Source organism: Psychrobacter sp. Choline-02u-9 (genome assembly GCF_002836505.1).
In the GTDB taxonomy this organism is placed as follows: Bacteria; Pseudomonadota; Gammaproteobacteria; order Pseudomonadales; family Moraxellaceae; genus Psychrobacter.
This window is the reverse complement of sequence record NZ_PJBF01000040.1, coordinates 57672-173014: the sequence shown is the minus strand read 5'-3', so window position 1 is coordinate 173014 and position 115343 is coordinate 57672. Positions and strand designations below refer to the sequence as shown.

The following is a 115343-nucleotide window of genomic DNA, read 5'->3' as shown; positions in this document are numbered from 1 at the left end:
AGGGTGTCGAAGCACAGCAAGCTGCTCGTTATCCAACCATTTATGCCCAATATGAGCATGCTTACTATCATGAGGATAACGAAAACGATGGTAAGTTTTCAGTGGGATTGAGCTATGCACCAGGTGCTGGATTTTCCAATTTTGCGCTAGCACGAGCCTCACAGGCAGAGGTCAACAGCCTAGTACAAAACCAAGAAGCTGCACGCCGTAATGTCATCGAGAACATTCAAGTACAGTATCAGCAGTTTGTCAGTGCCAAAGACCGGGAAACCTCGTTGGTTGCGGCTGTAGCGGGGGCACAGATTGTAGTCAGTTCTTATCGCCGGCAGTTCATCGCAGGACGCAAGTCATGGCTAGAAGTCCTAAATGCTGTCCGTGAGCATAACGATTATCAAGTCCAGCTGGTACAAACTCGCGCAGAAATGTTGGGTGCATTTTATAGACTACAAGTAGATTTTGGCATCATGCAGTGGCAGCAGTTTTCTCATAATCGCGACCCAGTGACTTTGTTTAGCCCAGCCAACTCTGTCAAGCAAGGGCTCAATAAGCAAGACAAAAACAACGCTAGTAGTCATTTCGGTTATGGAAACAATTCAGCAGAAGAATATATCGATATTAAGCTGCCCGCGACGGCAGAGCAAAGCTTGAACAATGGTGAGTATCTCATGTTAAATGATGATTACAGTATTACGCCGATAACTGATCAAGAGAATATGACAAATAAGTAAATCAAAAAGTCATATAAATAGGCGTAAATTATCCTACATACGCAACCATCTAAAATATTAAATAAGCGATTAATATGAGTGCACAATTACAAAAGACACCGTCTCAGTCTGTTGACCACCATGAGCTGCAACACTCAGAGCAGGTTGATCTGACCGAAACGTTGACTGATGCGATTAAGCATTTACTCGGACAGCAAGGCTATCCAGTAGATAACATACGGCTCCATGATATTGTCAAACGTCATAGTGAGCAATCGGATATACAAGGTCAAAGCATTCATGAGTTAGGCGGTGTCATTGCAGTATTACAAGGCATTGGTATAACAGATACACCAGAAATATTAGAGCAGCCTGATGCCGCTTTTTTGCCCTTACTAGCGTATCGAACAGATTTAGGTTGGGGCGTGATTGATAGCCAAACGCCGCAAAAAAGTTGGAACTTTAGACAAGCGAACCAGCAGGTACATACGCGTGCCGAAGAATTGACTTTGGTCATGCGTATTCGTCTAAAAGAAGATCATATTAAGCAGCGAAAGGCCACATTTTCTGATCTATTAAAGTCTGATTTGGGTAATTATAAAGGTATTTTAGCTGAAGCCGTTATTGCAACCTTTTTGATTAATATGTTGGCACTAGCCGTCTCTTTATTTTCGATGCAGGTGTATGACCGGGTCATACCGACTCGTAGCGAATACACGCTGATCATTTTAGCCAGTGGCGTCTTCTTAGTCATCATGTTTGAAGCGTTTATGAAGTTTTCTCGCTCAAAAATCATGGATAAGGTCGTCGTCGGTCTAGACCAGTACCTATCTCGAGAAGTGTTCCAACGTCTACTCAAAGTACGTATCGACCAAATGCCGGGGTCAGTTGGCTCTATGGCAGCACAGCTACGTGGTTATGAGCAAGTACGTAGCTTTTTTACGGCGAGCACGCTTTTTGGCTTAGTCGATTTGCCCATGACCATTATTTTTATCAGCTTAATAGCTTTTATTGGCTCGCCATTAGTCGCTGTTGTACCAGTGATAGCGGCGGTCATCGCAATTACGATGGGACTGATTGCACGCAAACGCATCGATGCCATCGCATCAGAGGGCGCGACTGCCTCTTATTATAAGACGGGTCTGTTGGTAGAAGCTGTGGAAGGCGTCGAGACAATAAAAGCAGGAGCAGGCAGTTGGAAGTTTCTCTCGCGTTGGCTAGATGTGATGGATGTCACCATCAAAAACGATTTGGATATGAAGCATGCCAATGATAACTTAACGTATTTTACGCAGATGCTACAGCAAGTAAGCTACGTTGGTATCGTAATAGTCGGGTCGTTTGTCGTCATGCAAGGTGACATGACAATGGGCGGACTGATTGCCTGCTCGATACTTGGTGGTAGAGTGTTAGCGCCTGTTATGGCGATACCCAACCTGCTAGTACAGTACGCTCATGCCAAAGCCGCCAAAATGAATATTGAGAGTCTGTTTGCACTGGAGCAAGACAACCAAGGCGTTGCGTATCCATTATCGCCTACGCATATAAAAGGCGCATATCAGTGCGATGGATTGACGTTCAATTACCAAGGCAACGATCGACCAGCCATTACAGTTCCGCAACTGTCGATTAAACCAGGAGAGCGTATAGCGATACTTGGGCCTATTGGTTCAGGTAAATCTACCTTGCTTAAGGTGCTGGCAGGTCTGTATGCACCAACGGAAGGACGCGTGTTGTTAGATGGACTTGATATACATCAGATCAGTCGTGAGACACTTAGTGAGCGCTTGGGTTATCTGCAGCAAGACCATCGACTGTTTCAAGGAACCCTGCGTGAGAACTTATTAATCGGTATGGCAGCGCCCAATGATGATGTCCTTCAAGAGACTTTAAATAGGACAGGGCTAATCAACTTAGTATCCAGTCATTCAAGTGGTCTTGACCTACCGATCAGTGAAGGCGGTAAAGGCCTATCGGGGGGACAAAAGCAACTAGTGGCATTTACCCGTTTATTATTGACCAAACCTGATGTGTTTTTGCTGGATGAGCCGACAGCTTCTATGGATAACCGACAAGAGCAGCGCTGTCTACAAGTGCTACGTCAGGAGTTGACGAAAGGGCAAACGTTTATTGTGTCGACCCACAAGACAGCATTGCTAGACTTGGTAGATCGTCTGATCATTATGGATAACCAGCGTATTATTATCGACGGTCCAAAACAAGCTGTACTTGATGAGCTCAGAAAAAACGATCAAGCAAAAAATAAAACCACCATGCAGCAAAAAGGTAAAATCGTTAACAAAGCCAACCAACCGTCAAAAGAAGGTGCCGACGAAAATAAGCCTGCTACCTCTAGAGTTAGAAACATCAGCGTAAAACCCATCAGTGCTAAACATTCAACAGACGATCAAGGGAAGTAGGCATGTCAGAGTATAAGTACACACCCACTAAACCCCAAGTTAATCGTTCAAGGTTGAGTATTTGGATAGCATTAATCGGAATTGTCATTTTGATTGTCTGGGCGTCATTTGCCAAGATTGACCAAGTGACTCGTGCGCAAGCAACGGTAATCGCCAGCGCTCGAACGCAGGAAATCCAAGCATCAGAAGGTGGAATTTTGACTCAGCTCGCTGTCACAGAAGGTGAAGAGGTCAAAGCAGGTCAATTATTGGTAGTTCTGGAAGAGGAGCGTGCTAAAGCGGCTGTTGATAACTCTGCTTCTAAAACAGCTGCATTGACTGCTAAGCTAGCCAGACTAAATGCTGAGATTTTTGAAAAACCGTTGGTATTTCCTAAAGGGGTACAGGACTATCCTGAGTACGTGCAAAACCAAAGGGCGCTATACAATAGACGTCGTCAAGCTATCAATGAAGAAGTCTCTTCCCTTGAGAAAATGCTAGTGTTGGCGCGTCAAGAATTGCGTATGAATGAGCCTTTATTAAAGTATGGCGATGTCAGTCAAGCTGATGTCATCAAACTCAGCCGCCAAGTTGCTGATATCGAAGCGCAGATTAATAACAAGCGTAATAAGTACTTCGAAGAAGCACAGGCTGAAATGACCAAGGCTCAAGAAGAGCTAGATACCGAGCTTGAGCAATTGCGAGATCGGGCGCAAGTACTTGAAGAGAAGCGCTTGATGGCGCCCACAGAAGGTAAAATTAAAAACATCAATGTGACCACTATTGGCGGTGTTGTTAAGCCAGGCGAGGTCATCATGCAGATTTTACCGACCAGTAGTGACTTGGTTATAGATGCCAAGGTCAGTCCTGCTGATATTGCTTATGTCAAAGAAGGTCAAGAAGCGACGGTTAAGCTTGATGCTTATGATTACTCTATCTTTGGAGCCATGAAAGGTACAGTCAACTATATCAGTCCAGACACGCTAATGGAGCAAACACCTAAAGGCGAAGAGCCTTACTACCGTGTATTAATTGTGATTAATGGTGCTGAGTTTAAGGGGCGCGGTGATGAGATTGTCATCAAACCTGGTATGACAGCTTCTGTTGATATTAAAGCAATGGAGCGTACGGTATTGTCTTATTTGACTAAGCCAATTACCAAAACCTTATCAGAAGGTTTGGGTGAGCGCTAACAGCTTAATATTGAGTATTTATTGATAAGATAATAAAAACCCCAGTTAATCGCTGGGGTTTTTTTATGTAGAGGTATTGAGTCTAATTGTGCTACTACTCATAACTCTTATATTCTTAGTTAGAGTTTTCAGGAAGTCTTTGGCTATTCGCCTCATTTCTTAACTGTTGTTGCTCATCAATTTTCTGCTGATTACGCTTTTTAACTTCGTTGATAGCCGCACTCAATTGATCATTTATTGCTTCCACTTCAGATTTTGCTGAAAGATAGTCTTTATCTATTTTGACGTTACTTTTTTGAGCAGGGACGTCTATATCCAACAAGCTTGCATTGTTTTTAATCTCTTCTAATTTATCATCAGTGTTCGCAACTATAGACTGGGTATTGCTATCGGTTTGGGCATTTAGCGCCTTCTCCTTTTGCGGAGGAGTTTTGTTTTCTTGGGCTGATTCTATCGATGTAGAAGCTGGTTTTTTGGGTTTACCATCGACGTTTTTGGCAGCTGAAGAAGGGGATGCTTTTTTACTCTCTACGTTGTCTGTTTGCTCATCACTACTTGTTAGCTGAGATGTTTTAGGCTCGTTACCAATCTCAGATTTTTTATTGACCGTGTCTTCTACATTGTTGTTAGTGTCATCGGATGTCTTGGTACTGGTGACAGTAGTGGTATAGACCTTTTCAGGGATATCTACATTGTTGATAGCAGTAGGTTCAGTCGTTTTCATTTGGCTATCAGCTACTTCTACTGAATCCGTCTGATGAGTGTTGAGATAGAAAATAAAGAAAACCCCAACATGTACTAATACTGCAAGGCACAACGCCCAAAACCATTTTTCGCGGAACTTCATCATTATATGGCTTTACCTTTATCATATTAGTACACGTGCGACACACCTTGAGGTTATCAAATCATTAGGATTGTTGGTAAAGAGAATAGGCTAAGCCTGTTTAATATTATCTTTAACTTCAGATTCTTTATTTCCAGAGTCATTGCTCTCAAAGTCAGCCAGCATATCCGTGATCAGCTGATCCTTTTGATGCCATATTTGCTCTACCCATTCAAACATCTGTGCTTTTATCGCTTCATCTGTTTCATAGCCACCGTTTTTGATCGCCGTAAACAGGTCTTTGGGTATCTCAATATGTCGCACATCGACGCCTAAACGCTTGATGTTGCCTTTCCATAGATCACTATAAGTGGGTACACCGTCAGGGTAGACAATCGTCATGTCCAAAATCCCATCGATATCTTCCCCTAAGGCACTCATAGCCAGTGATAACCCGCCAGCGCGTGGCTTAAGTAAATGCGTATAAGGGGATTTTTGCTTGTCATGTTTACTAGGAGTGAAGCGAGTCCCTTCTAGATAGTTCAATAGCGTAAAGGGCTTGTCTTTAAGCAATGCACATGCTCGTTTCGCTTCTTCGATATCCTTACCCTTTAGAGCAGGGTTTTTAGCGATGGCTTCTTTAGAGTGTCGACGCATCATAGGAAAGTCGAGAAAGTAGAAAGCCTGACCAATGACGGGGATGTATATGAGCTCAAACTTGGTAAAAAAGCGCGTCAATGGCAAACGTTTTTCGCTGATATATTGCACGATACTGGTATCAACCCATGACTGATGATTGCTTACCAGTAGATACTTACCGTTGGTATGCACATCATCAGGCAGATTAATGCGCCAATCTTTACGCGGTAATACGTTATCGATCAATGCATTGTTGCTATTGATCCAATAGTTCGTTACATCGATAACGGCTTTGTCAGCGATGGCAGCACCAGTGATAGCCTTGGTAGCACCCATTACCCAGACAGGTAGACCAGCTAACATGCTATTAAAAGTGATAACGCTGGTTGCCGTCGTCAGTGAGGCAGCTTTGCCCAGTTTTGGAGCGCGTTCATGTAGTTTTTGAACGATTGATTTCAATCGCATATTGAATCCTTTTACTCATATTTATGATGAGATATTGATAATGTCGCTATATAATTTTAGCAGAAATTAATCTCAGTGTACGAGTGTTAACAACAAATAATAAACAGCATTGGTGAATTAGAACGTACAATTATATCAAGATTTTGCCAAAGCGAAATACGAACCAGACCATAAAGACAGCCTGTTTTATTTATAAAAACTAACCGATGAAAAAAGAAATATAGCTTGCTCAAAGGTAAAATGTTTGTAGATGATATTTTGAGTTCAAATATAGCCCTTATATGCTGGCTAGTCTATGAATTTTGTACAGAACCTCTTTTTATAGATTAACAGTACTACTCAAACATTAGTATTGAGCAAATATTGATGAAATTATAAGTGAAGCGACTACGTTTGACAGCAGTTAAGTTATCAATAAACGAAAAAGGGCGTATCAAGAATTATCTCAATACGCCCCCTGCAATTTAACCCGTTAGATATTGATCGGTTAAATAATCGAGTGAATCAACACTCTATATTTAATATATCAATTAGCCGTGCATACCACGGATAGGGTAGTTGTTTTCTGGATTTCTAACAAAAGCCAGACCGTTTGCCAAGGCTTCAAGATCTGGTCTAGAGAATGGTGCGTTCGAGATATCAACGATATGCACTTTTCCTTCAGCATTGATAACGAAGACAGCAGGCTCAGCGAAAGGATGATCGGTTTCTTTTTCTGAACGTGGGTCAGAGATATACAGACCTAGCGTATTCATCTGTTCGATAGTCAGACCATAAGCCATAGGGAAACTAACATCTATCTGCTCTAGATGAGCTTCTAACTGCTCTTTGCTGTCTGCAGATACTGCAATGATATCGACACCGACGTTATAGAAAGACTGTTTTACTGTCTCTAAGGTATTTAAATATTTTGTGCAGATTGGGCAATGCTTACCACGGTATACAACAACGAGTTTCCAGTCATGACCGTTTTCAGGTTTGCCTAATGAAGTTATTTCACCGTTTAATACCTGTACTTCCATTTCAGGAAACGTAGTACCGGCTTGAATTTTTTGAGCATAATCTGTTGACATAGTTATTATCCTTTTTGATAGTATTTTATGGTTAGTTGGTATTTAACAGCCTTACATTAGCAATCTTAAGTGCAAAAGTGTTGGATGCTTACAGTCGTCCCAAGTAGTAACAGGAAAAGTTAACATTACCTTTAAGGTTGCTCAATAAGACAACTTAAGTAAGCTAGTAAGTCATAGACAAAGTGTCTATTTTTTCGCTTCTTCAGTTGTCTGAGCATCTAATTTATCTTGAGTTTTTAGCTCAAAATCAGAGGCGTCATGACGTTCGTGTAATTGCTCAGCAGGTTCACCCCAAGTGCGGTTTACCTTGCGACCACGTTGCACAGCAGGACGCTCTAAAATCTCAGTTGCCCAGCGACGCAAATTTGTATAGCTCTCAACTTGTAGGAACTCTCCTGCATTGTATGCTTCACCTAGTATTAGATTGCCATACCAAGGCCAAGTGGCGATATCTGCAATCGTATACTCATCGCCACCTAGATAGCGATTGTCTGCAAGCTCACGTTCTAGTACATCTAACTGGCGTTTCACTTCCATCGTGAATCGATTGATAGGGTACTCAAATTTTTCTGGTGCATAAAAGTAGAAATGTCCAAAACCGCCACCTAAGTAAGGAGCAGAACCTTGTAACCAGAAGAGCCAATTCATGACTTCAGTGCGTGCTGCTGCATCTTTAGGCAGTAATTTTCCGAATTTTTCGGCAAGATAAAACAAAATAGCGCCACTCTCAAACACACGGCTACCAGTCTCTGTATCCAAAAGCACAGGAATTTTTGAATTTGGATTTAGCTCAACGAAACCTGATGAGAACTGTCCGCCTTCACCAATCTGAATAAGGTGCGCGTCGTACTCAGCTTCTGTCACACCTAATGCCAATAACTCTTCGACCATAATGGTGACTTTTTGACCGTTAGGGGTGCCCATTGAGTAGATTTGCAACGGATGTTTGCCGCGAGGTAGTTCTGCTTCATGCGTTGGACCAGCGATAGGGCGGTTGACACTTGCCCACTTACCGCCGCTTTCTGCATCCCATGTCCAGACGCTAGGTGGCTCGTAATGATTAGAGTTTGACATAATGATGATACCTTTTTATATACTGTGCTCAGTAGGGTGTAATTGGTAAATCAGATCCAGTTTATTGTTTTTATTCTGGCATGTCTGCTAGTTGCTTTAAGATGTTTTTGTAGTTTTCTACACCTTGTGCGCCGCTCACCAGATGCCGACCATTAAAGATAACGGATGGTACGCTTTGAATACCTTGCTGCTTTGAATGCTGTACGGCTTCACGTATCACATTGGCAAAGCGTTGATCTGCGATAACGGCAAGCGCCTCAAAACGATCTAGCCCAATATTTGCTGCGACATCTGCCAGTACGGTACTGTCAGCCACGTTTTTATTATCAACGAAGTGTGCAACGAACAATGCTTGTTTTAGGTCGTGCATACGTCCTTGCTGATCAGCCCAATGCAGCAACTGATGCGCATTAAAAGTATTGTAAGTATGGAAGCCATCGGTAAACTGAAAATTAAATCCAGCTTCTGCACCTGCTGCTGTCATTCTAGCTCGGTTCTCTTTAACGTCCTCAGCAGTCGTATCGTACTTCTCCATAATATGCTCACGATAGTTTCGTCCTTCGTGCGGCGTATTAGGATTTAACTCAAATGGGTGCCAGTGAATTTCATGAGGCGTGTTGGTTTGTTTTAGTGCCTCGGCCAATTGGCTATAACCGATAGCGCACCAAGGGCATACAACGTCTGACACGATGTCTATTCGTAAGGGTTTTTTTGCCTGTTCCATAGGATCTCTCATTAGCGATAAATTAAAATGAAAAACTGCTGCCCGAAGATGTTTCGAACAACAGTATGAAAACATCAAATGGACTGTGTCAGCGTTAGCCGAAAAACGTATTAGTCAGCTTTATGCCATTCAAATTTCTGGAATGGCTTGTCGACTGGTGTGTTAGCTAGGTGGTTCGTGTAGTTGCTCATGACTTTTTGAGCAGCACCAAGAATAACTTCAAGAATCTGACGTTTAGTGTAGCCAGCATCTAAAAATGCTTGAACCGCGCTGTCATCAACGTTACCACGATTACGGACTACAGATAGTGTGAAGGTACGCAATGCTTCTAGACGTGCAGTTGGTAGTGGCGTTTCATCACGTAATGCATCCGTGATAGCGTCATCTACTTTCATGCTCTTAGCAATACCAGTATGCGCAGGCACACAGTAATGGCAAGCATGCTCAACGTTGATAGTTTGCCATACAACAGTGGTTTCTTCGTCATCAAAGCTGCTGTCTAAAAACAGTTGATGTAGCTTTTGGTAGCCTTCTAGCAAGCCAGGCGCTTCAGCCATCACGGCGTGTAGGTTAGGTACCATGCCAAATGCTTTGATAGAAGAATCAAGTAAATCTTTGCTTTCTGCTGGGGCTGTGTCTTTATCGTGTAGAGTAAATTCGGTCATAATATACTTCCTAATAATAGGTTTGAGATTTGGTGTTTTTTAGAGTTTTCATGCTCGCTTCAAAGCAATCGCTGATTTACATTTAATTATTGGCTTGAGTATTTACTCAAAATTAGCAACTTTGCTTAGTAAGCGAGTCAATAGAGACTACTATAAATGATATTGAGCAATCGCTCAATAATTATTTGAGTAATCGTTCAAGTAAATTGTAATGGATCAATTACATTCCTCTGCGTAATTCATATTATTCTATTAATATCAGTAGCTTAAGAAGGTAACACTGTGTAAGTAATAAGAGAAAATAACGGTAAAAAAGTGATTGTTAGTTTGAATAACATTATTTTCCCTAGTATTACGGACAAAGCTTATTGAAATGATTGAGTGAATCGAGATTAATTAACTTCTGTCATCTCATGTAAAACGAATGATTCAACCGCGCCTTCTGTTGCGGCAGAGAAGTCTTTTAAGTGTTGGTTTTCCATATGGATTTGCCATAGCTCGCGCGTGGCCCAGCTTTCATGAAACATAAAGTGAGTGGGTTTTTCATTATCTTGAAACAAATCATAACGAATACAGCCTTCTTCGCTGCGAGTAGCTGGTATGAGTTTTTCGAGTTCAGCCTTTACGAGAGTAATGCTATCGTCCTTTGCTGTTATATGGGCGATGACGGTTAATGTAGTCATTTCTAATCCTTTGAATTGGTGTGATGGTTAGATGGGTTTTGAGGATGACTGTTGGTAAAAGAGTCTATATGCGAACAGAGTTATATCGACACTGTGTTTATTATATCAATATATAACATTACTTGAACGACCGTTCATTTGTGGTTATAGTGTATATCAGACAATAAAAATATGCTTCAAACTTCGACGTCTATTTTTGTTATCTCATTACAGTTTTTATAGTCATTAGTATAGTCACTAGATTTGATAGTCATCAGACGACTGTCTTCATATAATAGGATAAAGTTATGCTTAAATTTTATTTTCATCAAACGCCAAACCCAATGAAAGTAGCATTGTTTCTTGAAGAAACTGGGCTACCTTATGAACTTGTGGCAGTAGATACATTAAAAGGTGAGCAGCATACACCTGAGTACCGCGCTATTAACCCAAACGGCAAAACGCCTGCGCTAGAAGATGATGGCAAACGCGTGTTTGATTCTACGGCTATCTTGATGTATCTTTCTGAAAAAACAGGCAAGCTGGCAGGACAACCAGAAGATCGTAGCGAGATGCTGTCGTGGCTAATGTTTGTAGCATCTGGATTGGGCCCTTTTTCTGGTCAATCTGTTCACTTTAGACATAAAGCGCCAGAAAAAATCCCGTATGCGATTAATCGCTACCTTCGTGAGGCCGAGCGTCATTATGAAGTGCTAGATACACATCTAGAAGGCCGTGAATATATGGTTGGTGAGAGCTACTCAATCGCTGATATTTCTACTTGGGGCTGGATTGATAAAGCGACTGTCGTGCTAGGCGAAGGCGGTTTGGATAATTATCCGAATCTAAAGCGCTGGTTTGATAGCATTAATGCTCGTCCAGCGGTACAAAAAGCTCGTGACATTCCTAAAGGTATTGATTTCAAAACTGAGTTTGATGACGTTGCTGCACGCGCGCTTTATCCGCAAAACTTTGATAAAAATAGTTAATCGAAGCAAAGAGACTTAATAAGTTTTATAATATAAAAAGTGATTAAAACCAGTAACTAAGGTTGATTCTACAAACTTTGCCTTAAAATAGATTTTAAGGCAAAGATATTAAGGTGAAAATTATGAGTGCTCCGATAAAGTTCAATCGTGAGGATGTGATCGAAAAAGCAAAAAATCTCTATTGGGAAAAAGGTTATCACGCGACATCAATGCGCAATTTGCAAGATGTGGTGAATATGCACCCAGGTAGTATTTATGCAGCTTTTGGTAGTAAAGACAAACTGTTTACAGAATCGCTGAATCGCTATGCTGCAGATGGTGCCAAGAGATTGGCCGACTGTATTGAACAAAAAGACACAGTGCTGGATGGCTTAAAACATTTTATCCATACGGTGATTGTCTGTAATAGTGCTACTGCGCCTAGCGGTATGTGCATGATCGTAAAGACAGTCGCTGAGCTTACTCAAAATGATAGTCCAGATTTGCTCGCACATGCAACGAATATCTTAGAAGGTATAGAGGCATCGTTTGCTGTGCTCTTTGGACAAGCCATTGATAGCGGTGAGATTAGCGCAGAAAAAGATCCCGTTGAGCTGGCGCGTTATTTCCAAATTCAAATTATAGGTCTCAGGACTTATGCGCAAGTCACTAACGACAATGATGCAGTAGAAAAATATATCGATGATATTTTTAAAAATATCGTATAGCAAAGTTGTATAATCTGATTATGACAGCTCGTATATTTTGTCGTTGACCAATCATCATAGTATTACTAAAAACCCTGATTGCTAGTACATTAGCAATCAGGGTTTTTGTTATCTATTACTGTGCTTTCGGATTGTCATTGATGAATTTCAGTAGAAGCTCAGCCAACGTTTCACCTTGGTCTTCTTGTAGGAAATGACCACCGTTAGTGATAGTCGTATGATTTTGGCCTTTGGTACCAGGAATTAGCTTTTGCATGATGCGATCGCCGCCCCCAGTTACAGGGTCGGAATCACTAAACAGTGTAATAAATGGCTTGCTCCATTTGCTTAGCACGACCCAAGCTGCACGGTTGTTTTCTGAAGCAGGATCATCTGGTGTCGTGGGCACTAGGATAGGAAACTGTCTAGCACCTTCTTTATAGGACTCATCAGGGAAGGGTGCATCGTAAGCATCCAGTACGGCTTGAGACAATGTCGTTGTGGTGCCGCTTTTGATGGTGCCTGCTACATTGAACTGCGGCGTCTCCTGAGAGAACTTCTGCCACTTGCGAAAACCTTCGCCAGGATCATGATCTCCAGTCGGTAGCATCGTGTTGCCTGCTGCGACGCGATCGAATTTATCAGAATGCGCTGCTACTAAGCGTAGGCCGATTAAACCGCCCCAATCTTGACAAAACAGTGTGATATTTTTTAAATCTAATTGATCAAGTACCGATTGCATCCAATCGACATGGCGCTGATAAGTGTAATCAGTACGCGATGCAGGTTTGTCTGAACGTCCAAAACCAGGAAGGTCTGGCGCGATAACGCGGTGTCCTGCTGCTGTTAGTATTGGAATGACTTTACGATACAGATACGCCCAAGAAGGTTCGCCATGTAATAACAAGATAGGGTCGGCATCGCTTGGGCCTTCATCAAGGTAGTGTACGCGCAGCTCGCCACCCTCTGTATCATCGACCATCAAATAATTCGGTTCAAAATCGTAATCTTGCAAGTTAGCAAAATACGAATCAGGCGTCCTGAGTTTTTTCATATATCATCCTTGGTTTAGAAAAATAACAGTGCATTCTGGCACTGGTGTTAGACAATCTATTAAAGGTGGGTCTCTTAGTGCTACTCGACTATCACTGGTAATCCTAGCGATAAGGCTATCTGCCTATAGTTTATATTGATTAAACGTTCAAAATGAAAACTATACCCTACATGCATTCGTTGCTGCAAACATTAATAGTGGATGCGTCAGTAGCATCCACTATATATAGGATAGGTTTTGAGTTTCATTTTATAAGGCTAAACTAATCGTGACGCCAGTAGACCTTTACCACGACATCGGTACGACTTAGTCCAAGTCGGTCTTTCAGTAATGGGCGCAATGCTTTGGCAGTATTTGCTTCTAGTGCTCCCCAAATTTTATCAATTTGTAGAGGGTTATTAGTCAAATAGTCGCCTAACTCTCTGTCGATTAGCGTGGCTAAATCTGCCCCTGAGTTAACCTGATTGGTCACTATAGGCAATATGGTAAAGTGGTCGTTACCATTGTTTTCAGTATCGCAATCAATGCCACTGCGCATTTTTACAGTATCAAAATAGCTTTGATCGCCTGCATCTTGCGTCACACAAACGACCAATGGTGGCGTAGGGTTGTTCCATAGCTCCAGCAGTCGTGCTGCCGTTGGCATCGAGGTCTCATCGACAATCAGTACCGCTTGACCGTTTCGTAAGTGCTCTACCTTTTCTGGAAACTCTCGTTTTGTAACGACGGTCTCGCCCGCTTGTAGTGCTGCTGCCCAGTTGCCACCTGGTGTATCTCCATGCAAAAAAACATCGACCCATGCTCGTATTCCATTATCAGCTTGCCATGCTTTTCTCAAAGTGTAATAGCAGTGAGGACGAGCAGGGCGTACGTTTTCCTTATTGCTACCATTAGTTTTATAGTCACTAGCTTTATTGCCATCAGTGCTGTCAGTCATCAATGCATCGGTCATTGCATTGTGCTCTAAATCAAACAAGTAAGCGTAACCCGCTTCGTTGGTAGGTACTGACGTCGAGCTTGTGACGCCCTTAGCATTACTTAACTGAGCGGTATTATTTAATGGCGTATCACTATTTAATGACGGCATGCTCAATTCAAGGCGCAGCATATTTTTGCTGATTCTATAGCTATTTTGTACCTCAAATACTTGCTTGGTCAGTTTGATTGTTTTTTTGCCTAGCTTTTTATCTGCTCTTTGTTTTAGCAAGATATATTGGGCTTGCAAATCATCAAGCTGGGAGATGGGGGTAGCAAAAGCGATAAAGAATATTTGGTCATGAAGCGAGCTATTTTGAGCGCCAAACAGTTGAATCTCTGAGCTTTTTGGACAAGTCTGTATAGCAAGACCTTCAGCATAAATATCAGTTATTTGGGCATCGACCAGATCCAATTCGGCGGTAGATAATGAGGTAAATGCGCTCAAGAATCCAAGCAGTTCGTCAAGGTGTTCTTCATTAATATGAGTGACCACACTTGCTATTTCAGGATCGTTTAGGGAAGTGTATTGGCTGTTTTGGTTATCGGTGTTTTCTGTAGGAGCTAAAAGAAGATTAGTCATATAAATACTCGCAATCAACAGAGCGTTGAAATTAAAGTGAATGAGTTTATAGTTAATGATAATTGTTTTTGTTATCATTTACGAGTAAAATCAATTTTTATTGTGGTTTGATCATCAAAATCGGTCTATAACCGATGGCCGGTAAACCATCATTTTTATGACATATTATTTTTATCAACAATGAGTGCTTATATGCTACGTGCAAACCAGCTGACTATCAGCCGTCAAGGAAATACTCTATTAGACAACGTGACTTGTGAGATTAATACCAATCAACTGGTGGCTTTGGTTGGGCATAATGGGTCTGGCAAGTCGACCTTGATCAAAGCACTAGCAGGTGAGATGGCAAGTAGTAGTGGCAATGTCACTTTAGATGAACACAGTATCAATGACTATGGCAGTAAGGAGTTAGCGCGGCAAATGGCATACCTGCCGCAGCAATTGCCAGAAGCTGCTGGATTTACTGTGCGTGAACTGGTTATGCTAGGGCGCTATCCTCATCAAAAATGGCTGCAAAAGCCAACTCAAATAGATAAAGAAAAAGTCGCGCAAGCATTAAAAGTGACTCAAACCGAAGCGTTTGCTGATCGAATTACTGCCACGCTATCTGGTGGTGAGCGCGCTCGTGCGTGGCTCGCGATGTGTTTGGCACAGGATACCCGTTACTTATTACTCGATGAACCACTTGCTGCGCTTGATATGCATTATCAAATCGAGGTCATTCAGCTCATTCGTCGTTTGGTGGATGAGCAAGGCTTAAGCGTGGTAATTATTATCCATGATATTAATTTGGCAGCGCAATATGCCGATCGAGTCATCGCGCTGAAAAATGGTCAAATATGTCACAACGGCGATATCGCCAGTACCATGCAACCTACCGTGCTACACGATATCTTTAATGTCGATATGCAGCTACTCAGTCATCCTATTACTGGACAGCCTGTCGCAGTCGCTTAACGTCTGGTTTCTGCTCCTTCTTTCTAATTTGCCTACAAAGATACGCTTCTATGCCTCCCGTTTTTTATATAGATAAATTATCGAAACTACCAATAGTTACGCCAGTATCAGTAATGACAACACTGAAATGGTTCGCCCTTGCATTGTGCTTGGTATTGACCGCCTGTAATAGTCAAACATCAACTACCTCAGAAGCAGAAAACAGTCATAGCGATAGAATGAATATCGTTTCTCCTGACTGGGGTAATGCAGCGACTTTGACGGCGATGGGGCATGCGCCAATTGCAACAGGTGATGTCAGGGTTTGGGACAGATGGGTGGGTAGCCCCAAACTGCCAGCGTCGATCACAGACTTAGGCATCCGCTATCAGCCCAACGCTGAGCTAATCGCTCAACTGCCTGTCGATATGGTCATAGATAATTATTTTTATGAGCATGCACGCAACTTATACGGCGATGTCCCTGCAGAATCTGTAATGTCTGCGGCAAAAGGAGAGACAGCAACTTGGGCTGACTATACCGAGCCGACGCAGGAGCTTGGCATGCTGATCGATAACCCGAAGATGGCTGAGGACTATATTGTACAAAGTCAGAAAGACATACAGCTGGCCAGTCAGCAATTCAAGCAGCGCTATCCAAAAGCCAAGAAATTCGCAGTGGTACAGTTTGCAGATGCCAATAACATGCGTATGTATGTGGCGAATAGCTTATTTCAGCCTGCGTTAGAGCAGATGAATAGAGAGCTTGTGGTATTGGGCAAGGGCAATCAGTGGGGGTTTGTGCCGATACGAATGGGAGATTTGGCGCAATTAGATGATGAGACTTGTTTATTAATTATCGACCCGCTGAGCCCAATCACTAGAGCTGAAATTGATGACAGCTTGATTTGGCAGCGCCTAGGTTACGGCAATACTCGCTGTGTGGGCGAGCTACCACCAGTATGGATTTATGGCGGGATGTCATCATTGGTTAGCTTAGCAAATAACTTGTCAGAAGTTTCATTAAAAGGCGGGGAAGTACTATGAGCGCCAATGCAGATACTAACAAAAACTCTATCAATAACCATACCGACAGTGCTCATACGATGACAGCAGCTTCTGAAACAACAGTGTCAAAATCATCATTGAAACAATCGTCTCCGCCACCGAACCAACACAAACCACAGACTTCTTTATTTGCCAATTTGTCTGGGCGACTATGGGCCATGCTCATTGGGCTAGCGGCTTTGTCGTTATGGAGTAGTTGGGCGCTGATAGATCAAGAATGGACGCGCCCACTTCGTGACTTGCTTATACCAAGCTCACAATTAGATATTGCCAGTATGGCGATACAGCTACATATCGTGGCGACCAGCGTGGTGGCGTTGTTGGCTGGCGGGCTATTAGGCGTGGTCAGTATTTTACTGCAGCAATTGGTAAAAAATCCACTAGCATCAGATACGACGCTAGGGGTGGGCGTGGGTGCACAGTTGGCCATGCTCATCGTCACGTTATTTTTGCCAAGCTTGGCTATTTATGGCGGACTTTATGTGGCCTTTGTGGGGGCTATCATCAGTATGGGTCTGGTCTTTGCATTGTCAGCACCCAGTCGATTTAATCCATTGATTTTGATATTGGCCGGTTTGGTGGTCAATATTCTGCTGGCTGCAGTGGCCAATGTACTGGTGCTGTTTTTTGCTGAGCGTAGTAATGGCATGCTGTCGTGGGCGGCTGGGTTTTTGGCACAAAACAGCTGGCATACCAGTATCGCGTTAGTTATCACTGCTATTTTGATGGCGGTCGTATGTCTACCATTACTAAAACCATTAACGCTGATGAGTCTAGATGACACGCAGGCAAAACGTCTGGGTGTACCTATTAATGGGATTCGCGCACTTGTTGTATTGGTGGTAGCCGTTGTGACCGCTTTAGTGATTAGTGAAGTTGGCTTAATTGGTTTTATTGGTCTTGGTGCGGCAAGTTTAGTCAATGCGCTGGGCATCTCTGCTATTGGTAAGCGTTTGGCCATTGCCTTTGGTTTAGGAGCACTGCTGTTATTATTGACTAGCAATGTCGCGTTATTGCTTGAGCCAATACTTGATATGCAGATTCCAGCTGGTGCCATGACAGGTATCTTGGGTGCACCGCTGATTATTTGGCTAATTTTGCGTCAGCGTCGCGAGCGGATAGAGACAGTGACTCCGATGCTTGCGGGTAAGCATACATCTATTGCCTTTTGGCGATGGGGCGTTGGTGTACTCGCTATCATTATGCTGGCTTGTCTTTTTGTACAAGACATCAATGGTTGGGGGCTCAGTACGGACTGGGCACTCACTCAGCAGTACCGCTTACCTCGCAGTTTGAGCGCTGCAGCCACAGGCTTGATGTTGGCAGTTGCCGGTGTGCTACTGCAAACTTTAACGCGTAACCCTATGGCCAGTCCTGAGGTATTGGGTGTCAGTTCAGGTGCCGCACTGGGGGTGATTTTAGGGTTTTTATTATTACCAAGTTTAGGGCTGTCCGCGGGAGCAGGAACGTTGCTGGTTTCAGGGTTGTCAGGGGCGATGGCCGTGCTGCTATTGATTATTTGGCTGGCACGTAGGGTCAGCTCAGGTTATTTATTGTTAGTAGGTATAGGTATTGCCGCCATGATGGATGGGGTGATGCATATGGTCAAGCTCTCGGGAGACCCGCGTCTAGAAGCGATGCTCAGCTGGCTGTCAGGGACAACTTATAGCGCGCAGCCCAGTACGGTATGGTATCTCATTGGCATTGCCGCTATCTTATTTGTACTCAGTCTATTGCTGATAAAACCCTTGCGTGTCCTTGGTTTAGGTACAGGTGTGGCGCGTAATTTGGGTGTGGCGGTTACGCCAGTGACTTTGTCGTTATTGGCATTAGTAGCAGCACTTAGTACGGCCAGCACGCTTGCCGTTGGCCCGTTGAGTTTTATTGGTTTGATGGTGCCGCATTTGGCTACTTCACTGGGAGCTGTGAAGCTTGAACGACAATTGCCACTAGCTGCACTTTTAGGGGCAGGGGTAATGGTGATAGCGGATTGGATTGGCCGTTATGTTATTTTCCCTTATGAGCTGCCAGCTGGTACGATTGCTGCCATTATCGGTGGTGGGTATTTCTTATGGCTCATTCGTAAGGTGCCAGCTTCAGCAAATAGATAGCCGCTGTTTTTAGATAGTTCTTAACTAACGATAAAAGTGAACACAGATAGTTTAGAACTATCTGTACTGGGTAGCTGTGTGTCATTAATTAGTCGACAGTTTGTAGTAGCCTGCATTGTTCCTAATCAATCGCTCTTGATTCGTCGTTCTTAGATTCAAGCTAGCTGCTATCTTTGTCATTTTTATCAACAGAAAATTCGCAAACTGGGTTGACAGCTAATCATTGGTAGTAGATACTACGCCTCATTAATAATAATGATTATCATTTACATTATCATTCAATATAAATGAGCGATATTTTAAGAAGTAAGCGTCAAACCTTACTTTCGAATGTTTATCCGAGACTACTGACAATAACAAGGCTGAAGCTATGGACACGATCTTATTAGACGAATCACGTGATAACGAATGCTACTTAAACCGTCAAGAACAATTTGAATCGAAGGTTCGTAGTTATCCACGTAAGCTGCCCTTTGCGATTCAGTCTGCAAAAGGCGCTTGGATTACCGATGTTGAAGGTAACGAGTATATCGACTGCCTATCAGGTGCTGGCACGCTGGCGCTTGGGCACAATCATCCTGTGGTCATAGAAAGCATCAAAGCGCTGTTAGACAGCGATATACCTTTGCATACATTGGACATCACCACACCGTTAAAGGACAAATTCAGCGAGTTCATGTACAAACTACTCGCCACCAATAGCGATGAGTATTGCTTGCAGTTTTGCGGACCGACGGGTGCTGATGCGGTAGAAGCGGCTATTAAATTGGCCAAACAAGTCACTGGTCTTTCAGGTGTTGTCAGCTTTAGCGGTGGCTATCATGGTATGACTCATGGCGCGTTGGCTGTGACAGGGAACTTGGCACCTAAACAAGGTATCGAAGGTCTGATGGGCTCGGTGCAGTTCTTGCCTTATCCGAATATGTATCGCTGCGCGTTTGGCTTGCCTTTTGAGCAAAGTATCCACGCCCATATGAGTTACTTTGAAAACTTCTTAAAAGATGTAGAGAGCGGTGTGGTGAAACCAGCAGCGGTCATTTTAGAAGTCATACAAGGGGAAGGCGGCGTCAACCCTGCGCCAATAGAGTGGTTGAAGCATGTGCGCCGAGTGACAAAAGAGCTTGGCATTATGCTGATTATCGATGAAGTACAAACAGGGTTTTGCCGCACAGGGCGTTGGTTCGCCTATCAATATGCGGATATCGATCCCGATATGATTGTGATGTCAAAGGCAATCGGTGGTGGGCTCCCACTTGCGGTATTGGGTATCAAAAAACAATACGATGTATGGCAAGCGGGCAATCATTCTGGCACGTTTAGAGGTAATCAATTAGCCATGGCGACTGGCCTTGCCACCCTTAATTACTTAAAAGATAACAACGTTGCTGATTATGTTTTAGAAATAGGCAAGTGGTTTATGGCGCAGTTAAAGCTGCGCCAACAGAGCTATCCACAAATTGGCCAAGTCAGAGGGCGTGGTCTTATGATTGGTATAGAAATTATCAACCCCAGCCTACCTAAGCAAAATGACGGTAGCTATCCAGCAGATAGTGATATGGCTGCCAAAATCCAACAAGCGTGTTTTAAGCATGGATTGGTGATTGAAAAGGGCGGGCGCGGTGGCACCGTATTGCGATTATTACCGCCCCTCAATATAACCAAAGATGAACTGCAGCAAGTCTTGCAAAGGCTTGATATGGCGCTAGAAGACAATCAATAGTCTTGCCAACACCTTAATATGATTCACACGTTTATAAAAAACTCTGATAACGACTCTAATAACAACTTTAATAACAAGTCACTTATTTGCGATTTATACCATCGTAGAATAAACAAGTGAGGACATTTTGCATTTATTAAATCAGCAAACCAGTGAGCAATATGTCACGCATATGCAAAAAACCAGCGCTGTCATCAAACAGTGGCTAGACGACAATAACGTGTATTTGGGCGGCACGCCGCAACAAGTGCAAGCGACCAATGCCTTTAGCATCCGTGAACAAGGCCGAGACATCGACACGATACTTGCTGATATTCAAAACAAGTTTTTACCCAGTTGTGTGTCGACGGCCAATGCGAATTGTTTAGCCCATTTACATCCACCCACACTGGTCATCGGTCAGATTGCTGAGATGATTATCGCAGCCACTAACCAAAGTATGGACTCGTGGAACCAAAGCCCAGCAGCGACCTATATCGAAAAAGACTTAATCCATTGGTTATGTCAACGTTGTCAGTTTGGTGATATCTCTGATGCCTTCTTTGATGAACAGACAGGCAGTAACGCTGGTGGCGTCTTTACCAGTGGTGGTACGCAAAGTAATCTGATGGGTCTACTACTGGCACGCAATCAATTCTATAAGGCTAAGGGTGTTGATGTGCAAAAGGACGGCCTGATGGGTCAGTCGAGCGGCCACATCCTATGCTCAGACCAAGCGCACTTTTCTATTGAAAAAAACGCCGCGCTACTAGGTTTAGGCCAACGTTCCGTCATCAAAGTAGCGACTGATGCATCAGGTGCCATGCTGATGTCTGACTTACAACATCAGATAGATCGTCTAGGCGCTGATAATGTGATGGCTATCATTGCAACGGCTGGCACCACCGACTTAGGTGCTATTGATCCTCTAATGTCTATTGGCAAAATTTGCCGTGATGAACAGATATGGCTACATGTCGATGCAGCATGGGGCGGGGCATTGCTACTATCACAGCGCTATCGACACTTGATTGAGGGTCTGAATCAGGCTGATTCTATCACCTTGGATTTTCACAAACATTTCTTCTTGCCGATTAGCTGCGGTGCTTTTCTCTTACGAAACAATCAAAATTTCGAGAGTATTCGCCATCATAGCGAATATCTAAACTCTGCTGATGACGAACAGGACAATATCCCAAACTTGGTGACTTACTCTTTGCAGACCACACGTCGTTTCGATGCCTTAAAGCTGTGGATGGCGCTGGACTTACTGGGAACGGATGGCTATGCAGCCTTGATTGATAGCTGTCTGGATACTACTAAGCAAGCGGCAAAGCTGATTGATGCAAATGAAAATTTTGTACTGGTACATGAGCCTATTATCAGCAGTGTTTTGTTTTACTTTACACCCAAAGATACCGCGTTAACTGATGAGCAACTCGCTCAGCTCAATCGTCACATTGCGCAAGCGTTATTGATCAATAATATCGCCAATGTGGCCACCACCCAGTTTGAGCAGCGCGTTTGCCTTAAATTCACCATTCTAAATCCCAATACCCAAATCAATGATATTGCAGACATCATTGAGCAGATGGCTATTGCTGGTTTTAACCGACTCAATTCTGACAACCTGAACGTTGATGGGAAAAAATAACATGATGCAGCACAAAACGCTTGATCGACTTACACTACAAAATCTAATCAATGCTTATTGTTTTGAAACTGGGCACGGCGATATTATTGCCGTAGAGCAGCAGGATGATATACAGAAGCAGGCCTCACAAAACAAGCCTCTATTAGTGCTAATGCTATTGCCTTCGAACACGGTAATGGTCGTACCTGTCGACAGAGTAAGTCAATTGGGTCAGCACCGTTTGGCGGGCACGCCGCTTATATTGAATAAGCAGGTAAGCATACGATCAGAATCGAAATTAGACACGCAACTGGACGACCCTTTGCAAAACAGCCGATGGATAAAATCCTCTGCTATGAGCCTAGCGTCTTTGATTATTGAAGACATCGTACATCGTTATAAAGACAAAGCGACGCTAGATGCCAATGGTGTATTAAAACGTTGGATTGAGAGTTATGAGGGGCTACAGATTATTTTAGAGCATCGCAATGATGAGATTGATGACATCATTGACTATCAGCAAGATTTCGTTCAGACCGAACAAAACCTTATTTACGGTCATGCTATGCACCCTACACCTAAAGGCCGTGCTGGTTTTTATGGTGCCGAATGGGCAAAGTATGCACCCGAGACCAGTAGCAAAACCCAGCTGCACTATTGGCTAGTGCATCCCAGCTGTATTACAGAAGAATTTGTAGATGGCGACAGTATTACCACAGCGCTCAAATCCAAGCTACAAGCTGATATGAGTGGCTATCAGCAGCAACTTGTCGATGAGCATCCAGACTATAAGCTGTTGCCATTGCATCCTTGGCAAGCAAGGTTTTTGCAGCAGCAGCCGTGGTATCAAAAGCTGCTAGAAAAAGGCCAATTGTTTGACTTGGGTGAGCTCGGTTGGTATCTGCATCCAACGACATCAGTACGCACGCTGGCGGCCTTTGATGCACCTTGGATGTTTAAACTGTCGTTGTCTGTAGCGATTACCAATTCTGTGCGGATTAACCTGCCCAAAGAATGCAAACGCGGTATGCATGCCTGCCGAATCTGGCGTAGCGACTATGGTACCCAGCTCAAAACCGAGTACCCTACGATTGCGGTATTGAATGATCCTGCTTGGATTGCCTTACGTGTGAATGGAAAAATCATTGATGAGACTATTTGTATCTTGCGTGACAACCCTTTTACAGAGGATACGCAAGTCACCAATCTTGCCAGCTTAAGCCAAGACCATCCAACTCGTCTCACCAACCGTTTAGATACCTTGTTTAAGTCTATCCATAAACGGACAGATGAACCTTTAGAACAGGTGGCTATCCGGTGGTTTGACACTTATTTACAAGTTGGTTTTATACCGCTTATTCATATGTATTATCAGCATGGTATTGGGTTTGAGGTACATCAGCAAAACAGTCTGATCGAGCTAACAGACGGCTATCCTACTAAGTTTTGGGCCAGAGACAATCAAGGGTTTGGCTATATTGCAGAGTATGCCACGCCGCTCATTGACGCTTATCCCGAGCTTATTAGCGAAGGAGAGTGCGTCATTCCAGAAGACTTTGCCGACTCACGCTTTGCCTATTATTTAGTTGGCAACAGTATATTTGGTCTTATCACTGCCATTGCCCGCACTCAGCTTGTGAGTGAGGATACATTAATCACGACGTTTAAAGCATGTCTAATGGCATTAGAGCAGCAATACCCGCATCGTTCGTTATTTGACTTGTTGTTGCGTAGTCCTACATTGCCGTTCAAGGGCAATCTACTCACCAGACTCTATGCGCTCGATGAGCTAACCGCACCTGTTGAAACCCAGTCTATTTATGTCGATATCCCAAATCCTATGGTGACGTAGCACGTCATATTGAGGCAGCAAAGATAAGCACACGATAGAAGTTAGGGTTCAACAAGAGTTAGGGCGTGTCCTCAATTCAATCGATAGTTATCTAAATGGGTTAAAAATGGCTAAATCTTGTCAAACGGCGTCAAATAGCTGACTAATATCTCGATATTATCTGCGCTATTTTCCTTGTTTGACTGCGATTTATCTCATTTTTATTACCATTTTTAAAATGAGGACACGCCCTAGCATCAGAATTAATGTGACCACCAAATCACTAAGGGGCGACCGTGTTAGACATTATTGGTATTGGCGTAGGGCCGTTTAATCTAAGTTTGGCGGCATTACTGACAAAGACCGACGTAACCGCCAAGTTTTTTGAGCAAAAAGCTGAGTTTAATTGGCATAAAGGCATGATATTGCCAAACACCACACTACAAGTGCCTTTTATGGCAGACTTGGTGACGATGATAGACCCAACCAGTCCGTATTCTTTTTTGAATTATTTGCATACTCAGCACCGATTGCTTAAGTTTTACTTTTTAGAAGAGTTTAAAATTTATCGTAAAGAGTATAACCACTATTGCCAATGGGTAGCAGGGCAACTGGATAGTCTGAATTTTGATGCGGCAGTGATAGACGTGGCGTTTGACGACAATAATGATGGATTTGTGGTAAGAGTCTGTGAACAAGGCACACAAAACACCTATCATGCTAAAAATCTGGTCATAGGAACAGGAACACAGGCCACACTACCACCATCGCTGCAAGATATTGCCAAACAAGCGCCTAACCGCTGTATGCACACCGCTCATTTTGCAGACAATTTTGACTTGGACAGCCTCAATGCTAGTAGCCTTGATCTGAATAGTACCCAGACAGACAACAAGCTGACCAAAATACTGGTGTTGGGGTCTGGGCAGTCCTCAGCAGAGGTGTATCGAACGCTGTTTGATCAGCAGTTTGATGGCGATGATAGTACTAATGACGACCCTAAGTTTCAGTTAGATTGGATGACGCGCTCGGCAGGATTTTTCCCCATGGAATACTCCCCATTAGGTTTGGAGCATTTTAGCCCTGCGTATACAGATTACTTTTATAGTTTAGATTCAGCAACCAAACCCCAAGTCACTGCCAAGCAAGACCTGCTCTATAAAGGCATGGGCTTTGAGACCATACGCGATATTTATCATCGTCTCTATGAGCGTAGTATTACCAATCAAGATCTGCATTCGACGTTGCTGTCTAACTGTGAAGTGGTTGAGGCAGCTCTGACAACAATGCTAGAAGTGCCAGAGCCGGCAGACACCATAAAACTGGTGGGTAGACAGCGTGAACAGAATCAAGATTTTACTGCTGATTATGACTGTGTGATTGCTGGTACAGGCTATCGTTACGGTCTGCCTGAGTGCTTAAATACGCTACTGCCTAGCATTGCGCATGATGCGTTTGAGCAGCCAGTCATTGATCGAGACTATGCACTGAAATATGTGCTGACGGATAAAAAAGACATCGCGACCGATGGCAAGATTTTTGTACAAAACCAAGAGGTGCATACTCATGGCGTTGGCGCACCAGACTTGGGGCTGGGTGCTTATCGTGCAGGGTGTATCATCAATCAGTTAACAGGTGAGCAGACTTACGACACCGATGCCTTAAAAGTATTTCAAAATTTTGGCGCGTAATGTTTTATAAGACTCGTATTTCATAAAAATCCTATTAATCACATAACAATATAACTGTATAACAATCAGGAGTCAGTCATGCCGACCATCACCCAAAACCTGCCCGATACCTTTAGTATTGAAGCTTATCAAAAGACGTTTGCGTTGAGACCTGTCAAATACCCAGATGATATACCATTGCTGTATAAATGGATGCATGCCGAGCATGTGGTTGATCAGTGGCAGCTTCATCTTCCAATGCCGCAATTAAAAACCCATTTTGAAAAAATGCTGGCCGATGATCATCAGCGTCTCTACCTGATACTTTGTGATGATAAGCCGATTGGCTATACAGAGATTTATGAAACGGCTCGTGATCGCTTGTCTCAGTATTACAAAGCCAAAGAGACGGATATGGGTTGGCATATTTTACTTGGGGATCCGGCGGTGGTTGGCAAAGGCTATTTAAAACCAACGGGTATGATGATCAGCAAGTTTATATTTGAGCATACTGAAGCCAAGAAAATTGTGGTCGAGCCGGATAGTAAGGTTGAGGTATATCAGTGGATTGCTGATAGCTTTGCTTATCGCGTACAACGTCTGATTGAGATGCCAGAAAAGACCGCCTCATTGTATTTCTGCAATCGCGATGAGTTTTTGGAATCTAGAGGTTATCTGAATTTCTACGGTACTACGGCTTAATGAGCAACGCTCCTATAAATAGGGCATTTACCAATGAGTCGCCTATAAACGAAGCCTCTAAGAGTAGCAGTCATGGTTTGAACGATAAAAAGGTGCAGCAGGTATTACTGACATTACTACTCGGCGGTACGGTGGTGAGTTTTAGTAATAGTGCGCTCAATCCAGCAATTCCTGTCTTTATGTCGGTGTTTGATGTCGATATTGTGATGGGCGGCTGGGTGCTAAATGCGTATGTATTGGCCATGAGTGTGGGGCTGATGCTGAGTGGCTATTTAAACAAAAAGTTCCCTTTCAAGTATGTTTATTTAGCCGCGATTTTCGGGTTTATGCTAGGCTCAGTCATTGGCATGTTGGCGTCCAGTATGGGCTTTGTCATCATTGCCAGAGCCATACAAGGACTGAGTGGCGGTCTGATTATCCCACTGTCTATTGGTATGCTGTACCAGATTTATCCGCAGCAGCAGCACGGCAGAGTAATGGCGCTATGGGGCATTGTTATTATGATGTCATTAGCGTTTGGCCCTTTGGTCGGTGCTTACTTGGTTGAGCAGTTTGCGTGGTGGACATTGTTTGCCATTACGTTACCACTTAGTATGGCGGTCATGGCGATGGTGTGGTGGTTAATACCTGACATGCGCTCACATGACAAAAAAAGCCCTTTCGATACCATCGGATTTGTCAGCTTACTAATTTGGCTGCTCGCGATGATGGTTTGGCTGAGTACACTGAAAATAGATTTTACTGGCGGGCTACTCAGCAGTGACGGATTATTAAAGATAGCCACGTTGGGTTTATTATCTATTGGATTTCTACTGTCTGCGATGGTTTGGTGGGCATATGAGCGGCGTCAGCGTCATCCGTTATTGAACGTGCGCTTGTTTAACAATAAGACCTATTTGCACAGTAATATCATTAGTATTAGCCAAACAGTTGGTTTGATGCTGTGTCTCTTACTATTGCCCGTATTGATACAAGACGTGATGGGCGAGAGTGCCTTATGGACAGGCGTTGTCCTAATGGTCGCGACGCTCATAGCCAGTATCACTACGCATTACGCTGGCAAGATGGTAGATAAGCAAGGTGCCAGAGGGATTGGCATCGTAGGAATTGCGATTAGTGCGCTGTCTACTTTGATGCTGGCATGGTGCTTGTATCAGCCAACGCTTTGGCTATTAATGCTAATTATGAGTATGCGAGGTGTCGGAGTGGGTCTGGCGTACCTACCAACTACTACCGTTGGGTTTAGTAGCTTACCCAAAGACGCAGTCACTGAGGGTGCTGCACTTAATAACATCAGTCGCCGCATCATCTCTACCATATTTATCACGCTGTCCACCCTTTATATAGGCAGTCGAAGTGCGCAGTTATTAGCAGCAGGTAGTAGTGACGGCATGGCAAGCGCGATCCAAGAAATACTGGTGGTCATCGCGGTGATTTTATTATTCACGATTCCTTCAGCATGCAAATTACCACGATCCCCATAAACGAATACCCTGTATTGGGGTTTACTTTAACTTATTAACGTAAATAATTATCATTCGCTTTAAATACATCTAAATCCATACTTTTATTTGATTCAATTTTCAGACAGGAAGCTTATATTTATGTCCAATAATCTAGCAAACTCTACCAAAAACAATAATAGCCATCATAGTACTGACGTCACTTATGCGACTAAACCATGGCAAGCATCTGTTAATTCTCAAATTATGGCACGTGCTGAGCAACGGGTAATCAAGCAATTGCTACAAGCATTACTATATGAAAATATTATTGATTTTGAATCTGAAAGTGCGAACAACGCTCATGAAAGTACTGGTAACAAGTCGCTGCTAAATTTTGTCATACAAGCAAGTGATGATGTCCGTTATACCGCGCAAGGTTATATTCATTACAGTTTTGACATCATCCGTTTAAATGACTTGAATGTGCAGCGAGTGGTTAACGGTGTTGCCGAAGACGCCATTCTTGAGCATGTAATCAGTGATATCTTGCTCAACATTGAAGGTGCAGAACTCAAAGACAGCTTTATCAAAGAGCTGCGCCATACCTTAGTTAACGAAACACAGTCTCAGATACTGGCTTCTAATATACCTGTGCCTATTGATACGCTCACTTATGAGCAACTCGAAGGTTATTTGACGGCAGGGCATCCTTATCATCCGTGTTTTAAGTCTCGTATTGGTTTTGATTTGCAAGATAACTATGACTATGGGCCGGAATTTGATCAAAACATCGACGTAGTGTGGTTGGCAGTCAAAAAAGAGCTACTGGTGAGCAATACCACTACTGGTATCGATATAAATGAATGGGTGAAAGATTATGTGGGTGCTGATGAATTTGATGCACTCAATGCCAAACTCATAGAAGTACTTACAATCGCAAATGAGACAGCTAATGACTATTGCCTAATACCTGCACATCCTTGGCAATGGCAAAACACCTTAGTTCAAGCATTACAGCCACTGCTTGCCACGCAAGAGGTTATCTATTTGGGTGATGCAGGTCATCAGTACCGCGCTCAGCAGTCTATTCGCTCATTGACGATGCTTGGTAATAGCGATGAAAATGGTAACAATGACACTATTAATGAAAAAGCCTACCTAAAGCTAAGTATGCATCTGATTAATACCTCAAGCACACGAATATTGGCAAAGCATACCGTGATGAATGCCGCTGTCGTCACCACTTGGCTAAATCAACTTATTGTAGACGACAAGACAGCTCAAGCATTACCTATTGCATTTTTAGGTGAGACCGTTGGCGTTAGTTTAAACCATGAGGCGTTACGCGCGCGCGGCTACCAGCATCCAAATATGTATGGCGGGCTGGCTGCGATTTGGCGAGAAAACGTCAGTCAGCATCTATCAACAGGGCAAACAGCATTTCCGCTCAATGGTGTCAGTTATATCAATGCTGATGACTCGCATCTGATAGACCCCTGGCTTGATAAATATGGCGTAGAGACATGGATTGCGCAGTTGATTAAGGTTACTGTCACCCCTTTACTACATATCTTATTTGGTTATGGTGTGGCATTAGAGTGCCATGCGCAAAACATCGTCTTGGTACATGAAAACGGCTATCCCATAAAAGTCTTGTTAAAAGACTTGCATGACGGGGTTCGCTATTCACCTGAGCACTTAACCCAACAACACTTGCGTCCAGATTTTTATAGCTTGCCACCTGCCCATGCAGCCTTAAATAGAGGCTCGTTCATCGAGACCGAAGATACAGATGGCATTCGTGATATGACGGTTGCTTGCTTATTCTTTGTGGCGTTGTCAGACATTGCGATTTTTATGCAGACGCATTATCACTATTCTGAAGTGGCGTTTTGGCAACAGGTCGCTGACTGCGTGACCGACTATCAAACCTCTCATCCAGAGCATCAAGTACGTTTCGACTTGTTTGATATATTCGCTGAACAAACGCGCATTGAGTCATTGGCTAAGCGCCGATTATTCGGAGATAAAGCCTTCCCGATTAAATACATCAATAACCCACTGTTTAAAAGTCGGGGGTAAAACGATGCATACATTATTCCCTGTGCAAACTTCTGTACAAAACAATCACCTTGATGTAAATCCTGAGCCAGATATCGAGGCCATTCAATGGTCGCTGATTAGCCATTTGGTAGAGTGCTTTCTATTAGAGAAATGGGTAGATGAGCATTTTATTCAAGTGACAACTACCACTGAGTACTTGGCAAATTATCAGACGACTCAAGCTCAAGATGCACATCAATTTTTAGCGTCTTTACTTTTAGAGTCACTGCCACAGCAGTATCAAGATTTTTTTGACCAGGATAACTCGTTAATAGTGATGCAAGTTGACCAAGAGAGGCAGTTATTACTATTGGTAGAGCCTGCTTATGCGTCACCGTGGCGATTGTCTAAATCGTGTCTGCCTGTCATACGCAACGTCAATGCCAGACTGAACAACAACTTGAATGACAGTCTTGATAGCTATCATGTGGACAGCGCTTCGCTAGAGCCAGTAAGTTCAGCACAGCAATTGTTAGATATCTTTTTATTAATGATGGATAGTGCCAGCTTATCTGATATCGGTGTCTTAAAGCTAAAAGAGAGCTTAGAAGCCTCCTTTATAGCGCAGCAACAGTCGTCACTGGCAAATATCACAACTACAGTGTGTCAGTATCCATATTGGCATCAAACCTTGATTGCAGCGGAGCAGTGGGCCTCACTGATGGATCGTCCTTTTCATCCGCTGGCTAAAGGTAAATTGGGCTTTACTGCACAAGAATATAAACGCTATATGGCAGAGTTTAACCAGCCCATTACGCTGGCATGGGTCGCCATTGCCAAAAGCCATGTCATGGTGGCAGAGCGTGTTCAAGACACAACAACGCAAAATCCAGCGAAATATCTTTTGGATACTACGCAGCAGCAGAAGTTGATGCGAGAGCTAGATGACAAAGGTATTGCAGACACGCACATTGCGATGCCCGTACACCCTTGGCAAATGACTCATGTGGTTGATGACATGTATGCCGACGATCTTGCCAATGGCACAGTTGTCGCCCTGACTTTTGATGCACTCATCACTTATGCCAGCTCATCCATGCGCAGTATGTTAATTGATGCTGATACGCCAAATAGCATTAAGCTGCCTATAGGTGTGTACGCACTAAACTCAAAACGCTACTTGCCAGCCCTCAAGCTGATCAATGGTGAAAAAAACCAAGCCATATTGATGCAGGCAAGAACAATAGACCCTGTACTATCCTCGCAGCTACGGTTATGGGATGAACGTCTATGGTGGGGTTACATGTCTCCGTCTCATTTGCATGATAAAAGCGCTAGCAATCCTTACTTTTATCAAGAAAAGCCCACGCATTTAGGTGCGATGCTACGTCAATTACCAGCAAATCTATGTGACGATACGATTCGACTGTTGCCAATGGCAAGCTTAGGCATGTTGGTCTACAAGCAAGGTGTTAGCCATCACATTTTTGACGGCATTGTTCAGGAGGGTATTCATAGTACTACCCAGAATAGTAACCAAAACAGTGCTCAAGACAGCATCCAAGAAAGCGCGTCACAGAATAAAAAAGCCGCTGTCATAGCGTGTTTTAAAAATCTTTGTGATGTGTTTTTGGGGGCGATGCTGCGCTGCTTACGCTTAGGGTTTGCACCTGAGATGCACGGGCAAAATATTGTTATCGTATTAAAAGACAATCGTTTTACCAGTCTGTTACTACGTGACCACGACTCCGTACGTATTCATCTACCATGGCTGGCACGCCACAAAATATCAGATCCTGAGTATCTAAGCCCACCAGATTTTAAAAACCGTCTATATCGCGAGACGCCGCAAGCGTTGATATTTTATCTACAGTCGCTAGGGTTATTAGTTAATATTCGAGCGATTATCGAGTCATTGGTTGAGCACTATCATATCAATGAAGATGCGCTGTGGCACGAGGCAATGATAAGTATCGAGGAATCCTTAGTAACTATCAATTTTGATGATAATCAACGTCAGGTACTTCGTGATGAGCTATTGAACGGTTCACATTATCCGCATAAGACATTGCTATTGCCTGTGATTGCCCGTGGCTCTGATCCTCATGGCAGTATGCCCGCTGGAGAAAGTAAAACGATCAATCCGTTCAAGCGTATAAAGAAAAACAGCTAGACAATTGAACCTTTTAACTAACTAATAGCTACTTAGTAATGCGATAAAAGTTATCGAGAAACAAGTAAAAGCTAAAAATATGATACTGAGAACATAATGAATGATATTGATATTCGCGAACTTATAGACAGTTATAAAGAGATAGGTACCTCAACCATTGGTCATCTGACGGAAGAGGGGTATTTACCAGATATTAAATCGCTGAATCCCTGCACGGCTACTATAGTCGGCCGAGTTTTTACGGTGCAACTCACCTCTGACAACACGGATGTAATCAACCAAGCATTGATTCAAGCAGCGCCCAATGATGTGTTATGTATTGATGCTCGGGTATTAGGCGTCAAAGCCTGTTGGGGAGCATTGCGCACCTGCGCCGCTATCTACGAGAAACTATCAGCCGTTATTGTCATTGGACAGGCGACTGATTCGCTACAGATTCAGCAGTTAGGTTTTCCCGTATTTGCGCAGGGTATTAGTGCTGTGACTACGTTCAAGAGCAACGAAGCACAAGGCACGCTAGCCCCCGATATTTGCTATCGCTTCGGTAAGCAGACGACGACGATTCGTTCAGGCGACATCGCCATTATGGATAATGACGGCGTATTTATATTGTCTGTTGATATAGCACAGCAGTTATTATCAGATTGCCAAAAAAAGCATAAAGAAGATGAGGTAAAGTTTCAGGTGTTTTTTGAGGCTTATCGTAACAATGAGCTAGATAAGTTATTCAATGACTAATGAAAATATCAGAGGTTAAATAGTCAACGATATCTGAAAACAGTACAAATAGGCGTTTACTAGCAAGGTGTAAATACATATAGAAATAAAAACGATTATCATTTACAATACGATTCACAAAGTTAGTACACACAGTATTATTAGCTAAATATTACTCATATCATTGTTTATTTATTCAACTAAGTGAAATAACCTAAGTGAAAAAATTATGAAAAGCCATCATCAAGTTGCTCTATCTGTTCTTACCCTTTGTATTAGTCAGCAATTATATGCACAAAACAATGTAAATGAAGCGGATGCCGTATTAGATGCACAGACCTCAGCGGAACTGGCTTCAAGTACAGTATCTGATAAGACTCCCAACGTGACTTTAGACACTATAAATGTCACGGCCAAAGCCAGAACGGGCACGGCACTGGCACAGAAAATTAGTGAGATGCCAGCAGTCACCCAAGTAATTACTGAAAATGAGATTCAGATGCAGGCAACGGGTGACCGTACTACTGGTGATATCTTGGCACAGTTAATTCCAAGTCTGGGTGCCAGTAGTGGTTCTACCAGTAATTATGGTACGACCATGCACGGTCGCCCTGTACAGTTCTTGTTGAATGGTGTGCCTTTAAGCAGTTCACGTAGTCTTTCACGCGAGCTCAATAGTATCGATCCTGTGCAGCTTGACCGAGTAGAGGTACTCTCAGGTGCCACCAGTATCTACGGTGCAGGTGCAGCAGGTGGCCTAATTAACCTTGTAACCAAATCTTTGGTAGGTTATGGCCCTATCAGACAGACTAGAGTTGGTGTCAGTAGCAGTCGTAATTTTGAGTCAGACTCATTGGGTTATCATGTAGGGCAAACCTTAGGATATGGCGGCGAGCGAGTGTATGGTCGCTTAGATGTTGATTACGATAATAAAGGCGGTAAGTTTGATAGCGAAGGCAACCGAATCAGCCCAGATGTTAACCAAACTGACCAGCAAGATACCGAATCGTTAAGCGTAAATGGTAGCTTGGGTGTAGAGCTCACTGACAGCCAACGTCTTGATCTTGCAGTGACTTACTATAAAGATGAGCAAGACACCGACTACGGCCCAGATTATGGTGATGGTTTGGCAGTGTTATTTGGCGCAAAACCTTCCTTAAAAGCTATCGATGGTGCCAACGTAGAGAACGAGCCTTATACCACTAAGACCTCAATGAACTTGAACTATAATAATGACGATATTGCAGGGTCAAGCCTCAGTGTGACGGGCTATTACAGAGATGAAAAAGGCCGTTTTTATCCTTCTGGTAAAACCGCAGGAGACCAAGCGACTGAAGTATGGCAAGCCAATGGCCTAACTGATGAAGACACATTGAAGAAACTGGCAGGTGCTGCAACGTTTGTCACTCAGTCAGAAGCTGATATCGAAGTAATGGGTTTGCGAGCAGCCATGCAAACCGAAACTGAAATCGCAGGTAAAAAGACGCTGTTTAGCTACGGCGCTGATGTCGAGCGCGAAAACAGCGAGCAGACATATTATGGTCAAGACCTAAATACGTTTCTTGCTAGTAATGGCTTAAGCGCCCAAACCAATGGGCTTACTTATAACGGTGGACCAGATACTACCATTGATAAATGGGGCGCTTTTGTCAATGCAGATGTAGATATAACCGACAAGTGGCATACCAGTGCTGGTGTGCGTTACCAAAAGTTAAAGTCGGAGACTGATACCTTTACGCCCATTTATGAGCAACTGCTTGAAGAGTATTTTGATAGTTCTGCTATTAGCGGAACAAGCGCAGCTTATGGCATTGACTATCAGGCAGGCAACGTAGAAAAAGGCAGCACAGACCACGACAAAACCTTGTTCAATCTCGGTACTAGCTATCAATTAACCCCAAATGATCAAATATTTGCTAATTTTTCACAAGGGTTTACCACAGCGGATATCCAGCGAGCGCTGCGTGATGTTCGTGCAGGTTTTGTAGTTAATTCAGACAACGTACAACCGATCGCGATCAACAACTACGAGTTTGGTTGGCAAGGCAAACATGGCGATACTGCTGCGCGACTGAGCAGTTTTTATAACGAATCAGATAAAGTCGTGCGCTTTACTGACAGCTATACCGTAGAAGTTGTCGATACCGATGAGCGTGTCTATGGGGTAGAAGGGTCGCTTAGTCATGATATCAGTGATAAATGGCAAGTAGGCGGTAGTGTGGCGTACACTCGTGGTCAGTATGACAAAGATGGCGATTGGCTAGAGCTGGATGCAGTACGTCTAACACCGTTAAAAGGTACGGCGTTTGCTCAGTATAACTTCGATGAAGGCAGCAATATTCGTCTACAAGCATTGGCAATCGGCGGTGATGACAAGGCTTTTAAAGACCAACAAAAAGACCCTGACTCTAGTGCCTTACCTGTCACTGGTTATATGACCCTTGATGTATTGGGCCAAGTGAACATGCCAGTCGGCCGAGTAGACTATGGCGTTTATAACTTGCTTAATAAAGATTATCTAACGGTCTATCATCAAACCACATTTGGTGATTTAAACCGCTTACCTGCCTCAGGCACGACTTATGGCTTAAGCTATACCGTCGATTACTAAAAAGCGCCACGCATTAAAAAACCCTTCACGCTAACTTTTCATAGCCTGAAGGGTTTTTTAATGTTCATAACTCTCTAAATCATTCATCTGCTCCAAGAGTATTTGTTAATGCTTCCAACTTTATGCTTTATCAGGTTCAAAAATTATTTTTCGGCACTTTATGATTGACTTATAGTTTATCAATGCTAATCTAACCTCTCTTTGGGGAGTAGCCTGCTTTCGTACTGCGAAAGCGTTCGTATCAACATACTTGGCCACATGCCATGGTGCGAACACCTCTCGGTTGGCGAGACCATCGATATATCTACACTGCAGGTCGGGGGTGTGGCTATGTCGTGGACCCTATACTCGACCAGAGAAAATCACATGAATCCTATCGCACTTCTATTACTTGCGCTTTCTATGTCTACTGATGCCTTTTCTGTAGCAATCAGTAAAGGCGCAAGTCTTAAAAACCCTCGTTTTACCGAAGCTTTCAGAATGGGTGTTATTTTTGGCACCATTGAAGCGATCACGCCTATTATTGGTTGGTTAATTGGTCACTATGCCACATCCTTTATAGATGCGTCTTTTATTGAGGCATGGGATCATTGGGTCGCGTTTGTCATACTTTTTGCGCTCGGTCTGCACATGCTGTATGAGGGAATGAAGCCAAGTGATGAAACGGAAGCAGCACCGTCGAGACATTCTTTCCTTAAACTTGCTTTGACTGCATTTGGTACCAGCATTGATGCCATGGCTGTCGGTGTGAGCCTAGCATTTGTAAAGGTCAATATTTTACTGGCGGCAGGTCTTATTGGCTTGGCCACTACAGTAATGGTCACGCTAGGGGTGATGTTAGGAAAGGTGTTAGGTTCATTAATCGGTCATAGAGCTGAAATATTTGGTGGTGTGATGCTAATTGCCATCGGTGCATGGATTTTATTAAGCCATCTTCAGTGATTATATAAAAACTGTCTACTACGAACAGATGGTCATTACGTGTATAAATTTATTACTGACTTTCAGATGTAGAAAACCTGTTTACCTAAGAAAAGCCTATCTATATTAATAGTTAGGCTTTTTGAGTCTAAAACTAGCACATTACGCTGTAGCGGCTCGCAAGAGGTCTGAAAAAAATCAGCACTATAAAACTATTAATAATTATCCGTTATCAGCGGAGAGGCTTGAATAAAGTGCCTATGTCTATGCTTATACACATGGTTGTTATTTACTAGAAAAACAGCAGACAATAAAAAAGACCTCCAATCTCTTGAAGGTCTTTTTTATTAATACTTAAATGTGGTGGGCCCAGTATCAACTTAACTTGCTAATTAAACATATGGTATTAAAGGATTTTATATAATAATAAAATATTTATACCAACTAATATACCAACTATTCATTCAGGTAAAAGTTTGGTTAACTAGCCGAATTTAGATATTCAGATTCGACAAGAAATATTGTTATCAATTGTTAAATATGAGAATTTTTTTATTTATATTTTTATTATGCTATAAATCTCAATAGGATCATCATCCCTATTGTAATTACGTTTATCTATAATGGTAAGCTTTCCTAGCATATAAATGCTGTGCTCAGATCTGCCTCGTAATGCATTCCATATATCTCCTGGCACCATCAAATAGGCTCCCATCGCTGGACCTAGATACGCATAATGCATCGGATACCAATGATAGTGCCATATTTTATATTTAGCATTCAGCACATTCCCAAAGTAATGGTCAACTGAGCTTAATGTTGTTCTCATATCTGAGGGAGGACAGCCGATTGTAAAGCTCGGAGTCTCAATGCCTCTAGAGGCATAATTAACTTCGAATCTACCTAATTCTAATCCTAGTGGATGTGCACGTATTGAAAAGGGGTTAATGCCTAGCTCTCTACCAATGTCGTACTGGAGTGCATCAAATACTTCTTTGGGAGTTAGGCTTGTTTTTTTACTAGATTGAAAGACTTGCAGCTCCATGTCTATACATACACCATTTATAGTACGAATAATCGGACCTGAACCAAATAGTATCTTTTCTTCCTGATTTATCAAGTTTTGCATATATTTTGCCAATGCTGCTTCATCAGGTAAAGCTTCATTTTTTTTAATTTCTAAAAGCTGAGGCCAACCAGTTGGTGCTTTAGACGGTTGCAAAGAAGTATAAGGAGTGCCGAAAGGTTTAACTTGATTCGCGAAAAAACTCGCTTTTGCATTAGATAGTCCTAGACAGTGATATGCATAGGATAATGTTCTTAAATAAGCGGATAAGATGACCGTTTCTGCTTGAGTGACTATATTGAATACTAATTTATCTCTTGGATAAAAACGATCGTTACAAAAGCCATAATAGTTAAAGTGAATAAAATCTTGTCTACCTTTGATACATTCCCATTCGTACTCACAGTGTGCTAAAAGAGGATAATTTAACTCCTTACTTAAAACTTGTAGAAAATGCAAATATAAAGGAGCTATACCATTCTGTGCTTTGTTAAATGAATCTGAATCTGAATAAGTTTTATCTTCATTTTTAACAGTATAGAAAGCACTAGTTACTTTTTTAGGTAGTAACCCTAGTTTTCTCAAAATATTATTCGATAATATTGATGGATATATAATAGCTAAGGTTAGCTCCTCAGAACTATAAATTTGTCCGTTTATTAGCAACAGAATTGACAAATAGTCAGTTATATCTATTTCATACTGTAATTGACTTAAGTGCTGCAAAAACAGTGATCGAAACGAAACGTCATTTTCGAGAAGTTTAGCAATTTGATGAGCTGCTCTCAGTCTAGCAACTCGGTCTGGCCATTTGTAGAACCATAAAAGTATGTGAGACGGTACCTGTTCTATAGCTAATTCTTGTAGTTGCCAATATAAAGGTGTGAGTGACAGGTGATTAGTCTCATCTTCCAAGCATTTAAGCATAGACTCAGTCGTAGCAACTGCTAAGTCATACTCTCCAACGACTAGAAAAAATTTGACGAGTTCGTAAGTAGGTACAAGAAACCATTCTGAATCGCCAGTTTTGGAGAATTTTGATGATAACGTATCATCTAAGAATTTTTGCCAATCATTCTTGTATTTTTTAGCATAAATAAAGATGGTATCTTTTCCACCCCAAAATCGACTCCATAGCCTATTTAGACGAACGCTATGCAATGCCATTGGATAAGATTTTTTTACGCCTCTAAGCTTACAACTAAGTAAAAACACTTTATCAAGGCTTCTTCTTAGGTTGTCAGGAAAATTATCTTCAAGTAACAGCAGAGCTTCGTAAGCTTCGATAATATCAAAAGCTTGATTTTGACCTACCCAATAATCGATCCAACCTGTTATAAAATCATCTGCAGAGTATATATTTTGGGCCTTGAGCTCATCGCATAAATCATTCAACCGATTTGGAGAGTACTCTTCAATATCTATTTCAATAGTTTTACTTAAATCTGAGGAATAGCTACTGTCTCTAGGCGCTGGAGGAAAACCACCCAAGAATTCTAATTGTTCGTTAAAGATGGTTTTTAGAGTATTGCTTTCATTAGCTCTTAATTCCAATTGTCTTAGAGACTCATAAGTTGTTTGCGATAATAGTAGTGCTTTTTCCGCTGCAGAGTTAAGAGGAAAGTTGATTGTAAATTGGTCAAGAATATCTTGACATAATGACCAATTATGTTCTGATATGTGATATGTAAATTCATCCACCAAACGTTCTGGTACGTATTTAGCTATTAGCTTAATTCTCCAGCTAGGAATATGCCTGTTTTCTTTTTCTGAATATTGAAATATATCAGTAGTGAAGGGCGTTAGTCGGATTACCCAGTCCTTAATACTTCCTACACTATATTCTGCACAAGCATCCACAGCTTCATAGACGTCATTTAACGTGATATCTTTTCGATGACCGTAACCATAAATATGTTGTGCCGTATTCTTTAAACCAATTGTTGTCTCATTATTTAAGTTATATTGAAAGGCAAGCTTGGTAACTTCTAAACTATTACCTACTAAGTAGTTGGTAAGGTTTTTTTGTAGTGATAACTCTTCGAACGAACTTTGTATCGTTTTTTCAACGACCTTTATAGGAACAGATATTGTGATACCGTGTTCAAAAGCAGATTCTAGCCAGTTTTGTGCGAGCCATAAGCTGTTAGTTGCTAAATAGTCAAAATCAGACACATTTAGTGGTACTATTCGATTAGTAGTGCTGAATAATCTATACAGCACAATAGATATTTGGGTCAAGGCTTTTGATACGGTATGCCATACCTGTGCTTTGTCGTTATTACAGTCTGTTCTCTTAGGAAAACTGAATACTTCTATTTGTTTATAGATGTCAAAGATATCTATCTTATTAGAAATTAAAAAATCATATGCTACATTAGAGGCTACATACTCAAAAAACATATCAGCATCTTTTTGAAAGGTGGTGATGTCTGAATTAGTGAAGTCCGGTAGTTTACGAGTTGCTTTGGGATGTGATAAAGATTGAGCTAAATAATAGAAAAATAGCTTTATATATCGCTTATAAGGCATACTTTCAAAAGAAGCTATGGGCTCTGGCTTAGTAAATTGAGCCCAATCTATTTGAAACCTATTGTCTTCTAATTTTGCAATTATTGAGCCGTAAATGCTCGTAATAGCTTTCTTTCTTTCTGGTCTATCTAGAAAAGAAATGTCATGATCACAACATGCCAGCACAAAGTTATCCCAATATATATTTATTGAATCTTCGGGAACAGAGCTTACTGGAAAGTCCAAAATAATATCGGAATAACCAGATGATACTAGTCTTTCAATAATTTTATCAAACCAAACTGCCCTTTCATTGAGCTTGTTAAGAAGCCAGACAACTTTCGTTATATCTGGGTTTTCGGACTTAAGAAGACAGTCGAAAGCTGAGTTAACTAAAGCATCTACACTATTTCCTTGATCATCGCCATACATAGCATAGAACTTAATACGTTTAATAAGTTCATCAAAACAACGCATTAATAAGTTAGGGCTACTCTTAGAATAAGATACAACCACAGATATATCTTGGTTAGATAAAGTGTTTAGATTATCTATTCGCCATAGCATGGCATAATTAGCTGTTGGATTCTCCACAGCGATTTTGAGAAATTCAGAAAAATCCTGAATTTGAAAATTTGGACCATCAAGATGACGCATCTTAATCAATCTAAATTTCACAAGATCGGAATATTTTTTTTGCTCGAAAGCTGTGCTTTCAGCGAAATATAATATTCGTTCAATATGTGAGTTAGGATATCCTTTGCATACAGAGTCAATTAACCAATCACGGTTAACACCTTCTAGAAGAGGTAGTGGATTACCCAAATAGCTTTCAATAATCCATTGCCAGCCCCATCTCCAATATTCAGGTGCGTCAGTATCAAGCCAGCTTTTTGCTCTTTTTATTAAAGTTTTCGATTGTTGTGTAAACTCATCTTTGCTTTTTAAGTAGAAAATAATACTGCTATGAAAAGGCGTGATGCCGCTTAAACGAATATCAAATAAGTGCCGAATTTCATCAAAAGCATTCGTAAAGCTCAAGGTATTTTCAAAGCAAGTGGCTAAGGTGTCTCTATCTGGCCATGAGAATTCTACGCATGATATTTGAAGAAGAACCTCACGAGCTTGAGCAGATAAGTTTGACCACAGTACATCATAGTATTTAAGAATATCGCCGTCTGGGCAGATAGGTAAGCGTTCAACATCATAAGCAATTATGTGGTTTTTATTAGTCGCCAGTTTTCTTATCGAATAAATAAGATAGAGAGGGTAGCCACTGGATACTCTATGAAAGGCGGTAGTGATGGCACTTAGCTCAGAATTCCTATATTCATCATCAACTACTAATTTAATTTGACTGCTAGCAACTAAATTGTTTAACCAACTTCTGATGGCATGCATATCCATAGGTGGTAATTCAAACCAATGAGTATCTTTAGGTGTATCTACTTCCATAATCGCTGGCAGTTTTATGTTGCTTATCGGTTGCGTGCCATAAATTATACATATCCTGTCTTTGAGTTTATTTACAATATTAATTAGGTGGTTGAGCTGACTAATATCGCCAGATCGTTCTCTACTAACATGATCTAATCCATCAATAATCAGTACCAGTTGCTTGTTGTTTGCTTCTGCTCTATTACAAGCCTCTTTAAGTGAGACATAGAGGTCATTATGATTTAAGTCTGAAGTCTTAATTAAATCTGGAAATACTTGTTTAATTTGAAGTAGTATTGACCTGGCTACGTTGGTATAACTGACTCTCTCAACCTCTCCTTGCGATAAAATGGAATAGTGATGGCGTAATACAGGCACACCTTTCTTAACTAATACATTAGTTAAATGCGATAGGTATGTACTCTTGCCCATACCAGGACGACCAAAAACAACCCATGCGCCCGATTTTTCAGTTTTAGCTAAAATGTTTTTATGAAAGTCTTTTGAAGGAGGCGTATAGCCATTTGGGACTTCGAAAAACTGCGATAAAGGTTGTGAAATAGCTACACTAAATAATTCTTTTAAATGTTGTAGCTTAATGTGACCATCAGGTGCTGGCTGGTTCTTTGTAGTGGCCCATCTTTCAACAGCTTTTATGAAGCGATACCAACCTTCATCTTTAGTATGGTCAGGCACAAGACTATTGCGAAGTGACGTTTCAAGGTCATTGTTTGTCGGCTGACTATGTTGAAATTTAAAGTGTTTGAAGAAGCTCTTTGCTTCATCGGTTCCACCGAGCTGCTCATAAATTTGGCTAAGGTATTCAGACGGAATCATTTCAAGATCTATAATTTCGTTAGTAAGTGCTTGACTAACAATATTATCGGGTACTCTATTAGTAACTAGAACGGCCTTAGCCAGTAAATCAACTTCATAGTACTTTTTAAAGTCAGTATTCCATTTTTGAAGAAGAGAGGACCCATTGTTTTTCTTCTTTAATAACCAGTCAAGGCTTAAGCTTAAATCTTTACGCTCCGAATCGATAGTAAACTTAACTTGATAAAGCTCATATTTACCATGGGAGTTTAGGGCTACGACATCATCAAGACCAATAAATTTATGCGGACCTGATTCTGAATTCTCTATAGTCATCCACTGGTATAAGTCAGGTTGATGAAACCAATCTATCAATAGCTTTATACACCAGAGGTCCTGATATGAATATCCCACTCTGGTCAACTGCGTGTGTTTGATGTCGCTCGTCATAGTTAGGCCGCTAGTAATTATCAAGTTAAAAGTTTTGAAGTAGTTTTGATTAGCATGCTTTATAAGTTAGACAGTGTAGATACATACCATTGTTTAGAGTTATTTATTAGTTAGATAATATCGTATATAGACAGATTGATATATCAATAAAAGTCTTAAGAGTAAGGAGTTGCAACATGGGATTAGCAAAACAACAGCAAATTGAAGAGCAGAGACGAGGTTTTAGCTGTGATGAAACGTTAACAGTTTGTACTGGCTGTTTTGAAGAACAGGGAGTGACGCATTTCATAGAAGAGCATCAAAGTTCTACAGTCTGCTCATTTTGTAAAGACTATGATGAGGATGTCATCGCTTGTAAATTAGAATTAGTAATTGATCATATTTTAAATAGTATTCATTATGAATGGGGAGATCCAAATAATGAAGGACTTTCTTACATAACAAGAGAAGGGGGATGGCAAGGCAAAGTTTATGAAACATGGAATTTAATGGAGATAATAGGTTTGGATACCATAAATCATGACGTTTTTACATATATTGTAGATTCAATACATAACCAGCAATGGTGTAAAAAAGAGCCATATTCATTAAAAGTAGACCAAACGTTCATGTACGGATGGAGCTATTTTTGTAGTTTTGTTAAAACTAAATCAAGATACTTGTTTTTAAATGCAAGAAATCCTAATTTTGATACAAAACAGCATGATGAAATGGATCCAGTAAAAATATTAGATGTATTAGGTAGTATTGTAAATAGGGTCAGTTTAACTAACGTCATAAGTAAAGATACTGACATACTACGAGTGAGAATTACTGAATTAGACCAACATTTGACAGATGCAAATGAATTAGGTTCTCCGCCAATTGAGTATGCGATTATGCCCAATAGGATGAGCCCGGCAGGTATCCCGATGTTCTACGGTGCATTTGATATGAAAACTGCAATTAGTGAAACTTATCAACAATGTGATACTGATAAAAAAGCTATTTGCGGTGTTTTTAGGCCTATTAGAGATCTTGTACTAATTGACTTACCTGAAAAATCTAGTGTTCCTAGTATCTTCGATGAGCATAAAAGGAAATTTCGTAGTGATATAAAATTCTTGCAAAACTTTGTTCATGATTTTATTAAACCTATCGCAAGAGACGATAGGGCTCATATAGATTATGTACCTACCCAAATTGTGACAGAATACTTTAGACATGTTTTTCAAAGTAAAGACGGCGTGCAAGTAGATGGCATAATTTATCCCAGTTCTAAAAATGAAGGGCATAGAGCGGTAGTCATATTTGCCACCTCTGAGCAATGCATAGATGCCGATGAATCATTTCAAAATGATTCTCTACTAAGATTGGTCGGAATAGAGTCACAGGTGCTGGTTGGAGCTGGTCAAATCAGTTAATACTCCTAATGATGATAGGAAGTTTTTGAATTCATTTGAAAAAGTAAATCTCTTCTTATCAATTTCTATCATTTTGTTTAAGGATGATACTTTCTGATTTATATTGACATTAATTTTACCTGCCACAAGCAAACTCAAAAAATCACTTTTTAAACCATTATCTTTTAAAAAATAGAGGATTTCGAAAAACTCTATATCATGTGGTTGGAAATCATATAAGTAATCTTCAATACTGGGATAAGATTGATTTAAGTTTTTAAAATTTGAATCATCGTCAATTTCAGCATTTAGTCTTAGAAAACTAAGAAGTTTGATAGCGCTAAAGTATTTCTTAGAAATAGTATCAGACTCAAATGCTTTAAAAACCATTTGGTAGAATGAATTATAAACGTATAAAGCAAGTTCATTCTTATCATTCGCTAATAGAGTTATAAGGTTTAAACCAACAATACTTAAAAGACTTAAAGCATATCTTGAGTGACTATGATTATCGAAATTCCAGTTAGAGTCTCTATATTTCTGATATTCCAATATATCTAAAAACAAATCACTGGACAGAAGTAATTTGTTCCAAATATCTAACGATTTATTGTGTTTGATTGAAACAAATAATAGGTAGGACAGAAAATAGTATTTGTCTTTTTTAAAACTAAAATTATCGTCATAGTGAGAAAAATCAGAAGATTCTTTTCTGAATAAGAGTCCTTCATCACAGTACCAGTTTTTTATATCAAAATACCATCTAGAGAAAAAATCATTAGATATCTCAAATACTTTTAATTGTTGAATTGATGGCTCGGCATCAGCATTACTAGACAGTCTAGTCTCAATATATAAACTTAAAAATACATGAGCAAACCATTCTTCATAGTCAAGCGAATCAGACCATGTTACTAACTTAGTTTCAGAACTATTGATATCAGAATAATCGAATAAAGAGCTAAAAGATAGAATAAATTTTGACTTTAGATAGGAGTAAGTTTTTGGTAACTCACCATCACTTTTATCAATTGTTACTATGATTTCATCATTACGCAAATCTCTTAGCTGATAGAGTATCCATCTAAGAGTTCCTAGGGGTTGAACATTGAATAGAGTATGAATGATGAAAGTAACCAACTCATCGAGTCTTTGCTTAATTTCATCTAACTTTGACTGATTTGATGTAGTGTTAATATTGTACGAATTAATAAGTACACTGAGTTTAAAATCAGTATGATGCATTAGCAAGGGGAGTAATAGTTCGTTATGGTCCCATGTACCTTTATTATCGAAAGCAGTTTTTGCATTTGCAACTAAGAATGACCAAATTTCAACTGTAATCTCGCTGTCAATAGCATGCAATGCCATTGTGATAGAATATGGATCTTCAAATTTTTGTATCAGCTCAACGAAAGTATTTTTAGCTAGAATAAATAATGTATAGAAAGCTGTCTTATCCCCCTCCCAAGATAAATTATGATAGTCTCTATCAGCCCAAAGCATTTCCAAGCACGGATTGGACTTCCACTGCGTGATTAAATTGTTATAATATTTATGAGTTTCACCAATGGTAGTATTGAATGGAACTTGATTAAGTTCAGTGTAACGTTTGATAGTTTTTATGGCTGAAGACTTAAGGTTATCTATGACATCCTCATAACCTCTTTCAGCATTCATTATATCCTTAATATAATCTCTCAATGCCCATTTTAAGTTGCTAGAGTAATATTCAATTTTATCAACAGTATTAAAAAAAGTATCAGAACCATCGCAAGATTTAATAATTTGAATAGCTAGACCACATTCAGTTTTATAGTCATCGTCATAGTTACCTTGTAGTTTCTCAAACTTAGATCTAACTTCTCCTAGAAGATTATTAACTGTCTGCTCAACCTCTTTTGGCTCATCTAAATTGTCTAATGGCAATCTATCATTTACAGAAATCAGATCCCATAGTTCAAAGACATCTTTCTGTATGCTCTCGTAAGTCTTATAATTATCAAACTTAGGGGTATTCCATGAAATATTCGTGTTCATTTACCATCCCGCCATAGTTCTTCGAAAAAATTAGTAATTTTAAGTTCATTTGCGTTCCAGCCAAAACTGGTAGCATGAAAGCTCGGTTGCGATGCACCAACATCAGAGCCGAAATGCCATAAGTTATCATCAATGATTGCAAATCTATCATGAATGAATTTCATGTTTTTGAATAATTTATAACCTATTATTGTCGCATTAGAAGTTTTTTGTTTTTCTCTAATATGATCGTTATAGGTTTTAGTTAATTCTGCCAATCTAGCAGTTTCACTTTCTTGTATATCATTTCTTAAATAAAATCTAGTATCTACTTTGGATGAGTTGTTTAATATAAGGTCGTAAAGTATTTCGAGCTTTTTATTTTCATTTTTTTCTAAGGTGTTAGCTAAATAAGTATCAATAATCCAAATTCTATTAGTAGCCACTTGTATAGCGTTTTGGAAACCCTTAGAAATTAATGAAATATCATCTTTAGAATTGAGGTTTGAAAACATATCTATTGCAACAGAGTAGCTCGGACATTCGTACAGATCTTCCGTATCCTGGGGTCCGCTATAATAGCTCTGTTGAGATGAACCGAAAAAAATTTTCGGTAAGATGGTTTCTTCTTGAGATACATTTTTATTTACAGATAACTTTATATCTGATTGTTTGGGCTTAGGCAGTAGCATATTTAGATATGTACTCCTCTAAATGAATAGCTTGAGATTTTATATCTTTAAGCTTATTAAAAACTGTAATAGGGTAAGGTACTTTTGTCATAAAAGAATTTTGCTCGCCTATTCTATTGAAAGAGTGTCCTACAAACCAAATTGTTTCATCAATAACTAGAAATCTATCATGTAACGTTGGTGTTTCTTGATCTAATACCAAGCAAGTTATATTAAAGCCGACATTCTCATTATGAATATTTTCTATTTCAGCTTGTATGTCTTTAGCATCTTGTACACTATTAAAAGCGATCTTAGATGTCAGGATCGCAATATGTAAGCCTTTAACTCGAGCCTGGGTCGCAAATTGGGTAATCTGTAAATCGCTAAAATATGGATCATAAAATTCTATTTTACTATTTGCCTCATTGATTAGCCCACCAATCTTATTAAGGGCTTGCTGTCTATCTCCTTCCTCAAACCAGAATTGAGAAGCTTGAAGCTTCATTTTATCGCTATTTCTATTTGTTTGAGCTCTAATAACTCGATGAAAAACTTCATCTGGTTCGATGCTTCCAATTACTGTTTCCTGCTGACTATCGATTATTGAAGAACTATATTCATGAGTTGGAGAGGTTTTTTTACTGTTTTCACGAGTCCTAACATTAAGAGTCGATCCAACAATTTGTAAATTAGAATTTACTTGTCTTATATACGAAGTGGCAGGTCTAAACTCCAAGCAACCATAGAGTTCATGAATCAAAAAGTATCCATGGGACTGATAAGGATTTTTATTCGGCAAAGCTATGATGCCATCGTCTGGTATATCAATCTGTTCAAAGTTTTTCAAAAGACCTAAGTGTGTTTCAAAGTTTATAAGTTTTAATTTTTCCAAGCTTTGGGAAGGGTAGGGGTTTAACTTCAGCAGACGTAACTCCTGTATTCCCTCCTTTTCTTGTGCTTGAAGAAGTCTGTCTTCAATAGATTTTACAATTGGATTTGGTAGAATAAGTACCATTCCTCCAATATATTCAGGATACTCCTTTAAATCTATAAATAGTCCTCGTTTGACAAAGTCTACCACTTGTGGGTGATCGATAATTTTAAGCAGGTTATCCTGTTTACCAAAACGACGATGTATACGAGCAGAGTTATAACCTAAAAAAGGGGTTGGGTTACCTATAAAGACATCGAGCATATTTTTATCTAATAAAGGTATACTGAAATCTCCCCAAGCAGTCTCATCTGTAAAGTCAGCTATTTGAATATTAGGGAATGTTGGTTCCTTATCCACTTCACCGAATTGCTCGTCAGCCTCAAGAACTATTAGATTATTGCCATTTGCGGTACGATACCATTCAATAGCATCGCTAGCTGATAAAATTACTTTGCGATAAAATGTACTTTTTGGTCCCTTTTTTAATTCACTTGAATAGGATTGATGGAAGTCTTTAGGAAGTAATCTAACGGTTGCAAAGATTAATCTGCTTTCAGCAGGTTCAGAATCATTAATTTTCACCATAGCTGTAACTAATCTAACTTCAGCTTTCTCATATAGACTAAATAGTTCAACCATTTTTTTTGCCCTTATAATAATGTTAACTATTCTAAAACTGTTTATACCATAATAGTCAAACTAAAAATACTACCTATATATGATAAAGCGTAGAATAGTAATTTAGAATAACAAACCCCAATTTTGACAACTCCACCTAAGTAAAATGCTAACTAGAGAAAGGTTGCTAACACTATGCATAATACAGTGTTGGCAACCTTTTTTACTTCTATCAAAATCAGTCATACCGTATATGAATTGATGATATCAATATCCTTATAACCGCATTAATGAGGTAGTTGGCATCTGACAAATCTCAAGCCAGCCTATAAAATAATTGGGGCTGTCCTAGATAAATAAAATTATTTAGGATAGCACTATGAGAAAGAGTAAACTAAGTTGGTATAAACAAAACAGACTCATCGAGTTATTTGTTGCTGGTTCTACCGCGAGAACAGCAGCAAGCCTAATTGGTGTTAATAAAACGACAGCCAGTTATTACTTTCATAGGCTAAGACTGCTTATTTACGAGAATAGTCAAGACCCTGGTCTATTTGAAGGCGAAATCGAAGTAGACGAATCATACTTTGGTGGCACTCGTAAAGGCAAGCGAGGGCGAGGTGCCGGTAGCAAAGTGCCCGTGTTTGGCCTATTAAAGCGTAATGGCAAGGTCTACGCTTGTATTATACCCAATGCTAAAGCAGATACTTTGATCCCCATCATAAGAGAAAAAGTGAAGCCTGATAGCATTGTTTATACTGACTCATTTAAAAGCTATAACGCACTAGATGTCAGTGAGTTTACTCATTATCGTATCAACCACTCCAAAACCTTTGTTAATGACAAGAATCACATTAATGGTATAGAGAACTTCTGGAACCAAGCTAAACGGCATCTACGTAAGTTTAACGGGGTTCCAAAAGAGCATTTTCACCTCTATTTAAAGGAATGTGAGTGGCGTTTTAATCACAGTGACCCAAAGTCGCAATTACTACAATTAAAACAATGGGTTAAACAGGGTTTGAACTAGTTATCTAGGACAGCCCCAAATAATTTCTCTTATGCGTTCCTATTGGTTGGCGTTACTCATCATTGATAGTCCTTAACTTTTCACATAATCTTTCTAGGTTATCAATAACATCTTCTACAGTAGTTTGTTCGGTGTTAATGAAGTAAGCAGGATGAGCTACTGTATCTAGCTCTTGTTTTGGACTTATGCGTTCAAATCCTGAATCTAGTAATAAGTCTTTAATTGGTTCGGGATAAGAGTTGAGAGTGCTGTTTTTAAAGATGATGTTAAAATGGTCATCTGCTTTTGTTATTTCAATAGAAAATAGCTGACCATCAAAGTCCCAGCCTTTTACATGTAAGCCTGCTGACTCATATCTGGATTTAACTTCATGATAATGTAAATGGGTAAAAGGTTTTAGTAAAGAAGGGAAGGAGTCTTCGATTTTTCGCAATTTATTTTCAATAACTTTAGTATAAAACTCAGAGTGATAATGATTTCTTTGGGATTTTCCAAGAATTGTGATCTGAGAATCTTCAAATTCTATAAATCCTCTTTTGCTATATCCAAAAATAGTAAAGTGCTCAATGAGCATTTTACGCCAATATTCAACCTGACCTTTTTCCAAAGCCTGATTATAGATTTTCTCTAGTGAATTAGTAATATCATCATTATCATAATTTTTATCATCTAATACGGCTTTGATATATTCTTGCTTAGTTTCCATCTCATTAGAGCCGATACGCAATAGACGTTTCCAACTGTGATCTCGACTAATATTGTCCTTAGTTGAACGTGTGTGTAGCATATTAAAACGAGTATCTCTTTTGGTAAAGTAGACCCCTTTACTAAGTACAGCTCGTTCCCAACGGTACTCGAGATTACTAATGCTATCTTCAATCAAGCTAAATATTCTTCCCGCTGATTTCGCATATTTATTAAATTGAATAAGATATTGGTTGTTATCTACCTCATTCCAATTGCAATCTTTATGTTCACGATAAAATGCTAAAACTCCCGAAAAATTCAACAGAAAACCAATTTGACCCTTAAAAAATGGGTGATTCTCTGCCGTATAAATTGCCGATTGCCAGTCTTCTGACTTTAATAGTAAATGAGCCTTTATTCTTTCTTCTAGAATTTGGTCGCCTAAAAATCCAGTTATATTAGTATTTTTCACTAGGATATCTAGAACTGGCTCATCAAGCTCGTTTAATGCCTCAATTGAATGTAAGGCACGATAAAAGTCGTCTGAGCCGTCGACGATAGTATTTTCAGTTAGGTTGTAGATAACGCGTGTCCAATTTCTCAGTTCAGTCTGATTTAATGACGAATCATGCTTTGACAGGTAAGAGTAAAACGCAAAAAATCTAATCTTGTCGACATAGCTTGTTTCATTCAATAGAACTTTTTTGAATGTCTCTTCTTCGGTATAGTATTTTTGATTAGGAAGATATGTTTTTATTTTTTGAGTAGAGTCTTGGTCCTCGATTAAGTCAAAAATTCTGATTAAACGAATAATAAATTTTTGGTTTAAGCAGCTTAGGATTTCATATTCAGATATTGTAGTAGGCGATAGCTTAGATCCTGTACCCATAAGCACGCTTAAGTCATCTTTTGCTGGTGCTTTAGATGAGTCTTTCTTATCTAGTAGATATTGATATAAGATGATTAAGCGAATGAAGTTCATAAGCTCATCATCGTAAGTATTATCCTGTGAGAATAGGTTTCTATAAGGCCAAAATAAATCTGCCCAATGGGTATCGATTTTATGGATAAAATATTTATAGCCATCTACACGGTTATCATTAAAGCCTGTAATATCCAATTTATAGTCCGGCCAGCCGTCAGTGTACGATTCTATGATTTGCTCAAGCTTGGCCTTGAAGTTTTCAAACGAAGTCAGAGGTTTACCACGTGCATTCATTTTAATATAAAGCTCGTCGGATAAACCAAAAGACTTTAAACGCAAAAACTGAAATGTGATGTAAGGAGTCTCTATATTTATTAGTCTCTGGTATAAGTCACCTTCATATTCCGAGAATTTCTTCTGAATGGTGTCAAGCATATGCAAGCAGGCTTGAACAGTAGGGTCTTGCTTCCATGATAGATAAAACCAATTACTGTCGCTAATTAGCTCGCTTACTGAATAAGTGTTTAAGTCCTTTGGTTGAGTGAGCTTGTTTTTAAAGCTATCATCTGCAGTTAAGGCATCAAAAAACTCCGTTGAGCTCGGACGGGTTTTATAAGTGAAGCGTGACTTATTATTTATTGTGAAACGCTCTCTAAATTCAGCAGTTCGATGGTTTTTAACTGCTAAAAACCAGTGTAATAAAAACAGAGTGGTCAGTCGTTGCTGACCATCAAGTACCGAAAATATACCATAGTCAATATTTCCATAAATAAAGTCTAAATCTAGGGATTGATTGGCATTAGTATGATCAGCAGTTAATGCCAGATATAAAGCATCTAGGAACGTATTTCTAACTTCATACTCGTCTTTTCTACCTTGAGCATAGTCGCGTTGGATGATTGGAATTTCAACAAATTCGACTCGATCAAATAACCCATTAAAGGTCAGCTTTTCTCCCATATTCATTATTGAGCTCCCGTTTCAGTAAAAAAGTCAGTCATGATATCTAGCATAGCTTCTTGATAGTCTTCGCTATCTTTAGTTTCCCAGTACAGCATCTTGTCTACGTTTTCACTGTAATACTTCAAAAACACGTTTTTAGTGCATAAAGGTACATAGGTAGCTTGTTTATCCAGCTCGATTATCCGTTTTCGTTTGATAGGGAAGATGGCATTTTTGTAGCTGCGATTAGTGGAGCTATCAAGCAAGGTTAAGTTACCTATAGAACTGTCTACTTCATCATTACTGTTGGGATCATATAATTTGATGACACGGTCGTATATATCTTTAAACTGATCCTTGGTAAAGGATGTAGAACAAAGTTTTATGGCCTGGGTTTTGATAAGTTGTGCTTCAGCCAAGTCGTTAGGTGGTAGGAGGGCTGGTTCAGCTAGTGTGTTGTTATCAGAAATATACTCAATAACCTGCTCAAGCCACTGTTCTTGCTTGTCTTTACTTTCCGGCATTTCTGAGCTAACAGAGCGGATGTGCTCTATGTCCCACTGATCCAGTTTAAATTTTTCAAACTGAAAGCGAGCATTAGAATCTGGATTGTTTAGCAGACTTGCAATGTTAAATAGCAGTAGGATTTGGCGTAGGTGGTTTGTTGTACTGATTTCGTAGCTCAGCTCAGCTAGGTAGTTATCTATTGTATTCCTTAGATTACTATGAGATAGCACATTATCTATCTTCACGTTAAATATCAGATGAAGGATGCGTTTAATTAAGCGCTTATGAAAATCTTTTTTACCTTTGCTATTACTACTCAGCTTAAATATTTCAGAAATACTGATATTTTGAGATACTAGGTAGCCGATTAGATGGAATAACGTGCGGTCGTTAAACCATTCTTCTAAAGTCATGAATATTTTTTTGACCTCGAGCCATTCATTGCTTATATCGACTTGATTATTATCAAACCATTTATTGAATTGGATAAAAGTTTTAAACTTATCGTTATCGATAAGGTTTTGACTGTTTTTAAATTCCAATGCTCTAAGCTGTAAAATAAACTCAATGCGGTTGGTTTTGATGTTTTTATTACTTATAAAGTACCAAAGCGCATCATCTTGCAGGCTTTTTTCAATTGAATCCCATTCTTGAGATATCTTCGCTTGTTCTAATCTTATAGATTTATTTTGTTCTTTTATGCTTTGATTATTATCAATAAAATTGCTAGATTTTAAAAACAATGCTTTCACAAGTTCAGCGTTCACCAATGGAATTTTACCCATGTTTAATCGAGTAAATACTTCAGTAGCATTTTCATGCTCACCAAGCTCATACCAGATAACTTTAACATTTTTGCCAATCTCATCTTCATTAAGCAAAGTTTGAATAAGCTGTATTCGATAATTGCCTTTATCTTTAAACCACTCATCGACGGCCTTTTTGGCCTCTACAATATGGAAGAAATCGATGTTGTCTTCGGCTTGATCCTCGTTGATATTAGCTAAGAACTCAGAAGAGTCAGTTCTAGTCTCATAACTGATTTGATATCGAGATTTTCCAACTAAGGGAAGGATTTCCTTAAGGCAGGTTAAGATAATATGGATTGTGGTTAAGCGCTGTTGACCATCTACAATTTCCCATTTGTTGCCATGCTCTTTAACTACTATGGGCTGTAAGCAATAAAATTTATCTTTAGCATTAGTACTATTTTCGACTTGCTGTTGGAATTCTTTAATATCCTCAAGTAGGTCAGTTACTTGTCTCTTAGTCCAACGGTAACCCCGTTGATACGCTGGTATGTAAAACTCTTTGTCAAGTAAATCATTGATTGGCTTTAGCATTAATGCATTATCTTGCATTGTGATTCCTCAATTTTCAATAGTGAATGTAGTAATCATATCTTGCCAGTCAGCAATTCCTGCTTAATATCCTGCGTTTTAGCAAGTCTCGTTTATAGTGCTTGGATTTCTATGTGCATATCGAAGAGGATGATGGCGATGGCGGGTTGTTCCTTATAAGTAGGAGTAGCGATTAAAGAGCTTCTTACCACATCAAACCCCAATTTGCTTGCATTTAACTAAGAAAAATACAAAGATTGAAAAACCATGCAAGCTATATTTTATAAAGCTCATAGAAACATTCTATTTTATAAGAATGAGCAAGCATATGTTAAATATTAAGGTTAGTAGCTACTTCAATATCCGTAATTGTCAAGGGTTTGATGCTTACATTAGTTGTTATAATTAACTTTTAACTGTAATGCAGAGCAGCAAATTTACTGAATTATATAACAAACATTAGTTCTTTAGTTAATCTAGTTTTTATTTATTGAATTAATATATATATCGTCAATAGTCTAGTATAGCGGGCAACCTGTAAATTTATTTTACAGGTTGTCCGCTATACTGATCTATATGATAAATAGATAGGCTTACCATCATGATTGCTTCTTCGAATAATTGCCCTTCATGGAGTACTTCCTCTATCGCACAAGCTTGTGCAATCACTTTTCAAGGTAATGCCAGTAATAAATTGCAGCAGGATGCTTTTTTCTTTTTAGATAACTGGTATCAAGAAGACTTAGGCATGATGGCAGTGACATCAGCAGTAGTGCCTTTCTGCTTGGCAGTGTCTGATGGTGTTGCCAGCTCTCATCATTCGCAGCACTGCTCAAAGGCGGTGGTAAAAGCAATCGGACGGTTATGGAACGATCAGAAGCATATCTGCTCAGATAGTATCCATCAGCTGATTAATCAAACCAAGCACTTATCCAAGCGTCATGGTGCAGCGGCAACGCTCGCGATGGTTGCCTGTGAGTTAAATTATGATGGAATAATAAAAGCAACAATCACGCATGTGGGTGATAGCCGTGTGTACTGGCTGCCTAAAGGTACGTCACAGTGGCAGTGCCTGACTCGAGATCATAACCTATTGAATGAGCTCATTGACCAGAAAGCACAAGAGCAAGGTAGCCAAGCGAAGTTCGCTGACTATAACCGAGAAGGAATGGCGGGGAGTCTATATAGTATTACAGAGTGCTTTGCATTGACGGCTGATGACAGTTATCTAAGTAGTGAAGCGCCAGAAGATAGCTCTTGCCAAATTGATATTAATAGCGGCGATTGTATCTTGGTCTGTACGGATGGTATCCACGACTTAGTGACAAGCCATGAATGGCAACCTATCAGTGCCAAAACTGATTTACAAGCTTGGCTAATCAATCTTAAGAACCAAATTTATGACTCTGATGGCAATGCTTATGATAATGGCACAGCAATATTGGTTCGTTTTGATTGAACATATTTTTTAAAGCTCGCTTCATAATTTACTACTTAACTGAGCAACCCATATGCCTACATATCCAATCGCCAGCTATACAAAGTCAGCACGTCTCTTTGCTTTATATCAAAGCCTTCCTCGGAGTGAAACTGATGCTGTGTCACTCACTGAGCTTATGCAAAACTACGGTAATGATCCTGATAATTATACAAATGAGCGTAAAAACTTAGAGAACGATCTAATTGGCTTAAACCAAGTCTTTAACGATATTTTCTATAGTGACGCATTAATTCGGGTGCCAGCATGGGGCAAGAATATCAGTGGCAAGATGGCACGGTTTTATATTGAATCTAGCTTTAGTATCGATGTCATTAACGAGCAAACGGTATTCTTTTGGGAAATGCTGGATAAATATACCGCAAACTACTTACCACTATCTTTTAAACAAGAAATCACAGACAAGCTCACTCAATTACGTCGACAGGATAAAGACAAATTTCATCAAAGTCGGCTAGGACAATGGCAAGATCATCTCATCACCTTATCTAGTATTGTGCAAGCGCCAACGCTTGATAGTGAGGTGATTGGAAGTATTCATCAGGCTCTGCTGCAAAGTCGTCAATTACAAATATGCTATCACAATAAATGGGAAGGACAGGCAAGTCAAAGAGTGGTGTATCCCAAAGGACTGATCTTTATTGACAATATAATCTATCTCACAGGTTTTAATCCAGTAAATGATCATGTCGATGATGACGTATTGCTAGAGGAGCATCGCAACTTTGCAGTCAACCGTATTACCGAGGTAGTAGTCATAAATAAGCCAATACCTGACTGGGTAGGGCGTGACATTTTTACATTAGATAGCTTACAGAAGCTAGGCAAGCTAGAGTTTGGTAAAAATATTGAAATCAACTTGGTTTTAAAAGTACAGAAATATGCCTGTCAGCACCTTTATGAGCGCCCACTAGCGATAGATCAGCAAATTACTATTATCGATGACACTTGGAATCAGGTCAGCGCTACAGTTGCTAATACTACTCGTCTGCAAGATTGGCTGGTAAGTATGTCGCAATTGTCCGTCGTCATTGAACCATTAGAGTTAAAGACGGTTATTCTTGAGCGACTAGAAAGTGGGATGCAGCTTTATAACCGTAATTAATATTTTTACTTTAAAAAGGAGCCGAGTATGACAGTAGATAGTATTTTTAAAGATAAACAGACTATAAAAAACGATATCAATGAGGAACGTAGTGATGAGCTTCAGATAGAGCCCATGCCTTTAGCTACTTTATATACGCCACAATCAGATAGCTACCTCTTGTCTGAGGTTGGATTTATTGTTATCGAAGATGGCTGGGATGAATAGTCATTGCTAAATCTACAACAACAAGTCGGTTGCACATTGTTTGCGCTACAAACCACAGATAAGCAAATTGATAGATTCAAAGTAATAGACGGGATCATTATTTGCAAAGCGGATGAAGTCGGGCAGGTAATAGGCGTATTTGAATCAGTACTATCTGATCGGGATAAGGCTGGTATAGATGTTAATGATATTAGAAGATCCTGTGGGGCTGAAAAGACTGCTAAGTTTATACAGACTAGAGTAACGGGCATGCCAGATTCAGAACAAGTAAAAAGTGCCGTTAATCATCTGCTCAATCAAATTCCTGAAGGTCTTAGTATCCAGTATATGATGCTTGATATTGAAAGCGATCATAAGCTATCTCTTGATGAGTTTTTTAGCGTCACAACTGCTGTTGAAAGTCGGATTTCTGATGATTCAGAAGTGTTTTACGGCAATAGGATGATTGATAAACCTGACCATTATTGGATGGGGGCGATATATGTGGCTGGTTAGCATGGCAGGTAGGCAAATGCTCATTAATTAAATCGTAAGGAGTGTGAAAAATGACAACAATAGATAAAGATTTGTTTGATGACTTTATCCAAGCTCAAGATGCCATCTATTCACAAGTGATTGAAGAGCTGACCCAAGGTCGTAAGCGCACGCATTGGATGTGGTTTATTTTTCCACAGGTGAAAGGGTTAGGGCATAGTAAAATGTCTCGACGATTTGCAATAGAGAGTCTGGAGCAAGCGAAAGCGTATTTGCAGCATGAGGTGCTTGGAGCACGGCTCATAGAGTGTACTGAACTATTGCTGTCGCACCCTGATAAAAGCGCTTTAAATATCTTTGGTTCACCGGACAATTTGAAGCTGCAATCTTCACTTACGTTGTTTACTTTAGCATCCTCTAATAAAAAATGTATTTTTGACGAGCTTTTGGATCAGTATTTTGAAGGCAATTACGATATAAAGACTATCAAGATGCTAAGGCAAATCAATGACCAGCAATATAAGTAAATAAAACCGAATATGATTTAACTCGCACTAAAATTTGATACTTCCAACCATACCAAGAAACATTAATTATCAGTGAGTATAGCGATGAAATACCATCTGGACGAATCGTATATAGATGACAGACCTAATGCATTTCTATACCAACGAATTATGGATCGTTACCCTAAGTCTGTTATTGGTTGTTTTATTATCAGCGAGGATTGGGATGAGCAGGCACTACTAGAGCTAAAAGAGAAGTCAGAGGCTTGGTTTTTAGTGGGATTGCAAATAAATGATATGGATTTTGATCGCTTAGATATTATAGAGGGCATTGTTAAATGTCAGCCTGAAGACGTAAGTCAAGTAGTTAAGTTATTGAATATCAGTCCACGTGGTTTAATAGGTATAGATGTTATCGATATTAAAAGCTTATTCAAACGAGAAAAATTATATAAATTTATTCAAATTCATATAACAGATGGATCTGAAACAGATATGGCAAAAAAAGCAGCTAGTGAGTTGGTTGGTCAGTTCCCTAAAAACCTTAATATTAAAGGGCTATTGTTAGGTATGGAGAGTAGCGAAAGCCCCTCACTAGATACTACTTCTTATATAGTGGCATGTATTGAAAAGAACGTTATGGCTGATGAATTATATACGTACTACTGCACCAGTATTAGTAATGAACCTGAATCTTTTCGATTAAGGGCAATGTATGCTGAGGCATAGCTCAGTTCTTTAGTGGTCAAACCCCGATATTAATAGCATCACCTAAGAAAAGTAAGTTTCATACCCCAGCCCTCTACACTATATAAATAATAGCGTATAGAGTTTTTTCGAATTGTCAGAGTAAGATTGATCCATGGCATATGCAGATATTAATAATATTTTAAACACCATAATATTGAGGGGTTTATTACCTAATAAGTTATAGTTTCAATAAGAACTTGATCTACTTTAGCGTTAACTATTTCTAGTATCGATCTCAATTTTCAGCATAGCTCAAACTGACTACATCAGTATATTTATACCGACTCTAATGCTTGCTGGCATGCTTGAGCTAAATAAGGGTCAACACTGTCTTGTGTAAGCAGCCATTTAATATAACCAGCACCTTCAGAGCTCGCAGCTAAATCTGCAATAGCCTCGCCCTTATACCTGCCAAAACTTAAGTGCGTGGGTATGCGCGCTATTTGGCTAAGCTCTTATAAGCCCTCCATATCAGTTATCTCTTGACCTTGGATATTGATCTACGCTAAAGAAACCGTACGGTCAAAGCAGTTAAACTAAGCGTAATAAGTGGAGTTTATCATGGACAAAAAATGGAGAACCTAATACAGTACACTACTTAAAGCCGAAGCCGTCAATATAATCAAAATGGCAACATTACAGCTACCGATAAGCAGTTCGGAGAGTTATTCTGAATGCTACTACTGCGATAACATATAGTAAATAAAATTCGATATGTTTAAGACGCTTTGAAATCCTATGTTATTAGTAGAAAATTAAATTATATAGTAGGGTTTTTGGAAAGTAAGCCCGCAACATCAGCTAACATTTTTCATTATTTTTTTGAATGGTAGGATAGTTTGAATTATCCATCGCATACGCTCTTTTTCGATACTTTACGAGATAATCTGCTATTTGTTTGGTACGTCGGATAGGGTATATAGAGCAATATTGAACAAGTCTTTATAAAAACCAGACAATTGCTTGTTAAATGTGTTTATAAGAATGTTAGCATGTATAAGTTATTTTGATAATAAATATGAATTTTATGGAATTTTGAAAAATGCCAATTGTAGACTTAGTATTAAATTATCGATTTTTAATTGGCTATCTGGGTGAAAAGAGTCAATTTGATTGGTGGGGAAGTAATTTTCTCGGTGCATCTAGTCCAGCCTTCCTTATGTATCCATATCCTAGAACAATGCTGTTAGCGCAGTATCATGGAGTGTGTGAGGCAGCATTATTGGTACACGATGAATATATCGGTGTAGGTGAAAACTACCATCTATACAGGCTACCAGACTCACTTGAAAGAGAAGTTTCCAAAGCAGTGCAAAATATCGATATGAAAGAAAGACTGATAAGTAAAGATAGTGCTTTTGAAGCATTGGAACAGCTGGTTTACAGTGAAGTTGAAAAGTCTGAAGGGCCTGTCAATATAGGTGTATTTAATGATGAGGGTTTAGAGCTTATGCTGAAAGTAGCAGCGAGGCACTATCTTAATGCCTTTAAAGAAGGCTATAAAAGCTTTCCTTATATGAAGGAAGCGTAATGAGTTCAGATATTTCTCAAAATCAGTTTTATACTACGCAACTGGGAGCCGGTCTAGGCCTCGTTAATGAAACTAAGCTTCTATTGGAGATATACCAACATGGTATGACGGTTTCTGAGTTATATGAAGAAGCATTAAGTTCCGGTTTATTTCCAATGGTTACGGCACGTAGACTACGCAATATTATTGCTGAGTGTTTCTCACCTCGATACATCAAAACTAATGTAGCTGTTCATTTGAAAAAACTGGCTCAAGTTGTATCATCACAAGATATTAATCAGCTATTTTTGATACACACTGCACAAGCCAATAAAGTTCTACAGGATTTTATTATAGAAGTATATTGGAACCGTTACTCAGGTGGTCACGATACAATAACTACTGAAGATGCTCGGGATTTTATGGCCTATGCTATAGATGAAGGGAAAATGCAAAAACCATGGGCAGACTCGGTTGTTAAACGTGTATCTTCTTATCTTATTGGTTGCTGTGCTGACTATAATCTATTGTCGTCAGGCAGATCGCCTACGCGAACCATTCAACCTATCCGTATTCATTTAAACACTTCTTTATATTTAGCTCACTTTTTACATTTTAACGGTCTAGGTGATAACGCGATCATTAGTCATGAGTCGTGGAAGCTTTTTGGTATGGAGCCTAATGAAGTACGTGATGAGTTAAGAACACTAGCAAAAAATAACTGGTTAATTGTGCAGTCAGCAGGTGACGTGACTCGCATCAGTTGGCAGTTTAAAAAAATGGAGGAGGTAATAGATGTCATCGCTCAATACTGATTTTAATGAGTTAATGGAGCGAGTAAGAGCAGGCCGAGAGTTTGGGCATGCCAGCTTCGAGCCTATCTTTTATTTGATCTTTGATCCACAAAAAATATTGAAAATAAAGCGTCAGCTTCCTGCATGGGCAGCAAAACTTCGAAATGAAGGTTGGGATGTCCATATTTTCTCCATGGCTAAAGCCGTACAAGAAGTCTTTGATGAAATGCCTGTTTTCATTAAGAAAACCTGGGAAAAGCAAGATTCAGCGGCTCTTGAGAATAGAGACTCAGCAGAAAATATAGGCTTGCAGTGGCAAAAAACCAATAAATCATTAGCAGAAGCACTTACCAAAAAAAACGCATTACAAAATAAGCTTGAAGCTAAGTTATTCGACCTTGAAGGTAGGCCAAACTCAATTTTATTAGTGTCAGATATTGAAGCACTTCATCCTTATCTCCGTATAGGGTCTATGGAAAGCCAACTTCAAGGTAAATTTCATGTACCTACTATATTTTTTTATCCAGGTATGAGGACAGGTAAAACCCAACTTAAATTTTTAGGGTTTTATCCGGAAGATGGTAACTACCGTTCAGTACATGTAGGCGGCTGATAATCTGGCTTAATTAATGAGATTTACTTAGGGATATATAATGGAAATTAAAAATTTATTTGATAATAATAAAGATATTTACCGCACTATTGAAAAGGTCATTACTTATGGGGTATCTCAAGAGGAACGTTTAAAAGCTGAGATATCTGAGTATGTTGTCACTGAGAGCATCGAAGAGCAATTTGAAAAACTACTTAGTAAGATGCAGGCAGCCATGGAAGCAGGCGGGCAAAACGAGGTAGGTGTCTGGGTTTCGGGTTTCTATGGTTCAGGTAAGAGTTCTTTTACAAAATATTTAGGCTTAGCTTTTGATGATAATATCAAAATTGATGGCACACCTTTTATCCAGCATCTTCAAGATAGGTTTAAAAAATCAACTACGAAGGCTTTGCTAGCTTCTGTTTCAAAACGTTTTCCTGCGGCTGTCCTTATGCTTGACTTAGCTAGTGAGCAGCTGGCTGGTGCGACAATGGAAGAGGTGTCTACAGTCCTGTACTACAAAGTTCTACAATGGGCAGGTTATTCTCGTAATTTGAAAGTAGCAGCTTTTGAAAGAAAGTTAAAAAAAGAAAACCGTCATGATGAGTTTTTACAAGTTTTCAGAGATTACACTGAAGGAGAGGAATGGGATGACTATCGCAATGATGATTTGATTGTTGACAGTGTTATTCCTGAAATAGCACATCAGATGTACCCAACACTATTCAAAACGTCCTCATCATTCAACACTGAAGCTAGCGAAGTAATCCGTTTTGAAAATGATCGTGTAGAGGAAATGATTGAAATAGCCCGTGAGGCTTCGGGTAAAGAACATATCATTTTTATTATCGATGAAGTAGGTCAGTATGTTGGATCACGACAAAACCTTATTTTAAACTTAGATGGCCTAGCCAAAAACTTAAAAAATATTGGTAATGGTAAGGTTTGGGTAATCGGTACCGCACAGCAAACACTTACAGAAGATGATCCAAAAGCTTCACTTAATTCTCCTGAACTATATAAATTGAAAGACCGCTTCCCAATACAAATAGACCTTGAAGCTAATGATATTAAAGAGATTTGTTATAGTCGCCTGCTCAGTAAGTCACCAGCAGGTGAAACAACACTAGGGAATCTATTTGATAATCATGGTCAAGCTCTACGTAACCATACAAAGCTTGTAGATGCACGCGCTTACGGCGCTGACTTTGATAAGCAGACTTTTATTAATCTCTATCCATTCTTGCCTGCCCACTTCGATATTCTGCTACATCTGTTAGGCTCTTTAGCTAAATCGACGGGTGGTATTGGTCTACGTTCAGCGATTAAAGTCGTCCAAGATATTTTGGTTGAAGGGACTGATGTCACCAAGCCTATTGCAAATCAGCCGGTAGGTTGGTTAGCCAATACAGTTACTTTATTTGACTCTTTGAAAAAAGATATTGAAAAAGGTTATCCAGCACTTTATCAGTCAGTAGGTAAAGTTAAAATTCGTTTTTCAGACTCAGAGCTACATCAAGATATTGCTAAGACCGTATGTGTGTTGCAAATTTTAGGTAATTTACCAATTTCATTGCAAAATATAACCAGCCTTATGCATTCAGATATTATGGCGGCATCTAATGCTGATGCAGTGAAAAAAGCAGTTGATGAGCTTATTAACGATGCCATTGTTCCTTTTGGAGAGCAAGAAGGTAGTCTATGCTTCTTTAGTGAAAAACTTAATAACATAGAGCAAGAGCGTGCAACCATACCTTTACGGCCTATCGAGCTAAGTCGTATTCAAAACGAGTGTTTGAAAGAAGCGTATTCACCTTTGCCTTCAACACAACTAAATGGCTCCTTATCAGTACAAACCGGTCTAAAATCTCAAAATGAGAATGGGGTTCCTGCGTCTTTATTAGGTGAGCGTAATGCAGTACAAACAATAGCTGAATTAGTTGATCCTAAAGACTACGAGGCTACAAAAGCACGCTTAATCAGTGAAAGCCGTGAGAAACTTGCAAAGCACAATATTTTCATTGTCGGTCGCACTACGCCTGAGATGATAGATCTGACTAGAGATATTTATCGTTGTCGTGAAATCGCTAGTAAGTATCGTAATGAGCCAGATCAAGAAGTTAAAGAGTATTGTGCAGGCCAGATAGAAATTTCTAAACGTAAGCTTAGTGAACTGGTACGTTTAATTAAGCGTAGCTTATTGCAAGGGTCTTTTGTATTTCGTGGAGAAGTAACGGCTGTTGAAAGTATTAACCAAGATCTTATTGAAGCAGGACGTAAACATTTAGCTATTGTGGCGGCGCAAGTATTTGAACGTTACAGTGAGGCGCCTGTGCGAGTGAATACTAACCTAGCAGAAAAATTCCTTAGTACTAATAGCTTATCAGGTATTACCAGTGATATTGACCCGCTTGGATTAATACAGCGTACTAGTGGTAACACTACGATTAATACAGATCATAAGGCCATTACAAGTATCCGTGACATGGTCGAACGTCAGGGTTCTATTGAAGGCAAGCGCCTCAGTGATATTTTTACTGATGCTCCTTATGGTTGGTCGCCAGATACTGTACGTTATCTGATTTCTGCTATGTTACTGGCAGGAGAGATTAAACTAAAAGTTGCCGGGCGCGAAGTAACTGTTAATGGACAAAAAGCGATTGACGCCTTAAAAACTAATAATACGTTTAAATCTATAGGCGTGTCTTTGCGTGAAGAGCGTCCGAGTATGGAAGTTCTTGCAAATGCGGCTAGTCGCTTGACTGAATTGAGCGGTGATATTGTAGTACCGTTAGAAGATGAAATAAGTAAGGCAGCTATTAAGTTATTTCCTTTACTACAGCGTAATTATGCTCCTTTAGCAGAAAAGCTGAAAGGCATGGATTTACCTGGATCAGATCGAATAGAAGCGTTAACTAATAATATTACAGAAGTGCTCTCTACTGATGGATCTGATGTATCAGTACGACTAGGTGGCGAGGATTCAGATTTTTATAACAGTCTGAAATGGTCGGCTGATCTCACACTTGCTTTACAGCAGGGGTTAGAGACTGATTTAAAAAATCTACAACAGCATCGTAATGAGATTAACTCTTTACCAGATAGTGGTACTCCGAGCAGATTAAAAACTGAATTAGCAGAAGTACTCGATAATGTGAGCGAGCGCCTCAACCAAGCTGAGTTTTTTAAATATAGCGTAGAGTTTGCTAGTTATTTAACCAGTATTAAGAGTCATGTCCGTAATACGGTTATGATCATGCAAACTGAGCAAGCTGAACGTATTAAAGAAGCACAACAAGAAGTAACTACTATAGCGGAATGGCAAGAATTAACGCAGCAAGAACAACATACTGTATTTGCAGATTTAGAAAGCTTGTCTATACCTGTTAGTGAAGACTTGATTGGGCTGCGCAAATTGGTAAATCAAGATTATAGTATTCAGAATCAGCTGCAGGAGATTAAAAGAAATATCAAGCGTACTAGCCAGCAGCGTCTAAAAGCTAAGTTGGATGAAGAGCAAGAAGTACAAAAACAAGAGGGAAAAACACTCATTACTCGTAATATACAAGCAAAGGCCTATATCACGAATATGACTGATTTAAATCAACTTATCACACAGCTAGAACAACTGCGCGGTGAGTTGCGTCATGCTGAAGAGTTTGAGCTGCTTGTTTCACTTGATGGTTCGCATAGTAATCACTCTATTACTAATAAAGGGTAAGGAAAAACAGATGGCATTTGATCAAACTACCCGAAATCGACTACAACGATTTGTTAATAGTGCACGCGAAATTCTAAGTGATGAGTTCACACGTCAGTTGCAAGCAGTTTACGGTATGGACCCAAAACAGGGCACCGTGGCAGATATTAGCTCCTTGACACATTTGAATAATAGTCAGCGCCAAACGGCTCATATATTACGTGAGACTTTAGAACACTATTTAGCTACTACACCGGGCAAAAGCGACAAAGATAGAGTCAAGCAAGTGTTAAGTCGTATCGTACGAGAGCAAGCGTTCACTGTGCTTAATCGCCTGGCTGCTTTGCGTATGGCAGAGGCTCGTGATTTTTTATTAGAATCTGTTGGTAAAGGGCAAAGCTCGAAAGGCTTTCAGTTATATCGTCAATTGGCTGGTACCAGCCACGGCGAAACAGGTGATGCCTATCGTAACTATTTATTTAGTTTGTTCGATGAGTTTAGTATAGATCTTGCAGTATTGTTTGATCGCTATAGCAGACAAGGTCGACTGTTTCCTCGTGAGTCGGCGTTATTAGAACTACTAGCAGAGATCAACCATCACGAAATTGAAGAACTTTGGGCTGAGGACGAAACCATTGGTTGGATTTACCAATATTTTAACTCACAAGAAGAACGCAAAAAAATGCGTGCCGAATCACAAGCACCGCGTAACAGCCGTGAATTAGCAGTCCGTAACCAGTTTTTTACGCCACGTTATGTAGTGGAGTTCTTAACGGATAATACCCTAGGGCGTATCTGGTATGAAATGACTCAAGGTAATACGGCGTTGATTGACAGCTGCAGTTATCTGGTGCGTCGACCTACTGAGATATTTTTAAAGCCTGGTGAGCAATCACCTGAAACTGATAGCGTCGAAGGCAAATCTTTAAGTCAGGACGAGCTACTAAAGCAGCCTGTTTATATACCGTACCGCAAGCTGAAAGATCCACGTAGTATCCGTATGCTTGACCCAGCCTGTGGTTCTATGCACTTTGGACTATATGCATTTGATCTATACGAGCAGGTTTATTTGGAAGCTTGGCAATTAGAGCAAGAGCTGGGACCAGATGCCTTTCTGCGTGAGGCCAATCAACAAGCTCTGCAAACTAGCTTTGCCAATCTAGATGATTTCAAAGCACAAATACCTAAGCTCATTATTGAAAATAACATTCATGGCGTTGATATTGATCCTCGAGCAGTTCAGATAGCAGGTCTAAGTCTATGGCAGCGTGCTCAGCGTGCCTGGCAGCAGCAAGGTTTGAAGCCGCAGCAGCGCCCTGTGATTGTGAAGTCGAATATCGTATGTGCTGAACCGATGCCTGGCGATAAAGACTTACTAAAAGAGTTTACCGAGAAGCTTCATCCACCTGCATTAGGTCAGTTGGTAGAAGTTATCTTCGATAAGATGGAGCTAGCAGGAGAGGCTGGCACGCTATTAAAAATTGAAGAAGAGATCCAAATAGCCATAGATAATGCACGTGCTCAATGGGAAACTAAAAAGGGTAGTGATAGCATCGGTGATTTGTTTCAGGATGAACTTGAGGCTGCTACACCGCAGCAAGAGCTAGGGTTTGACTTATATGGTATAGATAGTGAGACATTTTGGGATGATGCTGAGCAGCTAATCTTAAAGGCATTAAGTGATTATGCTAATCAAGCAGAGTCTGATACCGATCAAAAAAGACTGTTTGCTGAAGATGCTGCCAAGGGGTTTGCATTTATCGATCTGTGCCGTAAGCGGTTTGATGTGGTGCTAATGAATCCGCCGTTTGGTCAACCATCGAAAAAGGTTCAAGCGCATGTTCAAAAACTAGGAATGAAAGGGCGCGATCTCGCTGCTGATTTTGTTACTCAAGGCCTTGACTTGGCTGGTATAAATGGAAGACTGGGTGCAATTACTACAAGGACACTCTTTTTTCTTAAGGGTTATGTTGATTGGCGAGAAAATATAGATGCGAAAGGGCGTGGTACTGAAGTTTTTCTAGATCTTGGGTTTGGTGTGCTGGATGCTGCAGTCGAGACAGCTGCATATACTATATGTAAAGCAAGACTAAATGACTATGGGCTTTATTATGATCAAAAAGGAAGTCACCAAAAAATCGAGTCTAATGAAATTATAGCTTTAGATAACAGTAAGTTATATATAAAGAAGCAATCTTCATTTCGTAAAATCCCTAGATCTCCTACTTGTTACTGGGCAAGTGAGGAGCAACTATCTAGCTTTATTGAAAACTCATCAATAAGTGATAGCTATACTGTTATGTCTGGAGGCAATCCGAGAGATGATTTTAGATTTGTTAGGCATTGGATCGAGATTGGGAAGTCAAATCATAAAGATTATGTGTTGTACTCAAAGGGTGGTGAGTTTTCGCCATATTACTTTGATGTCCACCTAGCTTTAAATTGGAAAGAAAGAGGACATCAACTCAAATCTCATTGTTCTGAATATAGGCGAGCTTTAGGTTGGTCACCTGACTGGCAAGCACTTATGATGAATTATAAAAGCTATTTTTTACCTGGTATAACCTGGCCTAGAAGAACTAGTAGACTAAGTTTTAGATTCTTACCTCAGGGCTGTGTTTTTGGTGATAAAAGTCCTGTGATTCAAAGTATCTCAAATGAACCAAAAGAATTAATTCCTTTAATTAGTCAATTAAATAGCTCATCCGTTGATGGATTGGTTTCACTGATGGTTGGTAGTAGTGAACTAGCTCAGTCCTTTGAGGTTGGAATAATTTCAGCCCTTCCAAGTAGATCTTACGACGTAGATAGATTATCAGAAGTGTCTTTATTGCAATGGAATAATTATAGGGATTTAGATACTACAAATGAAGTATCCCATGCCTACTTATATCCATTTATTTCTGGTAAGAAAACTACTTACCTACAAGCTTTTGATAATACAGTTAACAGTCAGAAAAGTAGTATATTAAATATTATAAAAAACCAAAGTGAAATAGATAATAATTTTCTTCTTGATATGAGGGACGGGTCTAAATTAAATGCTAATGACTTTTCTTTGTTAACTAATAAGGATTTTGCAAAAAGTACTTTTTCATTTGCAGTAGGCTGCCTTTTTGGAAGGTGGGACTATGAAAGAAGATTAGAAGCTAATAATATTGAAGACGATCCATTCTCTAATCCAGGCTTTATCTCTCCTGCCTTAATAGATATTAATAAAAAGAGTGTTTTGTCAATTGACTCGGAAAGTATTTCTTCAGTTTTAAACTCTATTTTTATTGATAATACCTGGGAAACTAGTTTTGCTAAAGATATAGGTTTTGATGATATATCTTATTATATTAATAAGGTAAATGGCTTCTTCAACGATCATTTAAATAAATATACGAAAAGTAAACGATATTTTCCTATTTATTGGCCTCTACAGACTATTTCAGGTTCTTATACTCTTTGGGTGTATTATCATTCCTTAAACCAACAAACTCTTTATACTTGTGTCAACGATTTTATTGAACCTAAATTAGCTATCGTCACTGCAGATTTAAATGGCTTGCGTGATAAATCTACTCGTAGCACTGAAGAAGAAAAAGAGTTGGCTCATTTGGCTGATTTAGAAGCTGAACTCAGAGAATTCCGTAATGAGTTACTGCGCTTGGCTAAATTTTGGAAGCCAAACTTAAATGATGGCGTGCAAATTACTGCTGCACCTTTATGGAAGTTATTCCAACATAAAGCTTGGCAAAAGAAGTTAAGAGAAACCTGGGGAAAACTTGAAGATGGTGAATACGATTGGGCGCATTTAGCAGGTAGTGTCTGGCCTGAACGTGTATTGCGTAAATGTCATCAAGACCACAGTATAGCAATTGCACATGACGTTGAAGATATCTTTTGGCACGAAGTCGAAGTGCCTATAATGCGTGGTAAGAAACCTACTGGTGATACAAAGATTGAATGGCAGCCAAAAAATCTTACCGATACTGAATTAACAGCATTGATAAAGCAAACTGTTATAGGTAGTAAGTAGTGAACTACAATGGAGAAATGCAACGTATGACTATTCAGCAATTCATACAAGAACAAATATTCATACCACGCCTGAACCATAGTGAAGTGTTAGTAGTATATGATCCAGATCAGCGCTATCGCGATATCTGCTCTAGTATGGCTAATGAAAAACGCGTGGTTGTAGATGCTACTGAAACGAGTATAAAAAGTCGTGCAGATGCAATTATGGCTTTAGGTCTGTTAGGTCGTAAAGAGATAGAACAACTACTCGTCTACGTGCCATCTTCGAAACCAATAGAGGATGAAGAAAAGCAAATAGATCCTTTTTCGCTTTATGCTGAGTGCGGTGCGGTATTTCCCGATGGGGATAGTGATAGCTATATGGATTTGTGCCTGCAAGCTAAGCCTGACCACACTACTGATATACGTAAAGCTTTTGCTCTTGATTCAAATCCTAGCTTTGCCATTATAAATAATATCGGTGATGGTCAGAGCTGGCCCAATTTGCAGGCACAGCTTGGAGTGGAATCTGCCAAAGGTATTATTTTTGCCTTATTAGCACCTAGTGCCATACAGCAAGCTGCATTAAAAGAAAGCAAAGCTTGGGTAGGTGAGGCTAAAGAGTTGTTCAAGGATAGTATCGGTCTGTCTTTAAAGACTCGGGCTGAGAGTTGGCCTGCTATTGCTGATGAATTATGGCGATTTATGTTGTTTAGCGAGTTTGCCTTTGACTTACCGGAGTCGCTACCCTCAGACTTGCTAGATGTGCCGCGAGCAGACGATAGTGCTCAACCGTTAGTTGAAGATATTTGTGAACGTTTACGTAGTGATAGGCGCACACAGGATATATATATAGAGCAAGCTGAAGCTATTGAAAGTGATTTGAATCTTAAAGACTGTTGTAGTCATATGGTGGACTTAGGTGAAAGAGATACTTTCCCATTCGAAGAGCGAACTTTTCTATTACAGGCAATAGACTCTTTAAATCATAATGATACTGATAAGGTGCGGTTGATTTTATCACGTCATGCGCAGTCGGTATGGACAGGTAAAGGTGAAAGCCAAATACAGTGGGATTTGCTACGTTCCGCTTTAGCTCTAGTAGGAGCCTGCCAAAATAACGAGCGACTACTAAATGAACATAAGAATAGCATGCAAATGCTAATAGACTTCTATGTTAGTCAGTTACATGAGGTAGATCGCTCACATCGTGAGTTTGAGCAGGCGGTTAGCGATTATGATTGGCAGGATACTCAAGGCTTAATGAAGCCATTACAACAGCAAGTCCGTAAGCAATACGGCAGGCTGATGGAAAAAGTACAGATTATATTTACCAGTCATCTCGAACAGAGTGGGTGGCCGCTGGCGAGTAAACGTGCTAATACGGAAGTTTTCGATCAGATGGTTGCTCCTAAGCTGATGCAAAGCGGCAATAAGGTCGCTTACTTCATGGTTGACGCTTTGCGCTATGAGCTGGGTGTGGCATTGGCTCAACAGCTTGCTGAAGATGGAAAGGTAGAGCTTATAACTGCTCTTGCTCAACTACCCAGTATCACCTTAGTCGGTATGGCAAGTTTACTGCCAGGAGCCAGTACTGATTTCCGTTTGGTTAAATCTGAGAATGGTTTTGTACCCTATATTCAGGAACAGGAAGTTAAAACAGTTGTACAGCGTATGAATCTAGTTAAGAAGCGTTATGGGCATCGCTTCCAAGAGGGAAGGCTTGAAGAGTTTGTACGTGGTCGCTTTAAAGTTGAAAATGATATTGAGCTACTTATATTACGCTCAGTAGAGATAGACAGTCATTTTGAAAACCACCCTGACACCGCACCTACCGAAATCATTAACGCATTAAAGCGTATTCGTGTGGCTGTTCATAAACTAAAGGATGCTGGGTTTAATGAAGTTGTGATAGCCACTGATCACGGTTTCTTTATGAACACACATGCGGCAGCGGGAGATACTTGTAGCAAACTGCAAGGCAATTGGAATAACGTGCATGAGCGCTGCCTATTAGGAGAAGGGGATGTTGATAATAATCATTATAAGCTTTCTTGTGAAAAAGCAGGCATTAAAGGTGATTTCTCGACAATAGCGGGTCCATTGTCTTTAGCCTCTTATAAGTCAGGTATGCTCTATTATCATGGAGGTGCATCGCTACAAGAGTGTGTCGTACCTGTGATTACCCTTCAGTTATCAGCTATAGAGCAAATGCCAGTTGCGAAGGCAAATGTTGAATTGAACTATAAAAATGGTGCTAAGCGTATTACTACACGCTTGCCTGTAATTGAGATATCACTTGAAAGCCAGGATATGTTCTCTGTGGATAGCGATTTTGAAATACTCATAGAAGCTCACAATAATTCTGGTGAAGTCGTAGGCGAAGCCAAGCATGGCGGTGCGGTCAATCCTGCAACTGGAACAATTCACCTGAAACCTGGCGATAAAAATCAAATTACGATAAAAATGCAGCTTGATTTTGAAGGTAAGTTTACAGTGAAAGCACTGAATCCATCTACGATGGCAATTTTCTGCCAACTCAATTTAGAAACAGATTATACGGTGTAATGTATGGACGCTTTAGATACACAGTTAAATAGATTGTTTGATGGAAAAGTGGTCAGAAAAGATCTAGTACATAGAATAAAAAAGGGGACCAACGTTCCTACTTTTGTTCTTGAGTTTTTGCTGGCACGTTACTGTGCTAGTGATGATGAAGCTGAGATCCAAGCAGGTATGGAAGCGGTTTTAGAGACACTGAATGATAACTATGTGCGCCCTAATGAATCGAACATGGCACAATCTAAAGTAGCGACCAAAGGTAAATACCGATTTATTGATAAGGTACATGTAAATTATAGTGAAAAAGATCGTAGACATTGGGCAGCCTTAGAGAACTTTGATTCTAGGAAAGTAGCTATTAGCGAGAAATTCTATCGTGATCATGATCGATTATTACAGGGTGGGTTATGGGCTGAAGTTACTATTGCCTATAACGAAATAGAAGAAGATGATTATACTTTTTATATCGAAGACCTACGTCCCATACAGCTTAGTCGGTTTAATTTTGAACATTACTGTGAAGGTCGGCAGGAGTGTAGTCGTGATGAATGGATGAGTTTCATTTTACGAACTGTCGGATTAGAGCCAGATAAGCTGAGCCCGCGCGTAAAAATACATTTTATTGCACGTTTGCTTCCTCTGGTTGAACCTAACTTTAATTTCATTGAGCTTGGCCCACGTGGCACTGGTAAATCTTACTTCTTTAGTGAGTTTTCTCCTTACTCAACATTGATTAGTGGCGGTCAAGCTACTAAGGCAACGCTATTTTACAATAACCAGCGCAAAAAAATTGGTCTGGTTGGTTTTTGGGATACGGTGGCATTCGATGAAGTCGGAGGCATTAAGGTTAAGGACCAAGATACTATTCAGATCATGAAAGACTTCATGGCGAATGGAAGGTTCTCACGAGGAGTTGAAGTCATTGCTGATGCTTCTATGGCATTCGTTGGTAATCTGGATTTGTCTGTCGAGCAAATTGTAAACTCGGAAGTTTATGATTTATTTCAGCCTTTGCCTAAAGAATTTGATTTAGCGGTAATGGACAGATTTGCATTTTATTTACCGGGCTGGGAAATGCCTAAGAATAGTAGTGAGTTCTTAACTAGTAACTATGGTTTCATTACTGATTACTTAGCCGAAGCTTTTCATTATCAGCTGAAGCAAACCAACCGCTATGAAGAGGTGAGTAGACGTATCAAGCTGGGTAGTGCGGTCGAAGGCCGCGATGAGAAAGGTATTAAAAAGACTGTTGCTGCGTTTCTAAAAATCTTACACCCTAGTGCTCCGCCAACCGATAAAGAGTTTGAAGAGTATGTAAGCTATGCTATAGAGGCACGTCGTCGCGTAAAAGAGCAAATGAATAAGCGGAAATCAGATAATGAGTTTGCGAAGATAAATTTATCTTATTTTGATTCGACGGGTAAAGAGGTCATAATCTATTGTCCTGAATCAAAAGATGCGCATGCTACTCAGAATCCTCAACGAAAGAACATCCATGCAGATAGTGAAATTAATAGCTCTTTATCCACTTTACCTACTCATAAAGCTGAGCACGTTAGCTCTGAATTAGCTGCTGAACCTTATATTACAGAAACTCTTGTCAAAGAATTGACTGAGCAGCATTTTACAATTCACTACGGAGCCACAGGTTATAGCTACGAGACAATTTTTAGTCCTTATTTACAAGGTGCGAAATCAGTTGAAGTCAAAGATCCTTTTATTCGCGAGACTCATCAAATACAAAATTTTGTACGTTTCTGTGAAGCTGTAATCAGCATACAAAACATTAAGAAAATAAAGTTGATTACTACTTATGATGAAGATACTGATGTTAGGAAGATGTCAGGTAGATTGAATGAGCTTCAGCAGAGTTTAATGGAGATAGATATTGAGCTTGAAGTACAGATCAATGAGCACATGCTGCATGATAATGAAATTATCATAGATAATGGATGGGTTTTTAAGATTGACAGAGGGTTAGATTTTTATCAAAAACCTGACAGCTTATTTGGTATCGGTAGTAATAATGTACTATTACGAAAATGTGTAGAGACTAGAGTAGATATATTTAAAAAATAAATTAAATGAAGATAAATGTTAATAGAATCAGTAATACTAGGGCATGTCGAACATTTATAATTTAAGCCAAATAAAGGCACAAGCTAGCGCCACTGTATTCTCATATCTTTGCTTAAGCTTGTCATATCTAATGGCGATTTTAAGTGAACGAATGCACTTTCAAATAAATGGCGGACTTTGGAGCCCATCCCAGATTCTGTGTAACTGCTATCTAGATTAAAATCTTAATAAATATATTTTGCGTGTGAATATATAAATGCCACTTATTGACGGTCAATGAGTATCTGACTAATACATATAGTTATGTAATGATCCCAACTCTGAGTAGTGACTCAAGACTACATCTACAAACTCATTTGCTTCATCTAAATAGTAGTGTACGGGCTTGTACGTATCGACATTAAGAACCCATTGTCCAATACCTCCAAACTCATGACTAGAAATGGTCAGTACCTTGCGGCTTTCTATACGCTGGCATGATAGATATTCAGTTGTTGAAAAAAACCTACCCATTAACGCTTCGCAATGTGGGCATGAGTTTGCCATATAGCTTGTCTTCGCAGTCTTGCTATATCGCTCTCTTAACGGCGAGAACTGGAATTCCGCTAAAAACTCTCGATTAATAAGCTGAATTTCTTGTATTGGCAGCTCTCTTATTTCTGAAGCCTCATCAGCCACCTTTATCCATTGACCGTAAGCATAATCATGGTAAAAAGCTCCGTTGACTGGCTGAATATCTTTATGACATTGCCAGCAATTTGTCTGCATAATTTCAACAGATAAATAACGTTCACCATTGTCCCTTGTAATGAATTCATAGTGCCCGCCAAATAACTGCTTGATAAAATCCACTAGCTCAAGTGAAATAGGGGTAAACGCAGCCAATTTCCTGTCGAATAAGTAACTATTATGAACCCGCATATACTTATCGTGGTCTTGAGAGAGAGTAAATACTGGCAAGCTTTTACGTCGATAGGCATAATCTCCCACTAGGGCGTTATGCTTTTTGGTCCTGCTACCACGTAGTAGCCAAACACACCGAATATTGGATTGGTCGTATAGAGATTGTCTCCGCTGAGTTTCTTTATAGGATTGCGGTGACCACTGTATCTCAACTGCCATTCTTGCTTTGCCTTTTTCTGCAAAGATATCTGCAATCCAAGTATCACCTGCGTCGGTTTGACCGCGTTTTTCTACCTCAACATGCCAGCCCATTTCATGCAAGGTTCTACTTACTAGGTACTTTGCAAATTGATGCTCTCTAGACTCACCATCTGAACCATTACAACCCATTGGTATTTTGCCTTTATGCGCGAAAAACTGTGTACCCAAGGCACTGGTTTTCAATATGGCTGGCAAGCCACAACATGGCATGGTCAGGTCATGTTCTCTTGCTTGAGCTTTAAGCACTACCCATTCAGTTTGTGAGTAATGGAAGCTGTATGTGAGCTCACTATCTTTCAAACATACAAATGCCACAAATTATCCTTATCGTATGATGCCGATCGCTTTTGCAATATCCTTGGTATACCATTTATTTTACTGTGTGACAGCTAATGTACTTAGGGTTTGTTACGGATAGTGTGTTAGACCTCAAACCTCAATTTTGACAAACTCACCTGAGTCAATTTTCGAACCCAAAAAGGGTGCTAACAATATGCCGTATATAGCGTTAGCATATTTTTTTGCTACTACCTATATCTAATCATTATCGATATTTATTCATCACGCTAATAATTTTAAATCCTCGTTAACAAGGCTATAAGCATCTAAGAAATTACTACTTAATCTATAAAATAATTTTATTAAAAGCATAATCGTCAGTGAGCTTTAGCATTAGCCAGCTATTTAAAGACTAATAAACACAATGATAAATACTAAAAAGGCTGCTAATGCGCCGAAGCACCCATTACTGTCATACCAAATTGCCATACATCGCCTTTTTTGAAGGTCGTTGTTTTGTCATTGTGAGCTATGCTGAAGAAATTGTACAAGTAAACTAAGTATAACAATAGATATTTATCGATAAAATAAGAACCCATAACGCAGAATTTAGAGTAGACCTCTAGTTAAGGATGACTATAGATCACTTTTTGAATACTTGCTGTCAGCGTCATGGGCGAATGTTTAACGTATCCTAGCCTTATTAAAACTTCGTTTCACTCATATTTAGCGACAGCAGTTGTCGTATCCTCTAATTAAGGTCTTTTCTGTCATCCATTTTTATACTATAGTTATTGAGTCAGGGCGTTATTAATTTGAAAGAATATAGCAATATAGAGTTAACCCTCGAGGCGCAACGCTTCACCCTATAACTCTGCTATTGCTGGTAAATATCAAAAACTCTGACTGGTATTAATCATTACTCTTATTATCAATAAATCCAAGCGCATATCAAATGATAGCCATTATGAAAATGATGGTAAGAGATTTTGTCTTATCAAAATGATAAGACGAGTCAGTCATTAAAAAATCATATTTTACTTAAATATATTGTTTTATAACGTGGATTCAAAAGCTGCGAACAAACGCGGCTGACTTAAATTTGGCTCAAGAATGAAAACAAAAAATTAGAAACGCTACTATCCAAAAAAAATAAAAAATAAGGAAAATTCTATGACAAATACAAAGAGTGCTTTTGAACCAAAACGTATAGATGATATGCACTGGTCAGATATATCTAAAGTCTCTAAATCAATTCAAGATAATGTACAAAGCAAGCAAAAGATCCCGCTGTTTTATCTGCATAACGAGTCTATCAATGACTATGAAGAGGATATTTACTTTGTGAACAATAGCGATGAGATATTGAGCTTTGTTGCTCCTTATGAATTGATGAAGAGGGATTCAGACAACCCTGAGATAGTCATTTCTGTCGAGCCTAGTGAGCGTGATAAAGTTTTTACCTATACTGATGTATTACCTAAGCAAGGCGTGAAAATTGATCGTCAGCATATCATCTACGATAGTGACTATCTTAATCAAATCATTGTTTATACCATGAGTCGTGCTAACAAGGAGATGTGGGGTGTATGGCGCTTGAGCGTGTGCGAGAAAGGCTTATTTTCGTCATCTTATCCCTTGTTATGGGAGGATAGCACTAAACCATCATGTGTTGTGAGCGCGGAAAAACTAAACGATTCCAAAGATCGACCTATTTTACCTCGCGTATTGCCCATACGTCAGCAGTTGTATGAGAAATGGGCTAATTATTATGACGATGCTTATGCAAGCCTGATGACAGCTATCACAGATGCGATTTATCGTTATGACTTTGGTATTGTAGGATGTTATTACAATAGTAATTGGGATGAGTACAGTACTGAAGCGGAGCTGATCGCCAATCTACTGATTAAGAATAGTGCTGATAGTGTAGAGGAGGTTTTGACAGTAATGATAGCGGTCTATGATTCATCGTTTGGTGCTGGATATACCACAGTGCCTAAAGAGATCGCTGAGCATATCTATGGTCTATGGTTAAGGTATAAAGATATCGTTAAATAATTAAAGGAGAAGGTTATGATGTTTCCAATTGAAAATAATGATACTTTTTTACTGTTCTTTCATGGTCTTGATTCGAGCAATGAAACTAGTAAGTATACTTGTATTACCCGTGAGCCTAAGTACTGTCAAACCGTCAATTACAGACAGAATTTTAATGAAATTTTCGATGTTTACGACATATTAATACAAGAAAAAATGAAACAGTATCCGCGAGTGGTCTTAGCAGGACATTCGCTTGGCGGTTGGTTTGCCAATCACTTCGCGCATAAATATAATCTACGTGCGCTATTGATAGCACCTTGTATTTATCCTAGTGAGGTCTTAGCCGATCGAATACCTGAGGTGGCTAATATAAAGCTGTCATTTCCTACCTCAAGTACTGAAATGATGCGAGTCATGGTTGAGATCGAGGACGAATGCTTGGATGTAGCCGTTGCTAGACGGACGTTGGTCAACCTGCCTGAGAGCTGGGACGTGGACTACTTTGAGCGCGGTCATCATCGAATTGCTCGCAGTGAAGATATTTGGTATCACTTAGTCCATCTATGCGAAGACCCTATCATTTGGATGGATGAGGCAACGTATCATGGGGAAGATTAACTGACACTATTGATATCATTAAAAAGTATGATCAGGTAGTAATGAGGTTTATCACTCTAAAAGAGTATATAGCAGGTAACAACCAAACCCCGATATTAATAGCGTCACCTAAGAAAATTAAATTTCATACCCCCGCCCTCTACACTATATAAATAATAGCATATAGAGCTTTTCCAGTTTGTCAGAGTAAGATTGTTCCATGGCATATGCAAATATTGATGATATTTTAAACACCATAATATTGAGGGACTTACTACCTAATAAGTTATAGTTTGAGTAAGAACTTGATCTACTTTAGCGTTAACTATTTCTAGTATCGATTTGAATGTTGAGCATAGCTCGACTATAAAACTGACTACATCAGTGTATTTATACGGACTCTAATGCTTGCTGGCAAGCTTCAGCTAAATAAGGGTCAACCGTATCTTGTTTTAGCAGCCACTTCAGATATCCAGCCCCATCTGAATGGGTAGCCAAATCTGCAATAGCCTCACCTTTATGCTTGCCAAAACTTAAATGCGTGGGTACACGTGCCATCTGGCTAAATCCATATAAGCTCTTCACATCACTTATTTCATGACCCTGACTATTAGCCAAGTCAATCAAACTACCAAGCACCAGCTCAGCAAAGTAAATATCGGCAATGGCAGCATGAGCATCTCTTGCTTGAGCACGCGCTATATCTCGGTGAAAATGATAGAGGAGGGGTACTAGCTTATGACTTTTCAGCGTAGGAAGAAGGAAATTAGCCATTGCATTGATGCATATCAACTTAGGTGTATGAGTCACACCCACATTTTTAAGAACTGTCATATCGAAATCGATATTATGACCAATTAAGTAATAAACACTGTTAGGCAGTCTAAAATCTGTATGAGGTGGTTCACCTGCCACATCCTCATTACAGATATGTGATATCGCCATAGAGCCCAAGCTAATTTATTTTAAAGGGTTGAAGCGCTTAGCTCTCGGCTCCTGCAACACAGTCACCTTGCCATCGATGATATCAACAATAGAGTAGGAGGACTCAGTCATATGTGGCTAGATTAATCCTGTTGTTTCTGTGTCAAGTATGTATGTGGTCATAATTAGCCTTCATAAATATGAGGAGCTTAGCAGTCTGTTATAGATGGTTCTATTATATCAGTCTATTTTAAGTGGTATATTAATGGGTTTGGAGGGTGAGATACCTGGTTCCTTTGGGGTATACCCTAATTTACAATGCTCACTTGAAGTTAATAAGTCCAAAAAAGATTTGTTGGTAATTTTCATATCATTCAAAGTAGTTAGCTAACTCTCCCAAGCATAAGATACTTATCCAGTAGAATTAAGCTGCCTAGTTTAGTTTTTGCATTGGCGTAAACATACAAACAATCAAATGGAAAAATTATTATGATGTCTAAGCTAATCATTGTGGTGCTCATACTGTTATTTTTATCTGGTTTGTCAGGGCTACTGGAAATTGTATTTTACAACGGTATTAATGCCGATGGTATATTGCAAGAAAGTTTCTTTTTGCCGTTATCCTTCATATTGGCAACACTAGCGGTCGTACTTTATATATGCTCAATAGCAACTAAACTAATATCTGCAAAGCTCAAATGCTGATGATGGAAGCCTTATTTATGATTCATAATTTCAGAGCCACTTTTTATTTTTAGAATGTTCATATAACAGTCGTTTAACTAACGTCAATGACGAACACCCAACCTTATTTTATACTCTGCAATTATCTTCTATTATTACTAACATGTAAAAGTCATTTTATTCTAATGCTGGTTATTATTTCTCATAAACAATGTAAAGTAGGCGTTATAGATCAGATAGTAAGTAATGAGCTGAATCTATAGTGCTAAAAAAACATATGATTTACAGATACTGATCTTTCAGTCAACCTTATTAGGATTAAAATAATGACTCTTTCCGTAAATAAAAACAATGTAGCCTCACTTGCTCAAGAGTCTGGTATCCAACTTATTAAAGCAGGTACTTATAAGCTAAACCAACTCGCTGGCTTACTTGAAGTTAACAACCTAAAAAGTCAGATGGCAGAAGTTAGCGTCACCAATAATACTAATGGTTTAACGGTTGGTTTTTTTGCCATGCAACCTGGTGTTGAGTTTGAGTACACTTATGAATTTGTAGAATACAAAGTAATCACTAAGGGTAAAATTGTGATGCGGGATTTACAAGGCAACAAATACGTGGCAGAAGTAGGTGATATCTTACTATTTACACCTAACGTGACGGTTATATTTGATGGCGAAAGTGATGGTGAGGCAGTTTATACCGCACATCGCAGTGCTGATAACATGTTTGCACCTAAGTAAAATTTCAGGCTTATTATGAAAAATACATGATGAGCCTGTTAGCTGATTTCATGGTTGTTAATAACGATTTGAACAAGTCATCTGCCTTCGATCTATTGAGGAGGGTAGATACATCAAGTACTCACGATTAAGCTTCTAATATTCATGATTGTGATGGCCATAAGCTCACCATTTCCTGCCACGTAAAAGCCTGATTTATGATTTTAGCTTTCATGAATCTCACCTCATAATGACAGCAGTCTATTAGTTACTCTGGTTTTCATAACCTACCTTGCGAATAGATTGTCAGTTATTTGAATATGTTATTGTCTAGGACAACGTTATGAATATAATCACACCTAAAATTGTCGTTATTGGCGGCGGTGCTGGTGGTTTAGAGCTTGTAACCCAATTAGGACACAAGTTAGGAAAGAAAAAGCAAGCCGATATATTATTAATAGATAAAAACCGTACTCATATTTGGAAACCGTTACTGCATGAAGTCGCGACAGGCTCTATTGATTCTGATTTAGATGGTGTGGTGTACTCGGCGCATGCTGCTCAGCATCATTACCACTTTCAGCTGGGGGAATTTGATAATATTGATCAAAAAACTAAAACCATCACTCTTGCTGCACTGTATGATGAATCAGGCCATACTATCTTGCCGGAACGCCACGTGCACTACGATCATCTTGTTATTGCCATTGGCAGCATAAGTAACGACTTCAATACCCCTGGGGTGAAGGAAAACTGCTACTTTTTGGACTCAACTCAGCAAGCTCAACGTTTTCAGCATTCATTGCTTGATGGTTTTACGCGTCTTCATCAAGATGATAACCAGCAGCAAGCACTTAATATCGCCATTGTTGGTGGAGGTGCAACGGGAGTAGAACTTTCAGCTGAGCTGTACCATGTGTCTAATCTATTAAAGCTATACGGCTTGACAAATATGTCGCCGAAACGTTTACACATCCATTTAATTGAAGCGGGACCACGCATTTTACCTGCCTTGCCTGAGCGTATTGCATCAAGTGCTAAGCGCGAATTATTGAAACTAGGCGTTCATGTACGTGAACATACACAGGTGAAAGAGGCGACGAAGTACGGCTTTATTACGAAAGATGATGAGCAGATTGAGGCTGATATCATGGTATGGGCGGCAGGCGTAAAAGCCCCTGATTTTATTAAAGATTTGGGGGTTTTTGAGCTTACTTCTAATAATCAAATTCGGGTAAATAAATTTTTACAAAGCACGGTTGATGACCGTATCTTTGTATTAGGCGATTGCTGCGCCTTCACCCAAACCGATGGCAAACAAGTGCCACCGCGCGCGCAATCTGCACATCAAATGGCAAAATGTGTTGAAAAAAATATAATTGCAACGTTAAGAAAGCAGCCACTACGAGGTTTTACCTATAACGATTATGGGTCACTGGTTAATCTATCACGTTACGGTACTGTGGGAAACTTAATGGGTAATCTCACCAATAACAGCTTTTTCATTGAAGGAAAGATTGCCCGTTTTATGTACATATCGCTCTATCGCATGCATCAGATGTCTATTCATGGTGCCTTCAAGACATTTGCTTTATGGATTAGCGAAAAGATACTACGCATAGGTCGTCCAAAGATCAAATTACATTAAGTAAAACGACAGCGATAAACTGATTATCGCTGTCGTTTTTTTACACTATCATAAGAGGTTTGCGACGGGCACTAGAGGCGCATGAAAGGTGCGGTTCGGCTGATCTTCGACTCAGCGACTGTTTCAGGTAATCCTTGCGCCACGATATGGCCACCTTCACCACCTGCACCAGGGCCGATATCAATCACCCAATCACTACTACTAGCAACCTGCATGTCGTGTTCGACCATGATAACGCTGTTACCGGCATCAACAAGTCCATTCAATTGCGCCATCAACATCGAGACATCTTTTGGGTGCAAACCCGTTGTTGGCTCATCTAGGATATACAGCGTATCGCCGCGCTGCGTTCGCTGCAATTCAGTGGCAAGTTTAATACGTTGGGCTTCACCGCCAGATAGCTCAGTTGCTGGTTGGCCAAGTCGTAAGTAGCCAAGCCCGACTTGTAGCAAGGCACTTAATGCTCGCAAGATAGCAGGGTCGTCTGCAAAGAATTCATAAGCTGATTCAACCGTGAGCGCCAGCACATCGGCGATGTTTTTGTCACGATACGTGACCTCTAGCGTGTCCTCATTGTAGCGCTGTCCGTGACAGACTTGGCAAGGCGAATAGACGCTAGGAAGAAACAGTAGCTCGACACTCACAAAGCCTAAGCCTTCACAATTAGGACAACGACCTTTAGTCGTGTTGAATGAAAAACGCCCTGCGTTGTAACGACGAGATTTTGCCTCGCTCGTTGACGCGAATAGCTTACGGACATGATCAAACAGTCCGGTATAGGTAGCAAGGTTTGAGCGCGGCGTACGCCCAATAGCTTTTTGATCGACGGTTACCAGTCGTTTGACATCATCCATACCCTCAATGATTTGTCCACCGGTTGGCGTCTCCAACTCTTGCTCAAGTAAATCGGCTTCGCCAGTTGGAGCTTCAACCGTTTGTTTTTGTCCTAGAGCCTCATAAACGAGCTCTACCAAAGCTTGACTCACTAGACTCGACTTTCCTGAACCTGATACACCCGTGACAGTAGTCATCACACCCAATGGAAAACCGACATCCAGCTCTTGTAAGTTATTACGCGTAATCCCTGTAAGTTTAAGCCACGCTGTCGGCTCTCTTGGTGTGCGTTTTACGATAGCGTCAGTGCTGAACAGATAGCGGCTGGTATGCGAGTGAGTCAAGTCGCGCAATCCCTCTACAGGACCACTATAAATCACCTCGCCGCCATGAGTACCCGCATTGGGGCCAACGTCTACGATCCAATCAGCGTGTCTGATGACGCTCACATCATGCTCGACGACAAACACTGAGTTACCAGCGGCAATGAGCTCATCTAAGGCACTTAGTAATGCTTGGGTATCTGCTGGATGAAGACCAGCGGATGGTTCATCTAGTACATAAACCACCCCAAAAAGTTGTGAGCGAATTTGAGTGGCTAGGCGTAAGCGTTGTAGCTCACCAGGAGATAGTGTAGGTGTGGTGCGCTCAAGTGATAAGTACCCCAAACCCAATAGGGTCAGTGCTTTTACCCGAGATAACATATCACTGGCAATGCGCTGAGCGACGATAGCCTTTTCACGATTTGCCATATTGTCAGTTGGGACTTTATTGGCCGCAGTCTCAAGCTTGCGCGCCAGTTCGATAAAGGTCAGTTGCGACAGCTCCCCAATATCAAGTCCTGCGAACGTAACGGATAGTGATTCTTTTTTCAGTTTTTTACCATCACATTCTGGACATACAGAGATTTGCATAAACTGAGAAACGCGCTTTTTTGTCAATGAGCTCTGAGTAGTGGCAAAAGAATGCAGTATGAAGCGCTTTGCACTCGAAAACGTGCCCATATAGTTGGGCTTTTCGCCGCTCTCAATCGCTTTTCTTACTTGCTCAAGGCTGTATTCAGGGTAGACAGGAACGGTTGGGGTTTCATCTGTAAACAAGATCCAATCGCGGGTTTCTTTTGGCAGTTTATGCCAAGGCGTGTCAATATCGTAGCCGAGTGACACCAGTATGCGGCTTAGGTTTTTGCCTTGCCACGCTGGTGGCCATGCTGCGATAGCACGCTCTCGAATGGTTTTGGTGTTATCAGGTACTAGTAACTCTTCGGTGACTTCAAACACGCGGCCAATACCAGAGCAAGTAGGACAGGCACCCTCAGGTGTATTTGGCGAAAACGCATCGGCATACAATATCTCTTGACCAGTAGGATAATCTCCAGCTCGTGAATAGAGCATGCGTAGCCCGTTTGAGATAGAGGTAACACTGCCCACTGATGAACGCACTGAGGGCGTACCTCGTTGTTGTTGTAGAGCAACTGCTGGCGGCAGACCTTCTATCATATCAACATCAGGCTCATCAACTTGATCTATCAATCGACGCGCATAAGGGGATACTGAATCTAAATAACGACGTTGTGACTCAGCAAATAAAGTGCCAAAAGCAAGTGATGACTTACCTGATCCTGATATACCGGTAAAAACGACCAGTGCATCACGAGGTAAATCTACATCTATATTCTTTAAGTTATGAACGCGAGCTCCCCTGACTCGAACACTGTGGTCAGTGTCACAGAGAATGTCTTTATTGATATGTTTATTGTTATTGGTGGCCATAAACAGGCGACTCCTATTGAATTGTATTTCTTGATTTTAAATATATTTGGATTTTGCTCATTGACGTTTGCAGTCATGGATAAGTGTTATTTATCTATTGATATTCTTTATAAAAGGTTGAATGTAATAAGAAGAATTTTAACATTTTGTTGCTATTACAGAGTCTGTGCGTTACTTACATAGTACGCGGACTCACATAAATAGACAGGGTATCAAGTGTTATAAAGCTGATTTCAATGACGAAAAAGGGTCCTGCAAAATTTGCAGGACCCTTTTTCGGTAGTATTGATACTAATATTAGCGGTTACGAACGAGCGGTCCGTAAGACTGCTGTTATGCTTCTTTGAAGCAATAAACGGCAAGCTTATTACCATCTAGATCACGAACATAGGCCGCGTAAGCGTTAGGCGCCCAATCGCGTGTACCAGGCTGGCCTTCATCTTGAGCACCAGCGCTCAATGCTGCTGCATGAAATGCGTCAATAGCAGCGCGGCTTGGTGCTTCAAAGCTCACCATATTACCATTACCAACACTAGCTGGTTGACCATTATTAGGTTTCATAACAAATAAAGATGGTGCATCTACGCCCCATATTGAACCATTATCACCTAGGTCAGCAATACGTTTAAGCCCTAGAATCTCTAAAACGTTGTCATAGAATGTACGTGCTTGATTAACATCGTTAGTGCCAAGGGTAACGTGAGTAAAAATGCTCATGTGTTGTTCTCCGGTTGTGGATGATTTTTTATCAATAGTTTTTCTATCGAGTTGCAGCAAGTTTGCCGCGTCGTCTGTCGATAGAAACCATCATACGTTATTTCATATAAAAGATAATAGGTCTAAAAAGAAAATGACTTTTACCATAAGGTAATAATAATTTTTATTAATAGAGGCTCGTATATCTACTCATGTTTGAACAATGCCATTATTTGTTCCGTCACCATCAAGACTGTTTATATAACTACTCAGCCAGAGACTTAAGGCTAACTGCTTACGCAAAATAATTTACTGTAAGTAGCCATTTTTAGATTTTATATCGGGCGGCAGATCGGTTTCTCCCAGTGCCTCTAGTAAGTTAATTTCGATGGTACGCGACAGAGCACTCAGTGGTAGATTGTTAGCGGCCAAGCCAAAAGGCGATTCCAACTCCTCACTAAGAGCATCTAAACCAAAAAAAGTATAGGCGATCACTGCACAGACAAACGGAGTAGCCCATCCCAGAGATGACACCAAACCAAAAGGCAACATAAAGCAATATAAGTAGGTGGTGCGATGTACTAACAGCGTATAAGCAAATGGTAGTGGCGTATAATGAATGCGCTCGCAGGCGGCCAAAACTACAGTCATAGAGGTCAGCCGTTCATCCATGTTCTGTACTAGAAATTCCTATAATAATCGCTCACGTCGGCTATAACCGACCTTTTTCCCCATCAGCCGCAGCAGGTACTCGGGCAGATTTTGCGCTTGGCGCATGCTGAGGTGATGCTCGGGTTCTACAAAACGATCAACGTCCTGCCAAGGTTCAGTGTCACGTAGTCGATGGCGCAGAGCATGAGTAAAGGCGATGGTTAGGTGAATCATACGGCGCTGGGTTTGCCGTCCAGTCTCCGTTTCTTCATCCATAAATGAGAGCACTTGGCGGGCCAAGCTACGAGCATCCACTACTAGCTGACCCCATTGACCCCTAGCTTCCCACCAGCGTTGATAGCTGGCATTGTTACGAAAGCCGAGGAACAATGATAAAGCAACCCCTAGAAAAGTGAAGGGAGCCGTACTATAAGAGGAGAAGAAGCCTGGAAACCAGTACTGGATGCCTGCTATTAGAGTGCTAAGCAAGATGGTGAGAAAAATCTGAGGATAAATTTTTGGTAGGATAGAGCCGCGCAAGGTAAAAAACAGCTTGAGTGCGTTCGGTTTTTGCTTGACGATCATGTCAGCCTCCTAACGATCGAGTTGGTTAGAGTAGTGTGCAAGACCTCCAAGTAATTAGATGATTTATCTTTCGAGGTGCGAGGCCTTAAAGTATGGGTAGTTCTTACTATCACCCAGTTAGGGTTTAGATAAATGTGCTGCTAAATAATCTAGTAGCAGCCTAATTTTTGGCGACAAATGGCGATTATGAGGATATAGAGCCCAAATAGCTTCCTCAGGTTCCCTAAGATTATCCAATAAGCTGACCAGCTCCCCCGATTCTAAATGCTTTTGTACGTAGTAATCAGGTAGCTGCACAATACCCAATCCCTTTATAGCCGCATCGACTAAACTATAACCGCTGTTATAACGCACGCTACCTGTCACTCGAATGTTTTTCTCTTTACCAGACTCTTTAAAGTGCCAGTAGTCTAGCGTCCCCAGCAGACAGTTATGTTGACCAAGTTCGGTCAGAGAATGCGGTATGCCGTATTTCTCAATATAGGAGGGCGCCGCACAGACAAAATTAGTACGACTACTGAGTTTTTTTGCCATCATAGTCGAATCACGAAGCTTTCCAATGCGAATGGCTAAATCATAGCCCTCTTCAATCAAATCAACCTGCTGATTACTCAAAAAGGCAGTCACTTCAATATCACTATATTGCACCATAAAGTCATTCACCAATGGCATCAATTGTTGTTCACCATAAGTGACAGGAGTTGTCAGTTTAATCATGCCTTGCGGTTTTGACTGCAAATTAGTCACCGCTTGCTCTGCGGCATCGAGACCATCAAGTACCCCGCGGCAGTGCTGATAAAAAACACGGCCTTCTTCTGTTAGCGAGACCTTACGAGTCGTTCGGTAAAGTAATTTAATATTGAGACGTTGTTCTAAGGCGCTGACTTGTCGACTTACTTGAGCGGTCGAGATGCCTATTTTCTTTGCAGCTTTCGTAAAACTCTCGTATTCAGCCACGTAAACGAACTCACTGATACCATCCCATTTCATCATTATTACCTATATGCAAAAGATAGTTTCGAATATAGCATATTATCATCTAATCAGAAATAGATATAATACAAGCATAAATTCAAACAGGCTCCAGTTCATTGCAACTAAAGCTTGCTAATACAAGAGGTGCAAAATGAGTTGGATGTTTCTTTTTTTCGGAGTGGTTGCAGAAGCTTTATCTCACGTTGCATTAAAACAGACGGATGGCTTCACTAAGCCGTTAGCAAGTATGTTAGTTCTGTTAGGACATCTAGCTGCATTTGTTTTTTTAGGACAGGCTATGAAAGGAATGCCGGTTGGTATTGTTCATGCGCTATGGGCAGGACTTGCGATAGTGACGGTAACGGCATTGTCTGCGGTTATCTACCGACAACATCTCGATTTGAGCACTTGGATCGGCATGGGGTTGGTTGCAGTAGGCGTTGCTACCATTAGCCTATCACAAGGGCATAGCCATTGATGTAAAGTAGCAACGAAGTACTGTATCCTTTTAAGTAGCTGCATTTGATGGGGCTAAAAGATAATAGTAAAGCAGTAGAACACTCATATCACAAAATGGTAAGGTAAATAGAGATCAAATTTTTCGCTCAGCTCAACATGGTGTTCTAGAAATATGTCTGAGTTGAACAGGGACAACAATCAACTAACCAAAAAGAGAGACTCTTATGTCAGATAAATTTATTAAATCGAAAGCCGCCATTGCTTGGGGGCCAAATCAGCCGCTATCTATCGAAGAAGTGGATGTCATGCTGCCGCGCAAAGGCGAAGTCTTGGTAAAAATCATCGCTAGCGGCGTTTGTCATACCGATGCCTTTACCTTATCTGGTGAAGACCCAGAAGGTGTATTCCCAGCGATTTTGGGTCATGAAGGTGGTGGTATCGTTGAGCAAATTGGTGAAGGCGTCACCAGTGTCCAAGTTGGCGACCATGTCATTCCTCTATACACCGCAGAATGTGGTGAATGTAAATTCTGTACTTCAGGTAAAACCAACCTATGCTCAGCAGTGCGCGAGACTCAAGGTAAAGGTCTGATGCCAGACGGCACAACGCGTTTTTATAAAGATGGTCAGCCAATTTACCATTACATGGGTTGCTCAACTTTTTCTGAATATACTGTCTTGCCAGAGATCTCATTGGCTAAAGTCAATAAAGAAGCGCCATTAGAAGAAGTTTGCTTGCTAGGTTGTGGCGTCACGACTGGTATGGGTGCGGTCATGAACACTGCAAAAGTCGAAGAAGGTGCTACGGTCGCTATCTTTGGCATGGGCGGTATTGGGCTGTCAGCGGTCATCGGTGCTGCAATGGCAAAAGCCAGCCGCATCATTGTGATTGATATCAATGAAAGCAAGTTTGAGTTAGCCAAAAAACTAGGCGCAACTGACTGTATTAATCCAAAAGATTATGACAAACCAATTCAGGAAGTCATCGTTGAGTTAACCGATGGCGGTGTTGATTATTCGTTTGAATGTATCGGTAACGTCGATGTGATGCGTTCCGCGCTTGAGTGCTGCCATAAAGGCTGGGGCGAGTCGGTTATTATCGGCGTGGCTGGTGCAGGTAAAGAAATTTCAACCCGTCCATTCCAGTTAGTGACTGGTCGTGTCTGGAAAGGTTCAGCATTTGGCGGCGTGAAAGGTCGTACGGAATTGCCAGGTTATGTTGAGCGCTATCTAGCGGGCGAAATCCCATTACAGGATTTCATTACTCATACCATGCCATTAGAAGACATCAATGAAGCGTTTGACTTGATGCATAAAGGCGAGAGTATTCGTACGGTTATTCATTTTTAAGAATGAGTCATCATGATCTTTTTTAACAAATAATCGGTCATTTATAGGTGATTAACATTAAGTAGTTATGTTGTCATGATAACAGTGCTGTCTCTTTTTGGGGGCAGCATTTAATGTTTTAACAGAGGTGTTTTAGTATGTCCATAGAGAATATTAGTGTCAATAAAAGTTTTGGTGGCTGGCATAAGCAGTATAGCCATCATTCAAAATCATTAAATTGTAGTATGCAGTTTGCTATTTACTTGCCGCCTCAGATGGGCAGTGGTACAAAAGTCCCTGTCCTTTATTGGTTGTCAGGCTTGACCTGCACAGATGAGAACGTCATGCAGAAGTCTGGGATACAGCGTATTGCTGCAGAATTGGGTATCGCTATTGTCGCCCCAGATACTAGCCCTCGTGGTGAAGATGTTGCTGATGATGCAGCCTACGATTTAGGTCAAGGGGCAGGATTCTACGTTAATGCTACTGAGATGCCTTGGAGCAAGCACTACCAGATGTATGATTATGTGGTCAATGAGTTGCCTGAGTTAATTGAGGCATCGTTTCCAGTATCTGATAAGAGAGCCATTTCTGGTCATTCGATGGGTGGTCTTGGTGCGTTGAACATTGGCATGCTTAACCCAGAGCGTTACCGCTCAATGTCTGCTTTTAGTCCTATCAGTAACCCTGTGAATTCTCCATGGGGACAAAAAGCTTTTACTGCTTATTTAGGTGAAGATAAAGCCAATTGGCTGAACTACGATCCTAGTGAGCTCATGAAACGAGCAACTGAATTAGTTCCTGCTAAAGTAGATCAGGGTGAGTCTGACAACTTCCTTGTAGAGCAGCTCAAGCCAGAAGCTTTACTCGCAGCTGCAGAATCAAACGATTATCCTTTAATGTATCAATTGCATGAGGGCTATGACCATAGTTACTATTTTATCGCCAGCTTTATTGAAGAGCATTTGCGCTTTCATGCCAAACATCTAAGTCAGTAAACTGAACAACTGATGAAATATTTTTAGCTAACCGTAACACTATCAGTAATAGTGTTACGGGACTGATTTCGAGTATGGTAGCTATACCCTTACACCGTATAGGCAAGGCATATTGTTTTCAAAGGGTTTGCGTTATAACTGTAGATCATATGCCTTCAAAGGAAACTCTAATCATCATGCATTTACTCCAAAACAAGATTAAAATTTTTAGCACACTAATCACTATTTTTTGTCTTACGCTATCATTACACGTCAATGCAGCAGGCTCACTAATTGACTCTGTCAAAAATGCTGAGAATAAATTGGGTGCTCGAATCGGCATGGCTGTGCATGATTTAGAGACCGAGCAACGCTGGGAGTATAGAGCTGATGAACGTTTTCCTTTAAGCAGTACTTTTAAAACACTTGCTTGTGCCAATGTTCTTCATAATGTTGACTTAGGTCAGGAAAAGATAGATAGAGTCATAAGGTTCTCTAAAAGAAATCTGGTTACTTACTCTCCTGTGACAGAAAAGCAGGTAGGCAAAAAAGGTATGTCTCTTGGGGAGTTGTGTCATGCAACCCTGTCAACCAGTGATAATTCAGCTGCCAACTTTATTTTGCAAGCCATAGGTGGACCTAAATCTCTCACTCATTTTTTACGTTCTATTGGGGACAATACAACGCGACTTGATCGCTGGGAAACTGAGCTGAATGAGGCGACACCTAAAGATAAAAGAGATACCACCACACCAATGGCAATGATAACGACACTTGAAAAATTAGTGGTGGGAGAAACATTATCTACTGAGTCTCGTCAACAACTGCAATCTTGGCTTAAGGCTAATGAGGTTGGTGATGCGCTGTTTCGTAAAGGTGTTCCAAGTGACTGGATCATAGCAGACAGAACAGGCGCTGGCGGTTATGGATCACGTGCGATTACGGCTGTAATGTGGCCTCCAGGTCGCAAACCTATCATCGCCGCTTTATACATTACGGACACCGATGCTTCGTTTGAAGATAGAAACGCTGTGATTGCGAAAATCGGTATAGAGATAGCAAACACAGTGTTGATAGAACGTACTCTTGAATAATCTAATGAATAAGGATGAAAGGTAGATCAAAAATAGTTTAATTTACTCGCAAAAATCTCATTTTGTGTACATTTTAGCTATATTGATAAATCAAACCATTGATCAATATAGCTCACAATTGAAGGTTTAAGTTCTCACTAGATAGCAGCCCTTCTTCCCATAACAGCGCTTATGGTAAATAAGAATAAAGATCCAAAAGCTCACTGCATGTACACAACGAAGTACATTTAGACTACCTTATTCACTCCAACTATAACTGTTAGCTCTGCTTTAAGACACGATAAACGGTAGCTACCCCAACACCAACCGCCTTAGCGACTTCCTCTTTTGTCATATTGTTTTGACTATCTAATTCTCTAATACGATTGTGTTTCGTTGTATTAGGCTTCTTACCAGTGGGCTTATAGCCACTGTTCGCCAATCCCTGCTTAATACGCTCTCTACGTTTGTCGTTATCAAGCTTTGCCATCGTTGCTAATAAGTCGATCAGCATATGATTAATCACTGTTAGAATCTCACCTGTCATACCCTTACTTACCATATGCGTTGTTGGTAGATCAGCCACTACCAATCGTAAACCCTTATCTTTGATGCGCTGCTTTAGAATCGAAAAATCATCTTGAGATAGCCTGCTTAATCTATCCACGCTTTCAACTAGTAGAATATCGCCTTGCTCAGCGTCCTTTAGCAGCTTAGCTAATGCTGGTCTATCGAGCTTCGTACCACTGAAGTGCTCAACGTAATCAACATGGTTGTCATCATAATCTCTACTGAAAGTAATCAATTCCGCTAATGCTCTAGTAGCGTCTTGATCCTTAGTGCTAGCTCTCACATAAATACGCACGGTCATAACGCTATCCCTATTACTTAGACTTAATAATTAATGTTCATTGATAATAGCAAGATATTACTATCATTTAATAATAGAAACAAGTCTAATGATAGATAGGTTATCGTTTAGAAGTTTTATGTTTTATGTATAGTGCAATGGGAAGATAGAACTAAGACAATTAAAGAGCTGATTAAAGAACTCCAAAGTTTTGAGGATCAAAACTTGATTGTTATGATAACTAATGATGAAGGTGAAACATTTAACGGTAAAGTTGGTTAGCAAAGGGTTTGTAGCTAATAAAGATGATCCTGATAAATATAAGAAAGTTTATTGTGCTTTATACTTCTAAGCTTTAAGACCATCTAAGACAGTTAGTTAGTTTTTTTAATCCCTAAACCCATGAAAATCGGTTGGAGGATGATTTTTTTTGCCGTGTGCAGAGAAAAGCAAGTCAAAGATTTTTTTACTAGCTGCTTTAGCGATAATCATTATTTAAGACAACCTCGTTAAAGCAGCTATGACCTAACCTTTAAATGTTAAAAGTTAAGGGTAAATTTGAAAAATTAAGGAGTTAAAATGACTTTACGACATTCTTCTTCACGCTTTTCGAAAATTTCATAACCTTTAGCAGCGTCAGACAAATTCATACGGTGAGTAATAATAGCTTCAGGTGATAAATCACCATTTTCAATATACTCTAATAATTGTGGTATATACTTGTGTACATGGGTTTGGCCCATTCTGAAAGTAAGCCCTTTATCAAAAGCGTCACCAATTAAGAAATCATTAATGGGTCCTGCATATATACCAGGAACACTAACGACCCCGCCACGACGCACAGCTGCCATACATTGACGTAAAGCTGGAGCGCTTGATCCTTCAATTTTCGAACTGCCCTTAGCTTCAAAGCCAACCGCATCAATAACACCGTCAACGCCGCGATGTCCTTTGGTCTGTTCAATGATGAATTCAGCAGCATCTACCTTATCGAAATTAACCGGAATAGCCCCGTACGTATCTTTGGCATACTGCAAACGGTAGTCATTATGATCTACTACGAAGATCTGCTCAGCGCCTAACATTTTGGCACAAGCTGCTGATAACAACCCCACAGGACCCGCACCATAAATAGCTACGGTTGAACCTTTAGTAATATTGGCATTAGTCACGGCCTGCCAAGCAGTTGGTAAAATATCTGATAAAAATAAAACCTTCTCATCTGACAGTGAGCCATTTACTTTGAACGTATTAAAATTACCTTTAGGAACCCGTACAAATTCTGCTTGTCCACCAGGAATCCCACCATATAAATGGCTAAAACCAAATAAAGCAGCCGGTGGCGGAATTATTTTTTTATTAATAGCAGCGCCTGGGCCTGTATTTGTAGTCTCACAAGCGGACATTAGGTCATGCTGACAGAAAAAGCAGTTACCACATGCAATAACAAAAGGAATAACAACTCTATCGCCTTTTTTAACAGCAGTAACTTCAGAGCCTACTTCTTCAACCACACCCATAAACTCATGACCGAAGATATCGCCTTCCTCGGTTTTAGGTATTTTGCCACGATATAAGTGTAAATCTGAACCACAAATTGCAGTTGCAGTCACACGTAAAATAACATCATCTTTTTCTTGCAGTTTAGGCTCTGGGACATTGTCCACTCGCACATCTTTAGCACCATGATAAGTTAAAGCACGCATAATTTCTCCAGTTAAGTAAAGCTTGCAAAATCTCGATAAACCAATAATCTGTGATAATACAAGATAAAAGTTATTAGAATCAGTGGTTTATGATATCTAAGTTAAGTATTACTCAATTATATTAGCACCTTGAAAAACAAGATTTATAATCAACGTGTGTTAAAAAGGTTGCGTGTTGTAAGTGAAAAGTTGTAGTGGTCAACTAATTTAGGATACCCGATAAATTAACTTTTCGAGGCCTCCTGCCGAGGACTGAAGGCTTATAAAAGCTGTTTGTATTTTTAAAGTAACTTTTTTTGTTAGATAAGGCTATAATTTAATTTAATAATTATTAACATTTTTTTTATTTGAGGTTGCCATGGCAGTTCTTCTTGGATTTCTTTTATTGGTTATACCTGCGATATATATTTACTCTTTTATTAAGCCTGAGAAGTTCAATGTACGTACAGGTAAAAACCCCAATGGCAAATATAGCAGAATGCAATTTACAGGCATCACTGCTTTAATTTGGTTTGCAGTGGTAGCTATCGTTCCAATTTTCGTAGACACTGACACTGAAAGCGTTACTGCAAAGAGTTCTGAACCTGCTACAGTCGAAGAAAATCAACCTGAGCAGATTAAAGCAGTAATGCCTGTAGAAGAAGCGGTTACAACACGACAAGAAGCCACATTGGGTCTTACTGTTGATGAGTATGGCAATAAGTAATAGGTATACATCCTATTTTTTACGCAGACTCTAAGATGACCTATGCTGCTAACCTTGTAGCAACCAACTTGAGAGATTTTAATAAGAAAGCTTAATGATAATGACCCATGCTATCGACCTCATAGCCATTGAATTTATATCTAACATTAGCAGTTCGATTTCTGTATAGCACCCGGATTACGAATAGAATATGTATGACAAGTACACCACGAAGTACACTGAAATTATTTCCGCGAGTTAAAACTTTGATACCATTAGCCCACAGCCAAAGATTCAAGTCCTCACTAGGGTACCGAACCAGTGAAAGCACCTGATTGGTTAGCCATAGGTATACTCAATAAAATTCAGAGGAGCAATAGACGCTCTAAAAACAGCGTACGTTCCTGCGTCATTTAGGGTTTTTAACTCTTTTACGCCTGCTGGCTCCGACTGTAAATCCTCGATTTTGGATTGTTATTAGTAAAGTAGACGCATAACCAGCGGAGACTAAAAGCGCATGCATTTAAACCATCAATGCTTAGATGGCTTTGCGATTTTAGAATAATGAGCGTGTAAAAGTTCGTCAACTTCTGCATTGGTCGCAATCTTACCTTCTACGAAGTCGTCAAAGATATATTGGGTCTCAGGATTCACGGGGATGTTATCAACTGCAAAACTAGCAAGCGTATCTGCAGTGATGCGCCGGCGCTTCGCAATTTCGGCTTCACTTACAAGGATGGGGCGATCATCAGACATTTCTCTTTCCATTTCATAAGTTGAGGCAGTTATCGCAATTTTTGCGATAACTGCCTTTTAGAAGAAGGTGTAACTGTCGCAAAATTTGCGATAGTTGCCCATTAACTATTTCTTGGGCTCTCGATTTCTACGTCATTTGGTGTGATAGCGTGCAAATGGTACTTAAACGTTATATATGTAAAGCTCACAAGATTTTAGAAGTGATTGAACAGAATAAAATGTAGCCGTGATCAAATTCCTACCAAACTGAGATTTTCCCAAACTTTGCGTAAATATTCGTGCAGTAGGTAAACTTCGATGAATTCTATACGGTAAATATATGGCAGCAGTTACTAAATATACTAAAATCTAGAAGAGTAATACACGCTCTGAACTGTCCTGGGATTGTCGGAAACTTAACGAATGAATATTAATATTTTTAGTTATTTCGTCCCCTGCGTAAGAGGGCTCATCCCAGATTCTGTGTAACTGCCATCTAGATTAAATGCCTGCTAATATGGTCATCAACATAATCATAAAACGATTAAGAGCAGCCGTCCAGTTACGAATTGGCATCGACCATTTTTTGGATGCCCGCTGGGTGGCTAAGTACAGCACCTTGAGTGCGGCCTGATCAGATGGGAACACCTTACGCTTATTCACCGCTGTCCGAATCACACTGTTCAGTGATTCTATAGCGTTGGTGGTATAAATTGCTTTTCTGATGTCTTTAGAATACTCGAAGAACACCGTTAAGCCCTCCCAATTGCTGCGCCAAGACTTAACCACATGCGGATACTCATCCCCCCCATACCTCATCAAAGTGCTCAAACCCCAATTTTGACAAACTCGCCTGAGTAAACTTCCGAACCCAAAAAGGGTGATAGCAATATGCCGTATATATCGTTAGCATCTTTTTTTCTACTACCTATATCTAATCATTATCGATATTTATTCATCACAATAATAATCTTAAACCCTCGTTAACAAGGCTATAAGCATCTAAGAAATTACTACTTGATCCATAAAATAGTTTTCCCAAAAGCGTAATCGTCAGTGAGATTTAGCACTAGCGAGCTGTTTAAAGACTAATAAGCACACAATGATAAATTATGAATTTATGTCGCAGATTATCGATTATGATAATAAGGATATAGAGAAGATAAGTCTTTATGCTCGCCATTTGCAACCTATGCTACGTGAGAGGCTCGATGATAATGAGGTTTATTTTAGTAATATTATTATGAGCCACTACCGCTTTTCTAAGCTACGTCAACAAGATTTAAAGCTGCAATAAGTTAGTTTCTATCCGCTGAATATTGGTAGCGGTGGAGCTGGCAATGCTAAGGATAAACAAGAGGACTGGCTATCAAAATAGTCGCAAGGTTAAATGATCTATTCGATACTGAAAACCTGGCTGATAGAGACCTAATCAATTACTCGCAAACTATCTGGGATAAAGTTAACGACAACCAAATCGTCATGCATACGAATAGAGTTAGCGCTTTGAGTGAGAGGGATTGATTATGTCAGATAAAAATATGAGTTTTTTAGCCGAAAGTAGATTTGATTATTTATTTGCTAATAAAGTCACTTCTCCACATAGCATGCTCACATACTGCACAAAACCAACTCTCTTTTGCCCGCATATAGGCGATATCAGCAGGTACTTCAATTGGACAGGCGCTACCACAATATTCACAGCAAACATCATCTAAGCAAGCATAGCATTGGCTTATAGTTTCAAATAATATTTGCGAGCTAATATTGTATTTTTGACAAAGCATACGTACATAATCTACATAGCTGATTTTATGATTATAGGCCCAATAATCTTCACAGACCCGTTTGTCCCAAGCATTTTGTGTCATGCTCCATTCAATCCTGATGCCCACAACATACTCCTTTTTAATGGCAGAATGACTATGATTAGTATCACATTTTTATGGTGACTATATCTGTCGAACAAGTCGCACCCATCATAGTTAGCCAGCTATTGAGCAGCAAGATGAGTCTATGACATAATAAAGCGTTAGTCAGCACAAAATAGTTTTTGACGGAAACTTAGTTATTGCCAACGAGTATTATTTTAACAGAAAAGTAGTCACTGGCAAGTATTTTTTACTTACCAATAAGGATTTTATTGTGATTTCATGTAATCTACCAGTGCTTTTAGCAGAAAGAAGATTGCGAGTTGCAGATTTAGTACGAATGACAGACATCAGCAAGTCAACGCTTCATAGAATTTATAACGATGAGACAACTCGCATAGAATTCGATACCTTGAGTAAGTTGTGCCAAGTATTAAAAGTCACCCCAGGGGATGTTTTAAAGTATGTTCCCGATGAGAATGAAGAGAACTAAGCTTGATAGGAAGGTGGACTGATATAAAACGTTAACCTTCTCACCCAACTAAAATTGAAATTTTAAAATACTCTTTAGCCTTTATTTATCATGGGTTAGGGAGTATTTTTTTGTCTAAGAAATGGTTATGAATCAGTATTTGAGTTATCCAAAGATAAAAATATAACAGCAATATTAAAGGCTTTACAAACAATAAGTTATAACATATTATGATGAATATATTTCACTATTAATAGTATTAAAATGAATGATATTCATCTAAAACCTACTCAGAAGTTTATAACTTTCAGTAAATATAATCTGGTTGTTCATCAAGATGCGCAAAAGGCATTGCTGATATGGCATCAATTTAGGCCAAGAATAGCTAGTATAAATATAGGTGGCTTGGATGATTATTACCGCCCACCGCTACGATTGGTGATTGGTAAAGATTCGACTTATTATTTTTTTAATGAGTTTAGAAGGTTTGATGAAATTCTAATAGAAGAGACTAGTTCACGTCAGCCTTGCTTAGTTGCTGCTGAAAGCCTGAGAGATATTAAGCGCTTAGCTTGGAGTGAGGTGATCGAGCTAGCCTTCTCAAGGGGAATTAATCATCCTGAGTTTTTTAAGGCAATCAGTAATAGTGCACCAAAAAGTATTATTTGCGAACTCATGAATATTGAGCGCCTGACGGTAGACAATTATTGTAGGTTCGCTGGTATCAGCCAAAGTGCTTATGAGTATCAGCAGTGTAAATTAGCCAATGATGAGGTGATGCTGGGGCTGCCCAAAAACCTGAGTTGGATGGAAACTTCTTATGGTTCACACTAAATTATTTAATGAAGTAATCGATAGGCGAGTGTTTGATAAGCTTATCCCAGTAGGTTCACCACATCACATACAAATGTCTCAGCTTATGATTGATGTGATTAATTTAGTACCAGATGATGATATTGATTTATTGCTCTCAACACTAGAGTCTAATTTTGAAGACTTTACTGGCATAAACTGCACTGAGGTAATGACACAAATTATTCGGGAAGGTAAAACTGGAGAGTGGGCGGTCAGCTATATGCTAATTGTCTTTTATCAGACGTATGGAAAAGTTGATATTAACAGTAATGCTTGGCGGTTTATGAGCGGCTACTTAAAAATTATATTTATGATCACAGCACGCCATGACAAGCACTTTGCTAAAATTGATAAGCTTGGCGTGCGTATTCGTATGGCACTAAGACCTACTGATCCGCAGTGTGAGATTCTCGACCAGTTAATCAGTATTCACGATCAGTGCGATAGCTTGTCCTCATGCTTATCTTATATCAGACAATATGAAGCAAGCGTTAAACAGAGAGAGGCAACAGGTAAAACAGCGAACCAATATCTTGGTAGTAAAATAGGTCAAATCAGGCTGGCTTATGAGGTGGTAATTAATAATAAAACCTTTGTTGGCAAAACTTATACTGAGAGTACTAAACGCGTAAAGTCGGCTCAAACCGTCATCAAGACATTAGTGGATACTGACAATGAGCCACTACAAAGTATAGTGTTTGGTACGAAACAATCAAAAAAGCACAGTAACGTGGCAATCGCTGAAAATATTGCTGATGACAACGAAGTACCTTTGCTAGACAATGACTTTAAGCCAGCCACACAAATTGCTAAATCCTCTGAGCTGCAGCAATGGCGATTGAAAAATAACCATCAACATGCCCGCCGTAATCAATTTCATTTCCCAACCAATCATCGTCAGCTAAGCATTACCGGATACCAAATGTTATTTGCCACGCTTTGGCAGCGCTTTATGAGTGTTGATAAAGAAAGTGGCACTGGGTATGTCGTCTTACTACTGTCACTATTAAGTGGACTTAGTATCGATAGCATCATTGCTGATTGGCAATGTAGTCTTAGTCAACGGAGGTATTTCATTTATGACCGTGTCCGTAAAGTTAGTAGCATTGCCATCATGATTGATGTGACGACCAATACTCGAAGTCATCTGCTTGCCCACAGACAAAGCTATGGCAGTACCTTTTATCGTGCAATTCCTGAAGCTTTACAGATTATGCTTGAGGATAAAATTACCGTTTCATCCGATACTGTTAAAGACGCTATCTCTTATGCTAAAGATCTGCTTAACCTGCCAGCACTGAGTCCTCAGTATATTGAAGCAGGCCTGTTTATATTGATCAAAAACGAGCTTAATAAGCCATTATATGCTGACCTGATCACAGGTGTTGATGTACGGCATAGCTCTGCGCTGTATTACCTTAGCACTAAAACGGTAGAGCTAGAGCAAACTTATATAAAAGCGGCAGAGCTGATAACTGAATACTGCAATGATGAGCAAAAAGCACTTTTAATAGATGAGTGTAGCGTACAGATGAACGGGCATAGAAGCCACATTGGTAGCGATATGGTGCTAAAGACCACAATGTGCCAGCAGTTCTTTAATCAACTGGCTGTCAGTGCCGAGAGTTTTAATGGCAAGCTAAAATCCCACATGGATCGCTACATTGCGCAGTTTAATAGCTATAGTATTTGGCTGTGGCATATTGTTATGATCCAAACTGGTATTCGCCCAGTCAAGCACGCACCAGGCTTGCTACACCAGTTTGACTTTCAGCGGTGCATGCTATGGGTGTCTGACAAAGAAGAGCGTCATGCGCAGTCTGATGGCAGGCTCATTCCTCTTAGTAAGTTTTTGATAACGGCTATTCAAAACTACATTATTTATATTAAACAATTTGCCGCTATCTATAATCCATTATGTCCAGCAGCGCCTTATCCCATCAATGCCATCTTGCAATCAGAACAACCCCTCATTCAAATTTACCAAAAAAACCCAAAAGGCTTCGCCAGTATTACGCCAAGCCGAGTCCGTTATCAGTTGCAAGACTTTTTTAGTCATCAGGATAATTGGCTGCGTCATCAGCTGAGAACTATGCTCACAGGGCGCGTACCTGACTATCTAATTTGCGCGCTTTACGGTCACGAGCATCCTGATCAGGAGTTCATGCACCCGATGTCATCAAGCTCTATCAATCAGCTGCACCAGCTCAGCCCTCATTTAGATGCGATCGCTACAGATCTTCACTTAAAACAAATTGAGGTTCGTCTATATGGATAATATTAGCGCTCATAAACTGCGACAGCTTAATAGAGAAGAATCCAAAAAAAGTGTTAAGCGTGATGCTAAAAAATTAATCGAAGAATATATCAATCAAAATTCCATGCAGCCGCCTTGTGAGCTGCAGCATCATTATGAAGCAATTAACCAGTTGCTAGAGGAGAAGTTCGATACCGCTCAAAACTTCCAATTGGCTCGGCGCGGGTTTTTAGAGTTTGTTCGTGATTATAATAAAACTCACCAGATATATCTTAATGAGCCTGTGGTACCGATACTTGCAACTCGTGAGCGCTTGACCATTAACTATGATTGGTTTGTGAATGGACGTGCTGTGGCAGACAGTAGTACGACAACGATAGAGGTTTGGCAACGAAAGCGGCGTTTTTCAGTCAATGACTTGGTTGAGGGGTTCCTGTATTGCAGCATCATGTATGGTGGTATTAATGACATTGAGGTACTAAGAGCGTTATACGATTGGCTGTTTGGTGAGCGTCAGATTTATCAGATTGACATGCCAGCGACTGATGAAAAAAGCAGAGTAGAATGTTTGGCTATAATACCGCTTAGAGTGCGTGATGATAATTATGGAACTACGCTAGATGACAGCGAAAGCTTACACCGTTTTGTTGATTATGTTCCCGATGATATGAGCCTGTGTTTTTTATATGCTCTAAAGGATAAAGAGTTAAACACTGCCAAGATAAAGTCATTTAATACCATCATCAACGATATCTCGAAAACACTTAAACTCACCAATAAAGATATCGATCGCCCGCAGCACTCACTGCTCATCAAATGTGCCAACTACCACTGGCGACAGCTAGAGGGTAGCCTGATTGATGGGGCGCTAGCCGTGGTGAAGCAAGGTGATATTAAAACCACTGGTTTGTTTACGGATAAGCTAATCCATTATAACCGAGAGCTCATCAATCCAAGTCCTGAGCCACTCGAGTGGTCTGAGCTGTTTGATGCCAGCTATCAATCATTGATAAAATCGGATAGCCAAAGTAGTACCATAAACTATCCTAGTTTTAGTAAAAATCTGATTAAAGAGCTGCAAGATGCGCTCAAATTGACTAGAAGCGCTGCTATTTCTACTATCACAATATTAAAGACAGATGCTAGCCAGCTTAATGCACAACGCTTGCTTAGCTGGGCATTATCATTGCTAGATGATACTAGCGTTCGACTTAATACTATCAGTAAATATGTGGGCTGTATTGGTCGTGACTGGTTGATGCTGACAATGGATGAGGATATTGATCAGTGGGAGGGTAATGACTTTGAGGAAGTTTATGAGCAGATTATTCAAAGTAAGGTAAAAGATGGTCGCAAATTGTCTGTACTGTGCAAATCAACAGAGTTTGATGATACGTCTAGTGGTATAGATAATGATAACAATGCTACTGGTCAGCAGCTATCTCATCTTGACCGCCTGAAAGACAGCCAGAAATTTACTTATGGGCGTCTGCGTGCATTTCATGATCATCAGCGTATACACTTTGATGCACCTTATGTGTATTTTCCATGGGGTAGTAACCGGCAAGTCGTAAAAGCTGAAATGATATCACCGCGCGTGTATAGAGCGATGAAAAGCTATATCCAAACATCAGAGTTAGAGATAGAACAAAAGCAGCTATGTTTCATTGTACTGGCGCTTGCTTATCGAACAGGGATGCGTATTAATGAAATTATTGGTATTAAGGTTAAAGACATTACAGATATAGGTTTCATCAATGGTCAAGTGATTGAAATGCCAAAAATAATTCTCAAACCTAACCGCTATCGCCGGCTAAAAAGCAGTAGTGCCAAAAGATTAATACCGATAGACAAGCTTTTGCAGACTGATGAGTTGCAACCGTTCATCACATTCTATTATCAACAAAAAAGGTTAAAGCGCCTTTATCTATTCTCACAAGGGTCAGGCGATCAACCACTACCATCTGTATTTTTCAGCAATGTGATGAAAATAATATGGGATAGATTGCTAATTACACATGACTTTACCTTTCATAGCTTTCGACATACTGCGATTACTCAATTGGCACTTGTGTTAAGCGGATCGCCACTTAAGCAGGTGATGACAGATTATGATAGAGATCATAGCGACGCTATTGTTAGCGCTGTGCTTTCTAATAATAAAGAAAAAGGGATATGGTTTGGGCTGGCTAGTCTTGCTGGGCATCTAACGCCAGATACTACGTTTGAATATTATATCCATACCGCTCATTTGCTGGCTGGTTGGCAAATGAGTCAAGCCAAACTTTTTATGCCTATAACCGTATTTGAGATGGTGACTGGCATTGGTTACCAGACAGTGAATAGGCAAGACGGCAGGGCATATAATGCTAGTACTAAACAGGTTTATCTTGATAAGATGCGTGGTTATTTAACCAATAAGATTGCGAGCAAAGATTCTCTATTTTCTTATAACAGCACACCAGTTAACATGGCTTGCCAGCAAGCCCCGCAAAATGATGCAGTAGATACTCAGCTGTCTATATTTATTCATCCTAAAGTTTATGATGTCATTGCACTGTTAGAAGAGCTACAAAATATAAATATTGATAAAAGAGCTGAGCGGTTGCAAGAGGTCGCACTAAGGCATGCGATCGCTATCAATGAAGCTAGACAAGTTTACGATAAAGCTCGTCAGGTTTTTACCGATGATAGGTTGTTTCTAAGTGCGCCAACGGGACATAAAAACCAAGAGGTTCTAGTTAGAGCGCTTGATCGAGCTTATCAAATGTCAATTGATGAGCCTGCTAGACTGAAATTGTTCGTGGAAATATTTGCAGATAAAAACAATTTAAATACTTCATCAATTCATTTCGGTATGAAAGAGGCCCAGCTTAAAATGCTACAGGAGTTCATGATAGTTGGTTGTCAGCTTATTGATGCCAGTCATTGGCAGGTTAGGGCGCATAGCGAGCAAGCAGTACGAGATATTAAAAAGGATCTCCGTCTATATAGTCAGATAAGGAAAGGAGCTCGTCAAAATTTTCATGGCTATGAGGTGAGGGTGGTACAGAAAAAACATAAGTGGTCTGATAAGAATTTGGCTATGACAGTTGATTATTATGCTTCGTCGGGGGTGCTGAAGTATTTGGGGTGCTTACTAATGGTGCTACTTAAAAACTAGATCCTTTTAAAATTTTAAATGACTATTTTCTTGAATGGAATTCGTAGTAGTTATCAAGCTGACTCATCCGAATTGGTCATATGAGCGTTAATAAGTCTATTAGTGATGTGACAGAGCGACAAGTCATATTTCGAAAGGGCTACAACCTGATTTTTAACTTTTTCGACCTAAAGATTGTCAAGGATAATATTGCTCTGAATGCTATAGAGTATAAGGGTTGTCACGTTGTCACGGTAAAAAAAGGGTGTAGGGGTATATGATGACTGTCATATTCTATCTAGTTAGATCTTGAATATTACGTTGATTTTATAGATGGTATAAAATATCGTAATCAGCCGCTAGATGAATACATATTTAAATTCAGAGGTGAGTCGTCAGGTGATGAAGATGTTTGAAAGTTTGCATCAAATGCAGATGTGGCGGCTATTTGGCCAAACTTTACTACTCGCACTATGGAATACTGGGGTGAAATGGCAGATATAGGATTAACCTACAGCCCTCAAAACAAAACAATTACTTGTATGTTTGATTAAAAACAAAGCTCAACCCTCTAACCATGAAAGAGATTAGAGGGTTGAGCTTTGTTTTTAATATTAGTGTTCTTTTGCATTTCCTTAAAATATTAAGTCTTCGGTAATGATAGCAGCGAAGTGTAGAGTAGATAGTTTTAGCGTGACAACGTGACAAGCTATATACTGTATAGCATACAGCTGTTTTATATTCGTGACTTTTTAATACTATCTATAGCTTATAATATGCTGAAAGATATGTATCTAATAGCGTGTCACGTTGTCACGTATAAAGGTGCAAACCTTAATATTAATTACCCCCTCTTAGCAAAGATAAAAATAGTATCCATTAATAATATTAATAGGCAATAGAATGACAGATTTAAAAAATAAAATAATTAGATTGCAAGAGCATTTAAACCATGGACTGGTAGGACGCAAAAATGAAGTTAAAGCCGCCTTACTAACCTTGCTGGCAGGTGAGAACTTATTATTAGTAGGTCCGCCAGGTACAGCAAAAAGCTTATTGGCACGTCGTGTTGCTGGCTGTTTGCAATCTACTGACAAACATGATGCTAGCCCAGTTTACTTTGAATACTTACTAACAAAATTTTCAACACCTGAAGAAGTTTTTGGTCCGTTATCCATATCTGAGCTTAAAAAAGACAACTTTAAGCGTAACACTACAGGCTATCTTCCTACCGTACAGATTGCTTTTCTTGATGAGATATTTAAAGCCAGCTCTTCAATTCTTAATGCTCTACTCACTATCCTAAATGAACGCCAATATCATAATGGTGCTACGCTGAGTGCCGTTCCACTACAAGCATTAATCGCGGCATCAAATGAGCTACCTACTGGACAAGAAGAGCTGAATGCTCTGTATGATAGATTTTTGATTAGAAAGTTCGTTGATTATGTAAGACCAGATGATATCGCATCTCTATTCGAGCTAAATAGTGATTATGGCAATGTCGAAAGTATTAGTATGGATGAGATAAAAGAATTAACGAAGCGAAGTGATGATGTTATTGTAGCCTCGCAGATCGTTAGAGTAGTCCAAGATATATGGCTAAAGCATAGAGAGATATTTTCAGAAGATCGTAGAGAAAGCTTGTCAGATAGACGTCTAGTGAAGCTCATTAAGCTGTTACGTATATCTGCAGCCAGTAATGGACGTTATGAGGTTGACCTATCCGATGTAGTGCTACTCAAAGATAGCTTATGGAATCATCCTGAAAATAAAGAAGCTGTATTTGATCTTATTTTTGAGGTACTTCAGAAAAACAGCTGCACTGTTGAAGTAATGCCTAATGATATTTCTACAAAAGATAGCCAGAAGAAAATTGAAAAACCACAAAATATCGAACGAGATATCACGGCTGAATCCAGACTAATAAAAGGGTATAAAGGCAGTGGTACAAAAAACAATCCTATACTAATTAGTAACTATGAAGAGCTTTTAGATCTTGAACGAAAAGACGTTGGACAACAAGGTTACTACTTTAAGCAAACTACCGATATAGATTGTACGGAAATAAATACTTGGCCAAATATTAATTTTATTGGTACTTATGATGGTGGTGGTCATACTATTAAGTATAAGAAAGGAAAAAATAAGATTACTACTGTTGATGGTGGAATTGCGTCCTTAATAGGGAGCCAAATGCTTTATGGATACGGAACTAGTAAGTATGAAGCTAGTAAAATCGAGTATTTGTTTGAATCAGTTCAAGGTAATTCAAACTTACTCAATATTAACTTAGAAGATCTTTGTCTTTGCCAAGACTTGTATGATAGTACTGTGAGCGATTGTGTTAGTGTTCTAAACAACATATCTGATGATAAACATAACATGCAGATAAGCTATCTTATAAAGGATATTAAAAAAAGCAAAGTTACTAATTGTCAAACCTCATCTGCATTGGCTTATAAAGTATCAGACTCTATAATAAATCAATGTACTTCCACTTCATCAATATTAGCTCATACAGTAACGGACTCTACTATTCAGTTAAGCGTGGCAGAACTTAGCATAGCATTATATTTAAAAAAAGCCATACTCAAACAATGTCAGTCGTTTAGTGTATTGGTGGGCAAGTCGGCTATAGAAAGCCATATAGAGAACTGCCTTGTATTGCTAAAGACAACTGAAGATATCTTTCTTAGGTACTCATCACAATATGATTTACCTGATCAATTATTTGGTATTGAGTCTAACGAAATACAACATAGAAACTATAATACAGACGAATACTTAAATGTAGGACTTGTGGTTAGTCATCTCGAAAGTAGTAATATATTAAATACCTTCGTGACTGCTCATGATTTAAAGCGTGGTGTTGTAATGAATTACAGTATGATGTGGTCAGGAATAGCGTCTGGTTGTTTTGACTCTAAAGTGGAAGGCTGTGTACTAGGCTCTTGTAGACTTAAGAAACCTAGTAATTACGGGATTTATGTAGGACGCAAAAGTCGTATAGCAGGTTATACAGAAAAATCTACTTTTAAAAGCAATATTTCTGTCAGTACGCAGACAGGTGCTAGAAGTAGCACTGGGGAAAATGGTGAAACTATGGATAAGCTAAGACTGACTCAAAACTACTTTGAAAACACTCTACATTGGGACTTTGAAAGTGTATGGTATTGGGATAATGACAGAAATAGTCCTGTATTACAAATGCAAACTGGAAATTTGATAATTGACGCGCGTTCCACAGAAAAATTGCTTACTGAAGACTTACTAACTCGACAAATTAGTCAAAATATCTGGTTATAGGAAAGTGTGATAATGTTGACAGCACTGATAGCCAAAGGTCAGGGTTTACTAAACGCTGCATTTCCAATAGGTATAAAAACGTTCAAATACTTTGTTGATAGTACCTTTCGCCAAAAAGTTGAGCCTATAGCGGGCAGTGTGGTTTATAGTGACTTATGGTTTGCCGTTGAGCACTCTGGTATATACATTGGCGAAGGTAAGATTGCTAATATCGTAGTGGACAAATTTACCAAAAGCACAGTACTGCTTAATAATCCTGAAGAATTCACAAGTAAGAGTAAACTGGGTAAAAAAATCTATGTCTCTTGCAATGATATTAGTGAGACTGTAGGTGACACTAGTATCGCTAATGCTGCCTATAGTTGCTTAGGACAAGAGTATCAGTACAATTTAATTCTAAAAAACTGTCATCAGTTTTCTACTAAATGTGTTAACCAGAAGCTAGCAAACGTTACGAATGCTCCATTTACAGATGCGTTTATGGCAATGCTACCATCAGAGACTTGGGAGCCTACATTAAAGGCTTTAAAAAATGCAGCGCGGAAAAAACTAGGGACAAAAAAGTGGCTGCTGTGGGACTGGGATAATAATGCTGATAGCGAGCCTGAACCAAACTGGCAAGCTCATCAAGACTACTTTGAGAGTTTGGAATTCAACTCTCAAAGTATCGATGATATAAAAGAACAACGAATACAGACTCAGGCTTATCTAGATGAGATTTCAGATGAGGATTTGCCTGACTCAGTCTTCAAAAGATTGGTTAACTATCAAGAGCTAATGCAAGATATTGAGGAAACTTATAAAAAATATGAAGAGTTGATAGCATTATGCCCAGATGCTAGGTTTAACTATTCCAAATTAAAAGAGGTTAAAACTGACATTAGTAAGCTTAGTCAGACTCTAAAAGATAATGAAAAAATCAAGGAGCTAGTAAAAAAGCTAGGCCGCAATCATATTTCCGAAGAAAAGAAAAAGCAGAGCAAAATACCTTCGATGAGTAAAAGTGAGGTGCATGGTACACATCTTAGTGATGATCTGCTGCGCTTGTTGCCCGTTGAGTTGGTAAACCTAGAAGACGAGACGCTTGAGTATTTATTTTATTCGCGAATGCTAGAAAAGCAACTAATAACCTATGAGTTGAGCGGTACAAGTCTAATAAATGGTGAAATCATGGAAACTCATAAGAAAACAACAGGACCTGTGGTAGCGTGTCTCGATACATCAGGTAGCATGAGTGGAATGCCATTACTATATGCAAAAGCTTTATTAGTCGCCAGTGCTAATATACTTAAAAAAGAAAATCGCTCTTTACATGTTTTGCTGTTTGGTAGCCAAGGACAGCTATCTGAATTTGTAGTGAGTGACAGTCAAGAGGTTACTGAGCTATTGATTTTTTTACAATCAGGATTTAATGGAGGTACTGATTTTGAGACTCCTTTATCTCGTGCACTAGATATTATAGAAAGCTCAGAGGATTATATAAAAGCAGATATTTTAATGATTACTGATGGTTTGTGTCAAATCTCGGACAGTTTTAAGACAATGCTAAAACAAAAGAAGTCATTGCTAGATTGTACTGTTTACACGATCTTATGTGCAGGCATTGCTACGCAAGACACCTTTAGCGATGAGGTTATAGTATTGAATGCAAATATGCACTAAAGTCAGTTAGCTAAGATAAATAATGATTTGCTTTGATTCTGTATGCTGCTGCTACGCAAACCCCAATATCAATTAACTCAGCTAAGAAAATTTGAAAATAGTAAAATCCCACTAAGCGCAGACAGTAAAGCTCAACTTTTGAATGGCTTTCAAAACTTATAACTTGCTGAAGGCGTTTATCCAATAGCATTTCACGTTTTCCCGTATATAGATACAATGCTTATTAGGGGTTTTTTTAATCACATAACTCCTAGTTGTGTCGAAAGAGTACATATAAATACAGTCTATACTAGCGGCTAGCCGTGTCAATGAATTACGCAGTTTTTAAGTGCAGGCAAGTCTTAACATTATTTTTGAAAGATAATGAAGTTAGACAAAAAAAGCCCGAGACCTGTATCAAACAGATCTCGGGCATTTAGGAAAGGGCGTGCTGCAATACTTCAGATAATGTTTAAAGTTAATACCTTAAGTCAGCGAAAATAGAGGTAAACGCTACGATAGATAACGCGAAAAAGCATCTTGGAAGTCAAGGACGTCGTAGCCCTTGCCTCGTACTTCATTTCCATTAATATCAAATGCTCGTAGGTCTCTAGACGATATACGAAATGCACTCAGTTTTTTTGCAATTTGTCGAAGTGTAATTGTTTTGCCCTCATTATATGTTGACCAACTCATTTCTGGGTCTCGACGTAACTCAGTTAATAAATCTCTACTTAAGAGTCTGTTAGTTTGATTTAGGCTAAAAACGGTTTTAATATCAGATAATAGTTGCTCATTTGAGCTGGGCTCATCGCTATCACTACCTGATATTTCGATGCAAGCTCTATGAGCTTTCTCTAGCCAGTCATCACTCAATATCATAGCTATTTTAAAGAGTATCTGCCAATTATCTTGCGCGCGATCGTTGATCGTAACAGGCAAAACTGGTTTAGCATCTTTTACTACTTGCAGGTTATCATCAGACCACCTAGCAAGCTGAGATTGAATCATGCTAGTAACGTCAAGCGGTAAATCACGAACTCGCTTTTTTGTCTCATCTCTCATTTTACGTCGAAGAGTCAATGGTATTGATCGATCTATTAATGTGCTAGGGATTTTGCCAATACCGGAGATAGCTTTAGCTCCAAAGACATTAAATAGTAAAGGTTCGTTATCATCTCCGACACAGCGTATAATGTACGGATTATCTCGACTATGCCCCGCATTTAGAACGCCTCGAATGCTTTCATTATCATTAATAAAAGTATCAATCTCATCAATGAAAAGCGTTGGTTTATAACTTTCAATTGAGCGGAATAATGCCGATCCTGTAATGTTTGACGTTGATAATGATCTTTTACTCATCCTACTCATTAATGTCAGTAGTGTGCTTTTACCGCAGCGTCTTTCAGGCGCATTTATCCAAGCAATGGGTAAAATATGGCTTGCTGGTATGAACCACGTCATTAATATCCATAACGTGGTAGCCACTTTAACTGCATGAGTACAAGCGATATGATCGTCTAGTATTTGATAAATTTGGTCAGCTACTGAAGCAATATCTGACACTGGCTCTGAATATGGTTCAGTATCAACGACCAAGCTTTCTGATGTCTCAGACTTTATTTTACTTTTAGCTTTCTTAACCAGTTTGTCAAGTGAACGAACAGACATATTATTAAGAGACTTTGCAGTTTCAGTTCGTTGTAGTTCATAGTCGAGTTCTGATAATGTAGCAAGTCTATCAATAGTAGTTTGTGCTAAATCCGAGCTAATTTTTAAATTTTCTTGTGGTAAAATAACTGATGATGGCTGGTCTATATCATCTGTAGTAGTTTCTAAAAGCTGAGCATCTTGCAGGATGCTTGGCTTTTTTATTGTGTCAACTGATCGCTCATCAATTGCCTCAGGAGGTGTAACTTTGTTGTTTTTACTCATGATTATGCCTCCTTATCATTAGAAGACTTAGAATGGCTCTCAATCCATGCTAGAACCTCAGAGTTTTGCCAAGCCACCACGGTTGGAGACAGTCTTATGCTGGCAGGAAACCTACCATCATGACTCCACTGATGTAAAGTCGTTCTCGAAAATGGTAAAAAAGGAAGTATGGTTTTTGCTCGTGACATGCCCTGGGCAGGTAACGTACTTATTAACTCGTTTTTTAATGACGCGTTACAGTCACTATCGTTATATTGATCGTTCATTTTATTTCTCCATACGTACTGCAGCGACATGCTGCGGTACGTATGGAATGATAGTAAGATAAGATAAGGATGTCATCGCAATTTGCGATCACTAAATCGCAAATTTCTACTTGCTGATTTTATAGTTGGTTTGCAAGTCTAAGTATCTCTTCAATATTCCGTTTACCAAGTTTTGGAATATTCTTACTTATAATGTGCTCAATTAAGCCAGATTGGGTTGGTTCGCCTGTGCTTTTAGGACTATCACTTTTAAAGTTAGAAGCATTAATATCAGGGTTTAGCAACAAATCTTTAAAAACTAAAATAAGAGCATAAACACTATCCTTAACATCATTTTTTGGTTTTTCAGATCTAATTTTTTCTAATTCTTTTTTAAGATTTCTAATTTCTTTGTCTTGCCTAGCAATAGTTCTATTTGCGTCTGATAAGTCATTTTCTAACTTTGGAAGCTCATGACTATTTTTAATAACTTTAAGAATATATAATAAGTCATGTCTTGCAAAAACCAATTCACAATTATATTCTAAGTCAATTTTATCATTTTCATCGCTATTGTCTGGGTATAGAATATAACCCTCTATTTCATTTTCGTTAAGTCCTGGGTCGTTTAAGTCGAATTGAACAGCTTGTGCAATAAACATGTTAGTACCCAAAATGACTTCAAATGCCAGCTCTGAATATGCAATATTAATAGATGATAATCTAAAAATACCTTCTACATATACCTGCACTCCAAGCGTTTTCTTAGCTCGTTTCCCTTCTAAAGAGAATAAAAGCTTTTTAACAAGATATATAATATCATTAAGGTTTGAAGTCGAATCATAGTCGTGAGGGTTAACTAACTCTCCAATTTCGAGGTTAGACATTTCTGTTGCAATGTTGTGGCTTAAAGAGTTTACCACTTCTTTCCTTGCTTCTTCACTCATCTTCTCTGCATCAGTTACAATATCAACCAGCCCTTTATATCTAACATAAGGTGTTAAACGATTGGTATGAATTAAGCTTATAATGCTCTTATCTCTCTTAAATGATGAATCATTTGTTTCCAAAAGATATTTTTTTACTTCTTCCAAAGTATAAAATGGTTTCATGTCGTTAGTCATTTTTTCACCTTTTATTTATCACTAGATATATTGCACAATTTAACTTCAATACGAAAATCCTTATTTACTTCTTAGAATCTATAAAATTTGCCCACTCATTCATCATATCTATACGATAGTCTAAATGCTGCGCGCCATTATAAGCTCTGCTGATTTTGCTTTCCTGTTCATGTGCTAGCTGTAACTCAATTGCTTCATGCATAAACCCTTGCTCATGTAGAGTAGTGCTCGCTAGCCCCCGAAAACCATGTCCCGTCATTTTATATTTATAGCCCATCTGATAAAGCGCATTAATAAAGGCATTTTGGCTGTAAGGTTTGCGAGTTGAGGGGTTATAGAATACATACTGCTCTGAAAAATTCAGTTCTTTAATTTGTTGTAATATATCTATAACTTGTGGAGCAAGAGGCACAATATGAGGCCTATCCATTTTCATTTTATCCGCAGGTATGCGCCAAACTTTATCGTTCCAGTCAATTTCTGCCCATTCCATAAATCTAAGCTCATTCGTACGCACGAACGTGTAGCATAGGAACCATAGACCCAATTTGACTGTGATATGGCCAGTATAGTTATCAATATCACTTAAAAGCTGAGGCAGTTCTTTTGAAGAGATACGGCTATGATTCTTAGTTTTATGCGGTTTAATAGCCGCGGATAGATCAGATGCAGGATTGTATGTAGCTAAACCAGTTCTTATAGCGTGTTTAAATATTTGGCCCACTTCTGCCATGATGCGTCGCGCCATTTCATTAGCGCCCCGTGTCTCGATACTTTTACCAATCTTCAAAATATCAGGTGGGGTAATATCATCAATTAGCTTATGACCGATAACTGGTTTTACATCGCGAGTATATGCTGAATAGTTACGACTAAACGTACTAGAAGCTAAAAATGTTTTACGATCTGCATACCAAGTTTGTGCGATAGTATCAAAAAGCCTCGAACCATCTTGCTCAGCGAGTTTTTCTTTTTTCTTATCTTTTGGGTTAATACCTTCGTGAATCAGTTGCTTTATTTCTAGGTTACGCTGGCGTGCTTGTTGTAATGTGATTACTGGATACTTACCCAAGGTTAGTGATTGCTGTTTACCTTGCCAGCGATAAGCACTGATCCAGACTTTGTTTCCGGTGTGTCTTACCCACAGTTGAAGGCCATCGCTATCACTATGCTTGTCAGGGCGGCTAGGAGTGCATTTTTCACTTGGGGTTAGTTTGTTGATAATAGTATGAGTTAATGACATGTTGGTATATCTCCGCGTTGGTATAATCTATACCAACAAATATACCAATATTCTATATAGTTCGCCATATACCTATACTGTTCAGAATATTTATAAAACCCCATAAAAAAAGGCTTGCCGCATCGCTGCGAACAAGCCTGATTCAAAATGTGGTGGGCCCAGTAGGACTTGAACCTACGACCAAAGGATTATGAGTCCTTGTTTTTACAACAACAATACACAACAGATAGCGATAAGTAGCTGTAATTTACGGCTGTAAGTCAATTGATATAGGGGTTTAGAGTGTGATTTAAACATACCTGTCAATAAGTAGATATATCTATCAATAAATTCAGAGTATCAAAATAGTATCAAAAGTAATGGTATTGATACTCTTTAAAAGTTTAAGTGCTTATCCCTTATCCCTTACTGTTTATTAATAATTAACAGTAAGGGATAAGTATTTAGTTCAAAGTATTAAGAAAGCCAGCTGCTAGCTAGCTTTCTTTTTTATGTGGTTTATATTAAAGCTATTATATAAATTGAACTGCCTCGAATTTATCGGAGGTTGATTTACTTGAGTCAGGCAGCAATACCTGACAGGATTAAACTATCATAATACCGCTTTTCAAACTCAAAAGGTGACACATAACCAATCGTGCTATACGGCCGTGGTTTGTTAAACCAATCCACCCATTCAAGCGTGGCTAATTCAACATCATTAACACCAGACCAGTGCTGCTTCAAATATTTAATCACCTAAGATTTATAAAGCCCGTTGACCGTTTCAGTCACCGCATTACCGTATGAGTCACCAGTCGTGCCCACAGAGGCAATAACACCAGAGTCAGTAATACTAGAAGTGTAGCGAATAGATAAGTACTGAACGCATCCACCGCTATGATGAATTACATCTTTGGGGTTGTTTCTATCCGTTATCACTTGATTTAACGCTGCCATCATCATATCGGTATTCATACGATTAGATGCTGTCCAGCCGACAATATGACGGGCAAACACATCATAATAAAAGCGGTATAAACCCAGCCGCTCACTGTCTTAATGTAATTAAAATCTGCAACCCATAGCTGATTAGCACGATGAGCTGTAAAGTTAAGATTAATTAAGTTATCAGCCCTTTTTTGGTCATTACGGCTGTTGGTAGTAAGCTTACTTTTACTACGCCAAACGCCTTGAAGTCCATGCTGCTTCATTAATCGCTCTACAGTACATCGAGCAATCTTTATACCATCCGCTTTCATCTGCTGCCAAACTTTACGCACACCATAACGGCATTTGCTATCCTGCCAGATACGTTTAATTTCACTCAGAAGCCCTGATTTAAATCCCATTGAAAAGAAATGAGCACAAGCACAGTTTCTACGCCAAGGATGGATGGAAAATAATCTAACTAAACTTTTTCATGATATAGGCTGTATCGATTTCATAGAGACTTGACTTTAGAATGATTGACTAATGTTCGTCTTTTATCTTGAATTGATGTAAGTATTTATATATACCTTATAGGTATATATAAATACTTACATGGTTTTTGACTTGGTCTCCATAAAGCAATAACTTAGTAGCTACTTACAGGGAGATTATCCAAGGAGACGTAAGAATGGATTCACAGACATTAAACATCAATAAAATTATTGATGAAGCTAAGTTTTCCCCCTTTCACTGGAAGGTTCTGTTCTGGTGTTTATTGATTATCATTTTTGATGGCTATGATCTCATTATTTATGGTGTCGCTCTACCATTACTCATGGAAGAGTGGGCGCTAACCACTGTACAAGCCGGCCTTCTTGCTAGCTCTGCTTTGTTTGGTATGATGTTTGGCGCCATGATTTTTGGTACTCTATCTGACAAAATTGGACGCAAAAAGACGATTTTAATTTGCGTCGGTTTATTTAGTAGTTTCACATTTTTTGGTGCATTTGCTGAAAATCCTATCCAATTCGCTATATTACGCTTCATTGCCGGCCTTGGTATTGGTGGCGTTATGCCAATCTGTGTTGCATTAACTTCTGAGTATGCTCCAAAACGCATACGCAGTACGCTTGTTGCAGTTATGTTTAGTGGTTATGCAATAGGTGGGATGGCCTCAGCACTATTAGGATCGTTTCTAGTCGTAGATTATGGTTGGGAAGTGATGTTTTATATTGCAGGGATACCCACTCTGCTATTACCTATTATCTGGAAAATGTTACCTGAATCCTTGATGTACTTAGTTAAAGAAGGGCGAGAAAAAGACGCTAAAAATATCGTTCAAAAACTTGTACCACAAGAAAGTATTACTGCGTCTACTGTTCTTTTGTTAGATGAGCCTACCAAGAGTGACGATGCTCCTATTAAAGCCTTATTTTTAAAAAATCGTGGCTTTACTACTATTATGTTTTGGGTAGCATTTTTTATGTGCTTACTCATGGTCTATGCATTAGCAAGCTGGTTACCGAAGCTTATGACTCAAGCAGGGTACTCACT

At 39.7% G+C, this 115343-nt stretch carries 78 protein-coding genes, 4 pseudogenes and 1 riboswitch (2 of these 83 cut by a window edge); of the genes and pseudogenes, 50 read left to right on the top strand and 32 right to left on the bottom strand.

Features of this window, described 5'->3' with window-relative positions:
* The 3 genes from CXF69_RS01295 to CXF69_RS01285 all read left to right on the top strand — a co-directional run.
* Positions 1-728, top strand: the 3' portion of a protein-coding gene (locus CXF69_RS01295) for a TolC family protein (RefSeq protein ID WP_102078503.1). The gene continues 754 nt to the left of window position 1, outside the view; only the last 728 of its 1482 coding nucleotides appear in the window; its start codon lies beyond the left edge, outside the window; the stop codon is at positions 726-728.
* Positions 729-802: 74 nt separating this feature from the next.
* Positions 803-3127, top strand: coding sequence for a type I secretion system permease/ATPase (locus tag CXF69_RS01290; protein WP_102078487.1), 2325 nt, complete (start codon positions 803-805; stop codon positions 3125-3127).
* Positions 3128-3129: 2 nt separating this feature from the next.
* Positions 3130-4299 (top strand): beta-barrel domain-containing protein, encoded by a 1170-nt coding sequence (locus CXF69_RS01285; protein ID WP_102078486.1) that lies wholly within the window; start codon positions 3130-3132, stop codon positions 4297-4299.
* Positions 4300-4414: 115 nt separating this feature from the next.
* Here CXF69_RS01285 and CXF69_RS01280 read toward each other — a convergent pair whose 3' ends face one another.
* From CXF69_RS01280 to CXF69_RS01250, 7 genes are all read right to left on the bottom strand, one after another.
* Positions 4415-5149, bottom strand: coding sequence for a hypothetical protein (locus CXF69_RS01280; RefSeq protein ID WP_102078485.1), 735 nt, complete (start codon positions 5147-5149; stop codon positions 4415-4417).
* 87 nt (positions 5150-5236) lie between these two features.
* Positions 5237-6229 (bottom strand): acyltransferase, encoded by a 993-nt coding sequence (locus tag CXF69_RS01275; RefSeq protein WP_102078484.1) that lies wholly within the window; start codon positions 6227-6229, stop codon positions 5237-5239.
* Between the two features lie 530 nt (positions 6230-6759).
* Positions 6760-7302 carry a peroxiredoxin-like family protein gene (locus CXF69_RS01270; RefSeq protein ID WP_102078483.1) on the bottom strand — a complete coding sequence of 181 codons (543 nt, stop codon included), beginning with the start codon at positions 7300-7302 and terminating at the stop codon, positions 6760-6762.
* 186 nt (positions 7303-7488) lie between these two features.
* Positions 7489-8376 carry a glutathione-dependent disulfide-bond oxidoreductase gene (gene yghU, locus CXF69_RS01265; RefSeq protein WP_102078482.1) on the bottom strand — a complete coding sequence of 296 codons (888 nt, stop codon included), beginning with the start codon at positions 8374-8376 and terminating at the stop codon, positions 7489-7491.
* A gap of 70 nt (positions 8377-8446) precedes the next feature.
* Entirely contained in the window at positions 8447-9100 is a 654-nt protein-coding gene (locus CXF69_RS01260) for a DsbA family oxidoreductase (protein ID WP_102078481.1), read from the bottom strand.
* A gap of 110 nt (positions 9101-9210) precedes the next feature.
* Entirely contained in the window at positions 9211-9765 is a 555-nt protein-coding gene (locus CXF69_RS01255; RefSeq protein WP_102078480.1) for a carboxymuconolactone decarboxylase family protein, read from the bottom strand.
* 392 nt (positions 9766-10157) lie between these two features.
* On the bottom strand, positions 10158-10448 hold the full coding sequence (locus tag CXF69_RS01250) for a putative quinol monooxygenase (RefSeq protein WP_102078479.1): 291 nt from the start codon (positions 10446-10448) through the stop codon (positions 10158-10160).
* Between the two features lie 287 nt (positions 10449-10735).
* Here CXF69_RS01250 and CXF69_RS01245 point away from each other — a divergent pair, with 287 nt between their 5' ends.
* Together CXF69_RS01245 and CXF69_RS01240 are read left to right on the top strand one after the other, a co-directional pair.
* Complete coding sequence (locus CXF69_RS01245) at positions 10736-11416, top strand: glutathione S-transferase family protein (protein WP_102083151.1); 681 nt, start codon at positions 10736-10738, stop codon at positions 11414-11416.
* A gap of 122 nt (positions 11417-11538) precedes the next feature.
* Positions 11539-12123, top strand: a complete 585-nt coding sequence (locus tag CXF69_RS01240) for a TetR/AcrR family transcriptional regulator (protein WP_101205246.1) — start codon at positions 11539-11541, stop codon at positions 12121-12123.
* Between the two features lie 115 nt (positions 12124-12238).
* Here CXF69_RS01240 and CXF69_RS01235 read toward each other — a convergent pair whose 3' ends face one another.
* On the bottom strand, positions 12239-13156 hold the full coding sequence (locus CXF69_RS01235; RefSeq protein WP_102078543.1) for a haloalkane dehalogenase: 918 nt from the start codon (positions 13154-13156) through the stop codon (positions 12239-12241).
* 262 nt (positions 13157-13418) lie between these two features.
* Entirely contained in the window at positions 13419-14714 is a 1296-nt protein-coding gene (locus CXF69_RS01230; RefSeq protein WP_102078558.1) for a siderophore-interacting protein, read from the bottom strand.
* A 192-nt stretch (positions 14715-14906) separates the two neighbouring features.
* Between CXF69_RS01230 and CXF69_RS01225 the strand changes: the two genes are divergently transcribed.
* The 14 genes from CXF69_RS01225 to CXF69_RS01160 all read left to right on the top strand — a co-directional run bounded on the left by CXF69_RS01225 (position 14907) and on the right by CXF69_RS01160 (position 36294).
* Positions 14907-15671: an ABC transporter ATP-binding protein gene (locus CXF69_RS01225; protein WP_102078544.1), complete on the top strand. Its 765-nt coding sequence runs from the start codon at positions 14907-14909 to the stop codon at positions 15669-15671.
* Between the two features lie 113 nt (positions 15672-15784).
* Positions 15785-16696: an ABC transporter substrate-binding protein gene (locus tag CXF69_RS01220; protein WP_227543655.1), complete on the top strand. Its 912-nt coding sequence runs from the start codon at positions 15785-15787 to the stop codon at positions 16694-16696.
* A complete protein-coding gene (gene fhuB / locus CXF69_RS01215; RefSeq protein ID WP_102078546.1) occupies positions 16693-18828 on the top strand; it encodes a Fe(3+)-hydroxamate ABC transporter permease FhuB in 2136 nt (711 codons plus the stop codon). Before CXF69_RS01220 ends, fhuB begins: the two co-directional genes overlap by 4 nt.
* 370 nt (positions 18829-19198) lie before the next feature.
* Positions 19199-20548, top strand: coding sequence for a diaminobutyrate--2-oxoglutarate transaminase family protein (locus tag CXF69_RS01210; RefSeq protein ID WP_102078547.1), 1350 nt, complete (start codon positions 19199-19201; stop codon positions 20546-20548).
* Positions 20549-20675: 127 nt separating this feature from the next.
* Complete coding sequence (locus CXF69_RS01205) at positions 20676-22181, top strand: pyridoxal phosphate-dependent decarboxylase family protein (protein WP_102078548.1); 1506 nt, start codon at positions 20676-20678, stop codon at positions 22179-22181.
* A 1-nt stretch (position 22182) separates the two neighbouring features.
* Positions 22183-24012 carry an IucA/IucC family protein gene (locus CXF69_RS01200; protein ID WP_102078549.1) on the top strand — a complete coding sequence of 610 codons (1830 nt, stop codon included), beginning with the start codon at positions 22183-22185 and terminating at the stop codon, positions 24010-24012.
* 275 nt (positions 24013-24287) lie between these two features.
* A complete protein-coding gene (locus CXF69_RS01195; RefSeq protein ID WP_102078550.1) occupies positions 24288-25682 on the top strand; it encodes a lysine N(6)-hydroxylase/L-ornithine N(5)-oxygenase family protein in 1395 nt (464 codons plus the stop codon).
* Positions 25683-25760: 78 nt separating this feature from the next.
* Positions 25761-26363 (top strand): GNAT family N-acetyltransferase, encoded by a 603-nt coding sequence (locus CXF69_RS01190; protein WP_102078551.1) that lies wholly within the window; start codon positions 25761-25763, stop codon positions 26361-26363.
* Positions 26363-27847 carry an MFS transporter gene (locus CXF69_RS01185; protein WP_102078552.1) on the top strand — a complete coding sequence of 495 codons (1485 nt, stop codon included), beginning with the start codon at positions 26363-26365 and terminating at the stop codon, positions 27845-27847. The genes CXF69_RS01190 and CXF69_RS01185 overlap by 1 nt, the downstream gene beginning before the upstream one ends.
* Positions 27848-27967: 120 nt before the next feature.
* The gene (locus CXF69_RS01180; protein WP_102078553.1) at positions 27968-29890 is read left to right on the top strand and encodes an IucA/IucC family protein; all 1923 of its coding nucleotides are present in this window, start codon (positions 27968-27970) and stop codon (positions 29888-29890) included.
* A 4-nt stretch (positions 29891-29894) separates the two neighbouring features.
* The gene (locus tag CXF69_RS01175) at positions 29895-32024 is read left to right on the top strand and encodes an IucA/IucC family protein (RefSeq protein WP_102078554.1); all 2130 of its coding nucleotides are present in this window, start codon (positions 29895-29897) and stop codon (positions 32022-32024) included.
* A gap of 96 nt (positions 32025-32120) precedes the next feature.
* On the top strand, positions 32121-32762 hold the full coding sequence (locus CXF69_RS01170; RefSeq protein ID WP_102078555.1) for an RraA family protein: 642 nt from the start codon (positions 32121-32123) through the stop codon (positions 32760-32762).
* Positions 32763-32970: 208 nt separating this feature from the next.
* The gene (locus tag CXF69_RS01165; protein ID WP_102078556.1) at positions 32971-35352 is read left to right on the top strand and encodes a TonB-dependent receptor; all 2382 of its coding nucleotides are present in this window, start codon (positions 32971-32973) and stop codon (positions 35350-35352) included.
* Between the two features lie 191 nt (positions 35353-35543).
* Positions 35544-35711: riboswitch (yybP-ykoY riboswitch) on the top strand.
* The gene (locus CXF69_RS01160) at positions 35683-36294 is read left to right on the top strand and encodes a manganese efflux pump MntP (protein ID WP_228706728.1); all 612 of its coding nucleotides are present in this window, start codon (positions 35683-35685) and stop codon (positions 36292-36294) included. (Overlaps the previous riboswitch by 29 nt.)
* A gap of 535 nt (positions 36295-36829) precedes the next feature.
* Here the strand turns inward: CXF69_RS01160 and CXF69_RS01155 are convergent.
* Complete coding sequence (locus CXF69_RS01155; protein WP_102083150.1) at positions 36830-42553, bottom strand: ATP-binding protein; 5724 nt, start codon at positions 42551-42553, stop codon at positions 36830-36832.
* A 176-nt stretch (positions 42554-42729) separates the two neighbouring features.
* Between CXF69_RS01155 and CXF69_RS01150 the strand changes: the two genes are divergently transcribed.
* Complete coding sequence (locus tag CXF69_RS01150; protein ID WP_102078932.1) at positions 42730-43956, top strand: HEPN-associated N-terminal domain-containing protein; 1227 nt, start codon at positions 42730-42732, stop codon at positions 43954-43956.
* Here the strand turns inward: CXF69_RS01150 and CXF69_RS01145 are convergent.
* Genes CXF69_RS01145 through CXF69_RS01135 form a run of 3 tightly spaced genes read right to left on the bottom strand, consistent with a single transcriptional unit; the run spans position 43921 to position 48201 of the window.
* Positions 43921-45975, bottom strand: coding sequence for a hypothetical protein (locus CXF69_RS01145; protein WP_102083149.1), 2055 nt, complete (start codon positions 45973-45975; stop codon positions 43921-43923). The genes CXF69_RS01150 and CXF69_RS01145 overlap by 36 nt on opposite strands.
* Entirely contained in the window at positions 45972-46646 is a 675-nt protein-coding gene (locus CXF69_RS01140; protein ID WP_102078885.1) for a hypothetical protein, read from the bottom strand. The genes CXF69_RS01145 and CXF69_RS01140 overlap by 4 nt, the downstream gene beginning before the upstream one ends.
* Complete coding sequence (locus tag CXF69_RS01135; protein ID WP_102078886.1) at positions 46633-48201, bottom strand: VPA1262 family N-terminal domain-containing protein; 1569 nt, start codon at positions 48199-48201, stop codon at positions 46633-46635. Before CXF69_RS01135 ends, CXF69_RS01140 begins: the two co-directional genes overlap by 14 nt.
* A gap of 358 nt (positions 48202-48559) precedes the next feature.
* On the opposite strand from CXF69_RS01135, the gene CXF69_RS01130 reads away from it, so the two are divergent.
* Positions 48560-49210 carry an IS1595-like element ISPssp3 family transposase gene (locus CXF69_RS01130; RefSeq protein ID WP_102078887.1) on the top strand — a complete coding sequence of 217 codons (651 nt, stop codon included), beginning with the start codon at positions 48560-48562 and terminating at the stop codon, positions 49208-49210.
* Positions 49211-49262: 52 nt separating this feature from the next.
* On the opposite strand, the gene CXF69_RS01125 is transcribed toward CXF69_RS01130, so the two are convergent.
* On the bottom strand, positions 49263-51788 hold the full coding sequence (locus CXF69_RS01125) for a DUF262 domain-containing protein (protein ID WP_102078888.1): 2526 nt from the start codon (positions 51786-51788) through the stop codon (positions 49263-49265).
* A complete protein-coding gene (locus tag CXF69_RS01120; RefSeq protein WP_102083148.1) occupies positions 51788-53632 on the bottom strand; it encodes a DUF262 domain-containing protein in 1845 nt (614 codons plus the stop codon). The genes CXF69_RS01125 and CXF69_RS01120 overlap by 1 nt, the downstream gene beginning before the upstream one ends.
* Before the next feature lie 580 nt (positions 53633-54212).
* Between CXF69_RS01120 and CXF69_RS01115 the strand changes: the two genes are divergently transcribed.
* The 13 genes from CXF69_RS01115 (at position 54213) to brxL (ending at position 73393) form a co-directional block, all read left to right on the top strand.
* On the top strand, positions 54213-55070 hold the full coding sequence (locus CXF69_RS01115) for a PP2C family protein-serine/threonine phosphatase (protein WP_102077879.1): 858 nt from the start codon (positions 54213-54215) through the stop codon (positions 55068-55070).
* Positions 55071-55122: 52 nt separating this feature from the next.
* Positions 55123-56214 carry a helix-turn-helix transcriptional regulator gene (locus CXF69_RS01110; protein ID WP_102077880.1) on the top strand — a complete coding sequence of 364 codons (1092 nt, stop codon included), beginning with the start codon at positions 55123-55125 and terminating at the stop codon, positions 56212-56214.
* Between the two features lie 27 nt (positions 56215-56241).
* A complete protein-coding gene (locus CXF69_RS01105; protein WP_102077881.1) occupies positions 56242-56421 on the top strand; it encodes a hypothetical protein in 180 nt (59 codons plus the stop codon).
* A gap of 3 nt (positions 56422-56424) precedes the next feature.
* Positions 56425-56916, top strand: coding sequence for a hypothetical protein (locus CXF69_RS01100; RefSeq protein ID WP_102077882.1), 492 nt, complete (start codon positions 56425-56427; stop codon positions 56914-56916).
* A 50-nt stretch (positions 56917-56966) separates the two neighbouring features.
* A complete protein-coding gene (locus CXF69_RS01095; protein WP_102077883.1) occupies positions 56967-57422 on the top strand; it encodes a DUF1810 domain-containing protein in 456 nt (151 codons plus the stop codon).
* 150 nt (positions 57423-57572) lie between these two features.
* A complete protein-coding gene (locus tag CXF69_RS01090) occupies positions 57573-58130 on the top strand; it encodes a hypothetical protein (RefSeq protein ID WP_102077884.1) in 558 nt (185 codons plus the stop codon).
* A gap of 1063 nt (positions 58131-59193) precedes the next feature.
* Positions 59194-59682: a BrxE family protein gene (locus tag CXF69_RS01080; protein WP_102077885.1), complete on the top strand. Its 489-nt coding sequence runs from the start codon at positions 59194-59196 to the stop codon at positions 59680-59682.
* Positions 59682-60476: a BrxA family protein gene (locus CXF69_RS01075; protein ID WP_102077886.1), complete on the top strand. Its 795-nt coding sequence runs from the start codon at positions 59682-59684 to the stop codon at positions 60474-60476. Before CXF69_RS01080 ends, CXF69_RS01075 begins: the two co-directional genes overlap by 1 nt.
* Positions 60457-61068: a BREX protein BrxB domain-containing protein gene (locus tag CXF69_RS01070; protein ID WP_102077887.1), complete on the top strand. Its 612-nt coding sequence runs from the start codon at positions 60457-60459 to the stop codon at positions 61066-61068. The genes CXF69_RS01075 and CXF69_RS01070 overlap by 20 nt, the downstream gene beginning before the upstream one ends.
* Before the next feature lie 40 nt (positions 61069-61108).
* Positions 61109-64768 carry a BREX system P-loop protein BrxC gene (gene brxC, locus CXF69_RS01065; RefSeq protein WP_102077888.1) on the top strand — a complete coding sequence of 1220 codons (3660 nt, stop codon included), beginning with the start codon at positions 61109-61111 and terminating at the stop codon, positions 64766-64768.
* 10 nt (positions 64769-64778) lie between these two features.
* The gene (gene pglX / locus CXF69_RS01060; RefSeq protein ID WP_102077889.1) at positions 64779-68771 is read left to right on the top strand and encodes a BREX-1 system adenine-specific DNA-methyltransferase PglX; all 3993 of its coding nucleotides are present in this window, start codon (positions 64779-64781) and stop codon (positions 68769-68771) included.
* A gap of 26 nt (positions 68772-68797) precedes the next feature.
* Positions 68798-71320 (top strand): PglZ domain-containing protein, encoded by a 2523-nt coding sequence (locus tag CXF69_RS14280; protein WP_102077930.1) that lies wholly within the window; start codon positions 68798-68800, stop codon positions 71318-71320.
* Between the two features lie 3 nt (positions 71321-71323).
* Positions 71324-73393 carry a BREX system Lon protease-like protein BrxL gene (gene brxL / locus CXF69_RS14275; RefSeq protein ID WP_102077890.1) on the top strand — a complete coding sequence of 690 codons (2070 nt, stop codon included), beginning with the start codon at positions 71324-71326 and terminating at the stop codon, positions 73391-73393.
* A 54-nt stretch (positions 73394-73447) separates the two neighbouring features.
* On the opposite strand, the pseudogene CXF69_RS01050 reads toward brxL, so the two are convergent.
* Both CXF69_RS01050 and CXF69_RS01045 read right to left on the bottom strand, forming a co-directional pair.
* Positions 73448-73572: pseudogene (locus CXF69_RS01050) on the bottom strand (IS5/IS1182 family transposase); the annotation flags it as partial.
* 109 nt (positions 73573-73681) lie between these two features.
* The gene (locus CXF69_RS01045) at positions 73682-74803 is read right to left on the bottom strand and encodes a competence protein CoiA (RefSeq protein WP_228706733.1); all 1122 of its coding nucleotides are present in this window, start codon (positions 74801-74803) and stop codon (positions 73682-73684) included.
* A gap of 1206 nt (positions 74804-76009) precedes the next feature.
* Between CXF69_RS01045 and CXF69_RS01040 the strand changes: the two genes are divergently transcribed.
* Both CXF69_RS01040 and CXF69_RS01035 read left to right on the top strand, forming a co-directional pair.
* Complete coding sequence (locus tag CXF69_RS01040) at positions 76010-76897, top strand: hypothetical protein (RefSeq protein WP_102077892.1); 888 nt, start codon at positions 76010-76012, stop codon at positions 76895-76897.
* Between the two features lie 15 nt (positions 76898-76912).
* Positions 76913-77497 carry a YqiA/YcfP family alpha/beta fold hydrolase gene (locus CXF69_RS01035; RefSeq protein ID WP_102077893.1) on the top strand — a complete coding sequence of 195 codons (585 nt, stop codon included), beginning with the start codon at positions 76913-76915 and terminating at the stop codon, positions 77495-77497.
* Positions 77498-77866: 369 nt separating this feature from the next.
* Here the strand turns inward: CXF69_RS01035 and CXF69_RS01030 are convergent, their stop codons facing one another.
* A complete protein-coding gene (locus tag CXF69_RS01030; protein WP_228706727.1) occupies positions 77867-78421 on the bottom strand; it encodes a 3'-5' exonuclease in 555 nt (184 codons plus the stop codon).
* 989 nt (positions 78422-79410) lie between these two features.
* Here CXF69_RS01030 and CXF69_RS01020 point away from each other — a divergent pair.
* Together CXF69_RS01020 and CXF69_RS01015 are read left to right on the top strand one after the other, a co-directional pair.
* The gene (locus CXF69_RS01020) at positions 79411-79827 is read left to right on the top strand and encodes a cupin domain-containing protein (protein WP_102076501.1); all 417 of its coding nucleotides are present in this window, start codon (positions 79411-79413) and stop codon (positions 79825-79827) included.
* 322 nt (positions 79828-80149) lie between these two features.
* A complete protein-coding gene (locus tag CXF69_RS01015) occupies positions 80150-81454 on the top strand; it encodes an NAD(P)/FAD-dependent oxidoreductase (RefSeq protein ID WP_102076502.1) in 1305 nt (434 codons plus the stop codon).
* Between the two features lie 71 nt (positions 81455-81525).
* On the opposite strand, the gene uvrA is transcribed toward CXF69_RS01015, so the two are convergent.
* From uvrA to CXF69_RS00995, 4 genes and pseudogenes are all read right to left on the bottom strand, one after another.
* Positions 81526-84060: an excinuclease ABC subunit UvrA gene (uvrA, locus tag CXF69_RS01010; RefSeq protein WP_102077894.1), complete on the bottom strand. Its 2535-nt coding sequence runs from the start codon at positions 84058-84060 to the stop codon at positions 81526-81528.
* A 333-nt stretch (positions 84061-84393) separates the two neighbouring features.
* Positions 84394-84777, bottom strand: coding sequence for a VOC family protein (locus CXF69_RS01005; protein WP_102076504.1), 384 nt, complete (start codon positions 84775-84777; stop codon positions 84394-84396).
* Positions 84778-85065: 288 nt separating this feature from the next.
* Positions 85066-85992, bottom strand: a pseudogene (locus CXF69_RS01000) (bestrophin family protein).
* 117 nt (positions 85993-86109) lie between these two features.
* On the bottom strand, positions 86110-86982 hold the full coding sequence (locus tag CXF69_RS00995) for a LysR family transcriptional regulator (protein ID WP_102076505.1): 873 nt from the start codon (positions 86980-86982) through the stop codon (positions 86110-86112).
* A gap of 136 nt (positions 86983-87118) precedes the next feature.
* Between CXF69_RS00995 and CXF69_RS00990 the strand changes: the two genes are divergently transcribed.
* The 4 genes from CXF69_RS00990 (at position 87119) to blaCARB (ending at position 90825) form a co-directional block, all read left to right on the top strand.
* Positions 87119-87445 carry a DMT family transporter gene (locus tag CXF69_RS00990; protein WP_102076506.1) on the top strand — a complete coding sequence of 109 codons (327 nt, stop codon included), beginning with the start codon at positions 87119-87121 and terminating at the stop codon, positions 87443-87445.
* A 205-nt stretch (positions 87446-87650) separates the two neighbouring features.
* A complete protein-coding gene (locus tag CXF69_RS00985; RefSeq protein WP_102076507.1) occupies positions 87651-88775 on the top strand; it encodes an S-(hydroxymethyl)glutathione dehydrogenase/class III alcohol dehydrogenase in 1125 nt (374 codons plus the stop codon).
* A 143-nt stretch (positions 88776-88918) separates the two neighbouring features.
* The gene (gene fghA / locus CXF69_RS00980) at positions 88919-89752 is read left to right on the top strand and encodes an S-formylglutathione hydrolase (protein WP_228706521.1); all 834 of its coding nucleotides are present in this window, start codon (positions 88919-88921) and stop codon (positions 89750-89752) included.
* 176 nt (positions 89753-89928) lie between these two features.
* Entirely contained in the window at positions 89929-90825 is an 897-nt protein-coding gene (blaCARB, locus tag CXF69_RS00975; RefSeq protein WP_102076509.1) for a CARB/PSE/RTG family carbenicillin-hydrolyzing class A beta-lactamase, read from the top strand.
* A gap of 259 nt (positions 90826-91084) precedes the next feature.
* Here blaCARB and CXF69_RS00970 read toward each other — a convergent pair whose 3' ends face one another.
* Together CXF69_RS00970 and CXF69_RS00960 are read right to left on the bottom strand one after the other, a co-directional pair.
* Positions 91085-91675, bottom strand: a complete 591-nt coding sequence (locus CXF69_RS00970) for a recombinase family protein (RefSeq protein ID WP_102076510.1) — start codon at positions 91673-91675, stop codon at positions 91085-91087.
* A 545-nt stretch (positions 91676-92220) separates the two neighbouring features.
* Entirely contained in the window at positions 92221-93360 is a 1140-nt protein-coding gene (locus CXF69_RS00960) for a zinc-dependent alcohol dehydrogenase (protein ID WP_102077895.1), read from the bottom strand.
* Between the two features lie 358 nt (positions 93361-93718).
* On the opposite strand from CXF69_RS00960, the gene CXF69_RS00955 reads away from it, so the two are divergent.
* On the top strand, positions 93719-94066 hold the full coding sequence (locus CXF69_RS00955; protein WP_102076489.1) for a hypothetical protein: 348 nt from the start codon (positions 93719-93721) through the stop codon (positions 94064-94066).
* A gap of 510 nt (positions 94067-94576) precedes the next feature.
* On the opposite strand, the gene CXF69_RS00950 is transcribed toward CXF69_RS00955, so the two are convergent.
* From CXF69_RS00950 to CXF69_RS00935, 3 genes and pseudogenes are all read right to left on the bottom strand, one after another.
* Positions 94577-94801, bottom strand: a complete 225-nt coding sequence (locus CXF69_RS00950) for an antitoxin VbhA family protein (RefSeq protein WP_102077896.1) — start codon at positions 94799-94801, stop codon at positions 94577-94579.
* Between the two features lie 475 nt (positions 94802-95276).
* Positions 95277-95578, bottom strand: a pseudogene (locus tag CXF69_RS00945) (transposase); the annotation flags it as partial.
* Positions 95579-96354: 776 nt separating this feature from the next.
* The gene (locus tag CXF69_RS00935) at positions 96355-96675 is read right to left on the bottom strand and encodes a hypothetical protein (protein WP_102077898.1); all 321 of its coding nucleotides are present in this window, start codon (positions 96673-96675) and stop codon (positions 96355-96357) included.
* 250 nt (positions 96676-96925) lie between these two features.
* Here CXF69_RS00935 and CXF69_RS00930 point away from each other — a divergent pair, with 250 nt between their 5' ends.
* The 6 genes from CXF69_RS00930 (at position 96926) to CXF69_RS00905 (ending at position 108348) form a co-directional block, all read left to right on the top strand.
* Positions 96926-97144 carry a helix-turn-helix domain-containing protein gene (locus CXF69_RS00930; protein ID WP_102077899.1) on the top strand — a complete coding sequence of 73 codons (219 nt, stop codon included), beginning with the start codon at positions 96926-96928 and terminating at the stop codon, positions 97142-97144.
* A 243-nt stretch (positions 97145-97387) separates the two neighbouring features.
* Positions 97388-97957: a hypothetical protein gene (locus tag CXF69_RS00925; protein ID WP_102077900.1), complete on the top strand. Its 570-nt coding sequence runs from the start codon at positions 97388-97390 to the stop codon at positions 97955-97957.
* On the top strand, positions 97944-100256 hold the full coding sequence (locus CXF69_RS00920) for a hypothetical protein (protein WP_102077901.1): 2313 nt from the start codon (positions 97944-97946) through the stop codon (positions 100254-100256). The genes CXF69_RS00925 and CXF69_RS00920 overlap by 14 nt, the downstream gene beginning before the upstream one ends.
* Positions 100249-103398 (top strand): tyrosine-type recombinase/integrase, encoded by a 3150-nt coding sequence (locus CXF69_RS00915; protein WP_102077902.1) that lies wholly within the window; start codon positions 100249-100251, stop codon positions 103396-103398. Before CXF69_RS00920 ends, CXF69_RS00915 begins: the two co-directional genes overlap by 8 nt.
* Positions 103399-104280: 882 nt before the next feature.
* The gene (locus CXF69_RS00910) at positions 104281-106686 is read left to right on the top strand and encodes an AAA family ATPase (protein ID WP_102077903.1); all 2406 of its coding nucleotides are present in this window, start codon (positions 104281-104283) and stop codon (positions 106684-106686) included.
* A gap of 12 nt (positions 106687-106698) precedes the next feature.
* Positions 106699-108348 (top strand): VWA domain-containing protein, encoded by a 1650-nt coding sequence (locus tag CXF69_RS00905; protein WP_102077904.1) that lies wholly within the window; start codon positions 106699-106701, stop codon positions 108346-108348.
* Between the two features lie 492 nt (positions 108349-108840).
* Here CXF69_RS00905 and CXF69_RS00900 read toward each other — a convergent pair whose 3' ends face one another.
* The 5 genes and pseudogenes from CXF69_RS00900 to CXF69_RS14455 all read right to left on the bottom strand — a co-directional run.
* Positions 108841-110265: a DUF3631 domain-containing protein gene (locus CXF69_RS00900; protein ID WP_102077905.1), complete on the bottom strand. Its 1425-nt coding sequence runs from the start codon at positions 110263-110265 to the stop codon at positions 108841-108843.
* Between the two features lie 2 nt (positions 110266-110267).
* Positions 110268-110531, bottom strand: coding sequence for a helix-turn-helix transcriptional regulator (locus CXF69_RS00895; protein ID WP_102077906.1), 264 nt, complete (start codon positions 110529-110531; stop codon positions 110268-110270).
* Positions 110532-110650: 119 nt separating this feature from the next.
* Entirely contained in the window at positions 110651-111634 is a 984-nt protein-coding gene (locus CXF69_RS00890) for a hypothetical protein (RefSeq protein WP_102077907.1), read from the bottom strand.
* Positions 111635-111698: 64 nt separating this feature from the next.
* Entirely contained in the window at positions 111699-112877 is a 1179-nt protein-coding gene (locus tag CXF69_RS00885; RefSeq protein ID WP_102077908.1) for a tyrosine-type recombinase/integrase, read from the bottom strand.
* A gap of 561 nt (positions 112878-113438) precedes the next feature.
* Positions 113439-114181 (bottom strand): annotated as a pseudogene (locus CXF69_RS14455) (IS3 family transposase); the annotation flags it as partial.
* A gap of 296 nt (positions 114182-114477) precedes the next feature.
* Between CXF69_RS14455 and CXF69_RS00870 the strand changes: the two are divergent.
* Positions 114478-115343, top strand: the 5' portion of a protein-coding gene (locus tag CXF69_RS00870) for an MFS transporter (protein WP_102077911.1). 499 nt of this gene lie beyond the right edge of the window; 866 of the gene's 1365 nt are visible here — the first part of the coding sequence; its start codon is at positions 114478-114480; the stop codon falls past the right edge of the window.

Bases quoted from the DNA above. Each gene is read 5' to 3' on its own strand.
- CXF69_RS00885 (WP_102077908.1), bottom strand. From the start codon at position 112,877: ATGTCATTAACTCATACTATTATCAACAAACTAACCCCAAGTGAAAAA.
- CXF69_RS01165 (WP_102078556.1), top strand. From the start codon at position 32,971: ATGAAAAGCCATCATCAAGTTGCTCTATCTGTTCTTACCCTTTGTATT.
- CXF69_RS00995 (WP_102076505.1), bottom strand. From the start codon at position 86,982: ATGAAATGGGATGGTATCAGTGAGTTCGTTTACGTGGCTGAATACGAG.
- brxC (WP_102077888.1), top strand. From the start codon at position 61,109: ATGGAAATTAAAAATTTATTTGATAATAATAAAGATATTTACCGCACT.
- CXF69_RS01250 (WP_102078479.1), bottom strand. From the start codon at position 10,448: ATGACTACATTAACCGTCATCGCCCATATAACAGCAAAGGACGATAGC.
- CXF69_RS14280 (WP_102077930.1), top strand. From the start codon at position 68,798: ATGACTATTCAGCAATTCATACAAGAACAAATATTCATACCACGCCTG.
- CXF69_RS01245 (WP_102083151.1), top strand. From the start codon at position 10,736: ATGCTTAAATTTTATTTTCATCAAACGCCAAACCCAATGAAAGTAGCA.
- CXF69_RS01255 (WP_102078480.1), bottom strand. From the start codon at position 9,765: ATGACCGAATTTACTCTACACGATAAAGACACAGCCCCAGCAGAAAGC.
- CXF69_RS01090 (WP_102077884.1), top strand. From the start codon at position 57,573: ATGGATCGTTACCCTAAGTCTGTTATTGGTTGTTTTATTATCAGCGAG.
- CXF69_RS00990 (WP_102076506.1), top strand. From the start codon at position 87,119: ATGAGTTGGATGTTTCTTTTTTTCGGAGTGGTTGCAGAAGCTTTATCT.
- fhuB (WP_102078546.1), top strand. From the start codon at position 16,693: ATGAGCGCCAATGCAGATACTAACAAAAACTCTATCAATAACCATACC.
- CXF69_RS01210 (WP_102078547.1), top strand. From the start codon at position 19,199: ATGGACACGATCTTATTAGACGAATCACGTGATAACGAATGCTACTTA.
- CXF69_RS00920 (WP_102077901.1), top strand. From the start codon at position 97,944: ATGGTTCACACTAAATTATTTAATGAAGTAATCGATAGGCGAGTGTTT.
- CXF69_RS01290 (WP_102078487.1), top strand. From the start codon at position 803: ATGAGTGCACAATTACAAAAGACACCGTCTCAGTCTGTTGACCACCAT.
- CXF69_RS01225 (WP_102078544.1), top strand. From the start codon at position 14,907: ATGCTACGTGCAAACCAGCTGACTATCAGCCGTCAAGGAAATACTCTA.
- CXF69_RS01075 (WP_102077886.1), top strand. From the start codon at position 59,682: ATGAGTTCAGATATTTCTCAAAATCAGTTTTATACTACGCAACTGGGA.
- CXF69_RS01280 (WP_102078485.1), bottom strand. From the start codon at position 5,149: ATGATGAAGTTCCGCGAAAAATGGTTTTGGGCGTTGTGCCTTGCAGTA.
- CXF69_RS00925 (WP_102077900.1), top strand. From the start codon at position 97,388: ATGAATGATATTCATCTAAAACCTACTCAGAAGTTTATAACTTTCAGT.
- CXF69_RS01020 (WP_102076501.1), top strand. From the start codon at position 79,411: ATGACTCTTTCCGTAAATAAAAACAATGTAGCCTCACTTGCTCAAGAG.
- CXF69_RS01105 (WP_102077881.1), top strand. From the start codon at position 56,242: ATGACAGTAGATAGTATTTTTAAAGATAAACAGACTATAAAAAACGAT.
- CXF69_RS00970 (WP_102076510.1), bottom strand. From the start codon at position 91,675: ATGACCGTGCGTATTTATGTGAGAGCTAGCACTAAGGATCAAGACGCT.
- CXF69_RS01070 (WP_102077887.1), top strand. From the start codon at position 60,457: ATGTCATCGCTCAATACTGATTTTAATGAGTTAATGGAGCGAGTAAGA.
- uvrA (WP_102077894.1), bottom strand. From the start codon at position 84,060: ATGGCCACCAATAACAATAAACATATCAATAAAGACATTCTCTGTGAC.
- CXF69_RS01175 (WP_102078554.1), top strand. From the start codon at position 29,895: ATGCATACATTATTCCCTGTGCAAACTTCTGTACAAAACAATCACCTT.
- brxL (WP_102077890.1), top strand. From the start codon at position 71,324: ATGGACGCTTTAGATACACAGTTAAATAGATTGTTTGATGGAAAAGTG.
- CXF69_RS01190 (WP_102078551.1), top strand. From the start codon at position 25,761: ATGCCGACCATCACCCAAAACCTGCCCGATACCTTTAGTATTGAAGCT.
- CXF69_RS00960 (WP_102077895.1), bottom strand. From the start codon at position 93,360: ATGCGTGCTTTAACTTATCATGGTGCTAAAGATGTGCGAGTGGACAAT.
- CXF69_RS00905 (WP_102077904.1), top strand. From the start codon at position 106,699: ATGTTGACAGCACTGATAGCCAAAGGTCAGGGTTTACTAAACGCTGCA.
- CXF69_RS00915 (WP_102077902.1), top strand. From the start codon at position 100,249: ATGGATAATATTAGCGCTCATAAACTGCGACAGCTTAATAGAGAAGAA.
- CXF69_RS01155 (WP_102083150.1), bottom strand. From the start codon at position 42,553: ATGACGAGCGACATCAAACACACGCAGTTGACCAGAGTGGGATATTCA.
- CXF69_RS01200 (WP_102078549.1), top strand. From the start codon at position 22,183: ATGATGCAGCACAAAACGCTTGATCGACTTACACTACAAAATCTAATC.
- CXF69_RS00890 (WP_102077907.1), bottom strand. From the start codon at position 111,634: ATGACTAACGACATGAAACCATTTTATACTTTGGAAGAAGTAAAAAAA.
- CXF69_RS01270 (WP_102078483.1), bottom strand. From the start codon at position 7,302: ATGTCAACAGATTATGCTCAAAAAATTCAAGCCGGTACTACGTTTCCT.
- CXF69_RS00895 (WP_102077906.1), bottom strand. From the start codon at position 110,531: ATGAACGATCAATATAACGATAGTGACTGTAACGCGTCATTAAAAAAC.
- CXF69_RS01285 (WP_102078486.1), top strand. From the start codon at position 3,130: ATGTCAGAGTATAAGTACACACCCACTAAACCCCAAGTTAATCGTTCA.
- CXF69_RS01095 (WP_102077883.1), top strand. From the start codon at position 56,967: ATGACAACAATAGATAAAGATTTGTTTGATGACTTTATCCAAGCTCAA.
- CXF69_RS01115 (WP_102077879.1), top strand. From the start codon at position 54,213: ATGATTGCTTCTTCGAATAATTGCCCTTCATGGAGTACTTCCTCTATC.
- CXF69_RS01130 (WP_102078887.1), top strand. From the start codon at position 48,560: ATGAGAAAGAGTAAACTAAGTTGGTATAAACAAAACAGACTCATCGAG.
- CXF69_RS01080 (WP_102077885.1), top strand. From the start codon at position 59,194: ATGCCAATTGTAGACTTAGTATTAAATTATCGATTTTTAATTGGCTAT.
- CXF69_RS01240 (WP_101205246.1), top strand. From the start codon at position 11,539: ATGAGTGCTCCGATAAAGTTCAATCGTGAGGATGTGATCGAAAAAGCA.
- blaCARB (WP_102076509.1), top strand. From the start codon at position 89,929: ATGCATTTACTCCAAAACAAGATTAAAATTTTTAGCACACTAATCACT.
- CXF69_RS01185 (WP_102078552.1), top strand. From the start codon at position 26,363: ATGAGCAACGCTCCTATAAATAGGGCATTTACCAATGAGTCGCCTATA.
- CXF69_RS01170 (WP_102078555.1), top strand. From the start codon at position 32,121: ATGAATGATATTGATATTCGCGAACTTATAGACAGTTATAAAGAGATA.
- CXF69_RS01125 (WP_102078888.1), bottom strand. From the start codon at position 51,788: ATGAATATGGGAGAAAAGCTGACCTTTAATGGGTTATTTGATCGAGTC.
- CXF69_RS01180 (WP_102078553.1), top strand. From the start codon at position 27,968: ATGTCCAATAATCTAGCAAACTCTACCAAAAACAATAATAGCCATCAT.
- CXF69_RS01160 (WP_228706728.1), top strand. From the start codon at position 35,683: ATGTCGTGGACCCTATACTCGACCAGAGAAAATCACATGAATCCTATC.
- CXF69_RS01030 (WP_228706727.1), bottom strand. From the start codon at position 78,421: ATGGCGATATCACATATCTGTAATGAGGATGTGGCAGGTGAACCACCT.
- CXF69_RS01145 (WP_102083149.1), bottom strand. From the start codon at position 45,975: ATGAACACGAATATTTCATGGAATACCCCTAAGTTTGATAATTATAAG.
- CXF69_RS01150 (WP_102078932.1), top strand. From the start codon at position 42,730: ATGGGATTAGCAAAACAACAGCAAATTGAAGAGCAGAGACGAGGTTTT.
- pglX (WP_102077889.1), top strand. From the start codon at position 64,779: ATGGCATTTGATCAAACTACCCGAAATCGACTACAACGATTTGTTAAT.
- CXF69_RS01005 (WP_102076504.1), bottom strand. From the start codon at position 84,777: ATGAGCATTTTTACTCACGTTACCCTTGGCACTAACGATGTTAATCAA.
- CXF69_RS01275 (WP_102078484.1), bottom strand. From the start codon at position 6,229: ATGCGATTGAAATCAATCGTTCAAAAACTACATGAACGCGCTCCAAAA.
- CXF69_RS00985 (WP_102076507.1), top strand. From the start codon at position 87,651: ATGTCAGATAAATTTATTAAATCGAAAGCCGCCATTGCTTGGGGGCCA.
- CXF69_RS01110 (WP_102077880.1), top strand. From the start codon at position 55,123: ATGCCTACATATCCAATCGCCAGCTATACAAAGTCAGCACGTCTCTTT.
- CXF69_RS00910 (WP_102077903.1), top strand. From the start codon at position 104,281: ATGACAGATTTAAAAAATAAAATAATTAGATTGCAAGAGCATTTAAAC.
- CXF69_RS01230 (WP_102078558.1), bottom strand. From the start codon at position 14,714: ATGACTAATCTTCTTTTAGCTCCTACAGAAAACACCGATAACCAAAAC.
- CXF69_RS01220 (WP_227543655.1), top strand. From the start codon at position 15,785: ATGACAACACTGAAATGGTTCGCCCTTGCATTGTGCTTGGTATTGACC.
- CXF69_RS01035 (WP_102077893.1), top strand. From the start codon at position 76,913: ATGATGTTTCCAATTGAAAATAATGATACTTTTTTACTGTTCTTTCAT.
- CXF69_RS00950 (WP_102077896.1), bottom strand. From the start codon at position 94,801: ATGTCTGATGATCGCCCCATCCTTGTAAGTGAAGCCGAAATTGCGAAG.
- CXF69_RS01235 (WP_102078543.1), bottom strand. From the start codon at position 13,156: ATGAAAAAACTCAGGACGCCTGATTCGTATTTTGCTAACTTGCAAGAT.
- CXF69_RS00900 (WP_102077905.1), bottom strand. From the start codon at position 110,265: ATGAGTAAAAACAACAAAGTTACACCTCCTGAGGCAATTGATGAGCGA.
- CXF69_RS01135 (WP_102078886.1), bottom strand. From the start codon at position 48,201: ATGGTTGAACTATTTAGTCTATATGAGAAAGCTGAAGTTAGATTAGTT.
- CXF69_RS01120 (WP_102083148.1), bottom strand. From the start codon at position 53,632: ATGCAAGATAATGCATTAATGCTAAAGCCAATCAATGATTTACTTGAC.
- CXF69_RS00955 (WP_102076489.1), top strand. From the start codon at position 93,719: ATGGCAGTTCTTCTTGGATTTCTTTTATTGGTTATACCTGCGATATAT.
- CXF69_RS01260 (WP_102078481.1), bottom strand. From the start codon at position 9,100: ATGGAACAGGCAAAAAAACCCTTACGAATAGACATCGTGTCAGACGTT.
- yghU (WP_102078482.1), bottom strand. From the start codon at position 8,376: ATGTCAAACTCTAATCATTACGAGCCACCTAGCGTCTGGACATGGGAT.
- CXF69_RS01015 (WP_102076502.1), top strand. From the start codon at position 80,150: ATGAATATAATCACACCTAAAATTGTCGTTATTGGCGGCGGTGCTGGT.
- CXF69_RS01040 (WP_102077892.1), top strand. From the start codon at position 76,010: ATGACAAATACAAAGAGTGCTTTTGAACCAAAACGTATAGATGATATG.
- CXF69_RS01140 (WP_102078885.1), bottom strand. From the start codon at position 46,646: ATGCTACTGCCTAAGCCCAAACAATCAGATATAAAGTTATCTGTAAAT.